107 protein-coding genes and 3 pseudogenes (2 of these 110 only partly in view) are annotated in these 115,343 nt (G+C 63.1%); 49 read left to right on the forward strand and 61 right to left on the reverse strand.

Annotated elements, in window-relative coordinates; translation table 11 throughout:
- On the forward strand, positions 1-224 hold the 3' portion of the coding sequence (locus WJU18_RS03130) for a LysR family transcriptional regulator (RefSeq protein ID WP_423460921.1). It extends 685 nt beyond the left edge of the window; 224 of the gene's 909 nt are visible here — the last part of the coding sequence; its start codon lies beyond the left edge, outside the window; its stop codon occupies positions 222-224.
- A gap of 25 nt (positions 225-249) precedes the next feature.
- Here the strand turns inward: WJU18_RS03130 and WJU18_RS03135 are convergent, their stop codons facing one another.
- The 7 genes from WJU18_RS03135 to WJU18_RS03165 form a co-directional block, all read right to left on the reverse strand.
- A complete protein-coding gene (locus WJU18_RS03135; protein ID WP_423458724.1) occupies positions 250-939 on the reverse strand; it encodes a nitroreductase in 690 nt (229 codons plus the stop codon).
- A gap of 164 nt (positions 940-1,103) precedes the next feature.
- Positions 1,104-2,141 (reverse strand): Ldh family oxidoreductase, encoded by a 1,038-nt coding sequence (locus tag WJU18_RS03140; RefSeq protein ID WP_423458725.1) that lies wholly within the window; start codon positions 2,139-2,141, stop codon positions 1,104-1,106.
- A complete protein-coding gene (locus WJU18_RS03145) occupies positions 2,138-3,328 on the reverse strand; it encodes a UxaA family hydrolase (RefSeq protein ID WP_423458726.1) in 1,191 nt (396 codons plus the stop codon). The genes WJU18_RS03140 and WJU18_RS03145 overlap by 4 nt, the downstream gene beginning before the upstream one ends.
- Positions 3,325-3,621, reverse strand: coding sequence for a UxaA family hydrolase (locus WJU18_RS03150; RefSeq protein WP_423458727.1), 297 nt, complete (start codon positions 3,619-3,621; stop codon positions 3,325-3,327). Before WJU18_RS03150 ends, WJU18_RS03145 begins: the two co-directional genes overlap by 4 nt.
- Positions 3,618-4,616 (reverse strand): Bug family tripartite tricarboxylate transporter substrate binding protein, encoded by a 999-nt coding sequence (locus tag WJU18_RS03155; RefSeq protein WP_423458728.1) that lies wholly within the window; start codon positions 4,614-4,616, stop codon positions 3,618-3,620. Before WJU18_RS03155 ends, WJU18_RS03150 begins: the two co-directional genes overlap by 4 nt.
- An 8-nt stretch (positions 4,617-4,624) precedes the next feature.
- Positions 4,625-5,650 (reverse strand): tripartite tricarboxylate transporter substrate binding protein, encoded by a 1,026-nt coding sequence (locus WJU18_RS03160; protein ID WP_423458729.1) that lies wholly within the window; start codon positions 5,648-5,650, stop codon positions 4,625-4,627.
- Positions 5,651-5,712: 62 nt separating this feature from the next.
- Entirely contained in the window at positions 5,713-6,156 is a 444-nt protein-coding gene (locus WJU18_RS03165; protein WP_423458730.1) for a nuclear transport factor 2 family protein, read from the reverse strand.
- A gap of 105 nt (positions 6,157-6,261) precedes the next feature.
- Here WJU18_RS03165 and WJU18_RS03170 point away from each other — a divergent pair, with 105 nt between their 5' ends.
- A complete protein-coding gene (locus WJU18_RS03170) occupies positions 6,262-7,188 on the forward strand; it encodes a LysR substrate-binding domain-containing protein (RefSeq protein ID WP_423458731.1) in 927 nt (308 codons plus the stop codon).
- Here WJU18_RS03170 and WJU18_RS03175 read toward each other — a convergent pair.
- The 4 genes from WJU18_RS03175 to WJU18_RS03190 form a co-directional block, all read right to left on the reverse strand.
- The gene (locus WJU18_RS03175) at positions 7,163-8,458 is read right to left on the reverse strand and encodes a TRAP transporter large permease (RefSeq protein WP_423458732.1); all 1,296 of its coding nucleotides are present in this window, start codon (positions 8,456-8,458) and stop codon (positions 7,163-7,165) included. The genes WJU18_RS03170 and WJU18_RS03175 overlap by 26 nt on opposite strands.
- Positions 8,451-8,957, reverse strand: a complete 507-nt coding sequence (locus WJU18_RS03180) for a TRAP transporter small permease (RefSeq protein ID WP_423458733.1) — start codon at positions 8,955-8,957, stop codon at positions 8,451-8,453. Before WJU18_RS03180 ends, WJU18_RS03175 begins: the two co-directional genes overlap by 8 nt.
- 27 nt (positions 8,958-8,984) lie before the next feature.
- Positions 8,985-9,971 (reverse strand): TRAP transporter substrate-binding protein, encoded by a 987-nt coding sequence (locus tag WJU18_RS03185; protein WP_423458734.1) that lies wholly within the window; start codon positions 9,969-9,971, stop codon positions 8,985-8,987.
- A gap of 247 nt (positions 9,972-10,218) precedes the next feature.
- A complete protein-coding gene (locus WJU18_RS03190) occupies positions 10,219-10,890 on the reverse strand; it encodes a GntR family transcriptional regulator (protein ID WP_423458735.1) in 672 nt (223 codons plus the stop codon).
- A gap of 364 nt (positions 10,891-11,254) precedes the next feature.
- Here WJU18_RS03190 and WJU18_RS03195 point away from each other — a divergent pair, with 364 nt between their 5' ends.
- The 4 genes and pseudogenes from WJU18_RS03195 (at position 11,255) to WJU18_RS03210 (ending at position 16,729) form a co-directional block, all read left to right on the forward strand.
- Positions 11,255-12,028, forward strand: coding sequence for a LamB/YcsF family protein (locus WJU18_RS03195; protein WP_423458736.1), 774 nt, complete (start codon positions 11,255-11,257; stop codon positions 12,026-12,028).
- Positions 12,025-13,647: a carboxyltransferase domain-containing protein gene (locus WJU18_RS03200; RefSeq protein ID WP_423458737.1), complete on the forward strand. Its 1,623-nt coding sequence runs from the start codon at positions 12,025-12,027 to the stop codon at positions 13,645-13,647. Before WJU18_RS03195 ends, WJU18_RS03200 begins: the two co-directional genes overlap by 4 nt.
- Positions 13,644-15,388, forward strand: a pseudogene (locus tag WJU18_RS03205) (acetyl/propionyl/methylcrotonyl-CoA carboxylase subunit alpha). The gene WJU18_RS03200 and the pseudogene WJU18_RS03205 overlap by 4 nt, the downstream one beginning before the upstream one ends.
- Positions 15,389-15,406: 18 nt before the next feature.
- On the forward strand, positions 15,407-16,729 hold the full coding sequence (locus WJU18_RS03210; protein WP_423460922.1) for a DUF2130 domain-containing protein: 1,323 nt from the start codon (positions 15,407-15,409) through the stop codon (positions 16,727-16,729).
- A 123-nt stretch (positions 16,730-16,852) separates the two neighbouring features.
- On the opposite strand, the gene WJU18_RS03215 is transcribed toward WJU18_RS03210, so the two are convergent.
- Complete coding sequence (locus WJU18_RS03215; RefSeq protein WP_423458738.1) at positions 16,853-17,638, reverse strand: enoyl-CoA hydratase-related protein; 786 nt, start codon at positions 17,636-17,638, stop codon at positions 16,853-16,855.
- A gap of 210 nt (positions 17,639-17,848) precedes the next feature.
- On the opposite strand from WJU18_RS03215, the gene WJU18_RS03220 reads away from it, so the two are divergent.
- The 4 genes from WJU18_RS03220 (at position 17,849) to WJU18_RS03235 (ending at position 22,021) form a co-directional block, all read left to right on the forward strand.
- Positions 17,849-19,024 (forward strand): acyl-CoA dehydrogenase family protein, encoded by a 1,176-nt coding sequence (locus WJU18_RS03220; RefSeq protein ID WP_423458739.1) that lies wholly within the window; start codon positions 17,849-17,851, stop codon positions 19,022-19,024.
- A 22-nt stretch (positions 19,025-19,046) separates the two neighbouring features.
- A complete protein-coding gene (locus WJU18_RS03225) occupies positions 19,047-20,057 on the forward strand; it encodes an acyl-CoA dehydrogenase family protein (protein ID WP_423458740.1) in 1,011 nt (336 codons plus the stop codon).
- Between the two features lie 308 nt (positions 20,058-20,365).
- Positions 20,366-20,587, forward strand: a complete 222-nt coding sequence (locus WJU18_RS03230; RefSeq protein ID WP_423458741.1) for a hypothetical protein — start codon at positions 20,366-20,368, stop codon at positions 20,585-20,587.
- Positions 20,588-20,740: 153 nt separating this feature from the next.
- Positions 20,741-22,021 (forward strand): tyrosine-type recombinase/integrase, encoded by a 1,281-nt coding sequence (locus tag WJU18_RS03235; protein WP_377560978.1) that lies wholly within the window; start codon positions 20,741-20,743, stop codon positions 22,019-22,021.
- Positions 22,022-22,076: 55 nt separating this feature from the next.
- Here WJU18_RS03235 and WJU18_RS03240 read toward each other — a convergent pair whose 3' ends face one another.
- Complete coding sequence (locus WJU18_RS03240; RefSeq protein WP_377560979.1) at positions 22,077-22,718, reverse strand: substrate-binding domain-containing protein; 642 nt, start codon at positions 22,716-22,718, stop codon at positions 22,077-22,079.
- Between the two features lie 104 nt (positions 22,719-22,822).
- Between WJU18_RS03240 and WJU18_RS03245 the strand changes: the two genes are divergently transcribed.
- On the forward strand, positions 22,823-23,119 hold the full coding sequence (locus WJU18_RS03245) for a helix-turn-helix domain-containing protein (RefSeq protein ID WP_377560980.1): 297 nt from the start codon (positions 22,823-22,825) through the stop codon (positions 23,117-23,119).
- 80 nt (positions 23,120-23,199) lie between these two features.
- Here the strand turns inward: WJU18_RS03245 and WJU18_RS03250 are convergent.
- From WJU18_RS03250 to WJU18_RS03360, 23 genes and pseudogenes are all read right to left on the reverse strand, one after another.
- Positions 23,200-24,332 (reverse strand): IS3 family transposase gene (locus tag WJU18_RS03250; protein WP_423458742.1). Its coding sequence is split into 2 segments (ribosomal slippage): positions 23,200-24,077 and positions 24,077-24,332, totalling 1,134 coding nucleotides; the frame shifts between segments, so codons are not numbered across the junction.
- Between the two features lie 65 nt (positions 24,333-24,397).
- Positions 24,398-25,282 (reverse strand): LysR family transcriptional regulator, encoded by an 885-nt coding sequence (locus WJU18_RS03255; RefSeq protein WP_423458743.1) that lies wholly within the window; start codon positions 25,280-25,282, stop codon positions 24,398-24,400.
- A 912-nt stretch (positions 25,283-26,194) separates the two neighbouring features.
- Positions 26,195-26,671: a MaoC/PaaZ C-terminal domain-containing protein gene (locus WJU18_RS03260; RefSeq protein ID WP_423458744.1), complete on the reverse strand. Its 477-nt coding sequence runs from the start codon at positions 26,669-26,671 to the stop codon at positions 26,195-26,197.
- A 127-nt stretch (positions 26,672-26,798) separates the two neighbouring features.
- Entirely contained in the window at positions 26,799-28,046 is a 1,248-nt protein-coding gene (locus tag WJU18_RS03265) for an MmgE/PrpD family protein (protein ID WP_423458745.1), read from the reverse strand.
- Positions 28,047-28,051: 5 nt separating this feature from the next.
- Positions 28,052-28,429, reverse strand: coding sequence for an NIPSNAP family protein (locus tag WJU18_RS03270; RefSeq protein WP_423458746.1), 378 nt, complete (start codon positions 28,427-28,429; stop codon positions 28,052-28,054).
- Complete coding sequence (locus WJU18_RS03275) at positions 28,426-28,746, reverse strand: FAD-binding protein (protein ID WP_423460923.1); 321 nt, start codon at positions 28,744-28,746, stop codon at positions 28,426-28,428. The genes WJU18_RS03270 and WJU18_RS03275 overlap by 4 nt, the downstream gene beginning before the upstream one ends.
- A pseudogene (gene istA, locus WJU18_RS03280) lies at positions 28,720-29,331 on the reverse strand (IS21 family transposase); the annotation flags it as partial. The gene WJU18_RS03275 and the pseudogene istA, both read right to left, overlap by 27 nt.
- Positions 29,332-29,622: 291 nt before the next feature.
- Entirely contained in the window at positions 29,623-30,459 is an 837-nt protein-coding gene (locus tag WJU18_RS03285) for an HpcH/HpaI aldolase/citrate lyase family protein (RefSeq protein WP_423458747.1), read from the reverse strand.
- Positions 30,460-30,514: 55 nt separating this feature from the next.
- On the reverse strand, positions 30,515-31,879 hold the full coding sequence (locus tag WJU18_RS03290) for an MmgE/PrpD family protein (RefSeq protein WP_423458748.1): 1,365 nt from the start codon (positions 31,877-31,879) through the stop codon (positions 30,515-30,517).
- 16 nt (positions 31,880-31,895) lie between these two features.
- Positions 31,896-33,071, reverse strand: a complete 1,176-nt coding sequence (locus WJU18_RS03295; protein ID WP_423458749.1) for a CaiB/BaiF CoA transferase family protein — start codon at positions 33,069-33,071, stop codon at positions 31,896-31,898.
- 11 nt (positions 33,072-33,082) lie between these two features.
- Complete coding sequence (locus tag WJU18_RS03300) at positions 33,083-34,240, reverse strand: acyl-CoA dehydrogenase family protein (protein ID WP_423458750.1); 1,158 nt, start codon at positions 34,238-34,240, stop codon at positions 33,083-33,085.
- A 31-nt stretch (positions 34,241-34,271) separates the two neighbouring features.
- On the reverse strand, positions 34,272-35,054 hold the full coding sequence (locus WJU18_RS03305; protein WP_423458751.1) for an enoyl-CoA hydratase-related protein: 783 nt from the start codon (positions 35,052-35,054) through the stop codon (positions 34,272-34,274).
- A 74-nt stretch (positions 35,055-35,128) separates the two neighbouring features.
- Positions 35,129-37,111 (reverse strand): acetoacetate--CoA ligase, encoded by a 1,983-nt coding sequence (locus tag WJU18_RS03310; protein WP_423458752.1) that lies wholly within the window; start codon positions 37,109-37,111, stop codon positions 35,129-35,131.
- A 4-nt stretch (positions 37,112-37,115) separates the two neighbouring features.
- Positions 37,116-38,150, reverse strand: coding sequence for a CaiB/BaiF CoA transferase family protein (locus WJU18_RS03315; protein WP_423458753.1), 1,035 nt, complete (start codon positions 38,148-38,150; stop codon positions 37,116-37,118).
- Positions 38,147-38,326, reverse strand: a complete 180-nt coding sequence (locus tag WJU18_RS03320; RefSeq protein WP_423458754.1) for a CoA transferase — start codon at positions 38,324-38,326, stop codon at positions 38,147-38,149. The genes WJU18_RS03315 and WJU18_RS03320 overlap by 4 nt, the downstream gene beginning before the upstream one ends.
- A gap of 14 nt (positions 38,327-38,340) precedes the next feature.
- Positions 38,341-39,132: an enoyl-CoA hydratase/isomerase family protein gene (locus WJU18_RS03325; protein ID WP_423458755.1), complete on the reverse strand. Its 792-nt coding sequence runs from the start codon at positions 39,130-39,132 to the stop codon at positions 38,341-38,343.
- Positions 39,133-39,269: 137 nt separating this feature from the next.
- A complete protein-coding gene (locus tag WJU18_RS03330; RefSeq protein WP_423458756.1) occupies positions 39,270-40,247 on the reverse strand; it encodes an acyl-CoA dehydrogenase family protein in 978 nt (325 codons plus the stop codon).
- Positions 40,248-40,261: 14 nt separating this feature from the next.
- Positions 40,262-41,419, reverse strand: coding sequence for an acyl-CoA dehydrogenase family protein (locus WJU18_RS03335; RefSeq protein ID WP_423458757.1), 1,158 nt, complete (start codon positions 41,417-41,419; stop codon positions 40,262-40,264).
- A gap of 65 nt (positions 41,420-41,484) precedes the next feature.
- Positions 41,485-43,074 carry an AMP-binding protein gene (locus WJU18_RS03340; protein WP_423458758.1) on the reverse strand — a complete coding sequence of 530 codons (1,590 nt, stop codon included), beginning with the start codon at positions 43,072-43,074 and terminating at the stop codon, positions 41,485-41,487.
- Positions 43,075-43,130: 56 nt separating this feature from the next.
- Entirely contained in the window at positions 43,131-44,069 is a 939-nt protein-coding gene (locus tag WJU18_RS03345; RefSeq protein ID WP_423458759.1) for an electron transfer flavoprotein subunit alpha/FixB family protein, read from the reverse strand.
- Positions 44,069-44,818 (reverse strand): electron transfer flavoprotein subunit beta/FixA family protein, encoded by a 750-nt coding sequence (locus tag WJU18_RS03350; protein ID WP_423458760.1) that lies wholly within the window; start codon positions 44,816-44,818, stop codon positions 44,069-44,071. Before WJU18_RS03350 ends, WJU18_RS03345 begins: the two co-directional genes overlap by 1 nt.
- 53 nt (positions 44,819-44,871) lie before the next feature.
- Complete coding sequence (locus WJU18_RS03355; RefSeq protein ID WP_423458761.1) at positions 44,872-46,491, reverse strand: long-chain fatty acid--CoA ligase; 1,620 nt, start codon at positions 46,489-46,491, stop codon at positions 44,872-44,874.
- A gap of 35 nt (positions 46,492-46,526) precedes the next feature.
- Positions 46,527-47,168: a TetR/AcrR family transcriptional regulator gene (locus tag WJU18_RS03360; RefSeq protein ID WP_423458762.1), complete on the reverse strand. Its 642-nt coding sequence runs from the start codon at positions 47,166-47,168 to the stop codon at positions 46,527-46,529.
- A 145-nt stretch (positions 47,169-47,313) separates the two neighbouring features.
- On the opposite strand from WJU18_RS03360, the gene WJU18_RS03365 reads away from it, so the two are divergent.
- From WJU18_RS03365 to WJU18_RS03435, 15 genes are all read left to right on the forward strand, one after another.
- On the forward strand, positions 47,314-48,450 hold the full coding sequence (locus WJU18_RS03365; RefSeq protein ID WP_423458763.1) for an acyl-CoA dehydrogenase family protein: 1,137 nt from the start codon (positions 47,314-47,316) through the stop codon (positions 48,448-48,450).
- Positions 48,451-48,503: 53 nt separating this feature from the next.
- A complete protein-coding gene (locus WJU18_RS03370) occupies positions 48,504-49,712 on the forward strand; it encodes an acetyl-CoA C-acetyltransferase (RefSeq protein WP_423458764.1) in 1,209 nt (402 codons plus the stop codon).
- A 54-nt stretch (positions 49,713-49,766) separates the two neighbouring features.
- A complete protein-coding gene (locus WJU18_RS03375) occupies positions 49,767-51,899 on the forward strand; it encodes a 3-hydroxyacyl-CoA dehydrogenase NAD-binding domain-containing protein (protein ID WP_423458765.1) in 2,133 nt (710 codons plus the stop codon).
- 16 nt (positions 51,900-51,915) lie between these two features.
- Positions 51,916-53,535 (forward strand): acyl-CoA carboxylase subunit beta, encoded by a 1,620-nt coding sequence (locus WJU18_RS03380; RefSeq protein WP_423458766.1) that lies wholly within the window; start codon positions 51,916-51,918, stop codon positions 53,533-53,535.
- A 16-nt stretch (positions 53,536-53,551) separates the two neighbouring features.
- Positions 53,552-55,513, forward strand: a complete 1,962-nt coding sequence (locus tag WJU18_RS03385; protein WP_423458767.1) for an acetyl/propionyl/methylcrotonyl-CoA carboxylase subunit alpha — start codon at positions 53,552-53,554, stop codon at positions 55,511-55,513.
- Positions 55,514-55,555: 42 nt separating this feature from the next.
- Complete coding sequence (locus WJU18_RS03390) at positions 55,556-56,731, forward strand: acyl-CoA dehydrogenase family protein (protein WP_423460924.1); 1,176 nt, start codon at positions 55,556-55,558, stop codon at positions 56,729-56,731.
- Positions 56,732-56,800: 69 nt separating this feature from the next.
- The gene (locus WJU18_RS03395) at positions 56,801-58,000 is read left to right on the forward strand and encodes an acyl-CoA dehydrogenase family protein (protein ID WP_423458768.1); all 1,200 of its coding nucleotides are present in this window, start codon (positions 56,801-56,803) and stop codon (positions 57,998-58,000) included.
- The gene (locus WJU18_RS03400; RefSeq protein WP_423458769.1) at positions 57,997-58,965 is read left to right on the forward strand and encodes an AAA family ATPase; all 969 of its coding nucleotides are present in this window, start codon (positions 57,997-57,999) and stop codon (positions 58,963-58,965) included. The genes WJU18_RS03395 and WJU18_RS03400 overlap by 4 nt, the downstream gene beginning before the upstream one ends.
- Positions 58,949-60,376, forward strand: coding sequence for a VWA domain-containing protein (locus tag WJU18_RS03405; protein ID WP_423458770.1), 1,428 nt, complete (start codon positions 58,949-58,951; stop codon positions 60,374-60,376). The genes WJU18_RS03400 and WJU18_RS03405 overlap by 17 nt, the downstream gene beginning before the upstream one ends.
- Before the next feature lie 39 nt (positions 60,377-60,415).
- Complete coding sequence (locus tag WJU18_RS03410) at positions 60,416-60,922, forward strand: PaaI family thioesterase (protein WP_423458771.1); 507 nt, start codon at positions 60,416-60,418, stop codon at positions 60,920-60,922.
- A 57-nt stretch (positions 60,923-60,979) separates the two neighbouring features.
- A complete protein-coding gene (locus WJU18_RS03415; protein WP_423458772.1) occupies positions 60,980-62,761 on the forward strand; it encodes an acyclic terpene utilization AtuA family protein in 1,782 nt (593 codons plus the stop codon).
- Positions 62,762-62,810: 49 nt separating this feature from the next.
- The gene (locus WJU18_RS03420) at positions 62,811-63,998 is read left to right on the forward strand and encodes an acyl-CoA dehydrogenase family protein (RefSeq protein ID WP_423458773.1); all 1,188 of its coding nucleotides are present in this window, start codon (positions 62,811-62,813) and stop codon (positions 63,996-63,998) included.
- A gap of 75 nt (positions 63,999-64,073) precedes the next feature.
- Positions 64,074-64,772 carry a TetR/AcrR family transcriptional regulator gene (locus WJU18_RS03425; protein WP_423458774.1) on the forward strand — a complete coding sequence of 233 codons (699 nt, stop codon included), beginning with the start codon at positions 64,074-64,076 and terminating at the stop codon, positions 64,770-64,772.
- A 196-nt stretch (positions 64,773-64,968) separates the two neighbouring features.
- Positions 64,969-65,730, forward strand: a complete 762-nt coding sequence (locus WJU18_RS03430; RefSeq protein ID WP_423458775.1) for an enoyl-CoA hydratase-related protein — start codon at positions 64,969-64,971, stop codon at positions 65,728-65,730.
- 72 nt (positions 65,731-65,802) lie between these two features.
- Complete coding sequence (locus tag WJU18_RS03435) at positions 65,803-67,140, forward strand: MmgE/PrpD family protein (RefSeq protein WP_423460925.1); 1,338 nt, start codon at positions 65,803-65,805, stop codon at positions 67,138-67,140.
- 102 nt (positions 67,141-67,242) lie between these two features.
- On the opposite strand, the gene WJU18_RS03440 is transcribed toward WJU18_RS03435, so the two are convergent.
- From WJU18_RS03440 to WJU18_RS03560, 25 genes and pseudogenes are all read right to left on the reverse strand, one after another.
- Complete coding sequence (locus WJU18_RS03440; RefSeq protein ID WP_423458776.1) at positions 67,243-68,040, reverse strand: alpha/beta fold hydrolase; 798 nt, start codon at positions 68,038-68,040, stop codon at positions 67,243-67,245.
- 65 nt (positions 68,041-68,105) lie between these two features.
- Entirely contained in the window at positions 68,106-69,338 is a 1,233-nt protein-coding gene (locus WJU18_RS03445) for an acyl-CoA dehydrogenase family protein (protein WP_423458777.1), read from the reverse strand.
- A gap of 16 nt (positions 69,339-69,354) precedes the next feature.
- Positions 69,355-69,756 (reverse strand): Zn-ribbon domain-containing OB-fold protein, encoded by a 402-nt coding sequence (locus WJU18_RS03450; RefSeq protein WP_423458778.1) that lies wholly within the window; start codon positions 69,754-69,756, stop codon positions 69,355-69,357.
- A 5-nt stretch (positions 69,757-69,761) separates the two neighbouring features.
- Positions 69,762-70,931, reverse strand: coding sequence for an acetyl-CoA acetyltransferase (locus WJU18_RS03455; RefSeq protein ID WP_423458779.1), 1,170 nt, complete (start codon positions 70,929-70,931; stop codon positions 69,762-69,764).
- A gap of 60 nt (positions 70,932-70,991) precedes the next feature.
- Positions 70,992-71,477, reverse strand: coding sequence for a MaoC family dehydratase (locus WJU18_RS03460; protein ID WP_423458780.1), 486 nt, complete (start codon positions 71,475-71,477; stop codon positions 70,992-70,994).
- An 89-nt stretch (positions 71,478-71,566) separates the two neighbouring features.
- The gene (locus tag WJU18_RS03465; protein ID WP_423458781.1) at positions 71,567-73,105 is read right to left on the reverse strand and encodes an AMP-binding protein; all 1,539 of its coding nucleotides are present in this window, start codon (positions 73,103-73,105) and stop codon (positions 71,567-71,569) included.
- Positions 73,095-74,060, reverse strand: coding sequence for an alpha/beta fold hydrolase (locus WJU18_RS03470; RefSeq protein ID WP_423458782.1), 966 nt, complete (start codon positions 74,058-74,060; stop codon positions 73,095-73,097). The genes WJU18_RS03465 and WJU18_RS03470 overlap by 11 nt, the downstream gene beginning before the upstream one ends.
- Before the next feature lie 27 nt (positions 74,061-74,087).
- On the reverse strand, positions 74,088-74,282 hold the full coding sequence (locus tag WJU18_RS03475) for a methyltransferase family protein (protein WP_423458783.1): 195 nt from the start codon (positions 74,280-74,282) through the stop codon (positions 74,088-74,090).
- Entirely contained in the window at positions 74,279-74,440 is a 162-nt protein-coding gene (locus WJU18_RS03480; protein WP_423458784.1) for a hypothetical protein, read from the reverse strand. Before WJU18_RS03480 ends, WJU18_RS03475 begins: the two co-directional genes overlap by 4 nt.
- 75 nt (positions 74,441-74,515) lie before the next feature.
- Complete coding sequence (locus WJU18_RS03485) at positions 74,516-75,217, reverse strand: transglutaminase-like domain-containing protein (RefSeq protein ID WP_423458785.1); 702 nt, start codon at positions 75,215-75,217, stop codon at positions 74,516-74,518.
- The gene (locus WJU18_RS03490; protein ID WP_423458786.1) at positions 75,214-76,110 is read right to left on the reverse strand and encodes an SDR family oxidoreductase; all 897 of its coding nucleotides are present in this window, start codon (positions 76,108-76,110) and stop codon (positions 75,214-75,216) included. Before WJU18_RS03490 ends, WJU18_RS03485 begins: the two co-directional genes overlap by 4 nt.
- Before the next feature lie 21 nt (positions 76,111-76,131).
- A complete protein-coding gene (locus WJU18_RS03495) occupies positions 76,132-76,566 on the reverse strand; it encodes a PaaI family thioesterase (protein ID WP_423458787.1) in 435 nt (144 codons plus the stop codon).
- A complete protein-coding gene (locus tag WJU18_RS03500; protein WP_423458788.1) occupies positions 76,563-77,036 on the reverse strand; it encodes a PaaI family thioesterase in 474 nt (157 codons plus the stop codon). Before WJU18_RS03500 ends, WJU18_RS03495 begins: the two co-directional genes overlap by 4 nt.
- 17 nt (positions 77,037-77,053) lie before the next feature.
- Positions 77,054-78,091: an MBL fold metallo-hydrolase gene (locus tag WJU18_RS03505; protein ID WP_423458789.1), complete on the reverse strand. Its 1,038-nt coding sequence runs from the start codon at positions 78,089-78,091 to the stop codon at positions 77,054-77,056.
- A 2-nt stretch (positions 78,092-78,093) separates the two neighbouring features.
- Entirely contained in the window at positions 78,094-79,239 is a 1,146-nt protein-coding gene (locus WJU18_RS03510; protein WP_423458790.1) for an acyl-CoA dehydrogenase family protein, read from the reverse strand.
- Between the two features lie 11 nt (positions 79,240-79,250).
- Positions 79,251-81,260, reverse strand: coding sequence for an acetyl/propionyl/methylcrotonyl-CoA carboxylase subunit alpha (locus WJU18_RS03515; RefSeq protein ID WP_423460926.1), 2,010 nt, complete (start codon positions 81,258-81,260; stop codon positions 79,251-79,253).
- A 13-nt stretch (positions 81,261-81,273) separates the two neighbouring features.
- Complete coding sequence (locus tag WJU18_RS03520) at positions 81,274-82,071, reverse strand: crotonase/enoyl-CoA hydratase family protein (protein WP_423458791.1); 798 nt, start codon at positions 82,069-82,071, stop codon at positions 81,274-81,276.
- 26 nt (positions 82,072-82,097) lie between these two features.
- Positions 82,098-83,693: an acyl-CoA carboxylase subunit beta gene (locus WJU18_RS03525; RefSeq protein WP_423458792.1), complete on the reverse strand. Its 1,596-nt coding sequence runs from the start codon at positions 83,691-83,693 to the stop codon at positions 82,098-82,100.
- Between the two features lie 5 nt (positions 83,694-83,698).
- Positions 83,699-84,652: a hydroxymethylglutaryl-CoA lyase gene (locus WJU18_RS03530; RefSeq protein ID WP_423458793.1), complete on the reverse strand. Its 954-nt coding sequence runs from the start codon at positions 84,650-84,652 to the stop codon at positions 83,699-83,701.
- Between the two features lie 18 nt (positions 84,653-84,670).
- Positions 84,671-86,341, reverse strand: coding sequence for a biotin/lipoyl-containing protein (locus WJU18_RS03535; protein WP_423460927.1), 1,671 nt, complete (start codon positions 86,339-86,341; stop codon positions 84,671-84,673).
- A gap of 57 nt (positions 86,342-86,398) precedes the next feature.
- Positions 86,399-86,667, reverse strand: a pseudogene (locus WJU18_RS03540) (biotin carboxylase N-terminal domain-containing protein); the annotation flags it as partial.
- Positions 86,668-86,742: 75 nt separating this feature from the next.
- Positions 86,743-88,350: a carboxyl transferase domain-containing protein gene (locus WJU18_RS03545; RefSeq protein WP_423458794.1), complete on the reverse strand. Its 1,608-nt coding sequence runs from the start codon at positions 88,348-88,350 to the stop codon at positions 86,743-86,745.
- Positions 88,351-88,384: 34 nt separating this feature from the next.
- Entirely contained in the window at positions 88,385-88,621 is a 237-nt protein-coding gene (locus WJU18_RS03550; RefSeq protein WP_423458795.1) for an enoyl-CoA hydratase/isomerase family protein, read from the reverse strand.
- Positions 88,622-88,629: 8 nt separating this feature from the next.
- Positions 88,630-89,181 carry an enoyl-CoA hydratase/isomerase family protein gene (locus WJU18_RS03555; protein WP_423458796.1) on the reverse strand — a complete coding sequence of 184 codons (552 nt, stop codon included), beginning with the start codon at positions 89,179-89,181 and terminating at the stop codon, positions 88,630-88,632.
- Entirely contained in the window at positions 89,181-90,344 is a 1,164-nt protein-coding gene (locus WJU18_RS03560) for an acyl-CoA dehydrogenase family protein (RefSeq protein ID WP_423458797.1), read from the reverse strand. Before WJU18_RS03560 ends, WJU18_RS03555 begins: the two co-directional genes overlap by 1 nt.
- A 159-nt stretch (positions 90,345-90,503) precedes the next feature.
- On the opposite strand from WJU18_RS03560, the gene WJU18_RS03565 reads away from it, so the two are divergent.
- The 23 genes from WJU18_RS03565 to WJU18_RS03675 all read left to right on the forward strand — a co-directional run.
- Positions 90,504-92,555: an FAD-dependent oxidoreductase gene (locus tag WJU18_RS03565; RefSeq protein WP_423458798.1), complete on the forward strand. Its 2,052-nt coding sequence runs from the start codon at positions 90,504-90,506 to the stop codon at positions 92,553-92,555.
- Between the two features lie 18 nt (positions 92,556-92,573).
- Entirely contained in the window at positions 92,574-93,740 is a 1,167-nt protein-coding gene (locus tag WJU18_RS03570; RefSeq protein WP_423458799.1) for an acyl-CoA dehydrogenase family protein, read from the forward strand.
- 102 nt (positions 93,741-93,842) lie between these two features.
- Complete coding sequence (locus WJU18_RS03575; RefSeq protein WP_423458800.1) at positions 93,843-95,009, forward strand: acyl-CoA dehydrogenase family protein; 1,167 nt, start codon at positions 93,843-93,845, stop codon at positions 95,007-95,009.
- Positions 95,006-96,181: an acyl-CoA dehydrogenase family protein gene (locus tag WJU18_RS03580; RefSeq protein ID WP_423458801.1), complete on the forward strand. Its 1,176-nt coding sequence runs from the start codon at positions 95,006-95,008 to the stop codon at positions 96,179-96,181. Before WJU18_RS03575 ends, WJU18_RS03580 begins: the two co-directional genes overlap by 4 nt.
- Positions 96,178-96,588: a Zn-ribbon domain-containing OB-fold protein gene (locus WJU18_RS03585; protein ID WP_423458802.1), complete on the forward strand. Its 411-nt coding sequence runs from the start codon at positions 96,178-96,180 to the stop codon at positions 96,586-96,588. Before WJU18_RS03580 ends, WJU18_RS03585 begins: the two co-directional genes overlap by 4 nt.
- Positions 96,589-96,591: 3 nt before the next feature.
- Positions 96,592-97,749 carry a thiolase gene (locus WJU18_RS03590; RefSeq protein WP_423458803.1) on the forward strand — a complete coding sequence of 386 codons (1,158 nt, stop codon included), beginning with the start codon at positions 96,592-96,594 and terminating at the stop codon, positions 97,747-97,749.
- A 30-nt stretch (positions 97,750-97,779) separates the two neighbouring features.
- On the forward strand, positions 97,780-98,700 hold the full coding sequence (locus WJU18_RS03595; protein WP_423458804.1) for an SDR family oxidoreductase: 921 nt from the start codon (positions 97,780-97,782) through the stop codon (positions 98,698-98,700).
- A gap of 13 nt (positions 98,701-98,713) precedes the next feature.
- Positions 98,714-99,571, forward strand: a complete 858-nt coding sequence (locus tag WJU18_RS03600) for a MaoC/PaaZ C-terminal domain-containing protein (protein WP_423458805.1) — start codon at positions 98,714-98,716, stop codon at positions 99,569-99,571.
- Between the two features lie 34 nt (positions 99,572-99,605).
- Positions 99,606-100,409 (forward strand): enoyl-CoA hydratase/isomerase family protein, encoded by an 804-nt coding sequence (locus WJU18_RS03605; RefSeq protein ID WP_423458806.1) that lies wholly within the window; start codon positions 99,606-99,608, stop codon positions 100,407-100,409.
- A 71-nt stretch (positions 100,410-100,480) separates the two neighbouring features.
- Positions 100,481-101,647, forward strand: a complete 1,167-nt coding sequence (locus tag WJU18_RS03610) for an acyl-CoA dehydrogenase family protein (protein WP_423458807.1) — start codon at positions 100,481-100,483, stop codon at positions 101,645-101,647.
- Positions 101,648-101,662: 15 nt separating this feature from the next.
- Complete coding sequence (locus WJU18_RS03615) at positions 101,663-102,931, forward strand: CaiB/BaiF CoA transferase family protein (RefSeq protein ID WP_423458808.1); 1,269 nt, start codon at positions 101,663-101,665, stop codon at positions 102,929-102,931.
- A gap of 40 nt (positions 102,932-102,971) precedes the next feature.
- A complete protein-coding gene (locus WJU18_RS03620) occupies positions 102,972-103,817 on the forward strand; it encodes an ABC transporter ATP-binding protein (RefSeq protein ID WP_423458809.1) in 846 nt (281 codons plus the stop codon).
- The gene (locus WJU18_RS03625; protein ID WP_423458810.1) at positions 103,804-105,732 is read left to right on the forward strand and encodes an AMP-dependent synthetase/ligase; all 1,929 of its coding nucleotides are present in this window, start codon (positions 103,804-103,806) and stop codon (positions 105,730-105,732) included. Before WJU18_RS03620 ends, WJU18_RS03625 begins: the two co-directional genes overlap by 14 nt.
- Positions 105,733-105,735: 3 nt before the next feature.
- The gene (locus WJU18_RS03630; RefSeq protein WP_423458811.1) at positions 105,736-106,623 is read left to right on the forward strand and encodes a branched-chain amino acid ABC transporter permease; all 888 of its coding nucleotides are present in this window, start codon (positions 105,736-105,738) and stop codon (positions 106,621-106,623) included.
- 3 nt (positions 106,624-106,626) lie between these two features.
- Entirely contained in the window at positions 106,627-107,700 is a 1,074-nt protein-coding gene (locus WJU18_RS03635) for a branched-chain amino acid ABC transporter permease (RefSeq protein WP_423458812.1), read from the forward strand.
- A 10-nt stretch (positions 107,701-107,710) separates the two neighbouring features.
- The gene (locus tag WJU18_RS03640) at positions 107,711-108,541 is read left to right on the forward strand and encodes an ABC transporter ATP-binding protein (protein WP_423458813.1); all 831 of its coding nucleotides are present in this window, start codon (positions 107,711-107,713) and stop codon (positions 108,539-108,541) included.
- A gap of 81 nt (positions 108,542-108,622) precedes the next feature.
- Positions 108,623-109,867, forward strand: a complete 1,245-nt coding sequence (locus tag WJU18_RS03645) for an ABC transporter substrate-binding protein (protein WP_423458814.1) — start codon at positions 108,623-108,625, stop codon at positions 109,865-109,867.
- Positions 109,868-110,221: 354 nt separating this feature from the next.
- Positions 110,222-110,950: an SDR family NAD(P)-dependent oxidoreductase gene (locus WJU18_RS03650; RefSeq protein WP_423458815.1), complete on the forward strand. Its 729-nt coding sequence runs from the start codon at positions 110,222-110,224 to the stop codon at positions 110,948-110,950.
- A gap of 49 nt (positions 110,951-110,999) precedes the next feature.
- Complete coding sequence (gene badI / locus WJU18_RS03655; RefSeq protein WP_423458816.1) at positions 111,000-111,791, forward strand: 2-ketocyclohexanecarboxyl-CoA hydrolase; 792 nt, start codon at positions 111,000-111,002, stop codon at positions 111,789-111,791.
- A gap of 91 nt (positions 111,792-111,882) precedes the next feature.
- The gene (locus WJU18_RS03660; protein WP_423458817.1) at positions 111,883-112,515 is read left to right on the forward strand and encodes a TetR/AcrR family transcriptional regulator; all 633 of its coding nucleotides are present in this window, start codon (positions 111,883-111,885) and stop codon (positions 112,513-112,515) included.
- 168 nt (positions 112,516-112,683) lie between these two features.
- Positions 112,684-113,193: a MaoC family dehydratase gene (locus WJU18_RS03665; protein ID WP_423458818.1), complete on the forward strand. Its 510-nt coding sequence runs from the start codon at positions 112,684-112,686 to the stop codon at positions 113,191-113,193.
- Positions 113,194-113,252: 59 nt separating this feature from the next.
- Positions 113,253-114,938, forward strand: coding sequence for an electron transfer flavoprotein-ubiquinone oxidoreductase (locus WJU18_RS03670; protein WP_423458819.1), 1,686 nt, complete (start codon positions 113,253-113,255; stop codon positions 114,936-114,938).
- 342 nt (positions 114,939-115,280) lie between these two features.
- Positions 115,281-115,343, forward strand: the start of a protein-coding gene (locus tag WJU18_RS03675) for an ABC transporter ATP-binding protein (RefSeq protein WP_423458820.1). Its footprint extends 729 nt past the window's final position; only the first 63 of its 792 coding nucleotides appear in the window; the start codon lies at positions 115,281-115,283; its stop codon lies beyond the right edge, outside the window.

Below are 115,343 nucleotides of genomic sequence, written 5' to 3' on the forward strand. Positions count from 1 at the left end.
TTGACGCATCCTTGCGCTGCGTACAGGCAGGGTTGGGCTTGGCCGTGATGCCCAAGGAAATCGTGGAAGGATCAGGGCAGACGAAGCGGGTTCGAGTGGTCCGGCTGAAGGATGGCTGGGCCAAGCGGCGCTTCGCGGTCTGCTACCGGAACTACGAGCAGCTTTCGCCGGCTGCGAGGCTGTTGGTCGATCACCTGTCTCCTCGGCGCCGAGGCAGTGCCTGATCGCCCCTGCATGGCTGCTATCGGGCTATTGATCCACCCACTGCGCCACGTCTTCAACCGCCGCACGCTCCGTCCGGTAGGAGTTCGCTGGATGGTCACGATCCGGGTATCCGAATGAAATGCCACACACCATGAGGCGATCCTCGCCAATCCCGAGCGACTCCTTGACGATCTTCGAATACCAGGACAAAGCGGCTTGAGGAATCGTCGCCACGCCATGGGCGGTGGCCGCGAGCAGGAAGCTGCTGACATACCCACCACAGTCGACCGCGCCGTAAGCTCCAAGCGCCTCGTCCGACGTGATGATCGCCACATGAGGCGCCCCGAAGAACCTGTAGTTCTCACGGGATTGCTTCTGGTAGCCCTCTTTGTCGCCACGAGGAATGTTCATGGCGTTGTACAACTGAAAGCCGCTCTTGCGCCTTCTGTCCAGATAGACACCCCGGTATTCACGGGGGAAATCGATGTCAGGGCTGCCTGGGCCGTCCGCGGCGATGTGATCCAGGAGTGCGCGGCTCAGTTTTTCTTTCGCATGGCCGCTGACGATGGTGAGCTGCCAAGCCTGGCTATTGCACCAACTGGCGGTTTTCTGGGCTGTGGCCAGGATCGCGCGGATGGTGTCATCCGGCACTGGGGTATCCAGAAAGGCGCGGCAACTCCATCTCTCGTCGAGCAGTTCGTTGAGTCCCTTGGGACGATCGGAAGGCAAAGGCATGTTCATCTGGTTGAATGGTTAAGAAGACAGCTCAGCCTTCAAATTCTGATCGATCCAGCAAGCTGGCGGTGAGCTCACCTTCTTTATCCTTCAAAAACAGCGGGGCGATCACCTCACGAGTGAGGTGGCTTTCCAAGCCAGTATCTTTCGCTGCTGCAGCCAGCTCAACCCCAGGGGGGTGGTAGTCCCGTTTCCCGGCCGACCAATTCCAATTCACGTGCCAAGGCACTAGGAATGTGCAGACCGTCGGCGAGCGCAGTCCGCTCACTGGCAGCGGCCCGCTCGCCCGGCAGGCGAGCTTGCTCTCCGCCCCGCCGCTGGAACCCGGCAGCCCATTCGTTCATGTAATCGGCAAACGACTCTGAGCCAACGCGCTCAGGGTTCACCAGCCAGATCAAGGTGCTTTGCGAACCCGCGGCGCCGCTGCGCGGGGTCGACTGCATCTTCTGGCGTGATTCCGGTTCGCCTCCGGCCAGGGCGCCGGCCAGGCATTCGGCCATGATGGCCAAGCCCATGCCCTTGTGCGCGGCCATAGGCAGCAGGGATCCTTCCAGGGCGGCTTCGGCATCCGTTGTCGGGTAGCCTGCGGCATCGAGCGCCCACTCGGGCGGAATCTCGCGCTTCTCCCGGGCCGCCAGCAGGATGTGGCCGCGTGCGGCCACGCTGCAGGCCATGTCGAAGACCAGAGGGGGCCGGCCGGGCACGGGGCAGCCAAAAGCGATCGGGTTGTTGCCTACGGCCCGTTCGGCATACCCCGGCAGCGCCATGAGCGGCGGTGTGCGCTGAAAGACCAAGGCCATGTACCCATGCTCGGCCGCCATCAGGGCATACAGCCCCAGGGCACCCAGATGGCCGCAATCGCGGATTCGGCATATGACGGAGGCCTCTGTTTCCAGCATGGCCATACTTTCCTGGACCGCCAGCGTGGCGGCCACTTGGCCCAGGGCGCCATCGGCATCCATCGTGCAGATTCCCGGTGTGCGCTGTATGCGGATGCTCGGCGAGGAGTTCACTTCGCCAGAACGCATTTTCTCGAGATAGGAGGACAGGCGGGTCAAGCCATGGGTGGAGATACCCCGCAATTCCGTACGGACCATGGCCTTGGCCGCCAGCGTTGCATGTTCGGCGCGAACGCCTGCATGAAGCAATACGGATTCGACCCAACCGGTCAATGGGCCGGCCGCTGCGGTTCTGCCGCTCATGGCCGCAGTCCCGGTACCTGCTCACGCAAATGGCGCATGAAGCCGAGTTCGATGCGGGAGATGGAGATTTCCGTGTCGCCTAATACTTCGCTTCGCGTCATGCGGCCGCTGGCCACGCAAAGCATCGCCTCGTGCAACTGTACCGCGGCCTCCTCCAGCGTTTGCCCGCGCGACAGGATGCCGCTGACATCCACGTCGATGTTGTCGGCAAACTCCTGAGCGGTCTTCGGATTTCCCGTCACCTTGATGGTAGGAGACAGCGGATGTCCAATAGGATTGCCTACTCCGGTATTGAACAGTATCAGGTGCGCACCACCGGCTGCCAGCGCCGCGATGTTCTCGACACCCGGCGCAGGCGCATCCATGAAAACCAGGCCCTTGCGGCTCGGCTTCTCGCCGTAGCCGATTACTTCCTGCAGGGGTGATGTGCCGCCCTTGCGGACAGCCCCCAGCGATTTTTCCTCCACCGTCGTCAAGCCACCCGCGATATTGTCTTCCCCGAGAGGCCAGAGTTGGAGCCCCTGGAATGCGGAAAGAGCCTCCAGGCGTTCAACCGCCGCAAGGAGCCGCGCCGCCACTTCAGGATCGCTGGCGCGTGCCGCGAGACTGGCTTCGGCGCCCACGATCTCGTCGGTTTCAGAGAGCACGACGACACCCCCAGCTTCCACCACCCAATCGGCTACCAAGCCTGTGGTCGAATTCGCGGTGAGGCCGGAAGTGGCATCCGAAGCGCCGCATTCGACGCCGATCACCAGTTGGCCGAGGGGCATCGGGGCACGGGCAATCCCGGAGCTTTCGATCACCAGCGTGGCTGCATCGCGTATGCCTTGCGCAACGGCCTGGATGGTGCCGCCCGCACTCTGCACGTCAAGTACCCGCACGGGCCGGCCAGCCGCCTCGACCGCGGCAGCCAGGCGCCCGGACGTCACGGGCTCCAATCCGACGATCAAGGTCGCGGCTACATTGGGATGCGTGGCATAGCCGAGCAGCACGCGGTCATGCTGAGCCAGGTCATCACCGAACTGGCCTCTTCCATACGCCACGCAAATCGGTACAGTGCCCTTGACGGCTTCGCAGATGCGGCGCACGACCGGATTGACGTTGTCCATGGCAGCGATGACGGCAACATGGTTGCGGATACCGAAGCTTCCGTCAGGGCGCGGATATCCCAGAATGGACGTGTTCACGAACGGTCTCCTCTGCCACGGAGGCTCTCAAGATTGTGCAGATGAATGTGAGCGCCTGCCGGTATCGCCTGTGTGGCCCGCCCGATGGAGGCGCCATATTTACGAACTTCGCAGCCCTCGGAGATATCGGTCACTGCAAACTTGTGTCCCGAGGGAATGGCATCGCGCAAGGTGACCTGGTAGGCTTTTTCGCCCGCTTCCACACCGATGGATATACCCGCTTCGAGGGGTACGAAGGCTGTGGCCGCATGGTCGCCAGGATCAATCAGGAGGGCGAGGTTGGTTTTCATCATTGGATCTTGTAGCGAATAATGGCTTTGCGGTAGTACTCGGATTCAGCCTCGAGCGCTTTGGTGAAGGCTGGCGATTGCAGTCCGGTGACCTGAATGCCCAACTCCTGCAAGCGGGCTTGCACTGGCTGTTTGCTCATCAGTTTTTCGAAGGCCGAGGAAATCCTGCTGGTTTCCTCCTTGGCCGTCTTGGCCGGTATGAAAAATCCGTACCAGACCTGAGGCAAATCCCGCTGCTGCAAGCCTTGTTCGGAAATGGCCGGCACTTGTGGCAGCAGTGAGGAGCGCTGCTGCGCAAGAACCGCCACTGCGGAGAGTCCGCGGCCCTCCAGCAGACTCCTGGCTGCAGGGTAGCCCACGGCACCATATTGGGTGGAGCCAGAAAGCACACCCGTCAGCACATCCGGCGCGCCTTTGTAGGGCACGGCCAGAAACTGCCCGCCGGTTTGATGCGCCACTTCTTCGAGCGCAATATGCATGGGCGTCCCTCGCCCAGGGATTCCGATGGAGACGTCGCGCCGGTTCCGGAGGCCACTCAACAGGGCCTCGGGGGTTGCATCCGGCCCGGCCTTGGCGACTACCACCGAGGGCACCACGCCCACCTGCAAGACCGGAACCAGGTTTGCCAGAGGCCGGTAGTTGGCGTCGCCCAGCAGGTGCGGCGCGATGGTGATTTCCTGATTCCCCCCAGCGAGCAGTGTTGTCTGGCCTTCCTGTGCGCCCATGACCGCCTTGGCTGCGATCGTACCGCTGCCGCCGGGGCGGTTCTCGACTACCACAGGGCGATGCAACTCTGCTCCCAACTGTTGGCCTAGATAGCGCGCCATGGCGTCCACGCCGCCTCCGGCGGGCAAGGAAACGATGATGCGGATGGTCTGATCCTGCGCCCAGGCACTTGCGGGCGGCAGCATGCTTCCCAATGCGGCGAGGATGGCGCTCTGTACCCAGACGATGGGCCGGCGGAAAAGTCGGTTTGGCTGATGAGTCTTGGACATCATGTTTTCCATCAACGCTCGGCAAAGGGTTTGGCCACGCCGGCAAAGAAATTGGATTCATCCCGCAGTTCACGGGCGAAGGGTTGTGGCTGCAGAGGGCTTGCCTCCAGACCTCCGCGTTCCAGCGCGAGCTTGATTTCCGGCTCACGGACGATACTTTCCAATTCCGCCGCCAGTCTGGCACGGACCGCAAGAGGCGTTTGCGCTGGCGCGAACCAGCCGAACCAGACCGAAGGCAGCTTGGGCGCGCTCACGCCGCCAGCTTCCCGCAAGGAGGGTACGTTCGGTGCCAAGGCGCTGCGTTCAGCCTGCAGAACTGCCAGTGCGCGCAGGCGTCCCGATTGCAGATGGCTCATCACCGTGGAGAGAGAGATGGCCAGCATGTCAACCTGCCCGCCGATCAGATCGGCAACGGCGCGCGATCCGCCGTTGTAAGGAATATGGTGCACCCGGACTCCGGAAGCCTGCAGGATGCTTTCCATCATCAGGTGCATGGGCGTTCCCACGCCTGGCGTGGCGTAGGACAGCTTGTCCGGCGTACGTTTGGCGCGCTCCAACACCTGCTGCAAGTGGGCGCTTTGCGCATCTTCACCACGCGTGACCAGAACGATGGGGACTTGCGCCGTACGCAGCAAGGGGACCAGGTCATCCGGTTTGTAGGGCAGCGAGGCGCGCAAGTGCCTCACGATCGTGATTTCGGGGTTGGTGGCGGCCAGCAGGGTATATCCGTCTGCAGGTGCCTTGGCGACCAGGCTCGCGCCAATGGTGCCGACAGCGCCAGGGTGGTTGTCCACCACGACAGGCTGTCCCAAGCGGGCTGCCAGACGTTGCCCGATCACACGGGCGGCAACGTCTGCTGCGCCTGCTGGCGGATAAGGCACGACCAGGCGCAGCGGCTGCGCGGGCCATGCTTGCTGCTGCGCATGGGCTGCCGGCAGCGCCGCGGCTACGAAGAGCAGGGCCGAGGCTATTTTTGTTGCCCACGAACTCCATGGATGGACACCGCTCTCAGCACGGCGTGGTTTCAAAGCGTGCACATCGTCTCCTGGGTCTCGTATGGTTGTGCTTGGCGCGATATCTCGGAAGAGGGGCGGTGGGGTCAAGGTGTATCGAATACAGGCCGCACGGTACGGCGCCAGATCCGCCACTTCCCGTCCTGCCTGCTTAACTCGTCGCTGTACTCTGCGATGGTTTCGGGTGGCCGTGCGGTAACGGGCAGGGCCAGCGGCACCCGGGGTGCTCCCAGATGGCGGTAGACGCTGGCATAGCTGAAGGCGCGGATCCTATCGGGCCCGATGGGCTCAAGCACCACATTGGTGATGATGTGGCGCGTCATACGATGGCTCGGGCGTGCCAGGAACGAAGTCAGTAGTGCCTGCCTGCCTTCAATGCATTCCTGTGGTCGCTGCATGACGCCGTCCGATGCAAAAAGATCAGCCGCCTCCTCGTAGCGGCCGGCATCCACCAGCACGGCGAAGCGTTGAATGGTGGTCACGCACGCCAGGTGGTCGTGCGGCGCGATCGGCTCCACAGTCATGTCCATGTATCTCCAATGATGTCTTTTGAATTCTTGCATTCATTTTTCTAATCAAAACATCAATATTCGATAGAATTTCTAACGTTAACCATGGAATCGCTTGAATAGCCCATGACCCGTTCACTACCGCCCTTGAAGGCCCTTCAAGTCTTCGAGGCCGCTGCTCGCCTTGGCAGCTTTTCACACGCCGCGCAAGACCTGCACGTCACGCCAGCGGCGGTCAGCCAGCAAATCAAGAGCCTGGAGGAGTGGTTGGGCTTTGTGGTGTTCCGGCGCACCCGCTCGGGGCTGGAGCTGACGGAGCGTGGCCAAGGCCTGGTGCCATCGCTCAAGAGCGCTTTCGATCTGATTCGGACCGCGACAGACGATGCGACCGGCCCAGGAGCGGGAACCACGCTCACTTTGAGCGTTCTGCCCAATTTCGCGATGCGCTGGCTCGTTCCCCGGTTACCTGAGTTCACGCGGCGCCATCCCTGGATTCAAGTCAAATTGCTGTCGGTCACCCATCCTCTGACAGATCTGTACGAAACCTGTGACATGGCCATCCGCGCATACGAGCACGACCCTCAGTTCTGCTTCGAGCCCCTCGCGACCGCGGAAATGGTGCCCATGCTCTCGCCGCAACTCTACAAGCGCGGATCATTGCGCCAACCTGATGAGTTGCTGCGGTTTCCGCTGCTTCACATCACCACGTCACCGGAGGACTGGCCGCGCTGGTTTCAGGAAACGCACCGGCCTGGGGAGCGCCAGCCCGATCAAGGTTTGCTTGCCAGAGGACATCAATTTGATTCCTACGTGGTGGCCATGGAGGCCGCAACCGCGGGCATGGGCGTGGTGCTCGGCCGGCCTTCATTCGCGGCCGAGGCTCTGCAACGCAAGCAACTGCTGATTCCTTTTCAGCGTCCCATTGCCAGCAACAAGAGCTGGTACCTGGTCTATCCGCGTACGGAACTGCCACGCAAATGCACGGTATTTCGTGAGTGGCTGCTTGATACTTGCAACCACCCGACATCTACATCCGCCCCGGCAACCAGGTAACGATACTCGGGAAAAACCACAGCACCACCAGCGCTGCCAGCATCAGGAAGAAGTAGGGCGCGCATACCCTGGCGATATAAGTGATCTGCTTGCCGGTCATGCCTTGCAGCACGAACAGGTTGAAGCCCACGGGAGGTGTGATTTGAGCGGTCTCCACGGTGATTACCAGGAAGATACCGAACCAGATCGGATCGATGCCAGCCGCCTGGATGATGGGAAGCACCACGCCCATGGTGAGCACGATGGTGGAGATGCCATCCAGGAAGCAGCCAATCACGATGTAGAACAAGCCGAGCACGATGATGAGCATCGCGGGTGAGAGGTTCAGGCCGCCCACGAATTCGGCGAGTTGGCGAGGCAGGCCGATATAGCCCATGGCCAGCGTCATGAAGGCCGCACCCGCCAGGATCAGCGCGATCATGCAGTACAGCCGCGTGGCGCCCAGTAGCGAATCCTTGAAGCTTTGCCAAGTCAAGGCGCCTTGCACGGCCGAAAGAATGAACGAACCCACCACGCCAATCGAAGCGGCTTCCGTCGCGGTGGCTATGCCACTGTAGATGCTGGCGATGACAGCTGCAATCAGCAGCACCACGGGGATCAGGTGCCTCGTCTCGTACAGTTTCTGCTTGAAGCTGAGTGTGCCATCGGCCTTGGGCACCTGGTTCGGGTGCAGCAGCGCCCAACCCATGATCCAGCCGGAAAACAACAGCGCCAGCATCAATCCGGGCAGCACGCCAGCCATGAACAGCTTGGCGATCGAAACCTCGGCAGCCACGCCGTACACAATGAGAATGATGGAAGGCGGAATCAACAGGCCTAGCGTGGCCGGCCCCCCCAGGGAGCCGATCACCTGCGCTTCGGGGTAGCCGCGGCGCATCAGTTCGGGCACATTCATCTTGCCCACTGTCGCGCAGGTAGCGGCTGATGAACCAGATACCGAGGCGAAGATGGTGCAGCCGATGACGTTGGTGTGCAGCAACCGCCCCGGCAGCGCATTCACCCAGGGCGCTAGGCCGCGGAACATGGTTTCCGACAGATTGGTGCGGTAGAGAATTTCACCCATCCAGATGAAAAGCGGCAAAGCCGTGAGTGTCCAGCTGCTGGATGATCCCCAGATGGTCATGGCCATCGCATCGCCAGCGGGCCGGCTCGAAAATAGCTCCATCGAAATCCAGGCCACACCCGCCAACGTCAGGCCGACCCAGACTCCGCCGCCTAGAAGCAGCAGGAGCAGCACGATTAGAAAAGCGCTGATGGCGATTTCACTCATGATGAGCATCCTCGTGATTGACGGGCACGCGCCGGCCCAGAAGCTCCAGAATGAATTCGTCGAGGAAAGCGATGAAGAACACCACGGCGCCCAGCGCCATGCCCAACTGCGGAATCCACAGAGGGGTGGCATCTATGCCCACGGAAATGTCCTGCAGCTCCAGCGACTGCGAGACCAGCCGCACCGAATAGAAAGCCAGAAAGCCTGACAGTGCCACGGCCACCGCGAGCGCGGCCAGTTCCAGCGCGCGCTGGCTGCGGCCCTTGAGCATGCCGAGCACCAGCGTGACTCGGATGTGTTCGCCCTTTTTGAGCGTGCTGGCCAATGCCAGAAAGCCTGCGGCCGCCATTGCGTAGCCGGCGTAGGCATCGGTACCGGGCGCGGCAAAACCGAACAGGCGGCTCACAATGGTCAACAGCACCATCACGAGCACGCCTATCATGGCCAGGCCGGCCAGCCAGCCGCAGCCGGCGTACAGACAATCAAGCAGCTTGCGCATGATGGGGGCTCAGGCTTGGTTGCTCTTTTACTTGCGCGAGGCGTTGTAGGCGTCAAGCATGGTTTTGCCTTCAGCACCGGCCTTTTCCAGCCACTCCTTGGTGACGGTTTCACCGATCTTGCCAAGATCAGCCTTGAGCTGAGGCGATGGATCCACCACCTGCATGCCTCCCTCCTTGAGTTTGGCGATGGACTGTGCGTCCACTTGCTGAGAGTTCTTCCAGCCGCGCTCCTCGGCAGAGGCGGCAGCTTTCATCACGGCGTCCTGAGTGGCTTTGTCCAATGCGGCAAAGGCCCTCTTATTGGCGACAATCGCATTCTTGGGGATCCAGGCCTGCACATTGGTGTAGTACTTCAGGTTCTCGTACAGCTTGTTGTCCGCTCCAGTGGCACTGGACGTGATCAGGCCTTCGACCACGCCTGTGGCGAGGGCCTGGGACAACTCGGCTTCCTGAATGGTGACGGGTTGCGCACCCACCAGTTCGCCGATGCGTGCGGTGGTGGGACTGTAGACACGCCATTTCATGCCCTTGAGGTCGGCAGCGGAATTGACCGGCTTTTTGGTATAGATGCCTTGGGGTGGCCAAGCCACCGCATACAGCAGAACCATGCCTTGTTGGTCGAGCTTTTTCTGCAGCAGCGGCTTCTGAGCCTGATAGAGTTTGAATGCATCGTCATAGCCGCTGACGAGGAAAGGCAGGCCATCGGCGCCGAACAATGGCCACTCGTTCTGGAAGCTCACCATGAAGAATTCGCCGGCCTGAGCTTGGCCACCCTGTACGGCGCGCTTGATCTCAGGTGCCTTGAACAGCGAGGCGCCAGGGTGCGCGGTGATCTTGAGTTTGCCGGCGGTGGCGGCGTCCACGTCCTTGGCGAATTGGGCGATGTTCTGGGAATGGAAGTTGAAAGCGGGGTAAGCCGAAGGCAGATCCCACTTGGTTTGAGCCCAAGCGCCGGTGGAGAGGCCCAGGCATGCGGTCAACGCGCCGGCCGTGACGAAAAGACGACGATCCATGGTGAACTCCTGCAATGAAGTGAAAGAAAACACGGCGCGACAGGGCTGACTTTGCCCTCATGATCAGGCCGATCCCCGAAATTACCATCATTGCCGGAGGATGACACCTAGGGAAATCAACAATACGATTTTTTTGTAGCCCAATGCATGTTGGATTGAGGTCTATTTTTATATATTTTGTTGAACAAATTGAAGGTGGTCATGTGCGGGCAATGCACGCTCCCCTTCACCGCCCTTGTTCAATCCTTCATTCGATATGCCGCGCATAGACAGCGAGCACGATGCGCTCCGACTGGATCAGATAGTCCTCCAGCGTTTTCGCAGCAGCGGCGGTTTGGCCTGAGGCGAACAATTCCAGCAGATGGGCGTTCTGGTCGACATAGGGGGCATGAAGGTATTCTGGGTCGTTGAGCAGGCCGAAGGCCAGACGCAATTCGGCTGCGACGTCCGAGAACATGGCCGACAGGCGCTCGCTATCTGCCAGCGCCACGATGGCAGCATGAAAATCCATGTTGGCGGAGCCCACCGCCATCCAGTCACCGGCCTCGCGGGCCTGCTGTGCTTGCGCTACGGTTTGCTGCATGCGCTTGTGGGCTGGGTGGCGCGGCCAAGCTTGCGCGAGGGCCTGGCATTCCACCAGGCGGCGCACACGGTAGATGTCGATAATGGCCGCAATGCTCGGCACGGCGACGGAGACGCCCTTGTTCGGCGCATGCACCAGAAGGCCTTCCTTGGTCAGTATCCGGAAGGCTTCGCGCAAAGTATTGCGTGATACCTCGAACTGCTCGCTCAGTGCCGCCTCCGACAGGCGCTGCCCCGCGCTCAGACGGCCCTGGATCAGCTGCTGACGGATCCGCTCGGCCACCGTATCAGTCAGGCTGGCGATGGCGGCAGGGTGGGGAATAGGTCTGGTGTTCATCGGCGACGGCTTTTCACAACGCAAGAATGGCGCAGCGAGCGCATTCGCTACGAGTTTGCCCATCATATCGGCGCATTCTTGCGGGAAGCACCGCTTGGGCTTTTTCGGCGGCTGATTGTCGATTCAGCGCTAGGGTTTCCTCTAGTGATTCTTTATTTTTGTATGGCAAAATCAAAAAATTGTTCAACAATAATTTTCAAACATAAGATCATCAAATTAGGTTGTTGAACACAGCCGCATCAGTCACAAAGGGTGTCTACTCATTGCCTGCAGGTTGCATGCGAACTGGCACCAAGGGCTATCCTGATTTGATCTGCCATATTTTTCTGCTGAACTCTGATGCTCGGCTGAACGGAGCGAAATCATGACCACCACCATTGATCTCAACAGCGACCTGGGTGAAAGCCTGGGCGCCTGGACCATGGGCGACGATGCCGCCATGCTGTCCATCGTCAGCAGCGCCAACGTGGCTTGCGGCTTTCATGCGGGCGACCCAGTCGGCATGCTGGCCACGCTGCGCGAGGCCAAGACACATGGCGTGGTTGTGGGCGCGCATGTCGCCTATCGCGATCTGGTGGGCTTTGGCCGCCGCCCTATGGATGTGCCGCATGCCGAGCTGGTGGGCGATGTGATCTATCAGATTGGTGCTCTGCAGGCATTGGCCAGGGCGGCAGGCACCGAGGTGCGCTACGTCAAGCCGCATGGTGCCCTGTATAACACCATCGCGCATGATCCTGTTCAGGCCCATTCCGTCATCGAAGCAGTGAAGCTCGCGGATGCCGGCCTGGCGCTGGTGGTGTTGGCCGGATCCCGGCAGGCGCAGTGGGCGCGCGAGGCTGGCCTGCGTGTCATAGAGGAAGCCTTTGCAGATCGCGGCTATACCCCGGAGGGCGTGTTGGTGTCGCGCCGTGAGCCGGGCGCCGTGTTGCACGATCCGAACGCAGTGGCCCAGAGGATGCTGCAGTTGGCGACCCAAGGCACGATCCAGGCGGTGGACGGCAGCACCGTGCGCGTCCGGGCCGATTCCATCTGTGTGCACGGCGATAGTCCCGGCGCCGTGGAAATGGCGCGCGAGGTCCGCAAGCTTCTCGAAGCGCATGGCGTGGCGATCCGCTCATTCATGAACTCTCCAGCATGAATGGTTTGCGCACGCGCTTTCTGCCAGCCAGCCGCAACGCATTGCTGGTAGAGCTGCCAGACCTGGCCCGCACGTTGGACTTGCTGGCTGCGTTGCAGGCTGCGCCGTTGGCCGGCGTGGAAGAGCTGATACCGGCTGCGCGCACTATTTTCATCAGTTTCGACCCCTATCAAACCAGTGCCCTCGTGCTGCGCCGTGCCATTGAAGGGTTGCGAATCGAAACGCGGCTGAGTGGCAGTGGCCCGCTGATCGAAATTCCAGTCCGGTATGACGGAGAAGACCTGCCCGAGGTGGCTGCGCTGCTGGGTGTCAGCGTTCCCGAGGTGATCCGCCGCCACACCTCACGCGACTACACCGTGGCTTTCAATGGGTTCGCGCCGGGCTTCGCCTATCTGACTGGCGGCGACGAAACCCTGCAGGTACCTCGCCGCGCCACGCCGCGCACCAAGGTTCCCGCGGGCTCGGTGGCGGTGGCGGGCACATTCAGTGCTGTTTACCCCGACGAAACGCCGGGCGGCTGGCAACTGTTGGGCACAGCCACCATCTGCATGTGGGATCTGCAGCGCGACCCTCCCGCGCTGCTGCAGCCCGGCATGCGCGTACGTTTCGTGGATGTGGCTACACAAGAGGCCCAGAATTCCGCAAGCGGAGTTCGTCATATCCGCACGGTCAACCCTGACCAAAGCCCGCATTCAGCGGAGGCGCCCACAGTGCCCGCGCTGTCGGTAAGTGCTACTGGCCTCCAAACCCTCTTCCAGGATGGCGGCCGCCTAGGCCAGGTTGCCCAGGGAGTGGCTGCTTCCGGCGCTTTGGATCAAGGGGCCATGCGCCGCGCGAACCAACTGGTTGGCAATGCCTCAGGGCTGCCAGTACTCGAAGCATTGCTTGGCGGACTTCAATTGGCCAGCCACGGAGAGCCTGTGGTGGCTGTTACCGGCGCGACCGGATTGCTCACGATCACTGCAGCTGATGGCCGGCGCTGGCACGTGCCACGCAACCAACCGGTGGCATTGACCGAGGGTGATGTGCTGAGCATTGGCGAACCCGCGACCGGTCTACGCAGCTATGTGGCGGTGCGTGGCGGCTTCGTGGTCAAGCCAGTGCTCGGCAGTGCCAGCACCAATACACTGGCCAAGGTCGGCCCGGTGGCCCTGGCGGTAGGCCAACGCCTGCCGATCGGTCCCATACCCGGTATCGCCGTGGCTGCGCCGGATACAGCACCGCCAGCGCTACCCAAGGCTGGGGACACCGTGACGCTCGACGTCATGATGGGGCCGCGTACGGACTGGTTCACGCCCGATGCGGTGGCATTGCTGTCCGCACAGCGATGGCAAGTCACCCTGCAATCGGATCGCGTGGGCTTGCGTCTGGCTGGCGATGTGGCGCTGGCTCGTGCCATCACGCAAGAGCTGCCCAGCGAAGGCGCGGCGCTTGGTGCCATCCAAGTGCCCGCCAGCGGGCAGCCCGTGCTATTCCTGGCCGACCATCCGCTCACTGCTGGCTATCCGGTCATCGGTAGCGTGATGCCCCATCACCTCGATCTGGCCGGGCAGTTGCAGCCCGGCACATGGATTCGTTTCAACCCGCTGGACTCGTTTGCGGAGATCGAAGCCTTATGAAAAAACTACTGATTGCCAATCGTGGCGAGATCGCCGTCCGCATCATCCGTGCCTGTGCCGACCATGGCCTGCGCAGCGTCGCGGTCTATGCGGACGATGACTTCGAAGCCCTGCACGTGCGCATGGCCGACGAAGCCTATGCCCTGAACGGCCAACGCCCGGTCGATAGTTACCTCGATGTCGGCAAGCTCATCGATGTTGCAAAGAGAAGCGGGGCTGACGCGATCCACCCAGGCTACGGATTCCTCTCTGAAAGCGCCGCGTTCGCCCGGGCGGTGATCGGCGCTGGCCTGACCTGGATTGGTCCCCCGCCTGAAGCCATCGAGCTGCTGGGCGACAAAGTCAGCGCCCGCCAACTGGCATTGCGCGTGGGCGCTCCCCTGGTGGCCGGTACGGCCGAACCCGTGAAGGCGGTGGCTGAGATCCATGCCTTTGCCAGCCAGCACGGCTTACCTATCGCTATCAAGGCGGCCTATGGCGGTGGCGGGCGAGGGTTGAAGGTGGTGTGGAAGATGGAGGAGATCGACGAGCTGTACGCGTCGGCTGTGCGGGAAGCCAAGGCTGCATTCGGCCGGGGTGAGTGCTTTGTCGAGCAGTTTCTGGACCGCCCACGCCACATCGAGGCACAGGTGCTGGCGGATGCGTACGGCCATGTGCGCGTCCTCGGTACACGCGATTGTTCTTTGCAGCGCCGTAACCAGAAGCTGGTGGAAGAGGCGCCAGCGCCTTTCCTGAGCAACGATCAGCGTGAACGCATCCACCAATCAGCGCGCGAAATCTGCCAGGCCGCGGGCTATGTCGGTGCGGGCACTGTCGAGTTCCTTCTAAGCCAGACTGGCGCAATTTCCTTCCTCGAGGTCAATACCCGCCTGCAGGTTGAACACCCGGTCACAGAGGAAACTACAGGCATTGATCTGGTACGCGAGCAATTCCGGGTCGCCGAAGGCGCTCGCTTCGAAGGCGAAGAAATATCCAGCGTGCCGGCCCCTTATGGTCACTCGTTCGAGTTTCGCATCAATGCCGAAGATGTCGGCCGTGGTTTTCTGCCTGCCCCAGGCATCGTGACGCGCTTTGATCCCCCCAGTGGCCCCGGCGTGCGGCTGGACAGTGGCGTGGCGGCAGGCTCGCATGTGGGGGGCAGTTCGATTCGCTGCTGGCCAAGTTGATTGTGTGGGGGCCGACACGTGAGATGGCGGTGCAGCGCGCGCGCCGCGCGCTCGCTGAATTCCAGATCGAGGGTGTGCCCACGGTACTGCCGTTCCACCGTGCAGTGATGGCACACGCCGATTTCGTGAGTAGTGAAAAGCTAGCTGTGCATACACGCTGGATCGAAACCGATCTGGCTCGCCAGTGGCAGGCAGATCCAGCCAGCCGCCCCGGACCTTACGAGGCAAGCGTGTTGCGGCGCTCCGCCATCGAAATCGATGGCCGCCGCGTAACCTTGGGGCTGTCCGGCCGCTTGCTGGCAGGCCTTGCCGCCGTACCATCAGAGCCCACGGCCGAAGCAGCAACGCCTGCCGAACCGGTGAGCGATGAGACCATCGTAGCCCCTGCTGCCGGCAATCTGAGCGCATGGAAAGTCACGGATGGCGCTAGCGTTCAGGCCGGTGATCTGGTGGCCGTCATGGAAGCAATGAAAATGGAAATGCAGGTCCACGCGCGCCGCGCGGGCACCATCCGACTGCTGGCGCGAAAAGGGGAGCTGCAAGTGGCGGGGGCGGTGCTGGCGAAGATTGAGTAAGCTCAGTGCCCTATGAGCATGCATGAAATCAGCTGCCCGCATTGCGGGAAAGCTTTCAAGATCGACGAGGCCGGATACGCGGACATCCTGAAGCAGGTGCGCGACGGTGCGTTCGAGCAACAATTGCACGAGCGGCTTGAGCTTGCCGAGCAGGATAAACGGAATGCAGTCGAGCTTGCACAGGCTAAGGCCAGCAGCGAGTTGCAGAAGGCCGCCGCGGCCAAGGATGCTGAGATACAGGCGCTGAAATCCAGGCTTGATGCCGGTGAGGTCGCGCGCAAGCTGGCTGTCACGGAAGCGCTGAGCACAGTTGAGAAGGAGTTGCATAGAACCTCGTCTGCCAAGGATGCGGAAATACAGGCACTGAAATCCAGGCTTGACGCCATCGAAGTCGCGAAGAAGCTCGCGATCACCGAGGCCGTCAGTGCGGTCGAGAGAGAGCGGGACGAGTTGAAAAGCGGCCTGCAGCGGGTGGAACTCGAGAAGCAGCTCGCCGAGAAATCCCTCAAGGACAAATACGAGACCCAACTCAAGGACCGCGACGACGCCATCGAGCGCCTGCGGGACATGAAAGCTCGGCTGTCCACCAAAATGGTGGGTGAAACCCTCGAACAGCACTGCGAGACGGAATTCAACCGCATTCGGGCGACGGCATTTCCGCGCGCTTATTTCGAGAAGGACAACGACGCGCGAACCGGCAGCAAGGGCGACTACATCTTCCGCGACGCTGACGAAGCCGGCACCGAAATCGTCTCGATCATGTTCGAGATGAAGAACGAGAACGATCGTACGGCCACCAAAGGCCGGAACGAAGATTTCCTGAAGGAACTCGACAAGGACCGGATCGAGAAGGGATGCGAGTACGCTGTGCTGGTTTCACTCCTGGAGCCCGACAGCGAGCTCTATAACACCGGGATCGTCGACGTTTTCCACCGTTACCCGAAGATGTACGTTGTGAGGCCGCAGTTCTTCCTGCCGATCATCACCTTGCTGCGCAATGCGGCCATGAACTCGCTCAAGTACAAGTCCGAGCTGGCGCTGGTGAAGGCGCAGAACATCGACATCACGAACTTCGAGAATCAGTTGGAAACCTTCAAGAGTGCGTTCGCGAAAAATTACGAACTGGCTTCCAGGCGTTTCCAGACGGCCATCGATGAAATCGACAAATCAATCGATCACCTGCAGAAAACAAAAGAAGCTTTGCTCGGCACCGATCGCAACTTGCGTCTGGCCAACGACAAGGCGCAAGACGTCACCATCAAGAAGCTGACCCGGGGCAACCCGACCATGGCCGCCAAGTTCGCCGAGCTCAAGAATCAGGATTCCTTGGATATCGAGTGAGCTGGAAGTTTCTGGCGTCGACTTACGCCCCCGTCCGTTCATCGTGCGGAATGCTAATCGTGACTATTCAGCCTGCCTTTCTTTGATGGCACGTGCGCGGATTCTCTGTAGATGAACCGCAAGTTACCGGCCCTTGAATACAGGCGCGCGTTTTTCCTTGAAGGCCAGTTTTGCTTCCACGGCATCTTCACTATTGCGCACGATCGCTTGGTATTCTTGCTCCAATAACATCTGGTCACGCAAGCTGTTGGTCGGCGCTTGCCGTATCAGGCGTTTGATGAATTTCAACGTGTTTGTCGGCCGGGCGGCCAATCGTTGAGCGAGAGCCATGCTCTCGGTGGGCAGCGATTCATCAGATACGCACCGATGAATAAGGCCCCATTCCGCAGCCGTGGGTGCGGGTAGGCGTTCTCCTAGCATCATTAACTCGGCGGCTCGCGCCGGACCAAGCCCGTGAGTGAGAAGCCAGCTGGAACCAGTATCTGGTACCAGGCCTATATTCGAGAAAGCCTGAAGGAAATAGGCGGATTCTCCCGCTACGACAAAGTCGCACAGCAGCGCCAACGACGCGCCAGCGCCTGCCGCCGCACCTTGAACGGCCGCCACGATCGGGAGCGGGCATTCACGTAACAGCAATGCAAGAGGATTGAAAACATCCCGCATATTCGAATCTACATCCTGTCCGATGTCACGCTGCGAACCCATCAAATCGGCGCCAGAGCAGAAGGATTTCCCAGCCGCACTCAAGAGGATTGAGCGTGCATGGCCACGACGAAGTGTCTCGCGAATCGCTTCGGCCAAGTCAAGAACAAGGTCGATGTTGAGGGCGTTCAGCCGTTCGGGGCGGTTCAAACGGATTGTCGCGACAGAACCGTCGCTCGAGATGTCGAGGTGGTTGGCTGTGGTCATGATCAACTAAACAACAAAAGTATGCATGATAGATCTATAGTAATTCAAGTGCATAGCCATCGATCCCGGATCTCTTTCTTTTGCGATGAGTGGCTACTCATCCGCATACTTGATGTGTCAACTGGAACCAGGGAATAGAGTCCATTGGGTTGGTTCGCTGTCACACTGGAGAGTCTGCTCAGAATTTTCTGACAAGCAAGGAATGCTGGAATGAGTGTCCTCGAATCCCTTTCCCCCACTCGTATCCCTGCCGAAGATGAGGCGTTGCGTGCCGAGGTGCGTGCCTTCCTCGCCGAAACTGTCCGGGAGCTGCCTCCTCACGTTCGGGCGCGGTCCTGGGGCGGCTATAGCGCGGAACTGAGCCGCAGTCTTGGCGCCAAAGGCTGGATCGGTGTCACATTGCCCAAGGAGTATGGCGGCGGCGGGCGCAGCGCCTTTGCTCGCTATGTCCTAGTGGAGGAATACCTGTCCGCCGGCGCGCCGGTGGGCTCGCATTGGATCGCGGATCGCCAGAGCGGCCCGCTGATTCTCAAATACGGCACCGAGGCGCAGAAGCGTTTCTATCTCCCTCGAATTTGCCGCGGTGAGGCCTTCTTCTGCATTGGCATGAGCGAGCCCAACGCGGGTTCTGATCTGGCGAGTGTGAAAACGCGGGCGGTGCCCAACGAAAAGGGCTTCCTGCTTAATGGCCAGAAGATATGGACCACCAATGCCCACCACTGCCAGTACATGATCGCATTGGTTCGGGTTTCAGGTGAGGCGAGTGATCGGCATAAGGGTCTTTCGCAAGTGATTGTGGATCTGTCGTTGCCCGGTGTCACCGTCCGGCCCATCACGGATCTTTCAGGTGATGCCCATTTCTGCGAAGTCTTCTTCGAAGACGTGCAGCTTGCACCCGATGCCTTGATTGGCCAGGAGGGGCAAGGGTGGGAACAGGTGACGGCCGAACTGGCTTTTGAGCGGAGCGGTCCGGAACGGCTGTTTTCCAGTCTCGTGCTCTTCGATGAGTGGCTGGCCTGGGTGCGTACGCCTCAAGGCCGCAGTGAGAGCGCGCTGTGCCTGGCTGGACGGGTATTCACCGAACTGGCGCCTTTGCGCGCGATGTCCGTGGCGGTACAGGAGAAGCTTACCCGAGGCGAAAGCCCCACCATCGAAGCAGCCTTGGTCAAGGAGCTGGGGACCACGTTGGAGCAACTGATCCCGGCTGCCATCGCCGATGACCTGTTCGGGCGTGGATCGCCGGATTCGCCCGGAAGTGCCGACGTACCCTTGGAGTTGCTGCGCACGCTGAACTACACCATTGAAGTCGCGCCATCGTTTTCCCTGCGGGGCGGCACTCGCGACATTTTGCGCGGAATGATCGCGCGCGGCTTGGGTTTGCGCTGAGAGGCACAGCAGGAAAAAGGAAATGCAAGACGATCTTTTCGCGGACGCTGTCCGCCAAGTGCTGCACAGCCAATGTACCCCGCAAGCAGTACGAGCCATTGAGTCGGGCGGCTCACCGCAGGCGCTATGGGGCCATTTGGCGGAGGCTGGCTTCGCCGATGCCCTGGTGCCCGAAGCGCAGGGCGGTGCGGGCTTGGGCCTGGCTCAGGTATACGACGTATGGACACTGTGCGGCGCGTACGCGCTCCCGGTACCTCTGGCGGAGACCATGGTGGCGCGAGCACTGCTCGCCCATGCGGGTGAGGAGATTCCGGTCGGCCTGGTGACCTTGGCTGAAGGGCGCCTGGAGGGCGACGGTGCCGTGGCATCTGCCCATGTGAGTCTAGGCCGTGTTGCCGATGCCGTGCTGGTGCAGCATGGCGCGGGTTGGCAGCTATTGCCCATGGCGCGGGCTGCGTCTGAGCCTGCCGCTTTCTGTCTCGATACGCGATCGCATTGGAGCGCGGCCCAGGTGGCGGCAGCTCCCCGGCTGCCCGTCACGCTGCCGGCGGCGGTGGATCTGCGCACGCTGCAGGCTTGTCTTACGGCAGCGCAGCTCGCTGGTGCATTGATGAATGTGTTTCAGCGTACGCTTCAATACGCCAATGAACGCAGCCAGTTTGGCCGGCCCATCGGAAAGTTTCAGGCTATTCAGCATCAACTGGCGGTGATGAGTGAGCATGTCTTTGCCGCGCGCATGGCGGCTCAATTGGGCTGCGCCGGTGGAGCGATGTGGCCTGACCGACTGCGCGTGGCTGTAGCCAAGGCGCGCTGCAGCCAGGCGGCGCTGGCAGTGGCGGAGGCGGGCCATGCTATTCATGGTGCGATTGGCTTTACCGAAGAATACGATTTGCAGTTGCTTACACGGCGTCTGCATGCGTGGCGCCGGGCTGCAGGCTCGGAGTCTTACTGGCATGCCGTGGCAGGCGCCGCTCTCGTGGACGCGCACCAGGGGTGCACGCTCGATTTGCTGCGCGCAACTACTGATGTTTGATTTGATGGGAGAACGCTCCCGTGACGTTCTGGTCAGCTGCGTGGTTCCAGTTGAAGAGTTGCTCACGCCCATGCCTTGGCCGAACAGATCGCCGCGAACACCGGTACCCATGAGCGGCGCGCAGCGCCAAACATGTAGAATGCTTCAAAAGTTCTTCACATGATCTCCGCTTTTTTGATCAACGCAAACCAGTGGTGGCGCTTCCGATAGGAAGCGGCATGTCGCTGCGGTGCAGACCGCAACCTTGTCGCCGTCCCGGTGGGCAAGGTCAGAGACTTTCCGGTACGGCGGCTCCAAGCTAATGGAGGATGTCCGATGCCCTTGATCCGATCACCCTTGATAATCAGTTCGCGCTTCGCCTGCGCAGCGGAGCGTTGGCGGGCATGTGGTCATTTTCCATTCACCACATGCTCGTTGCGCAGCCGTATTTCGCACCATTTTCCTGGCCGAGCGCAGCTTTTTTCTCGGAAATTTTCTCAAATCAAGAGGTCCGGTCGATGAAACTCCTCATGGTCGACAACTACGATTGAGGTCCACTGGCATCCAAGGACTTCCATTGAGGTTATCTAAGTCTATGTTTTTAAAGGATTGATGCTCTTCTGAGCGCTTCTGAGCGCTAGACAAATCCAGTGTTCATGTGTGTAATGGAGTGTGTAACGGACCAAAGTGGAGGCGTTATACACATGGCACTCACAGCACTCAATCTTCTCTCGGCGCGCAAAGTGGAAACGGCGCAGCCGAGGCCGAGGGTGTACCAACTACGGGACGGCGGCAGCCTCTTTTTGCGCGTTCAACCTAATGGCTCCAAGCTCTGGTGGTACCGCTACCGGCTGGGTGGTGCTGAGCAGGTGTACTCAATCGGGGTGTACCCAAAGATCACGTTGGAGGCGGCTCGTGCTGAACGTGATCGAGCGAAGACGCTGGTCAGGAAGGGGCTTGATCCCATCGTGGAGAAAAAGGCGGCCATGGCCCTCCAGGCCGACACATACGAACGCACGTTCGAAGTTGTTGCTCGGGAATGGATCGCAGCCAACGCCCACTGGAGCGAGTACTACACCAACCAGGTCACCAGCTACCTTGAAAAGGACGTCTTCCCACGGATCGGGAAGTTGCCGATCAGCTCCATCAGGGCTCCCCATCTGCGACCTATCATCAAGGATGTGGCTGCTCGGGGAGCGAAGACTGTGGCGATTCTCATCCGCCAGTGGTGTGGTCAGATCTTCAGCTATGCGGCTGCCCAAGGTGTCTGCGAATTCGATCCCGCCTCCTTGCTCAAGGGGCTGGTCAAGCGTCCTCAAGTCCGTCATAACCCTCCGCTGACATGGGCAGAGATCCCGGACTTTCTGAATCGGGTGGACAACGAAGGAGGGTATCGAACGACGGTGCTTGCCCTCAAATTGATGGCATTGACCTATGTGCGCACGGTCGAACTTCGCAAAGCGTCGTGGGAAGAGTTCGATCTGAACAATGCCATTTGGTCAATTCCCGCCGAGCGCATGAAGATGCGGCGCCCTCATCTGGTTCCGTTATCGCGGCAGGCAGTGGCTGCGCTTAGGGAACTCTATGCGCTCACCGGTGGCGGAAAGGTATTGTTCCCGAGCTACAGGAAGCCGGGGCAGGTGATGTCGGCGACGACGCTCAATCAAGCACTCAAGCGCATGGGTTATGGAGGACGTTTTTCGTCCCATGGATTTCGTTCCACTGCTACGACGATTCTTGGGCTGCTGGGCTATCCTGAAAAGCGAGTTGATCTCCAACTTGCACATTCCAAGAAGAACAAGGATTCCTCGCGTGCCCCCTACGACCACACGAAGTTCGTGGAATCGCGCAAGGTGATCATGCAGGACTGGGCTGACATCCTCGATGCTTTGCAGGCTGGGAAGAGTGTTGAAGATGTCACGAAGGCATTTGGTCCCATGTCGAAGCGTAGAACCGCACTGCTCCGGGTCATCGAGCGCGAGTGACCTCTACTACTCAGCGCGACCGGGTGTCGCCAAGTGACTCCGGCCATAGAGGGATTCACCACGCGGAGCCTGTCCCGGCAACTTGCAGTGCTCTCTGCTCGAATCGCTCGATAACCGAGTCAACTTGTGCGTAAGGCCGTTGCAGGTATGTCACGACCTTAAAGGGGCCGTCTGCGAGCGGCCGCATAGTGAACCCCCAGCCATGAGCATGGTCTATGCGCGATTGCGCGGATAGCCCAACGCCGTAGCCGGCAGCAACCCATAGCGCCATCATCTCGAACGAAGGCACCCGCTGGACGTTCTCCCGGTCCACAGGCATGAGCGAAATCAAGCTCTCATCTAGCAGGGGACAAGCTTCCGCCTGCCACCGATAGATCGTGTGATCCTGGAGATCTGCGATGGTGAGCTTCGCCTGGTCGAGTAAGTGGAACCGTGGTGCTATGGCCACGGCCATGTCCTCAATCCATAGGGGTTGCGATTTGAGGGCTGGGTCGCTGGCATCCTGAAGTGACACCCCAATGTCGAAGCGGCCCTCAAGAAGTCCCTGAAGCAGAACGTCGCCTGTAACCTCGAAAAACGCGAGCGCGACATCTGGTTCTTCCGCGCGTTGTCGCGCGAGAAGCGCCGAAAGGTGTGATGACGGTACGCCCGGTGCTACGGCAAGTTTAAGGGTGGACCGACTGGTGGCCTCGTGCATAACAGCCCCCAAGAAGAGAATTGATAAACAAGGCAATCCAATATGATACTCGTGAGTTAAATTTAACGTGGTTAAATTATCGTGACTGCTCGACGCTTCTGCTGATGCAGAAGCGTAGTGTTCAACGAGGCCGCCCCCCGGGCACAACCAGATATGAAGCCGAGCCAGCCCTGGCTTTCGGCAAGGCTGTGCGCGCCTTTCGTATGGATCAGGGTGTTGCTCAAGAGGAACTGGCCGCGCAGGCCGGAATCGAGCGTTCGCACATGAGCAAGATCGAGCGAGGGAAGCATTTGCCCTCGCTGACCGTCATACTGAAGGTTGCCGTTGCGCTCAAAATGAGCGGCACCGAGTTGATGGCTGCGATGGAACGCAATCTTCATGCTGATGCCGAGGCAGGCTGAAGCCGCACCGGAAATAGACTATCCGTTTGACCTGCCCCCATTGACCGTACCAACGGATTGGAGAAGTCCGGGGGTGAAGGTTAATCGAAGTTTTGTTTCTGCTCACTGTCAGCAGCACCGCCCGCGCGCTGGCGGTGCTGCTGTGCGAATCGTGCCGGAGGGATGCGCCCCAAACTGCTGTGCGGCCTGACCTCGTTGTAATCCCGCCGCCAATGCGCAATGCACTCCCGGGCCTGTGACAACGATTCAAACCACTGCTCGTTGAGGCATTCATCTCTGAACTTGCCGTTGAAGCTCTCGATATAGCCGTTCTGCATGGGCTTGCCCGGCTCAATCAGGATGTGCCGAATCCCATTCTTGTGCGTCCAGGCCAGGAACGCCCGACTGGTGAACTCCGGGCCATTGTCCGTTCGCACGGCTGCCGGATAGCCACGGAACCTGGCCACTTGGTCGAGCACGCGCGTGACGTACTGGCCCGAGATGCCGTAGTCCACCGTGATGTCCACGGACTCCTTGCTGAAGTCATCCACCACCGTCAGACACTTGATGCGCCGTCCACTGGACAGGCTGTCCGAGACGAAATCCATGCTCAGCACCTCGTTGATATCCCTGGCCAGTTGCAGCGGCACGCGCTCCTGCGCTGGGCGTTTGACTTTGCGGCGCTTCTTCACCGTCAGGTTGGCCTGTCGGTACAGCCGATAGATGCGCTTGTGGTTCACCCCCGGAAACTGCTGGCGCAGCATGTCGTGGATGCGCCGGTAGCCGAATCGGCGGCGCACCAAGGCCGTTTGCCTAATCTGTTCACCCAGGGTGGCGTTGAGCTCGCTGGGCTGCGGCGGGTGGCGGTAGCTGTCTCGGGATAGCCCCACAAGGCGGCAGGCGTGCCGCTCCGAGAGGTGATGCTGCTCAATCATCTGTCGGATGGCATCGCGCCGCGCCTGTGGGGCTAACGCTTTACCCCGAAGACGCTCTTGAGGGCGTGGATGTCCAGATGGGCCTCGGCCAGCAGTTTCTTGAGCTTGGCGTTCTCGCTCTCAAGCTCACGCAGGCGCTGTGCCTCTGAGACTTGCATGCCACCGAACTTGGCACGCCATTTGTAAAAAGTGGCCTGGCTGAAGCCGCCGCTGCGGCACAGCTCGGGGATGCCCATGCCGGCTTCGGCCTGTCGCAAGAAGCCAATGATTTGTTCGTCGCTGAACCTGCTCTTCTTCATGTCCGTCATTCTCCTGGGTTGACGGACTTCTCTCGTTTACCGTGGTACGGCTGACGGGGGGCAGGTCACACCTGCGAGCGCAGGCGGGTAATGAAGCGCTCCAATGCAAGGCACGGTGCGTCACTTCGGGGCCGAAGCAGGTAGGTGGTGATCACGGCCGAATCTGCAGCCAAAGGGCGGGCAATGACGTCCGCACGTTGGCTGACCGCAAGCCTGGCAGGGGTCGTGAAGCCGAGTCCATATCCAGCCCCGACCAACGTGAGCATCATGTCCAATGAGGATGCGTGCTCGACGACATTGGGTTCTCTCTCCAGTGGCCGCAGCAACCGTGTCAATTCGCGGCAGTAGCCCTCGCACACCTGCGGGTCGCACAGCACGAGCGGATAAGAGGCAAGTTCAGGAAGCGGCACCTCCTTGTGGGCGAGCAGCGGATGCCGTGCGGGCACTGCCACGATCAACGGGTCATGCCATATCGGCTCCGCAATGATTTCCTCGCCGACGTTCGCAGTGTGTGCAAATCCCATCGTGAAGTCGCCTGATCGCAGTCCGCGCAGTTGCTCAGCCAAAGGAACTTCTGCCAAGCGTATTTCAATCTCTGGATCTTCTTCGCGACAGTGCGCGAGGAAGGCGGACAGACGTTGGTCAACGGTGCCATCGGATATAGCGATTCGCAGGCTGCCTTGTAGGCCTGCCGCAATGGCCTTGACGTTCTCTCGACCCTGTTCCAGAGCCGAGAGCACTCTTCGCACGTCCTGCAGGAATGCAGATCCGGCTGGGGTCAGGCGCGTTCCTCTCCGATCCCTGTCGAAGAGAGCTACCCCCAGTTCATCCTCAAGGTCCTTGATGGCGCGGGACAGCGGAGGCTGCTCGATGTGTAGACGCTCCGCTGCGCGCGTGAAATGTAGTTCCTCGGCCAAAACGACAAAGTAGCGAAGGTGTCGCAGTTCCATATACCTACCCTAAGTCGCCGTTGCTCGAAGATCCCGCGAACTCTGGAGAGTTTGAAACTGGACCCATGCGTCGCGAGGGGAAAATCTTCCGTGGGGCACGCCTCAACGTATCCCGTCTATTTGCTGCAGCGCCATTTTGTTTGTGGATCTTTTCTAGTTCGTCCGGTCCGACTTGTTGTTGGTGGCAAGTCGAAGCGGTGCCCGGGGTTTCAACGAGCCATAGGATGGCTTCTTGAATCGAGCACCCCAGATATAGGAAGAACTCGCTTGCAGCATTAACGAAGTCGCGTGCTGCGGCGCAAGCGCCATCACCTCCTTCTCACTCTGTGTCATCAATCAAACATGACTCTGCCATAGCAACCGTTTGGTGCTACCAATCATCTGTGCTACTGTACGTCCAAAATTGCCAAAGGCTGGACGTTGAGTTGCAATAAGTTGTTCCATAACGAGCTACGAGCGCTTCGTGTTGCTGGCGTCAGAAACGTGGCAGTCCAGGGCCTCGGGCGGGGTAGTCATTGTTGGCTTGCTGCGAAAGCGCCGGTCCGATCAGGGCACATTGGCCACTAAGTCGCAACTTCAACTCAGATTGAGTTTGTCAAAGACGTACACAAATTCAAGGATAGGCGCATTCAACCGCTTCTTGCTCCGCCTATGCAGGCTCGATCAGTGCCATGTAGAACTGAAAATGATCGCCCAGGGTCGTTACGCTCGACGTGACGGTAGCGCAGCGTAAGGCGGGTGATATCAATGGCGCGGCGGTCTCGTCGCTGGCTCATACTGCGCTCGTTCATGAGCGCTTGCATGACCGGCTCACGGCGCTGATGCGTCACTCGAAAATGCGTGCAAACGCTTGCTTGATTTGGCGAGAAGAGGCTTGTGAATGAAGAGGGCTGATCATCTTTCACACGCGCTCTAGATAACCATCCTGCACTTGTACATGTTCGAGATCATCATCGACTGCACTGTCTCATCGCGCTGATTCTTGACGAGACGTTTGCAGGTGATGATGCCTTTGGTGCCGCTGCTGTTGAGCTTCTTTTCCGTAGGCGTGATGACAGCGTAGATCGTGTCCCCGGCCTTGACGGGCAGGTGTATTCGCCACTGATCCAGACCCATCATGGCGATGATGGTGCCGTCGTTGATGCCCGTCAGGCACTGCAAACCACCGACGATGGCAAGTACCAATGGCCCGTGGGCGAGCGGCTCTCCGTAGGGTTGCGTCTTGCAGAACTCATGGTCGACGTGGGGGGCGTTGTGGTCGCCTGAGAGACACGCGAAATTGACGATGTCGGTCGATGTCACGGTACGGCGCGACGTGACGATGCTCCGGCCGACTTCGAAGTCCTCGAAGTACATGCCGCGGGGTTGATAGCCGGGGTGGTGGCTCATGAAAGCGCTCCTCTTAGACAGATTGCAGTGCCAGCACTTGGCGGATGTCAGGGACGTTTTCCAGCGCAAGGAAATCGGCGACGGCCTGTTGTGTGCGTTCTCGACCCAGAACGGGCTCTGCCAGCATTCAGAACTTGTCAATCACCTCATCGTTCGAGAGGGCCTCCTGTGGCGAACCCCGCGGGGCAGCAACGGTTTGCGTGCTTGAGTTCCCTGCGGTGTCGGTAAGGTCAATGCGACAGTGGTGGTAATGAGCCAGCGCTGCGTCCTGCACCACCGTGATTCGCTGCATGGCGTCGATCACGTCGGCCCGTTGCACGTGCTCGGATACCCCAATGCTGTGTTCTGGCAGGATCACGTCGGCCCCACAAACCACCTGGGCCAGGCAGTACTGAAGGTGGAACCGGGCGTCATTGGGGGAATTCGGCAGCCGCGCTTTGCTGACCACATCGGCCACGTACGGTGCCACGCGAACCTCGATGCGAGCGCTTTGCAAAGCGGCATCCCCGAGCCGCTGCCGCAGCTTGCCGAGCGCATCCACGGGTGCGTGCAGATACCCACAGCAGGCATGCAGCTTTCGTCTCGGCTGTTCCAGTGCCCAGCGATCCCTCCATACATCTGCGTCGAAGCTTCCGTCGGTAGATGCGGTTGAAAAGTAGCCGATCTTGCTGTCCAGCAAGTCTTTGGGGCCGGTCATCCCTGCGCGCGCATAGTACGCAGCGGTCGTACCGATGTCAGCGGGCTGAGCGCCGAACAGCATGGGTTTGACCGTCCCTCCGTTCCCAAAGATCACCTCCGCTGGGCACCAGCCGGCGAGGCTGCCCGCGATGGCCAAGGCGTTCAGTGCCTGCTCTTCATTCAAGTCGAGCAGGTGCGCCGCCGCTGCCGCTGCGCCGAACGTGGAAGGTATTCCGACGGGGACCATCCCCATCTCGGTGTAGCGGCGCAAGGTGGGGTACACCGCATCGTAGACGCGGCTGGTGACCTCGATGCCGCGCACCGCTGCCTCCATCACATGTATGCCGGAGGAACCTAGTGCCTCGCCCAAGGCGAGGGAGGCGCAGACGATACCGATGCTCGCATGTCCTCCAATGAGATCGTTCAGTTCGAGAACGTCGCCAAGGTAGGCATTCGCCCGCATGGCCTCTCGCAATGCGCGGCGATGCGGGGTGCCGAACACGGAAACTAAGCCTGTGCCATCGCCTGGTTCACAGGCGAGCACCAACTGTGCTTCCTCGGTGCGTGAGCCTGCGAGGACGCAGCCCACGGTGTCGAGAATGCACAGAAGGGCTTGTTTTCGAACAAGCTCAGGGATGGCTGGCCCGGAGATGCGACTGGCCTGCTGCGCGAGTGTTTGCAAGGCGCTGATCGTCACGTCGTTCACTCCTTCTCGAATCCGGGGCTCCGCGCCAAGTCGCTGAACGGCATCTGCGTGGCGCGAATGAGGCGTGTTTCCTGAGCGGTGATGAGGTGCCCTGATGCCTGCAGGTAGGCGGGGAAGTCCGGGTGGGTGTCACGCGCCAGGCTCCGGCGCTCGTAGTCGGTCAGGTCGTCGTAACCCCAAAGGTGCACGAACTGGTTTTGCGGGCCCACCAAGCTGGTGTAAAACCCCATCGGGTGTTCCAGTGTTTGCAGCAACACGGGCATCGCCAACCGATTGAATACCTCCAGAAATTCGGGCATCTTGCGCAAAGCGATGGTGTAGACGCGATGGTCTACCAGCGGCTTTGAGGACGGTGTCAGCAGAGGGATACTCATGCCGGCACCATCTTCAACTCCGCTGCTCGGGTATCACGGCGATGCCCAGCGGCCTGATCGGCGATGTGGTTGGCGGTGATATAGCCAAAGGTCATGTTCGGCCCATGCGTGATGCCCGCACCAGGGTAGTTGCCGCCCATGACGCTGGCGCGGTCGTTGCCCGCTGCGAACAGCCCTTCGATGGGCGTGCCATCGGTGCGAAGAACTTCACCCACCACACTGGTGCGCAGACCATCGAAGGTGCCCAGGTCGCCCATCAGGACCTTGACCGCGAAATACGGACCTTGCATCTTGACCTTGTCCACCGCCGTCTTCATGTTATCATAGATGCCGCGCCTGGCAACGCCTCCCAATGCCTGGAAGGCGCGGGTATGGGCATCGAACAGCATCTCATGGCCTTGCCCAGGGTAGGCAACCAGCCAGAAGGCACGACTGGCGCAGAGCTTCAGATGGGCCACTTGCAGTTTGTAGAACACCCCACCAACCAGCAGACCTTCCTCGCTCCAGTCGAACTGGAAGGCCTCGCCCAACTCGAAACTCAGCGGTACAAAGGCCCTGGCGGGATCCTTGGCGCTCTCCACCCGCCACGCACGGATGAAGTCCGTCACGGCGCTATAGCCACCCCGGTATCCCTGGGCCTGAATCTGCGCAAACAGCGCCTTTTCACTGCGCCTTGCGTTCTTGGCCCGGTGCGCATCCGTGCGCAGGGCCTGCTCCAACACCGCCACAAATGGCGTGAGCTTGCCATCAGCCTTCTTGCGCTCGTACTTCGGGGTTATGTCGCCGGGGGCCCTGAGCCACTTCTTGACCGTGTTTCTGGCCAGTCCCGTTCTTCTGCAAATCTCTCCGTCAGAGAGTTGGTCGCGCCACTTCATGCCCCTGACCTTGCCAATCATGTCCATGGTGATCACCTCTTACATCCCTGCTGAAAAATTCAGCAGGGCAGTTGAACACCCCTGTCAATTTTGGATCGGCATCAGACCTTTCAGACTGTCAGTTTTCGGTCGGCGACAACACTCAACTCCTTGTCGATATTTTCAACAAGGCTAAGAAGTACGCTTTTCGGGGGCAAGCTCACTCGTCGTGCAGACTCTTGCCGTGCACTTCGATGCGGTCGGGCGTGCTCCAGGCAATGTCGGAGCGGATGGGTTTGCTTTTGCGGGCCACGGGGCATCTCCAATGGGTTCAGAAAATCAGGCTTCCAGGCCGGCGCTGCGCAGAACGGCCAGCGCACGCTGGTAGATCGGGCTGTCGACCATTCGACCGTCCATCACGACGGCGGCACCACCAGCGGCAACGAAGACATCTCGCACGCCGCGCGCCCAGTCGAGTTGCTCGGCGCTGGGAGTGAACACCGCCTGGACGGCGGCGATCTGCTTGGGGTGGATGCACAGCTTGGCGCCGAAGCCCTGGCGCCTGGCACGCTGGGCATCGGCATGTAGCCGGTCGAAGTCATCGATCACAAGACTGACGCCGTCGATCGGCGCGTCCAGCCCGGCCAGGCGCGAGGCGAGCACGAGCTGCGAGCGGAACCCCTGCAACTCGATTTCACCCCCATCGGGTGCGCAGTCAATACCCAGATCCAGTGCCAGGTCGACGCTGCCGAAGGCCAGGCGCGCGACGCCTGGCACACAAGCAATGTCGCGCACGGCTTCGACACCACGCGCCGATTCGATGATCGGCAGCACATCCTTGTAGATCGTCTCGACCACCGCGCAGATGGCTTCGATGCCCTCGGCCTTGGGCAGCATGATGGCTGCCACGCCGGGATGGCGGCACAGCTCGATGTCCTCGTCGAACCACGGTGAACCGGCAGCGTTGACGCGCACGATGAGCGGCACGGCCTCGTCGAGTGCGGCCGCCAGCGCAGCGCGGGCACGCGGCTTGGACTCGGGCGCAACCGCGTCCTCCAGATCGACGATCACCATGTCGGCACCGGCGACGCGCGCCTTGGCGAAGCGCTCGGGGCGGTCCCCGGGAACGAAAAGGTAGGACCTCGGCAGCCGAGTCAGGACTGGCGGCGCACTCATGGGGCAACCTTCGCCCTGCGGGCTGCGGTATTCACCTTCGGAACTGCTGGGCGACTCATGCCGCCAGCCATCGTTCAACGCGCGGGGCCTCGGCAACGGACCAGACACGGGCCATCAGGTCGGCCATCTCCGCCGGGGTTGCGCCCCTGCCATAGGCCGCCAGTCGCCGCGCCTTGTCCTCCAGTTCGGCGCGCGTGAGGGTGTTGTCCGGGTCCCCCTTTGGTTCGTCGACGCGCGCCGAGAGTGTTTTGCCGTCGCGCGTGGTTGCTGTCACCTTGCCGATCCAGCGCTGGGGATAAGCGCCGTCAACCTCCTCGTCGAGTTGCATCGTGACCCGGTCGCGCAAGGCCGCCACGCGCGGGGCAAGGTAGTGCTGCTCGAATTCGTCAAGCCCGGCGTACCCGTACTCGGCCACCAGCGCGAGCACAGTACCCATCGAGAACTTGGCCTGGTGCACGGTGGATGGCACGGTAACCCGCCCGAGCACGTCGATCGCGCCCTGGTGCACATGGGTGGTCACCTGGACCAAATCATCCGCAACGAGCCGGTGCGTTTGCATCAACGCCAGCAGCGCATCTGCGCTGGGGTGCGTATGACGGCACGAGGCGTGGTATTTGAACGAGGTTTCAGCCGTGGCCCAACGCTGCCCCAGGCGGTCGGTGAGCCGCGCCGGGTCGGCGTCACTGGACATGCCTGCGGCCAGGCCCTGCGGCCCTTCCAGAATCTGGCGTGCGCCGGTCAGACCGGCGCGCGCCAGGTAAGCCGACGCCAGTCCGCTGGACGCCGCATGCGCGGTGTGCAGTTGCTTGGAGTCGGCCGCGTCGCGCAGGAACTCCCACAGTCCGGCGGCTTGCGTGCCGGCGCTGCCGAAGGCATGCAGCATGGTTGGCGCATCCAGCTTGAGCAGCCGACCGACCGCTGCGGCTGCGGCCAACGTGCCTGCGGTGGCGGTGGTGTGGAAGATGCGATAGTGTGAGCGTCCGAGAAATTCTCCGACGCGGATGCCGACCTCGTAGCCAGCCACCACGGCGGTCAAAAACTCGCGGCCACTCGCGCCGATGTCTTGCGCTATGGCCAGCGCCGCCGGGAACACCACGGCACCGGGGTGGAACACCGAGCCATTGTGCACATCGTCCTGCTCAGCAAAATGCGACGCTGCGGCATTGACCATGGCGGCGAAATGGGGTGAGGTGGTGCGGCGCGAGATCAGCACCTCGGCGCGGCCCGAGGCCGGGCCCATCTCGCGGGCATAGGCCTCAATGGCCTCGACCGGCCGCGCGCCCTTGCCGGCCAGCGCCGAGCCGTACCAATCGAGAAACAGATCCTCGGTGCGGCGAAGCACCGGTGCCGGGATCATGTCGAATGGCAGGCCAGCCGCAAAGGCGGCCAGCGCCGCGCTCGGGTTTGTATCCAGAATCATGGCATCACACTTTCAATCAGATCGCTTGTTCCGCACGCAGCCGTGCAATCTCCGGCGCACCGTAGCCCAGCTCGGCGAGAATGGATTCGGTGTGCTCGCCCAAAGCAGGCACCGGCCCCATCGGTGGCGGCTCACTGCCGCTGAGGTGATGCGGCGGGTACAGCGCCGGCAGCGGGCCGCTGGGCGAACCGATATCAGTCCAGCGCCCACGCGCCGCCAACTGCGGGTGACGCCACAGATCGGCCATCTCGTTGAGCTGAGCATTGGCGATTTGCGCCCCATCCAGGCGTTCGACCAATTGCTCGGCAGTCAATGTCAAGCACACGCTTTCGATGACAGCGCGCAACTGCTCGCGCCGGGCCAACCGGTTGGCATTGCCCAGATAGGCCTTGGCCAGCTCCGGCTGAAGCAGCACCTTCTCGCAAAAAATGGCCCACTCGCGGTCATGCTGCACCGCCAGCACCACCTGCTTGCCGTCGCCGCAGGTAAACGGGCCGTAGGGGTAAATTGCCGCGTGCGAGGCACCCGCGCGCGGCGGCGGCGGCTGACCGTCCAGCGTGTAGTAGAGCGGGAAGCCCATCCACTCGGACATCGCTTCGAGCATCGAGATTTCGAGCCGCTGACCGCGCCCCGTGCGACCGCGTTGAAGCAGTGCTGCCAGCACGCTGCTGTAGGCGTACATGCCAGCGGCAATGTCGGCAATCGACAGCCCGGCCTTGGACGGCTGCTCGGGGGTGCCGGTCACCGACACAAAACCGGCCTCGCTCTGGATCAGCAGATCGTAGGCCTTCTTCTCGGTGTAGGGACCGCCTTCGCCGTAACCGGAGATGTCGCACACGACGATACCGGCATTGACAGGCGCCAGGCTCGCGTGGTCCATCCCCATGCGCGCCGCCGCGCCAGGCGCGAGGTTTTGCACCAGCACGTCGCAGCGCTCCACCAGCTTTTGCAGCACGGCGCGCGCGGCCGGCTGCTTGAGATCCAGCGTCAGGCTCTCCTTGGAGCGGTTGCACCAGACGAAGTGCGAAGCCAGGCCGTGCGCGCGGGTGTCGTAGGCGCGGGCGAAATCGCCCTCGCCCGGGCGCTCTATCTTGATGACGCGCGCACCCAGATCCGCGAGCTGCCGGGTGCAAAACGGTGCCGCAATAGCATGTTCCAGCGTGACGACGAGCATTCCTTCCAATGGACGCATGGCAGCTACTTTCAGAAAGAGCGTGGCAACCCGAGCACGTGATCGGCCACGTACGACAGGATCAGGTTGGTCGAGATCGGTGCCACCTGGTACAGCCGGGTTTCACGGAACTTGCGCTCGACATCGTATTCGCAGGCAAAGCCGAAGCCGCCATGGGTCTGAATCGCGGTGTTGGCCGCCTCCCAGGAGGCTTTGGCGGCGAGGTACTTGGCCATATTGGCCTCGGCACCGCAAGGCTGGTGGGCATCAAACAGCTCGCAGGCACGCCAGCGCATCAGATCGGCGGCCTCGGTCTCGATGTGGCTTTCAGCGATAGGGAACTGCACACCCTGGTTTTGCCCGATCGGGCGGTCAAACACACGGCGCTCGCGCGCGTAGCGCGCGCTCCGGTCGACGAACCAGCGGGCGTCGCCGATGCATTCGGCGGCAATCAGTGTGCGCTCGGCGTTCAGGCCATCGAGGATGTACTTAAAGCCTTTGCCATCCTCACCAATCAGGTTGTCCACCGGGATCTCCAGATTCTCGAAGAAAAGCTCACTGGTCTCGTGGTTGACCATGTTGCGGATGGGCTTGACCGTCAGCCCCTTGCCAATGGCCTGATGCAGGTCAACGATGAAGATTGACATGCCGTCGGACTTGCGCGTCACCTCCTTAATCGGGGTGGTGCGCGCCAGCAGAATCATCAGGTCGGAGTGCTGGACGCGCGAAATCCAGACCTTCTGGCCATTGACGACGTAACGATCACCCTGCTTGACCGCCGTGGTCTTGATCTTGGTGGTGTCGGTGCCCGTGGTGGGTTCGGTCACGCCCATGGATTGCAGGCGCAATTCGCCGCTGGCAATCTGGGGCAGGTAGCGGCGCTTTTGCGCATCAGAGCCGTGGCGCAGCAACGTGCCCATGTTGTACATCTGGCCGTGGCAGGCCCCGGCATTGCCGCCGCAACGGTTGACTTCTTCCATCACCACCGAGGCTTCGGCCAGCCCCAGGCCCGCGCCACCGTATTCCTGCGGGATCATCACCCCCAACCAGCCCGCGCGGGTCAGCGCGTCCACAAATTCCTCCGGGTAGGCACGCGCTTCGTCGATCTTGCGAAAGTACGCGTCCGGAAAGCGTTTGAAAAGATCGCGCAGTGCAGCGCGCAACTCCGGGTAACGTTCTTGATTCATCATGCTTGGTTCTTGAAAATCCGTACCGAGACACTCAGCGGAACTGGCTGAAATCGGGCTTGCGTTTTTCGAGGAAGGCACTGGCACCTTCCTGTTGTTCGCCGGTGCTGAAGTAATTGGGTGCCACTTCCTTGATCAGGTCATTCATGTCACGGCCCATGATCGGTGCCATGTGGTGATAAAACGAACGCTTCACGATCTTCAGGCAGGTCGGCGAAAGCGACAGCAACTCGTCGCAATACTTGCGCACCTCCACGTCGAGCTTGGCCATCGGCACCACGGAGTTGGCCAGCCCCCAGTCAAACGCCTGCTGCGCGTTGTAACGGCGGCACAGTATCCACAACTCGCGCGCGCGCTTGTGCCCCAGCACATTGGCTGCGTGCGAGACGATGTAGCCCCCTGCGGGAGAGCCCACGCGCGGCCCGTTCTGGCCGAAGATCGCGTGCTCGGCCGCGATGGTGAAGTCGCAGAAGTAGGCGATATGGTGCCCCGCGCCAATCGCATAACCGTTAACGCGTGCAATCAACGGTTTCGGACATTCGGCGATTTGCCGGTTGAAATTGAACTCCAGGTCCTGCAGACCGCTCTTGCCGCCTTCTCCTTTTTCCCAGTTGACGTCGCCGCCGACGCAGAAGGCGCGTTCGCCCACACCTGTAAGCACGATCACGCCGACTTTCGGGTCGCGGCCGGCCTGGGCCAACAGGTTTTCCATTTCCTTGATCGTGTCGCCGGTGAACGCGTTCAGCGTCTTGGGCCGGTTGATCGTGATGGTTGCGACGAAATCTTTGACGTCGTAGATGACTTCTTTGTCGCTCATGTTGCTTCCGTTTTTTTCGAGGTTACGGGTTGGAAGAGGAGGAAAAATTTCTGGCGAGGAGCGCAAGGCGCGCATCACTGTGTCTGCGCGGCGCGCCGACGCGCAAACTCGAGGAACCATTCGAGGCTCGCGGGATTGGCGAGTGCGTCGCGGTTCACGACTCTTTCGAGCGCGTGCCCAAGCAGCAGCTTTTTGATCGGCAACTCGAGCTTCTTGCCCGTGAGCGTGCGCGGCACCTCGGGGATCACGAACACCTCGTCGGGTACGTGGCGCGGCGAGACGGAAGTGCGGATGGCATTTTTGATGCGGTCGGTCAGGCCCTGGTCCAGGGTGATGCCAGGACGCAGCACGACGAACATCGGCATGTAGCTCTCGCGCCCGAGGTATTCGAGGTCCACGACCAGGTTGTCGAGCACTTCGGGCAGCGCCTCAACCACGCTGTAGATGTCGCTCGTTCCCATGCGCACGCCATGGCGGTTGATGGTGGTGTCGCTGCGACCGTAGATTATGGCGCCGCCGCGCGGTGTGATGCGGATCCAGTCGCCGTGGCGCCACACGCCCGGAAACATGTCGAAGTAGCTCTCGAGGTAGCGCTTGTGGCCCGGATCGTTCCAGAAATACAGCGGCATCGAGGGCATGGGCGCGCTGCACACCAGTTCGCCCACTTCGTCGAGCACGGGCTGCCCCTGCTCGCTGAAGGCCTCCACGCGCGCGCCGAGGCAGCGCCCCTGCATCTCGCCGATGTACACGGGCAAGGTGGGCACGCCGCCGACGAAAGCGCCGGCAAAGTCGGTGCCGCCCGAGATCGGGTTGATCCAGACTTCGCTCCCTAAGTGCTCGGCGAGCCAGTGGTAGCTTTCGGGCGCGAGCGGCGAGCCGGTAGAGCCCACGCCGCACAAGGAGCTCAAGTCGGTGATTTGCTGCGGCTCCACGCCCTGCTTTTGGCAGGCGGCAAAAAACGCCGCGCTTGCGCCGAGAAAGTGCAGGCCCGCGTCGCCCGCGAAGCGCCACAGGGTGCCGTAGTCGGGCCAGGCGGGGTTGCCGTCGTACACGCAGGCCGTCGCGCCCACGAGCAGGCCTCCGATCTGGCAGTTCCACATGATCCAGCCCGTGGTCGAGAACCAGTGGAAGTTGTCTTCGGGCCCGAGGTCGTTGTGCAGGCGCATGAGCTTGACCTGTTCGAGCACGATACCGCCGTGGCCGTGCACGATGGGCTTGGGCAGACCCGTGGTGCCCGAGGAATAGACGATCCACAGCGGATGATCAAACGGCAGCGAGGCAATCTGCAACTCGGCCGGCTTGGCCAGGGTTTCGCGCCAGAGTATGGCGTTGCGCAGGCCGTCGGGGCGCGCGTTCGCGTCCAGGTAGGGCAGAAAGATGCAGCGCTTCACACTCGGCAAGCCCTCGAGCAGCATGGCCACGGTGTCACTGCGTTCGTAACGGCGCCCGCCCCAGTGGTAGCCGTCAACGGCGATCAGCACCTTGGGTTCGATCTGGCGGAAGCGGTCGAGCACCGTGGGCGCGCCCATGTCGGGCGAGCACAAGGACCAGATCGCGCCGACCGACACCACGGCCAGAAAAGCCACCATGGTCTGAGGGATGTTGGGCAAGTAGGCCGCGACACGATCGCCGGGCTGCACGCCCGCCTCGCGCAGCCACTGCGCGAGCGCCGCAACCTGCTCCTGCAACGTGTGCCAGGACATCTCGGAGCGCTCGCCCACCTCGTTGCGAAACACGATCGCAGGCCGCGCATCGGTAGCGTGGCGGAACACCTGACGCGCGTAGTTGGTGCGCGCGCCGACGCACCACTGCGCGCCGGGCATCTTGCGCTCGCTCAGCACCTGGCCGTTCCAATGGTCAAGCGGCAGGTCGAAATACTGCACGATCGCGCTCCAGAAGCCTTCGAGGTCATCGACCGACCACTGCCACAGCGCGCCATAGTCGGCAAAGCGCAAGCCCCTTTCGCGCTCCAGCCATTGCTGAAAGCGCGTGAGTTCGGCCCTTGCCACGCGCTCGGGCGAGGGCGTCCACAGAATCTCTGGCGTTTCGCGGCTCATCCTGTCATTGCTCCATTTTTTGTGCCACATTCCCTAGCCGCACAACACCAGTCGCGCCAAGGCGCTCGATCTCGTGCTGTGCATAACCCACTTCGCTGAGGACGGCCATAGTGTTCTGGCCCAAGATGGGCGGGGGCGGCATGGTTTCGGGCCGGTGCATACCCTCGGCCAACCGCGCGGGAAACGGGATCATTGGCAGTCCCGGTAGCGCCGGGTGCTCGACGAAGCGGTCCGCCAGAACAGGGTCTGACATGGCTGCGGCCACGGTGTTCACTGGCCCGCAGGGAATGTCCGCAGCCTCGAACGCAGCCACCCACTCGGCAGCCGGGCGCTTGGCAAAGATCGCCGCCAGTTCGGCCAGCAGCGCGGGCCGGTTGGCAACACGTGCAAAGTTTCTGTTGTAACGCTGATCGGTCAGCCAGGCGGGCTGATTGACAACGCCACAGAAGCGTCTGAACGCACCTTCATTGACCACCGACACACTGAACCAGGCACCGTCAGAACCTTGGAAGTGACGGCTGGGCACGGCGATCGGCAAGTTCACCGAGCGAACCGGCTCGCGTTGCTCGACCGCATGCTCGCCCACCTTGGCTGCCATGAAGTTGAAAATGGTGTCGGCCAGCGCCAGCTCGACGCGCTGCCCGCGACCGGTCTGCTGCCAGTGCATGACCGCAGCCAGCACACCCAAAGCGCCGCACATGCCAGACGCCACATCGATGATCGGCAAGCCGATGCGAACCGGCGGATCACCTTCCTCGCCGCTGGCGTAAAAAGCCCCGGTCATGCCCTGCACCACGCTGTCCACGGAAGGGCGCAAGCGGTACGCACTGTCTCCGCCAAAGGCCGACACCATGGCGTAGATGATTTCCGGGTTGATCTTTCGCACATCCTCGTAGGTCAGCGCATTTTTTTCAGAGAAATCGGGGCGAAAGTTGTGCACCAGCACCTGCGACTGGGCGATCAGTCGGACCAGCACCTCGCGCCCTGCGTCCGTACGAAAGTCCAGTGCCAGCGACTCCTTGCCACGGTTGCAGGTCATGAACGTAACGCTTGAATCGCCGTAGAACGGCGGGCCGAAATGCCTCCCTCCTCACCGCTCAACGCCTCGACCTTGATGACGCGCGCACCGAGGTCTGCCAGCACCATGGCCGCATACGGACCGGCGATCAAGCGCGACAAGTCGACGACCGTGATGCCCTGGAGGATGCCCGCCACGCCTTCGCCTCTTCTTACTTCTTGGCGCCGCGCATCCGGCTGCGAAACGCGGCGATACCGTCCCGGTGCTCCGGCGTGTCCTCGAGGACGGCCATGTGCGAAGAAACCATGTCCAGGTGGGTGGCCAGCGCCATGGTCTGGCTCTGGTACACCGCGCGGCGAAAGAAGCGCACGGCCTGCTGCGGTTTGGCCGCGATGGTACGCGCCAGCGCGTAAGTGGCCGCCATCAGCTCTTCATCGGGCACCACCCGGTTGACCATGCCGATGCGCTCGGCCTCCTGCGCATCGACGGTGCGGCCGGTCCAGAACAATTCCAGGGCGCGCGCCGTTCCGATCAGGCGCGGCAGGAACCAGGCGCCCGCATCGCCAGCCATCAGCCCGATGTCGATGTAGCTCTCGGCCAAGGTGGCCGAACTGGCCATCACCCGCAGGTCGCACATCAGCGCCATGTCGCACCCCGCGCCCCGCGCGGCACCATTGATCGCCGCGATGACCGGCTTTTCCATGCGCTCCAGCGTCAGCGCGATGCGATGCACGTGCCGGTACAGGAAGTTCTTGCGGCCCAGACTGTCGAGTTCGCTGAACTTGGCCATTTCGTCGAAATCACCCCCCGCGCAAAAGGCACGCCCAGCGCCCGTCACCACGACAACCCGCACCCGATCATCGGCCTCGGCCGACTCAAGCGCCGCCCGCCAGGCTTCGATCATTGACAAGTCGAAGGCATTGAGTTGGGCAGGACGATTGAGGGTCAGGGTGCCGACGCCATCGGCATCGATCTTAAACAGCACCGGGGATTCTGCGGACATGAAATCTTTCCTCTCTCGATCGAGTAGCGCGAAGTCTCCAGTCAACCGCTGACTGAAGGATGACGGCATAGTAACATAACAGCTGTTAGTTAGATTTACAATCCAGCCAACTACGCTGCACCGACGATAAGGCGGCCTCAAACCGAACGAACGAAATCAGCCAGCGACAGCGTGCCCGCGAGCACCTGCTCGCCGACCACCTTGTGCCAGCAGGCCTCCGATCCGTGAGCCATGCGCCACTCGTGCAGGCGCCTGGTCAGCAATTGCAAATCGAATTCTTCGGTCACGCCGATCGCACCGTGCAAGGCATGGGCGGTTGACGCGACCACCATGGCCGCTTCGCTGGTACGCGACTTGGCCATGGCGGCCGCCAGCAGGGAAGGCGCTTTACCGTCCCCCTGAAAGGCGGCTTCAGCGGCCATGGAGGCGGCTGCGGTGTGCTCGGCCATCACGCTCAATTGATGCTGCACCGCCTGGAACTTTCCGAGGGATCTGCCGAATTGCACGCGGTCGTTGCAGTATTGCAGCGTCATCTCGAATACCCGACTCATGGCACCGCTGAGCAGGGCCGCATGCAATGCGGCCCCAAAGGCGGGCAAGATCGCGCAGCCGCTGGGCACGCGGTCGGCAATGGCCGCATCCGGCCAGGTGAGCGTTGCCGTCAGACTGCGGTTCACACCCGTGGCCTGGCGCCGGGCCGCCGCGCAAGGCAGCAGCAGCAAGGCCTCACCGTCGCGGGCGAGCACAAAGTCGGCCAGCAGGCCATAGGGTGTCAACGCGCAGGTGATGCCGCCGTCGGCTTCGCGCCGAAACGCTGCGGCCAGCGTGACCATGCCAGAAGGCAGGGCCATCTGCGCGGCCAGCAGCGCATGCGCCACGATGGTTTGCGCCACGGGCACCGGTACCGCGTAGCGCCCGAAATGGCACAGCACAGGAAATAGATCGGCCAGACCCAGGTCGGCCCCGCCTTCGGATTCAGGTGCCAGCAAGGCCAGGAATCCGGCTCCAGCCACCGCATCCCACAAGGCTGCGGGTGAGCCGCCTGCTTCGATGGCGCGCACCGCGGCAGGGGTGCACTGGTCTTTGAGAATGTCTTCTATGGCTTCTGCAAACACGACCTTGTTCTTTCTCAACGCAAGCCCAGCCCGCGTGCGATCATGCCGCGCAGGATCTCGCGCGTGCCGCCGCGCAGGGAATAGGTGGGAGATATCTGGCTCACGTAAGCCAGCGCGCGGTACAGGTCGGCATCCACCGGCGCATCCGGGTTCATGGCGATGGCCGCCTCGAGAACGGCCGGAATGCTTTGCTCAAATTCTGTACCGATGTCCTTGACCAGTGCGGCTTCGACGACCGGGCTCTCGCCGTTGACCAGCTTGCTGGTGACGGCGATGGACATGTGGCGCAGCGTGGCCAGATGCGTGGCAAAGCGCCCGATGGTGGCGGCATGGACGGCGGCGTCCGGCGCGTGACGCAGGCAGTCGATCCAGTGGTCCAGCAAAACGATGCTTGAATAGATGCGTTCCGGTCCGCTGCGCTCGAAGGCCAGTTCGGCATTGACCTGTGCCCAGCCGCTGCCCTCCTGGCCGACCAGCGCGTCATCGGCCAGCAGGACATCGTCGAAAAAGACCTCGGAAAAATGGGCATCACCGGTCAGATCATGAATCGGACGCACCGTCACGCCAGGCAAGGACAGTTCCACAATAAACTGCGACAACCCTGATTGCCGGTCCTGCGGCTCACCCGAGGTGCGCACCAGGGCGATCATGTAGTGGCAATGCTGCGCATTGGTGGTCCATATCTTGCGACCGTTCAAACGCCAGCCACCTGCGCAACGTGTCGCCCGGGTACCGACACTGGCGAGGTCGGAGCCGGCATTGGGCTCGCTCATGCCGATGCAAAAAAAGGCCTCGGCGGCGCAGATTTTCGGCAGATAGAACTGGCGCTGCACTTCACTGCCAAACTTCAGGATGAGTGGCCCGCTCTGACGGTCGGCGATCCAGTGCGCCGACACAGGTGCACCGGCGGCGAGCAGTTCTTCCACAAGCACAAAGCGCGAGAAGGCGTCAAGGCTGGCACCGCCGTACGCGGCGGGCAAGGTCACACCGACCCAGCCACGCGCGGCCAGCTTTTGACTGAACGCGGCATTGAAACCCATCCATGACCGCGCCCGAATGTCCGGCGGTCCAGGTTCGAAGCTGGACTGGAGAAAGGCTTTCACCTCGGCACGAAACAGGTCTGTTGCCGCGGGAAGCTTGGCAAGCCGGAAAGCCGATAGCAGATTACTCACGCGCAATATCTCCGTGCAGTGGGCATCGCTGCAATGGAAAACACTACTCCGATACCGTCTTCATCCTAGTCGGCACGGTTATACAGGTCTCTGAAGCGTTCGCGCAGCGGATGTTTCTGAATCTTGCCCGTGGTCGTCATCGGCAAGGCGTCCAGAAAGCGGATCGCCTTGGGCACCTCGAAACCGCCAAGATGTTCCTTGCACAGCTGCAACAGCTCTGCCTCATCGACCTGCGCGCCGGGCTTGCGCACGACAAAGGCCGTGACCGCCTCGATCCAGCGTGCATGGGGCAACCCCACCGCCACGGCATTGGCGACCGCCGGGTGACGCAGCAGAACCGCCTCTACCTTGACCGAGGCAACGTTTTCTCCGCCGGTCTTGATCATGTCTTTCTTGCGGTCCTTGAACAGCAATTGACCGTCAACCCACATCCCCAGATCACCCGTGTGGTGCCATCCAAAGAGCCGTGCCTCGGCGGTCGCCTCAGGGTTTTTGTAATAGCCTTCCATGACATTGGGGCCGCGATGAACGATCTCTCCCACCTCGCCCTCACCGAGGATGCGGCCCTGGTCATCCATGACCTCGGTGTCGTTGAGAATGGAGCTGACGCCCCAGTATGGCCCGAAGCGGCGCAGTTGCTCCTCCGGCCGAAAGGCGACGGTGGCGGGGTACATCTCGGTTTGGCCCGTGGCCAGCATGTAATTTGGGCAGAACTCCGCAATCAGGCGACGCAGCAAAGTCTCGGCCATCGGCGCCATCGCGTAGACACACAGACGCAGGCTTGACAGGTCGCGCTGCTTTCGCGAAGGGTGATCGAGCATGGCCTGATGCATCAGCGGCAAGCCGATCAGGAAGCTGATGCGCTCTCGCTCGATCGTGTCAAGCATTGCGCCGGGTTCAAATCCACGGGTAATGACAACCGTGCCGCCGGCGGCAATCACTCCGCACATCAGCGTGTGCTGTGCGCAATGAAAAAGCGGCAAAGTAGCGTTGTTTACGTCGTCGCGACGCAAGCCGAACTCCACCGCGTTTGCCATCGCGGCCATCACCACCGACAAGTGACTCTGCATCACCCCCTTGGGCCGCCCTGTGGTGCCACTGGTGTACATGATCTGCGCAACGTCGTGGTCGCCAATCTCAACCATCGGCTCTTGCGGCAAATGGGCCTCGAGCGCTGCCGTGAAACTGCCAAACGTGTCGATGGCCTCGCCCTCGATCACCCATCCGCGCCCGGGACGGGCATGCACAAGCGCGCGCAAATCGGGACGGGCCAGTTGTGCACCGTCGATCAGCACAAAGCGGGCCTCGGCATGCTCCAGGATGTAGCCCACATCGTCAAGGCCGAGCCCCGTATTGATCGGTACCCAGATCAGACCGGCACGGTGGATGCCGAACATCGCGACGACGAAATCGATCGAGTTATTGCACAGAGTGACCACCCGATCGCCGCGCTGGAGCCCAGTGGCGATCAAAGCGTTGGCACAGCAACTGACGAGCGCATCGAACTCGCCATAGGTCAGGCGCCGATCCCCCAGGATCAGCGCGAGCTTGGCCCGATCACGTCGCGCTCCGCGACGCAGGAAGTCACCGATGGTGACACGGGCGATTTGTCCGGGAGAGGGTACGCCAAGAAGAGCTGGGGACGATGGACTCATAAAGACCTCACTCAAAAGTGTTCGACATGCCTGCGCCTCGGATCAATCCAAGATCGCTACAGTGCAGCCACCAGTTCCGGCACCGCAGCGAACAGATCCGCCACCAGGCCATAATCCGCGACCTGAAAGATCGGCGCTTCGGGGTCCTTGTTGATGGCGACGATGACCTTGCTGTCCTTCATGCCGGCCAGATGCTGGATCGCACCCGAGATGCCGACGGCCAGATACAACTGCGGCGCAACGATCTTGCCGGTCTGCCCGACCTGGTAATCATTGGGGGCGTAGCCAGCATCGACGGCGGCACGCGAAGCGCCGAGCGCGGCACCCAACTTGTCGGCCAGCGGCTCCAGCACGGCATGAAATTTCTCAGCAGCTCCCAGTCCACGTCCACCCGACACAATGATCGAAGCAGCGCTGAGCTCCGGGCGCTCGAGTTTCACCACCTCACGACCCACGAGTCGGCTCAAGCCCAGATCAGCCGTGGCGGCCAGCGTCTCGATCGCCGCCGCGCCGCCCGCGCCCACCGGGTCGAATGCGGTGGTGCGAATGCTCAGCACCTTGATGGCATCATTCGATTGCACACGCGCCAGCGCATTGCCGGCATAGAACGGGCGAACGAAGGTGTCCGCGGACTCGATGGCGATCACGTCCGACACCTGAGAGGCGTCCAGCAGTGCTGCCACGCGCGGCAGCAGGTTCTTGCCAAAGGCGGTGGCCGGTGCCAGCACATGGGTGTAGGCTGCATCGGAGCGCACCCGTGACCGCACCAGCTCGGCCAGGTTCTCGGCCAGGTGGGCTTCGTAGTGGGCTGCATCGGCGTGCAGCACATGGGTCACGCCCGCGACCGCCGCGGCGGCCTGGGCCACGGCAGCGCATTTAGCTCCGGCCACCAGCACGTGCATGTCGCCGCCCAGCGGTTTGGCGGCGGCGATCGTGTTCAGCGTTGACGCCTTGAGGACGGTGTTGTCATGTTCCGCAATGATCAGTGTTGTCATCAGATGACCTTCGCTTCTTCTTTGAGTCGTTTGACGAGTTCGGCCGTATCGGCCACTTTGATGCCGGCTTTGCGCTCCGCCGGCTCGCTAACGTGAAGGGTCACGGTGCGCGGCGCAATGTCGATGCCGAGCTCAGCCGCCTTGATCACCTCCATCGGCTTCTTCTTTGCCTTCATAATGTTGGGCAGCGTGACGTACCGCGGCTCATTGAGCCGCAAGTCGGTCGTGATCACCGCCGGCAGTTTCAACTCGAGAGTTTCCAGACCACCGTCAATTTCGCGCGCCACGACGGCCCGCTCGCCCTCAATCTGGACTTTCGAGGCAAAGGTCGCCTGCGGCCACCGCATCAATGCAGCGAACATTTGCCCGGTCTGCCCTGCATCGCCGTCGATCGCCTGCTTGCCGAAAATAGCCAGTTGCACACCCTCTTTCGTGGCAACATGGCTTATCAGCTTGGCCACCGCCAGTGGTTCGAGCCCGGCGTCGGTTTCAATCAACACGCCGCGATCGGCACCGATGGCCATCGCGCTGCGCAAGGTCTCCTGACAAGCGTTCGGTCCGCAGGACACAGCGATCACTTCCGAAGCGACACCGGCCTCCTTGAGGCGCACCGCCTCTTCACAGGCGATTTCGTCGAACGGATTCATGGACAACTTCTGGTTCACGAGATCGACTCCCGAACCGTCGGATTTGACGCGGGCTTTGACGTTGTAGTCCAGCACCCGCTTTACAGCGACCAATATCTTCACTTTGACTCCATGGGTTTAAATAATTTGCAAATACGGACTTGGGTGCACCCGACTCACTCCCACTTCCAATCCTTGTACATCTCGCGCAACTTGGTCTTGAGGAATTTGCCGGTCGAGGTGCGCGGGATTTCGTTGACAAACGCAAAGCCTTCGGGCAACTGCCACTTGGCAAAGGTCTTGGCCAGATGGTCCCGAATCTCTTCAGCGGTAGCACTCATGCCTGGGCGCAACACCACCACCGCCAACGGCCGCTCGGCCCAGCGCGGGTGCGGCACGGCGATTACCGATGCCTCCAGCACCGCCGGGTGGCCCATCACAGCGTTTTCCAGATCGACCGAGCTAATCCATTCACCACCCGACTTGATCAGGTCCTTGGTGCGGTCTGTCAGGCGCAGGAATCCCTCCGAATCGATGCATCCCACGTCGCCGGTACGCAACCATCCATCGGCGGTGAAGCTGCTCTCGTTGAGCGGCAGATCATGGTAGCCGCCGGTGACCCACGGACCACGGACCTGGATCTCTCCGACCGAACTGCCGTCCCACGGCACCTCTCCCTCGTCGCCGATCAGGCGGATGTCGACCAGCGGCGCGGCCATGCCCTGCTTGGTGCGGAAACCATACTGCTCTTCCTTGGACAGTGAGCGCATCTGCGGCTTGAGCACCGAAACCGTGCCCAGCGGGGAAGTCTCGGTCATACCCCAGGCGGTAGCGACCTCAAGATTGAACTCGTCAAAACCACGGAACAGCGACTCCGGCGCCGCCGAACCGCCGACCAGCATGCGCATGCCGGGCATCAAATCGTACTTGGCCGGGTTGGCACGCAGCGTCTGCAGCAACGATAGCCAGATCGTCGGCACCCCGCCGGTCACAGTAACGCGCTCACGCTGGTACAAGTCGAGCAGCGAGTCCGAGTCGAGATGCGGCCCGGGGAACACCTGCTTGGCGCCGACAAAGGTGGAGATGAACGGCAGACCCCAGGCGTTGGCGTGGAACATCGGCACGACGGGCAGCACAGTGTCCGTGCCAGAAACATTGATCCCGCCCGGGAGGGCCGCCACGAGCGTATGCAGCACGGTCGAGCGGTGCGAATAGACGACACCCTTGGGGTTCCCGGTAGTGCCCGAGGTGTAGCACATGCCACAGGGCGCATTTTCGTCAACCTCGACACATTTGAAATCGCCGGTCGCCTTGCCGATAAAGGTTTCGTAGTCGTCGTGACCCTGTGCCACCGATTTGCCGGTCAGCGGAACCACGATGATGCGCTCGAAGTTGACATCCTTGGCAAACTGCGCCAACAAAGGCAGCAGTACATCGTCGACGATCAGGAAACGGTCCTTGGCGTGGTTAACGATAAACGCCAAGTCATGCGGAAACAGACGCAGGTTGAGGTTATGCATCACGGCACCCGCTGCCGGGATGCCAAAGTAGCATTCCAGGTGTGCATAGTGGTTCCACATCAAGGTGGCTACCCGATCACCGGGCTTGATGCCGGCCGTGACCAGCGCCTCGGCCAACCCTTTGGCCCGGCGATGGAAGTCAGCATAGGTATGGCGGTGCAGCGACTTGTCAGGCATCCGCGAAACGATTTCCACCTTTGGATGATAGAGCTTGGCCCGCTCCAGAAAATGATTGAGCGACAGCGGCACTTGCATCATGGTCGATTTCATAGTCATGGTTCAACTCCAAAAAATATCATTACAGACTCAACTCAAAAACCAGCAGTCAGCACTCCATGCCCGACAGAGCAAGGATCGACTTCACCCCTCGCTGCAGCCGCCACGCGAGGAAACAGCATGGTGTACATGCGCTGCGCCAACGCATCGACATCCAGACGACCCTCAGACCGGTACCACTGCGCCGTCCAGTTAAGGGCACCGAGTACCGTCTGTCGCACCAGCGCGGCATCGGGGTCGACCCAACCCAAAACCACAGCCTCATTGATGGGCTCCATCCACAAGGCCTCGTAGGCATCGCGCAATGCCAGCACCCGGGTCTGGGCGGCGGGCGACAGGCTGCGCCATTCATAAAGCAACACCGTCATCGCGTCGAGCTTCGCGCCCAGCAAAGCCTTCAGGTGGCAGCGCACCATCGACAGCAGCCGCTCGGGCAAGCGAGTCTCACCGGCCAGCCCGTCACGCACCGACTGCATGATGTCGCGAACTCCGCCCTCCATCACCGCTACCAGCAACTCCTCCTTGGTGGCGAAGTGATAGAAGAGCGAGCCCGAGGTCATTCCCAGCGCCTCGGCGATATCGCGCACCGAGGTGCGCTCGAAACCGCGACGCCGGAACTGGCCCGCCGCAATGGCCAAAATCGCATCCTTTCGCCCGTTGTCACGCACCTTTGTCATGCCGTACACTATATCATCTAACAAGCGTTTGATCGGTTTCGGATCGCGGGAACGACACTTCCGGCGCATTCCGCGTGGATGAATCAAAACCATCGCAGCCGTCGCCCTTGCCAGATTTAAACCACCTCAAAGGACAGACCTAGACATGCTGACACGCACCATCTTTGGCGAAGAACACGAACTCTTCCGGGACCAGGCCCGTCGCTTCCTGGAAGAGGATGTCATTCCCCATCACGCCGGCTGGGAAGCAGATGGCATCGTGCCGCGCGAGGTCTGGCGCAAGGCAGGCGCTGCGGGTCTGCTGTGTCCGGCCATCCCTGAAGCCTACGGCGGCGGCGGCGGTACACGCCTGCACAGCGCCGTGCTAATCGAGGAAATCGCCCGCGCCGGAACGAGCGGGATCGGCTTCGGATTGCACTCGGACATCGTCGCTCCCTACATCCTGGCCTACGGTACCGAGGAACAAAAGCGCACCTGGCTGCCGCGCATGGCCACCGGCGAGGTCATTGGCGCCATTGCCATGACCGAGCCCGGTGCCGGCAGCGACCTGCAAAACGTGCGCACCCAGGCGCTGCGTGAGGGCGATGAGCTCATCATCAACGGCCAGAAAACCTTCATCACCAACGGCCAGAACGCCGACGTGGTAATCGTGGTCACCAAAACCGACCCCACCAAGGGTGCCAAGGGCACCTCGCTGGTGCTTGTCGAGACAAACCGTCCCGGTTTTCAACGCGGACGCAACCTCGAAAAAATCGGCATGAAGGCGCAGGACACCTCAGAGCTCTTTTTCGACAACGTGCGCGTGCCCGTAAGCAACATCTTGGGCGGCGAAGGCAAGGGCTTTTTCCTGCTCATGCAGGAGCTCGCCTGGGAGCGCATGCAGATCGCCGTCGGCGCAGTGGCAGGTGCCGAGGCGGCGCTCGAATGGACGCTGGCGTACACCAAGGACCGCAAGGCCTTCGGCCAGCGCGTGATCGACTTCCAGCACAACCGCTTCAAACTTGCCGAAATGAAGACCGAGATCCAGGTCGCACAGGTCTTTGTCGACCGCCTGCTCGGTCTGCTGATGGAAGGCCAGCTTGATGCTGCCACCGCAGCGATGGCCAAGTACTGGACCACCGACCTGCATTGCAAAGTGATCGACCAGTGCCTGCAGATGTTCGGCGGCTTCGGCTACATGTGGGAGTACCCGATTGCCCGCGCCTATGCGGATGCACGCGTCGCACGCATCTACGGCGGAACCAACGAAATCATGAAAGAAATCATCAGCCGCACGCTATAGAACGCGCCTTCCGCCGCCTTTAGTCCTCCACCAGTTAAAGAAGGAAACCCACCATGACCGATGCATTCATTTATGACGCCGTGCGCACGCCGCGCGGCAAGGGCCGCAGTTCAGGTGCCCTGCACGGCACCACGCCCATCAGCCTGGCCATCACGGCCTTGCAGGCGCTGCGTGACCGCAACGCCCTGGACACCGCCTTCGTCGACGACATCATCCTCGGCTGCGTCGAACCCGCCGGTGAGCAAGGTGCCAACATCGCCCGCGTGGCGGCCATCGCCGCCGGTTATCACGAGTGCGCGCCCGGCGTGCAAATCAACCGCTTTTGCGCCTCCGGGCTCGAAGCCTGCAACATGGCCTCCGCCAAGGTCATGTCGGGCCAGTCGCCCTTGGTCATCGGCGGCGGTGTGGAGAGCATGAGCCGCGTGCCGATGGGCAGCAGCGGCGGCGCCTGGGTGATTGACCCGGCAGTGGCGATTCCGACCTATTTCGTGCCGCAAGGCATTTCGGCCGATCTGATTGCCACCCTGTACGGACACAGCCGCAAGGACGTGGACAGCTACGCCGTCGAGAGCCAACGTCGCGCCGCACAAGCCTGGGTCGAGGGACGCTTCGCCCGCTCCATTGTGCCGGTGAAGGACGTGAACGGCTGCGTCGTGCTCGCGCATGACGAACACATGCGCGCCGACACTACCCTGGAATCGCTGGCCAAGCTGGATCCTGCGTTCCAGGTTCAGGGCGAGAAGTACGGCTTCGACGCGGTCGCCCTCCAGCGCTATCCCCAACTCGAAGGCATCACGCACGTGCACCACGCCGGCAACTCCTCGGGCATCGTGGACGGCGCGTCCGCGGTGCTGATCGGCAACGCCGAAGTCGGCAAACGGCTCGGTCTGAAACCCCGTGCCCGCATCCGCTCTTTTGCTTCCGTGGGCAGCGAGCCCACCATCATGCTGACCGGCCCCTCCTACTCGGCAGAAAAAGCGCTCAAGCTGGCTGGCATGAATGCGGCAGACATCGATCTTTACGAGTTGAACGAAGCCTTCGCCTCGGTCGTGTTGCGCTTCATGGAGGTAATGAACGTCCCGCACGACAAGATGAACGTCAACGGCGGGGCTATCGCGATGGGGCATCCGCTCGGCGCCACCGGCGCCATGATTCTGGGCACCCTGCTCGACGAACTCGAGCGCCGCAACCTTTCCACCGGCCTGGCCACGCTGTGCGTGGGCGCCGGCATGGGCACCGCCACCATCATCGAGCGCGTCTGACCCAGCCGCCCCCGGAAACACGCAGGTTTCACCCCATTTACCAGGACTCTCACCATGACAATCGACTACAAGGTGGATGCCGACGGCATTGCCACCATCACTTGGGCCATGCAGGACGTACCGATGAACGTCCTCAACGAGCAATCCATCCCCGCGTTCAGCGAGGCCGTGCGCAAGGCCGTGGCAGACGCTGCCGTAAAGGGCGTGATCATTGCCTCGGCCAAGCCCGATTTCATCGCGGGCGCCGACCTGAACATGATGCTCGCGATCACCGATGCGCAAGGCCTGCTGGACTTCGTCGCGCGCCTGCACACTTTGCTGCGTGGCATCGAAAAAAGCGGCAAGCCCTTCGTCGCCGCACTCAACGGCACCACGCTGGGCGGCGGCTATGAGGTTGCGCTGGCCTGCCACCGCCGCATCGCCGCCGACAACCCCAAGGCCCAGATCGGCCTGCCCGAAGTGGCCCTCGGCCTGCTGCCGGGCGGCGGCGGCACGCAGCGCCTGCCGCGCATGATCGGGCTTCGCGGCGCCCTGCCCTTGCTGCTCGAAGGCAAAAAATTGCCTCCCGAGAAAGCTCTGGATGCCGGTCTGGTCGACGAAGTCGTGCCCGCCGAACAGTTGCTGACACGCGCCAAGGAGTGGCTACTCACTGAAGGCCCCAAGAACGCAACGCAACCCTGGGACCGCAAAGGCTTCAAGCTGCCTGGCGGCGCGGTTCAAAGCCCTGGCGGCTACGAAACCTTCACAGCCGGCAACGCCATGCTGCGCGCCAAGACCTTTGGCAACTACCCTGCACCCGAGGCCATTCTGAGCGCCGTCTATAACGGCTGTCAGGTGGACATCGACACAGGCTGCAAGGTCGAAGGGCGCGAATTCGCCAAGCTCGCGACCGGCAAGGTCTCGAAGAACATGATCCGCTCGCTCTTTTTCGGCATCGGTGACGCTAACAAGCTCGCCTCGCGCCCCAAGGGTATCCCGAAGGCCAGCTACAGCAAAGTCGGCATCCTGGGCGCGGGCATGATGGGCGCGGGCATCGCCTATGCGTGTGCCGAAGTCGGCATGCAGGTGGTGCTGCTCGACGCCAGCCTCGAAGCCGCGAACAAAGGCAAAGGCTACAGTGAAGCGCTGTGGGGCAAGCGCGTGGCCGCCAAGCGCATGGGCGAGGCCGAGCGCGACGCCAAGCTCGCGCTGATCCAGCCCACGACCGACTTTGCCGCGCTCGCAGGTTGCGACATCGTGATCGAAGCCGTGTTCGAAGACCGCGCGATCAAGGCGGATGTCACGCGCAAGGCCGAAGCCCAGCTCGCGCCCAGCGCCGTTTTTGCGTCCAACACCAGCACGCTGCCCATCACCGGCCTGGCCGAAGCCTCGGCGCGCCCGGCGAACTTCATCGGCCTGCACTTCTTCTCGCCCGTGGACAAGATGCCATTGGTCGAGATCATCCGCGGCAAGGCGACGAGCGACGAGTGCCTGGCGCGCGCCATGGACTTCGTCAAAGCGATCCGCAAGACGCCCATCGTCGTCAACGACAGCCGCGGTTTTTACACCAGCCGCGTGTTCTCGACCTACGTCGGCGAAGGTCTGGCACTGCTCGCCGAGGGCGTGGCGCCGGCGCTGATCGAAAACGCCGGCCGCATGTGCGGCATGCCCGTGGGGCCGCTCGCGCTGGCCGACGAGGTATCGCTCGAACTCATGGCGCGCATCCGCAAACAGACCGCAGCCGACCTCGGCGCGGCCTACCAGCGCAGCGCAATCGACGATGTCTGCGACCGCATGGTGGACAAGCTCGGGCGCCTCGGCAAAAAAGTCGGTAAGGGCTTTTACGAGTACCCGCAAGGCGCGCCCAAGCACCTGTGGGCCGGTCTTGCGCAGGAGTTTGCGCAAGCGGCAACGCAGCCCAACGTGGAGAGCGTCAAACAACGCCTGATGTTCATCCAATCGGTGGAGACCGCGCGCTGCCTCGAAGAAAAGGTGCTGCTCGCGCCCATCGACGCCGACGTGGGCGCCATTCTGGGCTGGGGCTTCCCGCCCTACCTTGGCGGCCCGATCGGCCAGATCCACACCGTGGGCGTGGCCGAATTCGTCCAGACCTGCGATGCGCTCGCGCAGCGCGTCGGCGCGCGCTTCGCCCCGCCCCAACTGCTGCGCGACATGGCCCAGCGCGGCGCCACCTTCTACACCCGTTGAGCGAGGGAAAGCCCCCATGCCCGTCATCCAAAGCCAAATCGATCCGCAATCGGAGAGCTTTCAGCGCGAGCGCGAGCAGATGCTCGCGCTGATCCACCACTTCCGTGACTACGAAGACCGCGTGCGCAACACCTCCAACAGCCAGGAGTCCAAGTTCCGCGCACGCAAGCAGCTGCTGCCGCGCGAGCGCATCGCGCTGCTGCTCGACCGCGGCTCTGAATGGCTGGAGTTTTCCACGCTGGCGGGCCTGCGCATGCACGACGATGATGGCGACAAGAACGTGCTCGGTGGCGGCATCATCACCGGCATCGGCATGGTGTCGGGTGTGCGCTGCGTGGTGATCGCGTCCGACAGCGCGATCAAGGGCGGCACCATCACGCCCATGGGCATGCGCAAGGGTCTGCGTGCCGAAGCCATCGCCATGGAAAACAAGCTGCCCGTGATCCGTCTCGTCGAGTCGGGCGGCGCCAACCTCATGCACGTGGGCGAGGTCTTCATCGAAGGCGGGCGCGGCTTTGCCAACCAGGCGCGCCTGTCGGCCGCGGGCATTCCGCAAATCTGCGTGATGCACGGGCACTCGACGGCTGGCGGCGCGTACCTGCCCGGCATGTCCGACTACGTGATCATGGTGCGCGGACGCGCCAAGGCGTTTCTCGCCGGCCCGCCGCTGCTCAAGGCCGCGACGGGCGAAATCGCCACCGACGAGGAACTGGGTGGTGCTGAAATGCATAGCACCACCTCGGGCGTGGCCGAATACCTGGCCGAAGACGACGCCGACGGCATCCGCATTGCGCGCGACATCATGGCGCGCCTGCCCTGGAACGACAGGCTGCCGCTGCGCGCGCCCAAGACCTGGAAAGAGCCCCGCTACGCCATCGACGAGATCGTGGGCACGGTGCCCGTCGATTTTCGCCACCCCTACGACATGCGGGAGGTGCTCGCACGCATCATCGACGACTCCGACTTCCTCGAGTTCAAAGCCTTGTACGGCAGCGCCACGGTGTGCGGCATGGGTGCCATCGAAGGGCAACCCTGCGGCTTCCTGGGCAACAACGGCCCGATCGATCCGCAAGGCGCAACCAAGGCCGCGCAATTCATCCAGCTGTGCAGCCAGTCGGGCACGCCGCTCATCTTTTTGCAGAACACCACGGGCTTTCTCGTGGGCAAAGACGTGGAGCAGGTGGGCATCATCAAGCACGGCGCGAAGATGATCCAGGCCGTCACCAACGCCACCGTGCCGCGCATCACGCTGATGATCGGTGCTTCTTTCGGCGCCGGCAACTACGGCATGTGCGGCCGCGCCTACGACCCGCGCTTCGTCTTTGCCTGGCCCAACGCGCGCGTGGCCGTGATGGGCGGCGAGCAAGCTGCGACGGTGATGCGCATCGTCACCGAAGAGAAATTTGCCCGGACGGGCAAGATGCCGCCGACCGACGCCATGCAAGCCATGCGCGAGGAAATCCTGCAGCGCTTCGACATGGAGTCGCACGCCTTCTTCGCCACGGCACGCCTGTGGGACGACGGCATCATCGACCCGCGTGACACCCGCCGCGTGCTCGCCACTGCCCTGGCCGTGTGCCGCGACGCCGAAGCCCGTCAACTGAACCCCAACACCTTCGGTGTGGCCCGGATGTGAGGATGTGAGAAAGCCCATGCGTTTTACCAAGATCCTGATCGCCAACCGTGGCGAAATCGCCTGCCGCGTGATCCGCACGGCCAAGGCCCTGGGCTACCGCACCGTGGCCGTACATAGCGAGGCCGATGCCCAGGCCCTGCACGTCGCCCTGGCCGACGAAGCCGTGTGCATAGGCCCGCCGCCCGTGCGCGAGAGCTACCTCAACATACAGACGCTGCTGCGCGCTGCGGCCAGCACGGGGGCCGACGCCGTGCACCCGGGCTACGGCTTTTTGTCCGAAAACGAAGCCTTTGCGCAAGCCTGCCAGGACGCCGGGCTGGTCTTCATCGGGCCAGACCCAGAAGCCATCCTGAATATGGGCAACAAGGCAGGCGCCAAGCGGCTGATGCTCGCTGCGGGCGTGCCCTGCGTGCCCGGCTACCAAGGCGCGGACCAGGCCGACGCCACGCTGATTGCCCAGGCGCGTGAAATCGGCTTTCCCATCATGGTCAAGGCCGCAGCGGGCGGCGGCGGGCGCGGCATGCGCCTCGTGGCCAAACCCGAATACCTGCCCAACGCGCTCACGAGCGCGCGCTCCGAAGCCCAAAACGCCTTCGGCAGTGACGAGTTGATCCTCGAGCGTGCCGTGCTCGAGCCGCGCCACGTCGAAATCCAGGTGTTTGGCGACCGGCACGGCAACATCATCCATCTGGGCGAGCGCGACTGCTCGATCCAGCGACGCCACCAGAAAGTGTTCGAAGAAGCGCCCTCGCCCGCCGTCTCGCCCGAGCTGCGCGCGCGCATGGGCGCCGCTGCCGTGGCCGCGGCGCGCGCCGTGAACTACGTGGGCGCGGGCACGGTGGAATTTCTGCTCGACCGCGACGGCAACTTCTACTTCCTCGAGATGAACACGCGCCTGCAGGTGGAGCACCCCGTGACCGAGTGCGTCACGGGGCTGGACCTCGTCGCCTGGCAAATCGCCGTGGCGCGCGGCGAGGCGCTGCCGCTCACGCAAGACCAGGTGCAGCTCTCGGGCCACGCGATCGAAGTGCGCCTGTACGCCGAAGACCCGTACGCCGACTTCCTGCCGCAAAGCGGCGACGTGCTCGTGTGGCAAGCACCGAGCGGGCCCGGCGTGCGCGTGGACCATGGCCTGATCGAAGGCCAGGCCGTGAGCCCGCACTATGACCCGATGATCGCCAAGATCATCACCTACGGCGCCACGCGCGAAGAAGCGCGCCGGCGCCTGATCGGCGCGCTGCAAAACACGCAGCTGCTGGGGCTCGCGAACAACCGCTCTTTCCTCGAGGCCGTGGCCGAGCATCCGGTGTTCGCCGCGGGCAATGCCACCACGGCCTTCATTGCGCAAAACTTCGACGCTACGCAGTGGGTGCGTCCACAGCCCGATTCGCTCGCGCTCGCACTCGCGGGCGTGCTCTGGTTCGACGCCACCACGCCCGCGGGCGCGCGCCCGTGGCGCACCACGGGGCCGGCGCGCTGGCCCATGACGCTGGGCGAAAACGAGCGCCGTCACCTCATCTTTGTCACCGCACTGGACAAGCACGACTACCGCGTCGAAGTCGGCACACAAGTGCACCAGATCCGTGTTCTCGACCGCAACGGTGCCAAGCTCAGCCTGCTCGCCGACGGTATGCGCCAGCAAGCCCTCGCGGCGTTTCACCACGGCTCCTTGCATCTGGAATTCAAGACGCTGAGCGCCTGCTTCGAGGACCTGACCTACGCGCCGCCCGCGGGGGCCGAAGGCAGCACCGAGGCACGCATCGTTGCGCCCATGAACGGCAAGGTGCTGGGCGTTTTCGTGCAGCCCGGCGAGCGCGTCGAAAAAGGCCAGCGCGTGGCCGTGCTCGAAGCCATGAAGATGGAGCACCAACTGCTCGCGCGCCGCGACGGCGTGATCGATCAGGTGCTCGTGCGCGTGGGCGACCAGGTGCCGTCCAAGGCCGTGCTGGTGTCGCTGGTGCAAGAAGAAGGCGCTTGATCGCCCACCCATCCCGCTCTCCCCCTCACCACCGAAGCGAAGATCACAGGAGACACCCATGTCCACCACCGCCCAAGGAGCCAGTCCTTTTACACGGCCGAGCACGCGGCCTTTCGTGACCTCATGCGCCGCTTCGTTGCGAAGGAAATCACGCCCTTCGTCAATGAATGGGACGACGCGGGCAGTTTTCCGCGCGAGCTCTACAACAAGGCCGCCGAAGTCGGCCTGCTGGGCCTGGGCTTTCCCGAGGCCTACGGCGGCAACGATGGCGACCTGTTCATGACCATTATTGCCTCCCAGGAGCTCGCGCGCTGCGGCGCGGGCGGCGTGCTTGCGAGCCTGCTGTCGCACACCATAGGCTGCCCGCCCATCGTGAACGTGGGCAGCGAAGCGCTCAAGCAGCGCGTGCTGCCCCCCGTGCTGCGCGGCGAAAAAATCAGCGCGCTGGGCATCACCGAGCCCTCGGGCGGCTCGGACGTGGCCAATCTCAAAACCACGGCGCGGCGCGAGGGCGACCACTACATCGTCAACGGCTCCAAGACCTTCATCACCTCGGGCATACGCGCGGACTTTTACACCGTGGCCGTGCGCACCGGCGGCCCCGGACCCGGCGGTGTTTCGCTGCTGTTGATCGAGAAAGGCACGCCCGGCTTCACGCAGACGCCGCTGCGCAAAATGGGCTGGCTGTGCTCCGACACCGCCACGCTGTATTTCGACAACTGCCGAGTGCCCGTGGCAAACCTCGTCGGCCAGGAAAACCAGGGCTTCAAGGCCATCATGAAGAACTTCAACCGCGAGCGCATCTTCCTCGCTGCGGGCACCAACGGTTTTGCGCGCGTGTGCCTCGACGAGGCGCTCGGCTGGGCCAAGCAGCGCGAGATGTTCGACGGCAAGCTCATCGACATGCAGGTCACGCGCCACAAGCTCGCCGACATGGCCATGCGCATCGAGGCCACGCAGGCCATGCTCGAGCTGCTGGCCTGGCGCGTCGAGCAGGGCGAGCAGCCCGTGGGTGAAATTTGCCTGCTCAAGAACCAGGCCACGCAGACCATGGCTTTTTGCGCCAGCGAGGCCGTGCAGATCCACGGTGGCGCGGGTTTCATCCGCGGCGTCACCGTCGAGCGCATCTACCGCGAGGTCAAGGTCAACGCTATCGGCGGCGGTGCCGAAGAAGTCATGCGCGACCTGGCCTCGCGCCAGCTCGGTTTTTATGCATGAAATCGGCCTCTAGCGTCCGTCTATCTTGCGTGAGAAGCTATATATAACGTAGTCATCCATAGACACGCGATGCACTCCGCCCTTTCCACGGCTACCCCGGCCAGCACACCGGCGCAAGATTTGAACCGCGCCCTGCGCGATGCAATGCGGACGGCGCCGCCCACCAATGGCGCTGGCAGCTTTCCGCGCGCCTGGTGGGCGCATCTGGGCCGCTGCGGCATGCTAGGGCTGGGGTTTTCGGTGGACGGGCGCCCGCCCGCGGCCGACGCGGTGCAGGTCAGCGCGCTCGCGGGGCAAATCACGCACGCCACAGGCAGCCTGGGGCTGGGCATGGCCTGGATGATGCAGCAGTTGCTCGGGCGCTACGTGCTCAGCCCGCTCGTGCAGCAAGGCGCATCGGGCGCGCTGCTCACCAAGCTGCTCCAGTCAATGGCTGCGGGCGAATGCCTGCTCGCGCTGGCCATTTCCGAGCCCGGCGTGGGCGCACAGCCCAAGCACCTGCGCACGCGCGCCGTGCAGCAATCCAGCTCAGCGGGTGACGGCGACTGGGTGCTCGACGGGCACAAAGCCTTCGTTAGCAACGGCCCCGCGGCCGACGCGATCCTCGTGCTTGCCTTGAGCGCCGAGCACGAGGGGCGCAAGCGCTTCGATGCTTTCTTGCTCGACGCCCAGACGCCCGGCCTCACGCGCGAGACGAACGCGCGCGTGCAAGGGCTGGCGCCGCTGGGGCATTGCGACCTGTTGCTGCAAGCCTGCCGCGTGCCCGCGAGCCGGCGCATAGGCGCGCCAGGGCAAGCCTTTGCAAGCATCGCGCGCCCCGTGCGCGCCGTGGAAGATGCGCTGCTGCTCGGCCCGCTGCTCGGCGCCATGCAATGCGAACTCGAAGCGCTCGCGCGTGCGCTCGGCATGGTGGCATCGGACGGTGCCGACGCCGTGCGCGAACTCGGTGCGCTGCAGCTCGAATGGCAGGCGCTGCACGCCGTGCGCGACGCCGTCGCCCGCCAGCTCGAAACGCAGGGCTACGACGACGCACTGGCCTTTTCCACCGTAGGCGCGCGCCGCCTGCTCGAGCGCTGGCAGACCGCGTATGAAAGGGCCTGCGAATCGTTGCCGGCCTCATTGGCCCCTATTCCGAACGGCGCGCAAGGCGGCGCGACATCTCCCTCTCTCGCCCGTGATCTGCGTCTGGTGCTGGGCATCGCGCGCGGCGTCGCGCAATCCCGTCAACTCCAAACGGGGCAACAGTTGCTCCAGTCACTCCACCCATGAAAACCGAGCATTCCGAACACTTCGCATCCATAGACCGCGTGGCCCAGAGCTTCGCGGCCGTCGATTACATCGCAAGCCCTGCGATCGCCACTTCGGTCTATCTGGGTTTTCACCTCGAAAAGCCCATCCTCATCGAAGGCCCCGCCGGCGTGGGCAAGACCGAGCTCGCCAAGAGCATGGCCGAGATTCTTGACGTTCCATTGATCCGCATGCAGTGCTACGAAGGGCTCGACGAATCCAAGGCGCTGTACGAATGGAAATACGGCAAGCAGCTGCTTTACACCCAGCTGCTCAAGGACAAGCTCGGTGAGATGATGCAGGGCGCCCGGGGCCTGGCCGAGTCCATGGACCGGCTGCACGCGCACGACGACCTGTTTTTCAGCGAGCATTTCCTCGAGCCACGCCCGCTGTACCAGGCGCTGCACCAGGAAAAAGGCTGCGTGCTGCTGATCGACGAAATCGACAAGTCCGACCCCGAATTCGAGGCCTTTTTGCTCGAAGTGCTGTCGGACTTCCAGGTTTCGGTGCCAGAACTCGGCACCATCAAGGCCAAGGTCAAGCCCATCGTGTTCCTGACCAGCAACAACACGCGCGAGATGAGCGATGCGCTCAAGCGCCGCTGCCTGCACCTGCACATCAGCTTCCCCGAACCGGCGCTCGAGCGCCGCATCCTCGAGCGGCGCGTGCCGGGCCTGTCCGACACGCTCAACCGCGAGCTGGTTGCCTTCGTCCAGGCGGTGCGCCAGCTCGACCTCAAAAAGCTCCCCTCGGTCAGCGAAACCATAGACTGGGCCAAGACGCTGCTGCTGCTCAACGCCGAGCACCTGAGCCTGGACCTGGTGCGCGACACGCTCAACGTGTTCCTCAAGTTCGAGCAGGACATCGCCACGGCGAACGAGCAAATGGGCAATCTATTGCAACAAGCCCGCAAGGACGCAGAACTGTCCCATGCAAGCCACACTTGAAGACTTTTTCAAGGCGCTGCGCGGCAGCGACCTCGAAGTGCACCTGAACGCGCAGGTCGATGCAGCGCGCGCCGTCGAACTCGTCGGCTGGAGCGACCGCACGTTGCTGAAAAACGCGCTCGGCACCACGCTGGCCAAGACCACGGCAGACCGCGTGCTGTTCGATGAGGCTTTCGACCGCTTCTTTCGCTTCGATGCGTTCCAAAAACCGATGGGCAGCGCATCCGGCGCCCCCGGCGCAGGCCAGGCCACCTCGCAAGACGCGGATCAAACCAAGCCTGACCAGCCAAAGGACGCGCAGCCCCAAATGGGCTCTGGCGGCCCCGGCGGCTGCCAGGGCAGCGGCGGGCAGGCGCTGTCGCAACTGCTGCTCTCGGGCGACTCGGCGGCGCTCGCCAAGCGCATGCAGGAAGCCGCGCGTGAAGTCGGCCTGACCGACATCTGGTTCTTCACGCAAAAGGGCTACTACACGCAAAAAATCCAGCAGGCCATGGGGCTGGAACTGCTCGACCGCGAAATCACCGATGCCAAGCGCCAGACCATGGCGCCCCAGCGTGCCAAAGAGCTCGAGCTCGCGCGCAAGCGCCTGTTCAACGAGGTGCGCAACTTCGTCGAGCGCAAGCTCGCGCTCTACGGCACCGCGCCCACGCGCCAGCTGCACGACGATTTTCTGCAGACGCAAAAGCTCTCGAACATCGAAAAGCGCGACTTCGAGCGCATGCACATCATCGTGCGCAAAATGGCCAAGCGTCTGGCCGAGCGCCACGCGCGGCGCAAAAAGCAGCGCGTGCGCGGCCAGCTCGACTTTCGCAAGACGCTGCGCAAAAACGCGGCCTACGGCGGCATCCTGTTCGAAACCTTCTGGCGCACCAAGGTGGTCGATAGACCGCGCGTGATCGCCATCTGCGACGTGAGCGGCTCGGTACGCCAGTACGCGCGCTTTTTGCTATTGTTTTTATATAGCCTGGACGAGCAGCTGAGCGGCGTGCGCAGCTATGCGTTCACCAACCATTTGGTGGATGTCAGCGACACCTTCGCGCAGCTGCCGGTCGAGCAGGCCGTGGACAAGGTCATCCAGGCCGTGGGTGGCTCGGGCACTGACTATGGCCAGACCCTGCTCGACATCGAAGAACAGCTGCTCGACCAGATCGACCGCCGCACCACCATCCTGTTCCTGGGCGACGCGCGCAACAACCGCGGCGAGGCGCATACCGAGGTCATGCGCCTGCTCTACGAGCGCGCGCGCCGCGTGATCTGGCTCAACCCCGAGCCCACCTCGTTTTGGGGCCTGGGCGATTCGGAGATGAAGCGCTACGCGCCCTACTGCCACATCGCGCGTGAATGCAACTCGCTCGTGCAGCTCGAAAGCGTGCTCGACGCGCTGCTGCGCACCCACTCCGCCAGCGCCTGAACCCGTCACGCCCTCGTGTTTTCACCAAAGGAGAATCTCTTGAGTACCCCCGCCTCCGCGCAAGACCGCATCGCCGCCTGGAAACGCAAGTGGAACGAAAGCACGTTCCTCAAAGCCCAAGGCCTCGAAGTCGAAGAGACCGGCGTGGGCCGCGTCACCGTGCGCCTGCCCCAAGTGCAGCCGGCCCAGCTCGGTGGCGGCGGCACCGACCACGAGCTCAACAGCGGGGTGCTCAACGGCGGCGTCATCTCCTACATGTTCGACGGCGCACTCGGCTGGGCCATCATGTCCGCGCTCATGGACTTGCCCGAGGCGCAAGAAATCAACCCCTCCGACCTGCGCCAGTTCACCATCAACCTCGACATCACCTTCCTCGACGCCGCCATAGGCTCGCGCTTCGAGGCACACGGCCGCATCGTGCGCGTGAGCAAATCCACCGCCTTTGCCGAAGGCGACTTCGTCGATGCCAGCGGCAAGGTCTGCGCCACCGCCAAAGGCATCTGGCGCATCTTCTGGCCGCGCAACAAGATTGCCGCGGCCAGTTGATACCAAACGGCCGCCAGCCACTCCCCCACCATTTCACCCAACCCACCGGAGACAAGCATGACCAAAACCACCCTGCGCATAGGCAGCGCCTCGGGCTTCTGGGGCGACACCGAGTTTTCTGCAGCCCAGCTCATCGAACACGGCAACATCGACGTGCTGGTATTCGACTACCTTGCCGAAATCACCATGTCGCTGCTCAGCCGCGTCAAGGCCAAAGACCCGGCGCAAGGCTACGCGCCCGACTTCATCAGCACCATGCGCCCACTTTTGAAAGTCATCAAGGCGCGCGGCATCAAGGTGATCGCGAATGCCGGTGGCGTGAATCCCTCGGCTTGCCGCGCGGCGCTCGTCGCGGCGGCGCAAGCCGAAGGCGTGGACCTGAAGATCGCCGCGGTGCTCGGCGACGACCTCATGCCGCAGGTCGAGGCGCTGCGCGCCGCACAGACCAAGGAAATGTTCTCGGGCGCACCCTTCCCGCAAAAGGTCATGAGCGCAAACGCCTACCTCGGCGCCTTCCCGATCGCTGCGGCGCTCTCCGCGGGCGCCGACATCGTGGTCACGGGCCGCTGCGTGGACAGCGCGGTCACGCTCGGGCCGCTAATCCACGCCTTCGGCTGGAGCGCTACCGACTATGACCGCCTCGCGCAAGGCAGCCTCGCGGGCCACCTGATCGAATGCGGCACACAGACCACCGGCGGCAACTACACCGACTGGGAGTCCGTGCCCGGCTGGGACGACATGGGCTTTCCGATCGCCGAGTGCCGCGCTGACGGCAGCTTCGTCGTGACCAAGCCCGAAGGCACGGGCGGGCTCGTGTGCCCGTCCACCGTGGGCGAGCAGATGCTCTACGAAATCGGTGACCCGCGTGCCTACATCCTGCCCGACGTGGTGTGCGACTTCACGGGCGTCACGCTCACGCAGGTCGGCCCCAATCAGGTCGAAGTCAAGGGCGCGCGCGGCCGTGCCCCCACTGACCAGGCCAAGGTCAGCGTCACCTACGCCGACGGCTTTCGTGCCATGAGCCTGTTCATGATCGGCGGCATAGACGCGGGCCCCAAGGCGCACCGCGTGGGCGCCGCCATGCTCGCGCGTCTGCGCCGCTATTTCGCGCAGCGCGGCTGGCCCGACTTCAGCGAAACCAGCGTCGAAGCCATAGGCGCCGAAGACACCTACGGCCCGCACGCGCGCACAAGTTCGCGTGAAGTCATGCTCAAGGTCGGCGTGCGCCACCCCATGAAGGACGCGCTCGAGCTGTTTTCGCGCGAAGTCGCGCCGCTTGCGCTGATGTCGGCCCCGGCGATCACAGGCTTCACCGGCGGGCGCCCCAAGGTGCAACCCGTCGTGCGCCTGTTCTCGTGCCTGGTGCCCAAGGCACAGGTGGTGACCAGCATAGACATGGGCGAGCAGGCCGTGGCCGCGCCGCAGTGGAGCGGCCAGCCGTTCAACCCCGCCAGCCTGCCCACCGTCACGGGCCCGCTGCCCGCTGCCAGTGCCTTTGCGCGCGGCGTGCGCACCGTGCCGCTCGTCAAACTCGCCTGGGGGCGCAGCGGCGACAAGGGCGACGCGGCCAACATCGGCATCATCGCGCGCCGCCCCGAATACCTACCCTTCATCCGCGCCGCGCTGACCGAGCAGGCCGTGGCCGGCTGGTTTGCGCACCTCGTCAAAGGCAAGGTCGAACGCTTCGACCTGCCGGGCACGCACGCGCTGAACTTCCTTTTGCAAGAGGCCCTCGGCGGCGGCGGCATTGCCTCGATCCGCATGGACCCGCAAGCCAAGGCCTACGCGCAGATGCTGCTCGACTTCCCCGTGCCCATCCCCGCCGAGATAGCGATCTGATGGCCGCACCTTTTCCTTCCCCCACCCCATGACACCGAGGAGATAGACCATGAACGCCCCCACCACCCGCAGCACCGCCATGGAGGCCCTGCAAACGCGCATCCGAGACATCCAAGAGGCCACGCGCGGCGTGACTGCCCAGTACGACCGCGCCTACATCCTGCAGTGCATCAAGGAAGACCGCTTCCCTGACGAACTCTGGGCCAAGCTCGGTGAGTTCGGCCTGCTGGGCCTCTCGATCCCCGAGGAATACGGCGGCTCGGGCGGCGGCGTGCTGGAAATCACCGCGCTCAACGAAGCCCTGGCCCTCGCCGGCGTGCCCACGCTGTTCCTCGTCGTCACAGGGCTGGGCCGCGTGCCCATCGTGCGCAACGGCACGCCCGAGCAGATCAAGAAATACGTCACCCCGACATGCACCGGCGAAAAGAAGATGTGCTTCGCCATCACCGAGCCCAACGCCGGCACCAACAGCTTCGCGATGACCACGCTCGCCCAACCGAACGGCAAGGGCGGCTGGACGCTCAACGGGCAAAAGGTGTTCATCTCCGGCGCGCGCGATGCCGACTACATGCTCGTCGTGGCGCGCACCACCCGCGCCGCCGAAGTCAAGAACCGCACCGAAGGCATGTCGCTGTTCGTGCTCGACATGAAAACGCCCGGCATCAAGCTGCAGCAGCTCAACATCCAGGTAGAGACTGCTGAGCGCCAGTACATGGTGTTCTTCGACAACGTCGAACTGCCCACCGACGCCCTGATTGGCGAGGCCGGCAAAGGTGCTAAGCTGATGTTCGAGGGCCTGAACTCCGAGCGCCTCCTGGCCGCTGGCGCCGCGATCGGTCTGGGCGACTATGCGCTGGCCAAGGCTGTAGCCTATGCAAAGGATCGCAAGCCCTTTGGCAAACCGATCGGCTCATACCAGGCGCTGCAGCACCGCATGGCGCAGGCCAAGGCCCAGATCGAGGCGGCACGCCTGATGACCTACAACGCCGCCGAGCGCTTCGACAATGGCGAAGATGCAGGCGCACACGCCAACATGGCCAAGCTGCTGGGTTCGCAGGCAGCCGTGGCCGCCGTCGAGGCTGCGCTGCAAACCCACGGGGGTTACGGTTTTGACCGTGACTACGACATCGTGACGCTTTGGCCGATGGTGCGCCTGCTGGAAATCGCGCCGATCAACAATGAAATGCTGCTCAACTACATCGGCGAGCACGTGCTGGGTTTGCCGAAGTCGTATTGAACCTGGAACCGCAGTTGACCCAGTCGCAGTGGACCCAGTGACCGCCATTCCCGGCTTCAGGCACCCGAACCGGAGATGGCGACACAGCTGCTGTTGTCATGTGCAGCCACTTTCCTTCTTAACATGTGCACCACTCGCAGCCGCCCCACTTCCGCAGCGGCCAAACGGCCGCGAGGCCGTCCGCCCAAGACTCCAGATCAGCGCGACGAAGGCAATCGGCGGCAAGACATTATCCAGGCCGCGGCGAACTTGTTTCGACGTCACGGCTTCAACGGTACGAGCACACGTCGCATCGCCTCTGCGGTCGGCATGCATTCCGGGTCGATCTTTTGCCACTTCAAGAGCAAAGATGCGCTGTTGTACGAGGTTTTGCAGATAGGCATGCGCAGCGCCCTGGCACGCCAGAGGATGGTACTCCTTGAAAAACGAGACGCAGAGACGACATTGCGGCGTTTGATCCGTTCGCACTTGGAATCGTTACTGGAATCGAACAGCGGCCTCCTATGGGAAGTGCCCTATGACTCGCGTGCGCTCAACGCGCGGCAGCGCCACCTCATCGAAGAGCTGAAATGCCACTACGAGGCAGCATGGATGCCTGTACTCCATGAACTCGCATCAACCGGCTGCCTGCGAGCCGATCTGACCTTGGCGCGCCATTTCATCTTCGGCGCACTGAACTGGTCGGTCGACTGGTTCGACGCAAAGGAGGGGGCTTCGCTGGATGATCTGGCCGACGCGATGGTGGCACTGGTCATCCACAAAACATCGCGGTAGCCGATGGCAGCTGATTAAACTGACGCTGTACGCTTTTTACTATCCCAGGGCGTTATTTTGCGCGAACTGGAAAAATCAAGGTCGAGGACTGGAGACGACTACGTGTCACCGCCGAAAATGACCCGAATTCGCCGCTTGCGGCATGACGAAGCGGCTCAGAACCGCGCCACAATTTAACAAGAAGGAGACAGACCCCATGAACAACGAACTGCTTTACGAAGTGAGCGACGGCATCGCCATCATCACCATCAATCGCCCAGAGCGCCGCAATGCCCTGAGCCGGGCCGTGCGCGAAGGCTTTTTCGAAGTCTGGCGCCGCTTCGAAGCTGACGCCGATGCCCAGGTGGCCATCCTCACCGGTGCGGGCGAGAACTTCTGCGCCGGCATGGATCTGGTCGAAGCGGCCGATACCCAGCTGCGCATTCCGCCGCCCGGCTTCATGGCCGTACTGGGCGATACCGTCGAGGTCACCAAGCCCGTCATCGCAGCGGTGCAGGGTTATGCCTATGCTGGCGGCTGGCTGCTGGCGCAGATGTGCGACCTGTGTGTAGCCGACGAGACGGCCAAGTTCGCCATCACTGAGGCCAAGGTCGGACGCGGGATGCCGTGGGCGGCGCCTGTCATCCACATGCTGCCGCAGCGCATTCTGATGGAAGTCGCGATGACCGGCGACCCTCTGACGGCGCAGCGCGCCTACGAACTCGGTTACATCAACCGCCTGATGCCCAAGGGCCAGGCTCTGCAAGGCGCCAAAGAGCTGGCCGCCAAGCTCATGGCCAACGCGCCACTGACGGTGCGCGCGGCCAAGGAAATGGTCCGCATGTCCACCGAAATGGGCCGAACCGCCGCACTACGGGCCTCCAATCGCGCGTTTGACGCCGTCTATCTCAGCGAAGACGCGCTTGAGGGGCCGCGTTCGTTCCGCGAAAAGCGCAAGCCCCAGTGGAAGGGCCGTTGAGATGAGCACCCTCACCGCCACACGCATTCCGCAGTCGGCTGCTGGCTTCACCCCCCGCGCATCACGCAGGAACTGGCCGCGCGCAGCGCTGCCCTGTGTTACACCGATCTGCCCGAAGATGTGCGTCTGCGGGTCCGTCAGTGTCTGCTCGACTGGATCGGTGTGACGCTGGCTGGCGCGTGCGAGCCGCTGGTGCACATGCTTGCCGAAGAGGCGCGCGAGCAAGGCGGCCACGCCCAGGCCACGGTCGTTGGGCATGGCATGGCGACCTCGACCCGGCAGGCGGCGTTGATCAACGGCGCTGCCTCGCACGCACTCGATTACGACGACGTCAACATGGCCTGCACCGGCCATCCCTCGGTGACCCTGATCCCGGCCTTGCTGGCCTTGGCCGAGTCGCGCGGCGTGAGCGGACGCGACTTCATGACCGCCTTCGCCGCAGGCTACGAAACGATGTGTCAGTTGGGGCTAGCAACCGGCGAGGCACAGTACGCCAAGGGTTTCCACACCACGGCCACGCTTGGTACGATAGGCGCGGCCGCAGCCTGCGCACGCTTGCTGCAACTCGACGCCGACGACACAGCCAGCGCGTTCGGCATCGCCAGTACGATGGCCGCCGGGTTGAAATCCATGTTTGGCACGATGTGCAAGCCCTTGCACGCCGGCCGCGCCAGCGCAGACGGTCAACAAGCGGCTCAGTTAGCCGCGCGTGGTTTCACCAGTTGCGCCGATGCGATTGAATGTCCGCAAGGCTTCATCGCAACGCACGGCGGCAACTCGTCACTGGAAACGGCCACGTCCGACGGTGGTTGGCACCTGCGCAACAACCTGTTCAAGTTCCACGCTGCATGCTACGGCACCCATGCAGCCATCGAAGCCGCACGCCACTTGCGCCTTCAACATGGACTGCGGCCTGAAGATGTCCGCTGCGTGATGGTGCGCGTCGGGGCCGCCAGTGAAGGCGTGTGCAATATCACCGCGCCGCGCACCGGGCTCGAGGCCAAGTTCAGCTTGCGTCATACGGTGGCGATGGCGCTGGCCGGGGTCGACACGGCTGGCATGGACAACTTTAATGACGACGCAGTGCGTAGGCCAGATGTGGTGGCACTGCGCGGGCGCGTGACCGTCGAACTCGCGCCCCAATGCCCAGGGCTGACGCTCGCTGAGGTGGTGATCGAGACCCACACCGGCACCCTGCTGCGCCAGCGCCACGATAGCGGACGTCCGGCCAAGGACCTGCACGAACAGCAGCAACGGCTGGAGAACAAGTTCCGTCATCTGGTCGAGCCGGTTCTCGACGCGTCCGATGTTGACGAGTTGATTGACTTGGTGTGCCGGCTCGACACCCTGACCGATCTCTCACCGCTGGCAGGTATGCTGGCCCGCCGGTCGTGCGCCCGCGTGCTCTGAAGATGCCGCCCGCCAACGCCCATATGCCCACAATCGTTTTCGGAAGATAGCTCCACCAGTCCTATCCAACGAGCCGGTTTTTTTATGTCGATCATCGACCCGTCATTGGTCACTGGTCGGATTGCGCGCGATACACCCCAGCAGCCGCTGCAGCATGGCAATCGTCTCACCGCGCTCGCGCTGCTGCGGGTGGTGGCCCACGGCCGGCAGTGCGGTCACCTCCAGCAGCATTCGTCCGTTCTGGATCAAAGAAACCGCGCTGGGGCGCCAGCCGTATTCATCGTCGCTGCCGAACAACGCCGCCACCGGGCAGCGCACCGCGGCAATCTCGGCGCTCATATCCCATTGCAGAGCGCTGGGGCTGGCCCAGGGCTCGTACCAGCCCCAGAACATGGTGTCGGTGTTGTCGCCATGGTGGCGTTTGAGTTTATCGCGCAGCCCTTCGTGCTCAAAGGCGCGGCGCGCGCCGGACATGGCGTCGACCATGAACTGATCGATCGCAATGGTCGGTGAGCAGGCGAGCACGCCGCACACCAGTTCGGGATGTGCCGCCGCCGCCAGCACCGACATGGCTCCACCGTCACTGTGCCCAAACATCAGCGCCTGTGTGACGCCGAAATGGCGCAGCACCTCCCCGAGCACGGGGCCGGCTTCCTCACGCCGATAACCCAGCTCACGTTCGCCGACCAGACGCTCGGAGCGTCCATAGCCCCAACGGTCATAGGCCAGCACAGGGCAGCCGCTGGCCTCGGCCAGTGCCTGGGGCAAATCTCTCCAAGTGGTGATGCAGTCCAGCCCGCCGTGCATCATGACGATGGTCGGGCATCCAGCACCGATCTCGCCCCAGGTGGTGGCGGCGAGTCGATGGCCGCCCGCGAACAGTTCGTGCTCTTTCATCATGTCAATCGGTTTCTTTATTGCCCACTGCAAAGGCTTTGCATGCGTTACGCTTGGCTGGCCACAGCCTACAGGTCGGCATGTCCGGCCAGCAATTGGCGCGCGATGGTGCGGCGCTGGATCTCGCCGGTGCCGTCGGGGATGCGCATCACGCGCGCGAAGCGGTAGCCTTCTTCCAGACGCAGTTCGTTGGTCAGGCCCATGCCGCCGTGGATCTGGATGCTGCGGTCCATGACGCGCCCGAGCATCTCGGTCGAAAATGCCTTGACCATGCTGACCTGCGCAGTCGAGGCCTGGCCGCTGTCCAGACGCCAGGCACAGTTCTGGATCATGGCCTTGGCAGCATAGACATCCATCGCGCTGTCGGCCAGCATGAGCTGGATCGCCTGGTGATCGGCGATCGGTACGCCAAAGGTCTTGCGCACCTTGGCGTATTCAACCGCCTGGTCCAGCGCCCAGCGCGCCAGCCCAAGGCACGAGGCGGCCATGCCCATGCGCCCGGCATTGACGCCGTCCATCGCCACAGCCAGACCACGACCGACTTCGCCGAGCCGGTATTCGTCGCGCACGCGCACACCGTCAAGCACGACAACCCCAGTGTCACCGCCCAGGTGGCCCATGGTGTTGATGACACGTGGCACGGTAAAGCCGGGAGTGCGCGTGTCCACGAAAAAGCCGGTGACGCCGCCCTTGTGGCGCGCCGCGGCCTCGGGGTCCGTCAACGCGAACACCATCGCATAATCGGCGTACGGCGAGTTGGTGATCCACTGCTTGGTACCGGTGAGCACCCACTCATCGCCGTCGCGCACGGCGCGCGTCTTCATGCCGAATACGTCCGAGCCGGCGTCGGGCTCGCTCAGGCCGAAGCACAGGGTCTTGTCGCCGCTGGCGATGCCGTCTCGGTGGCGATCGAGCACCTCGGGGTTCAGATGCCGCAACACCGGCGATAGGCCATTGGTAAAGGGCGATGGCAGCACCACCGTCTGGACCAGCGGCTGAGCAGGGCCAACGCGGTGGTTCAGCACCTCCTGCACATGCGCCATGACCTGCGCGCCCTGCCCCCCGCCGCCCAGTTTCTCGTCGCCGAACAGGGTGTAAAAGCCGAGTTCGGCCGAACGCTTACGCACCTGTTGGCGCAGCGCCAGCACCTCCGGGACGTAGCGGCCAGTGGCGTCGAACAGGGTGCGTTCGCTGCCCAACAGGTCGTGGTGGCGTTCCTGCAGCGGCAGCACTTCACGCTCGACGAAGCGCAACACGGCCTCGGCAATGGCCACGGTATCGGGATCGATGGTGAAGTCCATGCGGGTTACCTCGACACTACAGCAACCGGAACTTCGGCAGCGTCACCTCGTCGGTCACATCGTCATAGTGAACCGTCACGCGCTGGCCGATACGCACTGCCTCCACATCGCCGGTGACGATATTGGTCATCATGCGGGCACCTTCGTCGAGGTCGATCACCGCCACCACATAGGGCGCGTCCGCCTTGAAGGCGGGACCGGCCGGCCGGCGCGCGATGGTGTAGCTGTAAATGGTGCCCGTGCCGCGCGCATCGACCCAGTCGACAGCGTCCGAGTGGCAGTGCGGGCACAAGGCGCGCGGATAAAAATGGTGCTTGCCGCAGTCATGGCAGCGCTTGAGGGTAAGACGGTGTTGTTTCAGGGCGTCCCAATAGGGGCGACTCTCGCCATCGATGACGGGTAGGGGTTTGTCGTACATGGTGTTCACTGTGTAGAGAGGATACAAGTGGCACCGCTGGAGAGCGTGCCGCCGGTGCCGTGGACCAGCGCGGTCACGGCGTCCTGAATCTGGCGCGGGCCGCACTCGCCACGCAGCTGGCGCACCGCTTCGATCAGCAGGAAGATGCCATACATGCCGGGATGCGCGTAGGACAGTCCACCGCCGTTGGTGTTGAGCGGAAACGCCCCGCCCGGCGCGGTGCGCTGGTTGGACACAAAGGCTCCCCCCTCGCCACGCTGGCAAAAACCCAGGGCTTCGAGCGTCAGCAGCACGGTTATGGTGAACGAGTCATAGACCTCGACCACGTCGATGGCATCGTGCCCGATGCCGGCCATGGCGAAGGCGTCCCGGCTGGCCACCTCGGCGGCCGTCAGGCGCGCCAGATCCGGCATGGCGGCAATCGTCCAGTGCGTGTGCGATTCGCCGTAGCCGCGCACGTACACCGGTTTGCGCCCGAGCGCCTTGGCGTGCTCTGCCGTGGTCATGACGACCGCGCCACCACCATCAGTCACCAGGCAGGCGTCGAGCAGGTGCAACGGGTCGGAGATCATCGGGCTTTCCAGCACGTCGTCGATCGACAGCGGATCGCGCATCGTCGCGGCCGGGTTGAGCTGGGCCCATTTGCGCGTGGCCACGGCGATCTCGGCCAGTTGCCCGGACGTGGTGCCGTACTCGTGCATATGACGCATCGCCGCCATCGCGTAGCCGCCCACGGGTGTCGGCATGCCCCAGGGCGTTTCGTACTGCATGGTCAACACCGAAGGCCGTCCGGCCAGGTTGCGGCTCATCTCGCTGCGTTGCAGACTGCCGTAGGTGATCAGCGCCACCTCGCAACGGCCGGCCTCGATGGCGGTGGCTGCGTGCGCCACATGGGCCTCGAAAGCCGACCCGCCGATGTTGGTGCCATCGACGAAGCGCGGGGTAATGCCCAGATACTCTGACAACGTCACGGTGGGCAACTGGCCCGGACCCGGCACGCCCCACATGCCGGTGGTCAGCAACCCATCGACTTCATTCATGGCGATGTCGGCATCCTTGAGCGCATCACGCGCGACCAGCGCCTGAGCCTGCAAGACCGACATCGGCGTGAGGGCCTTGCCATCCTTCAGCGGCAAGTCGGCGACGCCGACGATCACTGCTTCTCGCTTTTTCATTGGGTTGTTACTCCTTGGCTGAATTGTGAATTGCATCGCTTGCGCAGCGCGCCGACTTGTTCAGGTCAGCGGTTTTGGGTTGGTCTGCGGCAGGAACGTAATGGTTTCGGTGAAGTCGGCAATGGTCTCGCCGCGCTGATTGATCACCAGGTGCTGCAACTCCATCAGGGTATAACCGCGCGAGGTCGTCGGAAGCAGTCGGGCTGCGCCTTCGACATGAATGGTGTCGCCTGGAAACAGCGCACCACGCAGGCGCGCCTGCACACCCGTCATGCCCCCGAATGGACCCACCTCGCGACCTTCCAGCACCTGATTGATGATGCCTTGTACATAAGTGGCCAGCAGCCCCATGCCGAGCGAGATGATCATGGGGCCAGGCGCGAAGCGGCTGCGATGCGCTCCGGTCATGTTCTCCCGGATGTATTCCATGTCAATGAAAAAGGGTTCATGCAATCCCACCACATTGACGAAGGTGACGATGTCCGTTTCGGTAATGGTTCGGCAGTGGGTCTTGAACCGAAGTTCTTCAGCACGCTCGGTATTCATGCAATGCTCTCCTTGTGTACGGGTTTCAAATCGCCTTGAAACCGCTTGCAAATCCATTGTCTGGTGCGCAGACTGAATCGAAAGGTGGCTTACGTCCCACCGTGTGCGGCCTTGACGGCCGCACGGTCGATGCCATCGGCACTTCCCTTGGGCAGTTCCGATACAAACACCACATGCTTGGGTTTTTTGTAGCGCGCGATGCGCCCGCCCACAAACTCGATCAATGATTCAGAACTCATTGTGTGCCCCGCCTTCAGCACACAGACCGCCTTGACGGCCTCGCCCCACTGCACGTCCGGCACACCGAACACCACCGCCTGCGCCAGCGCCGGGTGTTCAAGAATGACCCGCTCGACTTCAGCCGGGTAGACGTTCTCGCCGCCCGGCTTGATCAACTCCTTGGCCGGTGAGCGCCCGCTGTACCAGAGGTAGCCCTCGGCATCGATGCGCCCCATGTCGCCGGTATGGTGCCAGCCGTTGCGCAGCGTGAAAGCGTTGTCTTCGTTGCGACCCCAGTAGCCCAGAAACACCATCGGTCCGCGCACAGCGATCTCGCCGGTGGCACCGCTTGGCAGCGGACGATCCAGGTCATCCAGCACTGCGACCGTGTTCACCAGCGTGGGACGACCGGCGCTGCCGGGACGTTCATCAAAGGGTGCCAGGGTCACCGAGCCCGAGGTCTCGGTCTGGCCGTAGGCGCTCCAGAAAGTCGCGTGGTGACAACTCGTGCGCAGGCGCGCGATGGTTTCGGGCGCGTCGAGCCCCGACACCACGCGCAGGTTTGCGAGTTGGGAGCCCTGGGCCGCGGCCGCGTCCAGCAGTGCGCCGAGCATGGGAGGAAAGGTGCCGATCAGGCTGCCACCGTCCTCGTCGATATGTTTAACCAGGCTGGGCGGATCAAAACGTGTCAGCAGCAGCGTCGCCCCGCCCGCCTGCTGCGTAGCCAGCATGAAGCCGATGGCGGCCACATGAAACAGCGGCAAGACCCCCAAATTGACATCCTGCGGCATCAGTTGCCAAGCCAGTTGCGTTTGCATGCCAGCAGCGAGCAGGCCGCCATGCGAAAGCAGTGCGCCGCGCGGCCTCCCACCCACGGCAGCGGTGTGGATGATGACGAACCCACTGTCGTCGGCCACGTCTGGCAGGTCCGCCGCTGGCGCATGGGGCTCCAGATACAGCGTGCTGATGGATTGCCACGGGGCCAGTGCGGCGCCCAGCGTGTAGCGCAGCGTGTCGTCCAGGCCCTGTTGCGGCAGCAGTGCCTTGAATTCATCGGCCACGATCAGTACACGGGGTGATACATCCTCAATGACATGGGCCACTTCTTCGGCCGACAGCCGCCAGTTGATCGGCACCATGATCGCGCCCAGGTGCGCGCTGGCACCGAACAAATCAACGTATTCCAGGCAGTTGGGGGCCAGTATCGCCAACCGGTCGCCCGCACGCACACCTGCTGCGGCCAAACCGGCCGCCAGCCGCGCCGTGCGCTCAGCGTACTGGGCGTGCGTCACTTTCTGTCCGGCAAAAGAAAAGCTGTTTTCGATGCGTGCAAGCGCGCGTTGCGCGCGATGAGATCGTGCAGCGTGAAAGATCGCAAACTCATGGCATGCTCCTTGTTCAATTTCCACCCGCCAAGGCGTGCGTAGGCGGCATCACTTCGTGCAGAAAATCCACCACACTGGCCACGAAGGCGTCATTGGCATCGCCGGCAATCATGTGGCCCGCCCCCTTCAGGTCGACAAAGCGCGCCCGCGGCAGGGTTTGCACCAGGGCGCGCGCATCTTCTTCGGATATGACGTCGCTACGCTGACCACGCAGCAGCAGCGTGGGTGCCTGCAGTCCGCGCAAGGCCCGCTCATAGCCATCCGGGTCGCGGCGGTGATTGTGGTTGGCTTCGCTCATCAGGCGCGGGTCCCAATGCCACACCCAGCGGCCTTGCGCATTGAGGCGCAGGTTTTTCTTCAGTCCCTCGATCGGGCCGTCCATGGGGCGGCCACGGTAGGCGGCAATATGCAGCGCGGCCTCTTCGAGTGTTGCAAATCCATCGGGCTGCGCCCGCATGAAATGCACGATGCGCTCGACGCCGGCTTCTTCCATGCGCGGCGCAATGTCCACCAGCACCAGCGCGTTGATCGGTGGCGCGTCAGCGCGACCGACTGCGGCCATGCTGATGAGGCCGCCGAGCGATGCTCCCACCACGGCCAGCGGTGTCCCCAGTACGCGCCAGATGCAGCACATGCACTCGGCAAGGGTCTCAATCCGGTAATCGCCATTGGCCGCCCAGGCGCTGTCACCATGCCCCGGCAGATCCAGGGCGACGGTACGCCAGCCCGCCGCGCCAAGGGTCTGCGCGGCGCGGCCCCAGGCATGGCGCGTTTGCCCACCGCCGTGCAGTAGCAACACCGTTGGCGCGCCAACCGGCCCATACACGTCGGCCACCAGGACACCACCGTCCAGGCCGGGAAACTCTCGTCGCTCGCAACCACTCACACGGAATCCTTCCATGGCCTTCGCACTTGCGACGGCGTTGATGAATTTTCCAAAGCGTCCTCCTGATTCCTTGTTCTGGTTCGCAGACGACATCGCTGACTGGTCATCGGCTGGCCGTTTTCAATAGACGCCTGGAATGATCTTCCTGGTGCGTTTTTTGAATGCGACATAGTCCATTCCGAAAGCCTTCTGGAATCCTTTCTCCTCGAAGTAGATACCCACCAGAACGTACACGGACATTCCGATCGAAAACACCAGGTGGCTCACGCTCATGACAGGCGTGGCCCAGAAGGCAATCAGGATGCCCAGCATCATCGGATGTCGATCAGCAAAGCCTGACCCAAGCCGCCAGACGCCGGATGGCTGACGGATCGGGGAACGAACACATCACCGACAAAGCCCAGGGAATAGACAAACACCAGAAGGAAAACCAAATAACTGACCACCCCATAAATCAAGAACAAGACTCTCATGTGCCAGGCTCCATTTCCCGCAAGGTTATGAAAGATTCGTTGTTGTTCAGCGGACTTTACCCACGGGGTGCGATGTCAGGCACCGGGCTGGACATCTGATTCGAAATCGGCGCGGATGCCCAGCTTCCGTCCCCAGTCGGGAAACGAGGGATAAGCCTCGCGCCACGCTGCGATCAGATCGTCGCGCGGCAGGTCGACATAGGTGCCACGGTCATGCACATACTCCATGTGCCGACGGCCACTGACATCGAATTCATGAAAAACGGAATCGATCCTGCCGTCGAACTCCAGCGGCCGAATGCCGGCTTTCTCGCACAAGGAACGGTTGAAGGCGGGCGTGGCCTTGGTCCATTGACCATCGATCCATAGCTCGGTGTAGCCGTGAAAGACGAACAGATCGGTACCCATCATGTCGTACAGCCTCTTGCTGGTCAGATGGTTGCGCACGTCGGCATAGCCAAGCCGAGCCGGCACGCCCAACGCACGGGCGGCGGCGGCGAGCAGCGCCGCCTTGGGCACGCAGAAACCGCGGCCAGCCTCTATCACATGACTGGCCTTGAGACCATCGATGGTGGTGTCGAAGTGGTAGGGGTCATAGAGAAACTCGTCGCGCACGGCATAGTAGAGCTTGAGCGCGATGTCACGCGGCGTCGTCGCGGTGCCGGCAACCCGGCGCGCGAACGATATCACCGCGGGATGGTCGCTGTCGACATAACGGCCAGGCGCGAGACAGTTCGACAGGTCGTTCGCATTCGTGGTTTGTACCGGCGCGTTCATATCCCCGATCCTCCCTGCGCATCTCCGTCCAGACACTTGGGTGCCTGCGACAGCGCAAAACCGTTGAATGCCTTTGAGCGCCCGTGCGGTATCAGCTTCCAGGTTGGTCTGGCATTGGGCACGCCGCCATCGACCCGAATGCATGAGCCGGTGATGAAGGCCGCCGCCTCGCTCAGCAGGAACACAATCGCCGCCGACACCTCGGACTCGGTGCCATAGCGCTGCAACGGCACCTTGGTCTTCAGACTGCGCAGCTCCGCCTGCATCTCTGGGCTGTAGGTGTCAAAGCCGCTGCTGGCCACCCAGCCCGGCGCCACGGCGTTGACGCGCACGCCCGACTGCGACCATTCGCAGGCTGCCGTCTCGGTGAAAGACAGCATGCCCGCGCGCGCCGCGCCGCTGTGCGCCATGGTCGGCATGCCACCCCAGATGTCGGCGATGATGTTTACGATGGCGCCGCCGTTGGCCTCCATGCTTTGCACATAGACTTCACGCGCGACCAGGAAGCCGCCGGTCAAATTGTTGCGCACCACCGCGTCCCAGCCCTTGAGCGTGATGTCGCGCACTGGCTGCGGGTACTGGCCGCCGGCGTTGTTGACCAGTCCGTTGATGACGCCATGGCGTGCAATTACGTCCGCGACCATGGCTTTCACGCCGGCTTCGTCGCGAATATCGCAGGGATGGATGCTGGCCTGGCCGCCCGCGGCGGTGATCTCGGCCTGCACCTGCTCGAGCTTCTCGACGCGGCGCCCGACCAGCGCGACGACCGCGCCCAGGTTCGCCAGCTCATGGGCAGTGCAGCGGCCAATGCCGCTGCCGCCGCCGGTGACGATCACCGTCTGGCCAGCGAAGAGTCCCGGGCGGAATGCGGATTGATAGACAGGTTGATTCATAGGTGCATTTCCTTGATGGTTTCATGCGTCAAGCATGAAGTTGCAATGGCCGAGTGCGATCGGCTTGTCAGGACTGGACTGCCAGGCCTCGATGCGCAGGTTGGCCACGCGCCGTCCCAGCTTGACCATCACGACGTTGGCATAGGTGTCGCGTGGCTGGCCGGTACGCAGGTAGTCAATGTTGAAGTCGATCGTCTTCGGCAGGGTCTTTGTGTCCGTTTTCAAAAGCAGATAGAACAAGCCAGCACATTCCAGAAAACCGCCGGTTGCGCCGCCGTGCAAGGCGGGAAGAACAGGGTTGCCGATCAGCTTTTGATCGAAAGGCAGGATGCAGGTGAACTCGTCACCCTTGATGTCGAGGCGCAGATTCAGGAAGTTGGCGTACGGAATGGATTGCACCAACGGGCCAAAATCGCTGGAGGCCCTGCAGTTTGTCAAGAGGTCGGCAAACTTCATTGGGGAATCTCCTCGTTTCGAATCACAGGGGATCCGGTAGTGAACATGTAGATGCCAACGGCGGTGGCGATCGGATCGTCCGGTGACTCGTGGTAGGCGCAGCCGCGGACGAAGGCCAGATCCGGCGTCAGCTTGTAGCAGACCGCGCCGCCCAGCACCGCTTTATCGGGGGTGGCCGGCTTGAGGTAATCAATGCGCAGGTCCAGCGTGGCCATCGGCCGTATCTGGGGTATCTTCACAAAAATTGCGAACCCGAAAGCAGCATCCAGCAAGGCAGTGATGACGCCGCCATGCAGCACCCGCGTGTTCGGGTCGCCAACCAGGCTGTCCTTGTAGTCCACCTTCAGCACACACCAGTCCGGCCGTACGGAATGCGGCAAAAGCCCGAGCTCCCGGTTGTACGGGGACACGTGCGCAAACTTCTTCCAGCGCTGGGCGAATTCCTCTTCAGGACTCATCGTTTCTGCCATCAAAAAATTCCTCTCATTCAAATTTGAACCATCGGCTGCTCTGATCGCTGGATGGGTGCCCAGCGCAGCACGCCAGCGTCTTCGCTGGACCTGACATGACCGTCACTTTCGAGCCACAGCAGATGCGCCAGCGTCTCCCCCATCGCCAGGAACCTGTGCAGAGCCTCTGACTGTTTTCCGTACCTCGCTTCGCCAAGCTCCACGGCCGTCATGCCTTCACGCAAGCCTTCCTTGAAGCGCCGTAGCGCCCGCTGGTGGTGCGCAACCAACCCATGCGCGCGCGCTACACCCGCGTGGTAAACATGGTGATGCGCCGGCAACACATGTTCGATGGGCAAGCCGGCGATCGCCCGCAAGCTGTCGATGTAGCGCGGCAGCGGATGGGGCTCGCCGTACGGCCAGACCCCGACATTGGGCGTGATGCGCTCAAGCAACTGGTCCCCGGTGAGCAGCAGCTTCAAGTCTGGCTCATAGAGGCAGATTTGCGCGATGCTGTGACCGCCCAGCACCAGCACGTCAAAACCGAAGTCGCCAATTTGCAGTCGCTGCCCGTCTTCCAGACTGGTGCTGGGCGGGGGTTCGTCGCAACCCAGGTTTTCTTGCAACACGCCGCTGACGATCTCTTCGGCCTCACTCAGTGACATGCCGTGACGCAACATGAAATCGATGCCATGGCGGCGTGATGATTCATCCAGCATGCGGGTTCCGCGTGCCACCTCGCGTTCCTCGGGACGCATCAGAATCTTCGCTCCGGTGCTCCGCACCAGCCACGCGGCCAACCCGAGGTGGTCGGGGTGGTGGTGCGAGACGATGATGCGCGTCAGGCCGCCCACCAGCGGTCCTGCCAGGGCACGCAGCCACAAGGCCCGCGCCGCTTCGCAGTCGGCGCCGGTGTCGAAGAGGCACCAGCCCTCACCGTCACGAATCAGGTAGATGTTGACGTGGTCGATGCCGTAGTCCACCGGCAGGGTGAACATCAGGATGCCGGGCAGGACTTCCTTGAGCGGCAGCTCGACCGGCAAGTCCATGGCTGGGGTGGGGGACAGGGTGCTCATGTTCACAGGCGTTTGGCAACTTCTTCGAGCATCACTTCGGTGGCACCGCCGCCGATGGCCTGGACACGGGCGTCGCGCACCATGCGCTCGATTGCGGCCTCGCGCATATAGCCGAAGCCGCCATGGAACTGCTGGCAGTCATAGACCACGTCGTTGACCAGCTCGCCGCACAGCGCCTTGACCATCGACACTTCCTTGACGCATTCGCGCCCCTGCGCGTCGAGCCAAGCGGCGTGATAGACCAATTGGCGGCCGGCCTCAACCTGCGCCGCGCGCATCGCCAGGCGCTGGCGGATCGCCTGCTTGTCCCACAGTGTGGCGCCGAAGGCCTTGCGCTCGCGCACGTAGGCCAGCGTCAGTTCGATCGCGCGTGCGGCCTCGCCCATGGTTTGCGCGCCCAGCACGATGCGCTCGTTCTGGAAGTTGCGCATGATCTGGTAGAAGCCCTTGTTCTCGCCACCCAGCAGGTTGGCCGCCGGCACCCGGCAGTTCTCAAACACCAGTTCGGCGGTGTCGCTGCTCAGCCAGCCGCTCTTTCTGAGCGCACGACCGACGCGAAAGCCCGGCGTGCCCTTCTCGACGATGAAGATCGAGATGCCGCGCGAGCCCTTGGCCGTCGGGTCGGTCTTGGCGCCAACGAAATACACGTCGCCATGCACCCCGTTGGTGATGAACATCTTGCTGCCGTTGATGACCCAGTGGTCACCGTCGCGCACCGCGCGGGTGCGAATGCCGGCCACGTCGGAGCCGGCATCGGGCTCGGTCACCGCTACGGCACAGATTTTCTCTCCGCGGATGATGGCGGGCAGGTAGCGCTCGAGTTGCTCTGGCGTGCCGAAGTTGGCCAGGTGCGGCGAGGCCATGTCGGTATGCACCATCACCGTCACCGCGAAGCCGCCGTAAGTCGAGCGGCCGAGTTCTTCAGCCAGGATCGCGCTGTACACCGTGTCGAGTTTCGAGCCCCCGTAGGGCTCGGCGTAGCGCACGCCGAGGTAGCCGAGTTCCCCCATTTGGCGCAGCACCGCGCGCGGCACCATGCCGGCGTCTTCCCAGGGCGCCGCCTGTGGCACCACCTCCTGCTCGACGAAGCGGCGCAGGTTGTCGCGGAACTGCCGGTGTTGCTCGTCGAAGTAGATCGGCTCGTTCATTTCGTTTTTCCTCAGTTGTCCTCAATGTCCATGACCACCAGCACATCGCCACCGCGCACCGCATCGCCGGTGCGGCAGCGCAGCTCGCTGACCCGGCCCGCGGCGGGCGCGCTGATCGTGTGCACCATTTTCATGGCTTCCATTTGCACCAGCGTATCGCCCGCATTCACCGTCATGCCCACGCTGGCTTGCACTAGCGTCACCAGGCCAGGCATGGGCGCGAGCAGGCGGCTGCCACCCCGCTCGTCTGCAGCCGCCGCGCCGGTGAGCGCGCGCTGCCAGCGGTCGAGCCGGCGCCAGGTGCGCGTGCGACCGGCGCCGGCCAGCCACAGACGTTCGCCCTCGCTGGCATGCCGTTCCAGTGCCACCATGAAGCGGGTCGTCACGCCCTTGTGCCGCAATTCCAGGGTGTCTCCGACCAGCGTCGCCGCAACCCTCTTTTCCAGTTCGCCGACGCGCACGCGCCAGCCTTCGCCCTCCCGCGACACGCTGACCTCGTGCACGCAGCGGTGCCCGTCTTCGAGCAGCACCCGCGTGCCGCCTGCGCCGCCGCCGGGCACGCGCCAGGCCCCGAGCGATTGCCAAGCCGAGCGCCCGACCGAGGCAGCCTGCGTGGCCAGCACGCCGTGCAGCGCTGCAGCGGCGATGGCCAGCCCGTCGTCTCCGCGCGGCTGCCAGCCTGCGGGGAAAGCACGCGCGATGTAGTGCGTACTGAGCCTTTGTGCAAAGTGGTCGTGGCTCAGCAGATCGGCCAGGAAACCGAGGTTGCTCTGCACGCCGAGCAGCACCGTGTCGTCCAGTGCGGTGGCGAGCCGTCGCGCTGCGGTCGGCCGGTCATCGGCATGGGCAATCACCTTGAGCAGCATCGAGTCGTAATAAGGGGTGACCCGGCTGCCGGTGCGCACACCGCTGTCAACCCGGACGCCCTCGCCGTGCGGCTCGCGGTAGCCGACCACGGTGCCGATCTCGGGCGCGAAATCGGCCGCTGGATTTTCCGCGCAAACGCGCACCTCGATCGCGCAGCCGCGCTGCGACAGCGCTGACTGACTGAAGCCGAGTGCTTCACCGGCGGCCACCCGCAACTGCCATTCGACCAGGTCGATGCCACAGGTCTGCTCGGTCACCGGGTGCTCGACCTGCAGCCGGGTGTTCATTTCCAGAAAGAATGTGTCACCGCTGCGGCTGTCGTGAATGAACTCGATGGTGCCTGTGCTGTCGTAGCCAATGGCACGACCCATCGTCAGCGCGTGGGCAAACAGGGCCTCGCGCACAGCCGGCGACAGGTGTGGCGCCGGCGCTTCCTCGATCACTTTCTGGTGGTTGCGCTGGATCGAACACTCGCGCTCGAACAGGTGCACCAAATGCCCGTGCTTGTCGCCCAGCAACTGCACCTCGAGGTGGCGCGGCTCGTCCAGGTAGCGCTCCAGCAGCACACGGTCATCACCGAACGACGCCTGGGCCTCGCGCCGTACGGTGTCCAGCGCGGCAGTGAATTCACCCGCGCCGCGCACCACCCGCATGCCCTTGCCGCCGCCACCGGCCGAGGCCTTGATCAGCACTGGATAGCCCACGTCACTGGCTGCGGCCTGCAAGACCGCGCTGTCCTGATCGTCCGCATGGTAGCCAGGCACCACCGGCACACCGTGTGCCATCGCGATGCGTTTGGATTCGATCTTCGAGCCCATGCGCCGGATCGCCTCGCGCGAGGGGCCGACGAAAACAATGCCCGCGGCCTCGCAGGCCTCGATCAGCGTCAGGCTTTCGGACAAAAAACCGTAGCCCGGATGAATGGCCTGCGCACCAGCGGCACGCGCCGCAGCAACAATGGCCGCGGCATCCAGGTAGCTGCGCGCGGCCTCAGGCGGACCAAGGCGCACGGCCGTGTCGCAGGCGTGCACGTGCATCGCGTCGCGGTCGGCATCAGAATACACTGCCACGGTGCGCAGCCCCATGCGGCGCGCGGTGCGTGCAATGCGGCAGGCAATCTCGCCGCGGTTGGCAATCAGCAGGGTTTCGAACACATTCATCCTTACCTCAGGCCTGCCGCCACGCAGGCAGGCGCTTGCCGAAGAAGGCGGCGATGCCTTCGCGCCCTTCTTCGGTCTCCCAAGCGTCGGCCAGCTTGTCGGCGGCGTAGATCATGTTGGTGTCCAGGTCATGCGCCTGCACGTAGGTGATCAATTTCTTGGTGGCCGCCACCGCGCCAGGCGCGCACTGCAGCAGCTCGGCAAGTTCGCGCTCGACGGCGGCGTCGAGCTGATCCGCGGCCACCACCTCGGACAGCAGGCCCAGGCGCTGCGCCTCGGCAGCCCCCATGCGACGCGCCGTCAGGAAGGTACGCCGTGCGTTGGCTTCGCCCATGCGCGCCACCACATAGGGGGCGATGTTGGCCGGCAGCAGGCCCAGGCGGACCTCGGTGAGCGAATAGACGCCGGTATCGACCGCGATGGCCATGTCGCACACCGAGATCATTCCAACACCGCCACCATAGGCAGGGCCGTTGATGCGGCCAATGACTGGCATCGGCAGGTCATTCAGTGCCCGCAACATCAGCGCCAGATCGCCGCTTTCGCTGACGCGCTCGACCCGGCTCTTCGTCATGTTGTCCTGCATCCAGCCGAGGTCGCCACCCGCGCAAAAGGTCTTGCCAGCGCCAGTGAGCACCAGCGCGCGCACACCCTCGGCGGCGCCCAGCCATTCGACCGCACGGCGCAACTCGCGGATCAGGGTGGCGTTGAGCGCGTTGTGGGTGTCGGGGCGGTTCAGCGTGAGGCGGGCCACACCGCGCGCATCGACGGCAAGTTGCAGGGTTTCGTAGGTGGGTGTGTTCATGGAACAGGTCTCTGAGTGGACGGGGTTTACATGCGATAGACCGGGGTGGCGGTGACCGGCAGCGCACGGCGCGCCGCCAGCGCCAGCGCCAGGGCGAGCACATCGCGCGAGGCCGAAGGCTCGATCAGGCCGTCGTCCCACAGCCGGGAGGTGGCGTAATAGGGGTCGCTCTGGCGCGCGTATTGCTCTCGCACCTGGCGTTCGGTCTCGGCCAGCCGGGCCTCGTCGGCCGGGCCGCGCAGGTTGGAGCGTGCCAGCTCGACCATCACATTGCTGGCGATGTCGGCGCTCATGGTCGCCACCCTGGCACTGGGCCAGGCGAACAGGAATTCGGGCTCGAAACCGCGGCCGCACATGCCGTAGTTGCCCGCGCCATAGGAGCCACCGACGACCAGCGTCAGCTTGGGCACGCGGGCGCAGGCCATGGCATAGACCATCTTGGCGCTGTGCTTGGCAATGCCCCCGCGCTCGGCCTCGGTGCCCACCATGAAGCCAGGAATGTTTTGCAAAAACAGCAGCGGCACGCCACGCTGGTTGGCCAGCTCGATGAAGTGCGCGCCCTTCAGGGCCGACTCGGCCAGCAGCGCGCCGTTGTTGGCCAGAACGGCCACGGGTTGGCCGTGGATCGCGCCGAAGCCGGTCACCAGCGTCTCGCCCCACAGCGGCTTGAACTCATGGAAGGCGCTGCCATCGAGCAGCCGCGCAATGATCTCGCGCGCGTCGTAGGGCTGCTTGGGATCCGCCGGCACGATGCCGTCGAGCTCGCCCGGAGCGTAGCGTGGCGGGCTGGGCACCAGCGGCGGTGCCAGCGCGGGCTCGGGCGGCAGACTGGCCACGATCTGGCGCAGCATCGCCAGCGCCTGGTGCTCGTCCTCGGCCAGATGGTCGCTGACGCCGGAGACGCGGCTATGCATCTCGGCGCCGCCGAGTGTTTCGCCATCGGCTACTTCGTTGATCGCGATCTTGACGATGGACGGGCCGCCGAGGTGGATGCGCGCATTGCCACGCACCATCACCACCTCGTCGGACAGCGCCGGAATGTAGGCCCCGCCCGCAGTGCAGCCGCCAAACACGGCCGAAATCTGCGGCAGACCGTCCTGCGACATGCGGCACTGGCGGTGAAAACTGTTGCCGAAGTGGTCCTTGTCAGGGAACACACGGTCCTGCTCCGGCAGGAAGGCGCCGCCACAGTCCACGAGATACAGGCAGGGGAGCCGCAGGCGCTCGGCGATCTCCTGCGCCCGGATATGTTTTTTGACGGTCTCATGGAAGAACGAGCCGCCTTTGACCGTGGCATCGTTGGCGATGAGCATGCAGGGCCGACCAGCCACCATGCCAACGCCGGTGACGATGCCCGCGCCCGGCACCTCGTTTCCATATTGGCCCCAGGCCGCAAGCGGTGAGAGTTCCAGAAAGGGGCTGCCATCATCGACGAGGAAGTCGATGCGCTCACGCACCAGCAGCTTGCCGCGCTCGCGGTGACGCCGGATGTGCGCATCGCGCCCGCCGCTCGCCACCGCGGCCAGACGCGCACGCAGCGTCTCAGCCTGTGCGCGACCCTGTCCCAGCGCCTGGACGTAGACATCGCTGCGGGTGTCGATACGGCTTTCGATCTGGGTCATTTGCATCATCTTTCCATTGTCACGAGCGAACCGCTGTGCATCACACGACCCGACAATGCCCGGCCAATGATGCGTTCGGCCAGCCGAGCCGCTTCAATCAGCCGCTCCAGGTCGATGCCGGTCTCAATCCCGAGTTCCTGGCACATGAACACCATATCCTCGGTGCAAATATTGCCCGCCGCGCCGCCCTGCTGGTGACCGGCGAACGGGCACCCGCCCAGACCGGCGACCGAACTGTCGAACAGCCGGACACCCATCTGCAGGGCCGCATAGACGTTGGCGCCCCCGACGCCGCGCGTGTCGTGCAGGTGCAGCCCGATGCGTGCATCGGGCACGATCTCGCGTACCGCCCCGATGCGACGCTTGATCTCCTCGGGATGCGCCCAGCCCATGGTATCGGCCAGGTAAACCGCAGGAAGCGACACGCCCCGGTCGGCGCAGGCATCAACCAGCCAGCGTATGTGGTCAGTGACAACCGACAGCGGCACGGCACCACCAAGATTGCAGCCAAAAGCCGTGATCACGTAGGCCTTTTCCACCGGAATGCCCAGGGCGATGTAGCGGTCCAGCCAGCCGAGCTGGCGTTCGCGCATCTCGGCCACGCTGCAGTTGTTGTTGCGCTGCGAAAACGGCTCCGTGGTGTAGAACATCAGCCTGCCGTCCAGGTCCACCTGCTCGCAGGCACGCGCACGCTCGAATCCGTTGTCGTTGAGCCAGAGCGCCGTGTAGCGGGTGCCTGGGCGCTTGACGATGGCGGCAAACAGCTCGGCGGTATCGGCCATCTGCGGCACCGCGCGCGGGCTGACAAAGGAAGCCACCTGGATTTGCTTCAAGCCCGAGGCCGCCAAAGCATCAATCAACGCGGCGCGATCGCCCAGCGGATAGGTCCGCGGCTCCATCTGGAAGCCCTCGCGCGGCCCCTCCTCATGGAACTCGACCGAGGCAGGCAAGTCACTCATCGCTGCCATCTCCTTCGATCAGACCGGACGGACTTCGGCCAGCACCTGGTGGCGCTCGACCATGTCGCCAACCCGGCAGCGCAGGCTGCTCAGGCTGCCTTCGAACGGCGCCGTGACGTGCAGCTCCATCTTCATCGATTCGAGCACGATCACGGTCTGGCCGATGGCGACCGACTCGCCAACCGCCGCCTTGACCGCGACCACCTTGCCCATCATCGGTGCGCCCAATTGCCCGCTGGAGGCGGCGTCACCGGCGGCGCCACCCAGATAGGGTTCCGCCGTGAACACGCTGCTGCCCAGCGCGCTGGATATCTCGACCTGCTGCGCATCGCCCCGGATGGTCAGCTCCAGCGCCCGCCCGCCGCACTGCAACAGGCGGCGCCCACCCGGGATCGGCGACAGCGCAGCCTGCGTCACCTCGTCGCCGATGGCCAGGGTGCAGGCGCCATCGGCGGCGCGAGCGGAAAACCGGACCGGCCACTCTGCCGCGCCCGCCTTCAACACCATGGCGGCCTGGGGCGCGGCCTGAATCGGCCCACTGCTCAGGCGCCAGCCGGTGAAACCGTCCCACAGGGTCCAGCAGCCCAGCGCGGGTGACTCCGCGCGCCGCTGCGCCAGCCAGTACAGCGCGGCCGCCGCCAGGTGCTCCACCGGTACGGCTGCGGGAGCGACCATGCCCCGCTGCGCATGACGCTCGTCAATCAGGCGGGTATGGAAACTGGCGTCGCGGGTTTCCGGCCATTCGAGCAGTTCATGCAGAAACTGCAGGTTGGTCACCAGCCCGATGACCGTGCTCTCGCGCAATCCGGCCACAAGTGCCCGACGGGCCGACTCGCGGTCGGGGCCATGAGCGATGAGCTTGGCGATCATCGAGTCGTAGTGCGGCGAAATCTCGTCCCCGCTGTCCACCCCCGACTCGATGCGCACGCCCGAGCGCGAAAAATCGACGACATCGAGCCGACCCATGGCCGGCAGGAAACCGGCGTCGGCATCTTCCGCGCACAGCCGCGCCTCGAAAGCGTGACCCCGGCACACCACATCGGTTTGCGCCAGCGGCAAGCTCCCGGTCTCGGCAATGCGCAGCTGCAACGCCACCAGATCAAGCCCGGTGACTTCTTCGGTCACCGGGTGCTCGACCTGCAAGCGTGGGTTGACTTCCAGGAAGTAGTGCGCGTCACCGGCAACCACGAACTCCACGGTACCCAGTCCACGGTAGTTCACGCCGGCGGCCAGCTTCACCGCATCGGCCAGGATGGCTTCCCGCAGACGTGGGCTGAGGCCGGCCGAGGGCGCTTCCTCGATCACTTTTTGATGGCGGCGCTGCAAAGTGCACTCGCGCTCGAACAAGTGGATGGCATGGCCCTGACCGTCACCGGCGACCTGCACTTCAAGATGGCGCACCTGCGGCAGGTAGCGTTCGACGATCAGTTCGCCATTGCCGAAGGCTTTTTCGGCTTCGCGCATGGCGCTCTCAATGCGTGCCTCCAGCCCCTCCAGCGTCTCGACCACCGCCATGCCGCGGCCGCCTCCGCCGGCCACCGCCTTGAGCAGCACAGGCAGCGTCATGCCGCGCACCAAACGCGACACCTCGACCGGGTCGGTCATGCCGCCTTCACTGCCGGGGATGACCGGCACGCCGAGCCGTGCCGCCTCGCGCTTGGCACTGGCCTTGCCGCCCACGCGTTCCATGGTGTCGGCCCGGGGGCCGATGAAGGTCAGGCCAGCCGCTTCAAGCGCGCGCACGAAGTCTGCATTCTCGGAGACGAAGCCGTAGCCCGGATGCACGGCGTCGGCGCCGACGCGCCTGGCCGCCGCGATGATGGCGTCGATGTTGAGGTAACTCTCGCTGGGCGCGGCCCCCCGATCTCGACCGATTCCCCGATCTCGCGCACATGGCGGGCAAACCGGTCAGCACTGGAATGCACCGTGGCCACGGACAGGCCGAGCTTGCGGCAAGTACGGGCAATGCGGCAGGCGATCTCGCCTCTGTTCGCAATGAGGATTTTCTTAAGCATGCCCAACGCCTCCAGAGCGGTGAAGGAAGTTGGCCATCAAGACGGTGTGGATGCGTTGCATGGTTTGCGTCCTGGTTAGAAGCGAAAAACGCCGAACGGCGTCGGTTTGGCGGCGGTGCGAGAAGCGAGGTCGAGCAACAGCCCCATGGCATCGCGCGTTTCCACCGGATCAAGAATGCCATCGACCCACAGGTTGGAAGAGAAGTTGGTGGCGGGCTGGAAGTCTTCGTAAATCTTGCGCACCGGCACCTTGAAAGCTTCTTCTTCCTCGGGCGTCCATTCGCGGCCCTCGGTCTTGTTGATCTGCTTGCGCACCAGCGCCATCACGGTGGCGGCCTGATCCGGGCCCATGATGGCCGCGCGGCCGGTCGGCCAGGCGAACATTGCGGTCGGATTGAACGGCCGGCCACACATGGCCAGGTAACCAGCGCCGTAAGAGGCACCCATGATGATGGTGTACTTGGGCACGTTGGCCGAGGCCATGGCCGTGATCATCTTGGCACCCGCCTTGGCGATGCCGGCCTGTTCGGCGGCGCGTCCGACCATGAAACCGGTCACATCCGCCATGAACAGCAGCGGGATGTCGCGCTGGCAGCACAAATCAATAAAGTGCGCCGCCTTCATCGCACTCTCTGGAAACAGCACGCCCTGGTTCGCAAGGATGCCCACCTCGTGGCCGTGAATACGGGCAAAACCGGTCAACAGGGTGTCGCCGTACATCGGCTTGAATTCCTGGAACCGGCTGTCATCGACGAAGCGCGCCAGAATCTCGCGCGTGTCGGTCGGAATCTTGGTGTCGCGGCTGATGATGCCGTAAATCTCATGCGGATCGAACCGCGGCGGCACCGAGGGCTGACGCGTCCAGCGCGGTTTGGGTTGTTCACCCAGGTCGCGCACGATCTCACGCGTGATGGCCAGCGCGTGGCGGTCATCTTCGGCGATATGGTCGGTGACGCCACTGACGCTGCAATGCATCTTGGCACCACCCAGCGACTCGGCATCCACTGTCTCGCCGGTGGCGGCAAACGTCAACTCGGGGCCACCAAGGTACATGTAGCCCTGCTCCTTGACAATCACTGCCTCGTCGCACAGAGCCGGAATGTAGGCCCCACCCGCCGTGCACGGCCCCATCACGACGGCAATCTGCTGGATACCCTCGGCCGACATGCGAACCTGGTTGTTGAAGATGCTGCCGAACTGCCCGACATCGGGAAAGATGTTGGCCATCTCCGGCAAAAACGCTCCGCCGCTATCGACCAGCGTGATGCAGGGCAGGCGGTGCTGCCAGGCAATCTGCTGCGCGCGCACGTGCTTTTTGCAGGTCATGCCGTAGTAGGTGCCGCCCTTCACGGTGGCGTCGTTGGCGATGATCATGCACGCACGGCCCTGCACCAGACCGATGCCGGTGATGATGCTGGCGCCGGGCGGCACGCCGTCGTACATACCCTCACCGGCCAGCATGCCGAGTTCCAGGAAGGGTGAGCCCGGATCGAGCAGCACTTCGACCCGATGGCGCGGCAAAATCTTGTTGCGCGCCAGGTGTTTTTCCCGCGCCTTCAAAGGGCCACCGGCCAGGGCCTGTTGGCGACGGGCCTGCAGATTCGCAATCACGGCCTCGTAGGCTTCGCGGTTGAGCCGAAATTCGTCGTCCGAAGTCGACACACGTGAGGAGAGGATGGTCATTTGCGTACTCGCACTAATTCGTCAAGGAAAGTCATCAGGACTTGAACACCGGCGTGCGGCGCGCCTCGAACGCCGCCAGACCTTCACTGACGTCGTCATCGAGCAAGGCCGCGCTGGCCAGGTCTTCCTCAAGCTGGAGACCGACCTCCGATGAACCCTCCATGCCCTGACGGGCGAGGCGCTTCATGGTGGCGATGCCGATTCGGCTGCGCGTGGCGAGTTTGGTGCAGTAGGCGAGCGCCGCTTCACCCAGTTGATCGGGTTCGACCACATAGTTGATCAGCCCCCATTGCTCGGCTGTGGCGGCATCGATCCAGCGCGCCGAAAAAACAGGTCCAGGCCGCGCCGCAGGCCGACGATGCGCGGCATGCGCTGACTGCCGCCCCAGCCGGGTATCAGGCCGAACTGAGCATGCTGGTCGCCAAAGCGCGCGTCCTTGGCAGCAAAAATGATGTCGCAAGCCAGCATCAGTTCGCTCCCGCCCGCTAGGGTCAGGCCCTGACAGGCCGCCACCACCGGCAGATCGCTGCGCTCCAGGCGCTTGAGAACCCCGTGGCCATAGGAGATGAAATGCTTCAGCTTGGCGGGATCACCGCGCAAGGACTTCACCTCGTCCAGGTCGGCGCCGGTGCAGAAATGCTTTCCCTGCGCGCGGATCAGGATGGCACGCACGCCGGATCCAGGCTGCTCGAATCCATCAAGCGCAGCCTCGATGCCCGCATGCGCGGACATCGACAGGCAATTGAATTTCTCAGGACGGGCCAACTCGATGATCCCGACCGCGCCGCTTCGGCTAACCACTACGGGAGATGCCTGATTATTAGCTTGCACTATTTGTTCTCCTTGGCGTATTGCACGGCAGCGCGGCCCACCCGCTCACGGGCGACGATCAGCTTCATGATTTGCGCCGTACCGTCGCCGATTTCCAGACCCATCACATCACGCATGCGCTGCTGGTGCGGCAGATCCATCGACCAGCCATAGTGACCAAAGGTCAGGAGGCACTGATGGATGGCATCAAACGAGGTCTTGGGGGCCATCCACTTGACCATGGCGGCCTCTGCCGTGTGCGGTTGACCCGCGTCGCGCAAGGCCAGACCGTGGTAACAAAGCTGACGGCAAGCGGAAATCAGTGTCTCGAATTCGACAATCGGAAAGCTCACGCCCTGGTACTGCGCCAGCGGTGCGCCGAAAGTCTGACGCTCCTTGACGTACTCCCAGGTTTCATCGATCGACGCCTGCGCTGCGGCAATGCATTGCAGGGCGATCAGGATGCGGCTGAAGTCGAAACCCTGCATCACCTGCGTGAAGCCCTTGCCTTCCGCCCCCAGCCGGTTCTCGACCGGCACCCGCACGTCATCGAAGAACACCGAGCCGCGGCCGATGATTTTGCTGCCGACGTCGTTGAAGCGGGTGCGCTGCACGCCTTTCTGGTTCAAATCCACCAGCAAGGCCGTGATACCGCGCGCACCATCTTCTGGCTTGCCGGTGCGCGCAAACAGCACCATGGCATCGGCCTGGTCGGCAAAGGTGATGGAGGTCTTCTCACCCGAGAGGATGTACTCGTCGCCAACGCGGCGCGCCTTGAGCTGCAGGTTGGCTGCATCCGAGCCGCCCCGCGGCTCGGTCAGACCCAGGGCGACGATGGCCTCGCCCGCCACGATCCGGCTGTTCCAGGTGCGCGCCAGCTCGGGGGCCGCATTGGCATGGATGATGGCCCCCATCAACGAGCTCAGCAACTGCATATAGCTCACGTTGAAGTCGCCATAGGCGATTTCCTCGGTAATGAGGCCTGCCGTTACGCCACTCAAGCCCAGACCACCGTACTCTTCGGACAAGTCGACACCGATCAGGCCGAGAGACCCCATTTCCCTGAACAGCGCCCGGTCAATACCCGGCTGCGACTCACGCTTTTGGTAATCGGGCCGCAGCTTCTCGCGTGCAAAGCGGCGTGCCACGTCACGCAGCGCAATTTGATCGTCATCAAAAATCATGGCTATATCTCCTGGTTGACTGCTGCCAAAACAACCGCCTGCTGCGCCTACAGCAGCCAGAAACAAAAATTGAAGAGAACCCCGAGTGCAAAACGCGGTGGTTTTTTGTTACTATAGCACCGAACAGGTGTTAGTTAGATGTACAAGGAAATCTTTTAAATGACCAACAGTCCCGCAGCCCCCTTTTCAAGACTGCTGTCTCCACTGAAGGTCGGTGCGCATTTTCTTCGCAACCGGGCGCTGATGGGTTCCATGCACACACGACTGGAGTCGCTGGACCGGCCGATAGAGCGTCTGTCCCTGTTCTATGCGGAGCGGGCGCGCGGTGGCGTCGGCCTGATCGTCACCGGCGGCTATGCGCCCTGCCAGGATGGCCTGCTGGATGAAACCGGTCCCCTGCTCGTCACGCCGGAGCAGGCCGATGCGCTCAAACCCATTCCTCAGGCGGTGCATGCCGAGGGCGGCAAGATCATTCTGCAAATCCTGCATACCGGGCGCTACGCCAAGGTCGCACGGCCGGTCGGTGCCTCCGACATTCCGTCCCCGATCAATCCGCGCGGGCCCCGCGCCTTGAGCACGACCGAAGTCTGGCAGACCATCGCCGACTTCGTGCGCTGCGCCGAACTCGCCCAGCGCGCCGGCTTTGACGGCGTCGAGATCATGGGCTCGGAAGGCTACCTGCTCAACCAGTTCACCGTCACGCGCACCAACAATCGCAGCGACGAATTCGGCGGCAGCATGGAAAACCGCCACCGCCTGCCGGTGGAAATCGTGCGTCGCGTACGCGAGCGGGTAGGTCCGCAGTTTTTGCTGATGTACCGTGTGTCGGCACTGGATCTGGTCGAAGGCGGCGCCCCGGTGGACGAAATCGCCAAACTCTCCCAGGCAGTACAGGCCGCCGGCGCCGACATCCTCAACACTGGCATCGGCTGGCACGAAGCACGCATACCCACCATTGCCTACGTGGTGCCACGTGCTGCCTGGCGCTTCGCGGCGGCCCGGATCAAAAAGGCCGTCTCGATACCGGTCATCACCTCCAACCGCATCAACACACCTGCGCTGGCTGAAGAGATTCTTGCCAGCGGCGACGCCGACATGGTCTCGATGGCGCGCCCATTCCTGGCTGACGCCGCCTTCGTTGCCAAGGCGGCGCAGGGTCGCGCCGAAGAGATCAACACCTGTATCGCCTGCAACCAAGCCTGCCTAGACTACATCTTCTCCGACCGGCCCGCCACCTGCCTGGTCAATCCCCGCGCTGGCCGTGAACTCGAATTCTCGCGGCTGCCGCCACGGGCGGCGCAACGCAAGGTGGCGGTAGTCGGCGCCGGCGCGGCCGGGCTAGCCTGCGCGCTGAGCACAGCCGTTCGCGGTCACGCGGTCACCCTGTTTGAGGCCGCGCCAGAGATCGGTGGCCAGTTGAACCTGGCTCGGGCCGTGCCGGGCAAACAGGAGTTCAATGAACTGTTGCGCTACTTTCAGCAGGGTGTGGCGCGGCATGGCGTCACGCTAAAGCTTGGCTGCCGGGCTGAGGCCCAAGCGCTCGCCAAGGGCCAATACGACCGCATCGTGATCGCCACCGGCGTGCGCCCGCGCCTGCCGCAGATCCCGGGTATCGAGCATCCGAAAGTCGTGAGTTATGCCGACCTGCTGTCGGGTCGGGCGCAGGCAGGTCGCCGGGTCGCGGTGGTCGGCGCCGGGGGAATCGGTTTCGATGTGGCTGCGTTCCTGCTGCACGAAGAACAGGCCGGGGACGCCAGTACGCCGCAGGCAGTCGACCGGTTTTACGCTGAATGGGGTGTCGACACCTCACCCTCAGCCGCAGGTGGCCTGAAACCGATGCGGCCCGTGACATCGCCACGCGAGGTCACCCTGTTGCAGCGCAAACCGGAAAAACCCGGACGCAACCTGGGCATGACCACTGGCTGGGCACTCAAGGCCGAACTGGCTCGACGCAACCTGCGCATGCTGTCGGGCTGTAGCTATGAGCGTATCGACGACGCCGGACTGCATCTGAGCATCGGGGGGCAGCCACAAACGCTCAATGTGGACACCATCGTGATTTGCGCCGGCCAGGACAGCGAGAACGCGCTGGCCACCGAATTGCGCGCGCTCGGCCTTGCGCCCGAGATCATCGGCGGTGCGGCGGTTGCCGCCGAACTGGACGCCTTGCGCGCCATTGACCAGGGCACACGCCTCGGGCTGGCCATCTGAACTCACCCAAAGCGCCCCATGGATTTCGCACCCCATCAAGAACATGCGTCGATCCGCGATGCGATCACCAAAATCTGCTCGCACTTCGACGACGCTTACTGGCTCGAACGCGACCGGCTGGGTGGTTTTCCGCATGAGCTGCACCGCGCTCTGGCCGAGGGTGGCTGGCTGGGCATCTGCCTACCGCCCGAGTACGGCGGCGGCGGCCTGGGCATCACCGAGGCCACGGTGATGATGCAGGCCATCTCCCAATCGGGCGCGGGCCTGTCGGGCGCGTCTTCGGTGCACATGAACATCTTCGGCCTGCAGCCCGTCGCGGTCTTCGGCACCGAAGAGCAAAAGCGCCGCATGCTGCCGCCGCTGATCCAGGGCAAGGAAAAGGCCTGCTTCGCCGTTACCGAACCCAACACGGGCCTGAACACCACGCGCCTCAAGACGCGCGCCGAGCGCGCCGGCGACCACTACATCCTGAGCGGCCAGAAAGTCTGGATCTCGACCGCGCAGGTGGCCGACAAAATGCTCATCCTCGCGCGCACCACGCCCATCGAGGAGTGCAAAAAACCCACCTTCGGCCTGAGCCTGTTCTACACCGACCTCGACCGCCGCTTCGTTGAAGTGCGCGAAATCGAAAAAATGGGCCGCAAGGCCGTCGATTCGAACCAGGTCTTCATCGACGGCCTGCGCGTGCCCGTCGAAGATCGCATCGGCGAAGAAGGCCGCGGCTTTGAATACATCCTGCACGGCATGAACCCCGAGCGCGTGCTGATCGCGGGTGAAGCCGTGGGCCTGGGCCGCAAGGCACTCGAAGTCGCCGTGCAGTACGCAAAGGAACGCGAGGTGTTCGACCGCCCGATCGGCAAGAACCAGGGCATACAGCACCCGCTCGCGCAGTCGTGGATGGAGCTCGAAGCCGCCGAGCTCATGGCCATGCGTGCCGCCTGGAAGTACGACAACCACCTCGAGTGCGGCGCCGATGCGAACGCTGCCAAGTACCTCGCCGCCGAGGCCGGCTTCAACGCCTGCCAGCGCGCCATGGCCACGCTGGGCGGCTTCGGCTACGCCAAGGAATACCACGTCGAGCGCTACCTGCGCGAAATCATGATCCCGCGCATCGCGCCCATCAGCCCCCAGCTCATCATGTGCTTCATCGCCGAGAAGGTGCTGGGGCTGCCCAAATCGTACTGAACCGCCCATGGCTTTTACCTGCCGCCGGCTTTGTACCTGCTGTCCCAAGCGGCCTGCGGCTCCTTTCCAGATTTCATCCTCCAAGCCAGAACCGATCCGACCATGAGTATTTCCACCGACGGCGAACGCGCTGAACAGCTCTCCATTTTGCGCGAAAGTGCCCTCAGTTTCGCGAGCAAAGAATCCCCGCTCACGCGCGCCCGCGCACTGCGCCAGCAGCCACCCGGCTTCGACCGTAACTTCTGGGTCGCGCTCGCCGAGCAAGGCTGGACGGGCTTGCTGGTGCCCGAGGCGCAGGGCGGTTACGCGCAGGGCCTCGCCGAAATGGCCGAGGTCGCCGGCGCGCTCGCAGCGCAGGTGGCGCCCGAGCCCGTGGTGCCCGTGCTGGTGTTTGCCGGCCGCCTGCTCGCGCATGTGCCCCAAGTCGCGCTCGCAAACCAGTTGCTGGCCGACATGGCCGCCGGCACGCTGCTGCCCGCCGTGGCCTGGCAGGAAGACCTCACCGGCGCCAAGGACCAGCCCGAGCACGCCAGCACGCGGCTCGAGCGCACGGCGGATGGCCTGCAACTGCAGGGCCGCAAGCGCCATGTGCGCCCCGGCGCGGGCGCCGACGGCTTTATCGTCAGTGCCCATGGCGCGCAAGGATTGGCGCTCGTTTGGGTGCCCGCTGACACCCCCGGCCTGACCATACAAAGCCAGCTGCTGGCCGACGGCAGCTATGCCGCCGAAGTCGAACTCGCCAACGTGCGCGTACCAGCGCAAAACCTGCTCGCCGAAGGTGCTGCAGCCTCTGCTGCGCTGACGCGCGCGTACGACGAAACCCTGGTGCTCACGAGCGCCGAACTGCTGGCCCTGGTGCGCAGCATGCTGGCCATGACGCTCGAGTATCTGCGCTCGCGCGTGCAGTTCGGCAAGCCCATCGGCAGCTTTCAGGCGCTGCAGCACCGCGCCGCCGACCTGCTGATCCAGCAGGAGCTGACCGCGAGCGTGCTCGCGCAGGCCCTGGCCCTGCTCGACGACCCCAACACGTCCGCCACGGCACGCTCGGCCATGGCGAGCCGCGTCAAGGCGCGCGCTTCCGACGCCGGCCTGCAAGTGGCGCGCGAGGCCGTGCAACTGCACGGCGCGATCGGCGTCACCGACGAATACGACCTGGGCCTGTACCTGCAGCGCGCCCTGGTGCTCTCGGCCTGGCTGGGCAACGGCACGCAGCAGCGCCGCCGCTACGCCGCCCTCACCCGTAACCTCACCGAGCAGGAACACGCATGAACACCTCCACCGCAGCACCTTCCAGCACCGACTGGAACGCCATGGGCAACGAGAGCTTCCGCGCCATGGTGCGCGCGTTTTTCGAAGCCGAATACCCGAGGGAACTGCGCTACCCCAAGCGCCGTCTGCGCTGGGCCGAGATCAAGCACTGGTTCCTCAAGCTGTCGCAAAAAGGCTGGGTGGCCCCGAGCTGGCCCACGCAGTACGGCGGCATGGGCCTGTCGCCCGAAAAGCTCATCATCTTCATTGAAGAGCAGGAACGCTGGGGCGTGGGTCGCGCGCCCGACATGGGCATCACCATGGTTGGCCCCCTGCTGATCCAGTACGGCACCGAAGAGCAGCGTGCGCACTACCTGCCCAAGATTCTCGCGGGCGAAAACATCTGGTGCCAGGGTTATTCCGAACCCAACTCGGGCTCCGACCTCGCGAGCCTGCGCACCGAGGCCGTGGTCGATGGCGACGACTTCATCGTTAACGGGCAAAAAATCTGGACCACGCTCGCGCAGGACGCGACGCACATCTTTTTGCTCGTGCGCACCGACAAGTCCGGCAAGAAGCAGGAAGGCATCAGCTTCCTGCTGGCCGACATGACCATCCCCGGCATCCGCGTGCGCCCCATCCGCAACATCGCCGGCGGCGAAGACTTCTGCGAGGTGTTCCTCGAAAACGTGCGCGTGCCGCGTGCCAACATCGTGGGCCAGCTCAACAAGGGCTGGACGATCGCCAAGGCCCTGCTAGGCTTCGAGCGCATCTTCCTTGGCAGCCCCAAGCAAAGCCAGTACGCCTTGGCGCGCGTGCAAGAGGCCGCCGGGCGCCTGGGCCTGCTCGACGACGCGGGCTTCGTCGATCGTTACACCAAGCTCGCCCTCGACGTGGCCGACCTCGGTGCGCTCTACGGCCGCTTCATCGAGCAGGTCAAGCGCGGCGAAGCCCTGGGGCCGGATGTGTCCATGCTCAAAATCTTCGGTACCGAAACCTATTCGCGTCTGGCCGACCTGCTCGTGGAGATTCTGGGCGCCAACGGCGGCACGCCGGGCTCGACCGAACTGCCCGGCGGCCCGGTGGACGCGCTGACTTCGTTCTACAACGCCCGGCCCGCCACGATTTACGGCGGCAGCAACGAAATCCAGCGCACCATCCTCGCTTCCAACGTGCTCAATCTGCCCGCATGAACGCCGCGCAGACCCGCCCCTTCGCCGGCCCCGGCCCGGACGCACAGTTCGCGGCCGCGCTGGCGCAGGGCCGCTTTCAGATCCAGCACTGCGCCGCGTGCGGTCAGCATGTCTTCTATCCGCGCGCGCTGTGCCCGTATTGCGGCTCGGCGCAGCTGGGCTGGGTCAAGGCCAGCGGGGCCGCTCAGGTCTATTCCAGCACCACGGTGCGGCGCAAGGCCGAGGTCGGCGGTGACTACAACGTCGCGCTGGTGGACCTGGCCGAGGGGCCGCGACTGATGTCGCGGGTCGATGGCGTGCCACCCGAACAGGTGCGCATCGGCATGGCGGTGCAGGCACGGGTGATCGATGATCCGGCCCAGGGCAAGCTGCTCGTCTTCGTGGCTGCGGCGCACAGTGAAAGTTAACCAATGAGCACCACTTTCCCCCTGCGTGGCGGTGCCGCCATCGTCGGCGCCAGCCTGGGTGGCGCACCCATGGCACCTGGCCGCAGTGCGCTCGAAATTCTGGGCGAGGCGGTACACGGCGCGCTGGCCGATGCTGGCTTAAAACTATCCGATGTCGATGGCCTGTTCACGGGCTCGTCCTACCACTTTCTGGCCGGCCTGTCGGTGGCGGAATACCTGGGCATCCACCCCAAGTTCTGCGAAGCCACGATGGTGGGCGGCTCGTCCTACGTCGGCCACCTGCTCACCGCGGCCATGGCGCTGCACACCGGACAGTGTGAAGTGGCGCTGGTGTGCTACGGCAGCAACCAGGGTTCGGGCCATGGCAAGCTCAAGTCCATGGCCGAGACGCCTTTGTACGAAGCCCCCTACGCGCCACGCTACCCGATCTCCAGCTACGCCCTGGCCGCCGCACGCCACATGCATCAATACGGCACGACACGCGAAGACCTGGCCCACATCGCGGTCGCGGCGCGCCAATGGGCGCAACTCAATCCGCTGGCCCATGCGCGCGATCCGCTCAGCGTCGAACAGGTGCTGGCCGCGCGCATGGTCAGCGATCCGCTGTCGGTGCTCGATTGCTGCCTGGTCACCGACGGTGGCGGCGCCCTGGTGCTTGTGAAGAGCGAGCGGGCGCGCGACTTTCCCAAGCCGCCGGTCTATGTGCTGGGCGCGGCAGCCGCCACCTGGCACCGCCAGATCGCCTCCATGCCCGACCTCACGGTGACGGCCGCCGCCGAATCCGGCCCGCGCGCCTTCGCCATGGCCGACCTCACGCCCAGGGACGTGGATGTCGTGGAGCTGTACGACGCCTTCACCATCAACACTCTGCTATTCCTCGAAGACCTGGGCTTTTGCGCCAAGGGCGAGGGCGGCGCCTTCGTGCGCGACGGACGCATCGCACCGGGCGGCGAACTGCCGGTCAACACCAACGGCGGCGGACTTTCCTGTTGCCATCCGGGCATGTACGGCATGTTCCTGCTCATTGAGGCCGTGCAGCAGCTGCGCGGCGAAGCCGGCGCGCGCCAGGTGGCCGATGCGCAAGTCGCGCTGTGCCATGGCAATGGCGGCGTTCTTTCCAGCCAGGTGACGGCGCTGTTGGGCACGGCCGCCACCGTCTGATTTTTTATATCAACAACCAGGAGTCATTTCATGAACAAAGGCATCATGCTGCAAGACAAGGTGGCCGTCGTCACAGGTGCGGGGCGGGGCATCGGTCGCGACATTGCGTTGCAGATGGCGGCACAAGGTGCCAAGGTGGTGGTCAACGACATCGGTGCCTCGATCGGGGGCGAAGGCAACGACGCCAGCCCGGGCCAGCAAGTAGTCGATGAGATCAAGGCCCTGGGCGGCCAGGCGGTTCTCAGCACCGACAGCGTGTCCAACTGGAAGGCCGCCAACCGCATCATCGAATGCGCGGCCGACACCTTTGGCCGCATTGACGTGGTCGTCAATAACGCCGGCATCCTGCGCGACCGGCTGTTCTTCAACATGTCGATCGAAGAATGGCACGCGGTGATCGATGTGCACCTGCACGGCAGTTTCTACGTCTCGCGCGCCGCGGCACCGCACTTCAAGACCCAGCAGTCCGGTGCCTATGTGCACATGACCTCGACCTCCGGCCTGCTGGGTAACCTCGGCCAGGCCAACTACGCCGCAGCCAAACTCGGTATCGCGGCGCTATCGCGCTCGATCGCCTTTGACATGCAGCGCTACAACGTGCGCTCCAATTGCATCTCTCCCTTCGCCTGGAGCCGCATGATTGGCTCCATACCGACCGAGACGCCCGAGCAGCAGGCACGGGTCGAGAAGCTGAAGAAAATGGATACGGCGAAGATCGCGCCGATGGTCGCCTTCCTGGCCAGCGATGCTGCGCGCGAGGTCAGCGGCCAGATATTCGCGGTGCGCGGTAACGAAATCTTCCTGATGAGCCAGCCCCGCCCGCTGCGCGGCATGCACACCGCCGAGGGCTGGACGCCCGAGACCATCGCCGAGCGCGTGCTGCCGTCGATGAAGCCCATCTTCACGCCGCTGGAGAACTCGGCCATCGTGTTCTCGTGGGACCCGGTCTGAGCGCCCCACCACCATGGCGATCAACTACGACAAACTCATGGCATGGCCTTTCGAGGACGTGCGGCACCGCTACACCCAGCGCGACACCATGCTCTACGCCTTGGGCATCGGCCTGGGTGCCGACCCCACCAACGAAGCCGAATTGCGCTTTGTCTACGAGAAGAACCTCGTTGCGCTGCCAACCCTGCCGGTGGTGCTGGGCTATCCAGGCATGTGGCTCAAGGAGCCCGACACCGGGGTTGATTGGGTGCGCCTGGTGCACGGCGAACAGGGCCTGCGCCTGCACCGACCCGTGCCCCCCGAAGGCGAGGTGATCGGGCGCACGCGCGTCACGGGCATTGTTGACAAGGGCCCCGGCAAAGGGGCGCTGATCTACACCGAGCGCAGGGTGCAGGATGCCGCCAGCGGTGAACTGCTGGCCACGCTGACATCGTCAACCTTCTGCCGCGCCGATGGCGGCTTCGGTGGTCCGACCGGGCCAGTGAAGGCCGTGCACGAGTTACCGCAGCGCGCCGTTGACCGCAGCGTCGATTTCGCCATCCAGCCGCGCGCCGCACTGGTTTATCGCCTCTCAGGCGACTACAACCCCCTGCATGCCGAACCCGCGGTGGCGCGCGCGGCTGGCTTCGAGCGACCTATTTTGCACGGACTGGCCACCTACGGCATCGCGGGCTGGGCCATCACCCAAAGCGTGTGCGGTGGTGACCCGGCTGCCGTGCAATCGATCGACGTGCGGTTTTCCTCGCCGGTTTACCCTGGTGAGACGATCCGCACCGAGATCTGGATCGAAGGCAAGGTCGTGTCATTTCGCGCCCTAGCCCTCGAACGCGACATTGTCGTGCTCAACAACGGACGCGCCGAGTTGCGCTGAGCCTATTTTCATTTTTCTTTTTCAAGGACCCAAGATGAACTACGCTGACTTCCAATTTCTGAAATTCGATCACAAGCCAAACGGTGTACTGGTGATCACCATCAACCGCCCCGAGGTTATGAACGCGACCAATGGCCGCCTGCACTGGGAGCTGACCAAGATCTGGGCCGTGGTCAACGACGACGCCAAGACCAAGGTGGCCGTCATCACGGGTGCCGGCGACCAGGCCTTCTCGGCCGGCGGCGACCTGGAGTGGGTGGCCAACATGGTCGGCAACCCCAAGGAAATCGCCAACACCATGACCGAGGCCTCGGACGTGGTCTACAACATGATGGCCTGTGACAAGCCCATCATCTCGGCCATCAACGGCGTGGCCGTGGGTGCCGGCCTGGCGGTCGCCTTCTTGGCCGACATCAGCATCATGGCCGAGGAGGCCAAGATCACCGATGGCCACGTCAAGATCGGCGTCGCCGCCGGCGACCACGCCGCCATTCTGTGGCCCCTGCTGTGCGGCATGGCCAAGGCCAAGTACTACCTGATGACGGCCGAGTTCGTCAGCGGCAAGGAAGCCGAGCGCATCGGCCTTGTGAGCCTGTGCGTGCCGCGCGCCGAACTGATGGACAAGGCCATGGCCGTGGCCAACAAGCTGGCCGCAGGCAGCCAGCAGGCGATCCGCCTGACCAAGCGCTCCTTGAACGGCTGGATGAACGTGGCGCGCCCGATCTTCGAGAGCTCGCTGGCGATGGAGATGCTGTGCTTCCTGGGTGAGGACGCCAAGGAAGGCGTGGCCTCGGTGCGCGAGAAGCGCGCGCCCAAGTTCCCCTCGGCCAACAACTGAACCACTACCCGGCTGAATGGGCGCATCCCGCGCCCATTCCCATTCCAAACAACCTTGCACTGGAGAAACCCATGGATTTCGCGCTGACCCAAGAACAGCGGATGATTTACGAGTACGGCGACCGTATCTCGAAACAATTCGACCACAACTACTGGCGCGGCTACGCCGAAAAGAATGAGCGGCCCACCGAGCTGTACCAGCAGATCACCAGCGACGGCTTTCTGGGCATCATGGTGCCCGAAGCTTATGGCGGTGCCGGCCAGGGCATGACCGAGATGCTGCTGTTCATGGAAGGCCTGGCGAACAACGGCATCCCGCTGCTCAACCTGGTGGTCGGTCCAACCATGACCATGGGGTTGCTGGCCAAGCACGCGAGCGAGGACATGAAGCGCCGGTTTCTGCCGGGCGGCTGCACCGGCGAGATCAAGTTCTGCTTCGCCATCACCGAACCCAACGCCGGCTCGAACTCGATTGAGATCACCAGCATCGCCAAGTCCGACGGCAAAGGCGGCTTCAAGCTCAATGGTCAGAAGGTCTTCATCACCGATGCCAACTGCGCTGACTACGTGATGGTTGTCACCCGCACCTCTGCGCGCGCCGAAGTGAAGAAAAAGACCGACGGCTTCACCATTTTCATGGTTGACATGAAGAAAAAAGGCATCAGCAAAACGCTGATTCCGGTCGCCTTCCCGGTACCTGAGACGCAATGGCAGCTGTTCTTCGACAACGTTGAACTGACCGAGGCCGATGTGCTGGGCGAAGTCGGCAAGGGCTTCAACATCCTGTTCGACACCCTCAACCCCGAGCGCATCATCTTGTCAGGACTGTGCACCGGCGTCGGGCGCTTCGCCTTGAGAAAGGCCGTGGCCTATGCCAACGATCGCAAGGTGTTCAACAACACGCCCATTGGTGCCCACCAGGGCGTACAGCATCCGCTGGCGATTGCCCGCAGCGAGATCGAAATGGCCTCGCTGATGGCGCTCAAGGCGGCCTGGGCCTTTGACCAGAACATGCCCGCCGGCGAGTACGCCAACATCGCCAAGTACGCTGGTGCTGAAGCCGGTATTCACGCCGTTGACGCAGCGATTCAGACCCACGGTGGCAACGGTTTCACCAAGGAGTACGGCATCTACGACCTGTACGGCCTGGTGCGCTTGCTGCGCACGGCACCACTGAACCGTGAGATGGTGCTGAACTACATCGGCGAGCACGTGATGGGCCTACCGCGCTCGTACTGATTCGCACGCCTGTTCATGAGCAACAAAACGAGTTCTCCTCTCCCCGCCTTTGGGGCGCTGGCTGGTCTGAAGGTGGTTGACCTCTCACGCGTGCTCGGCGGGCCGTATTGCGGCCAGATCCTCGCCGACCACGGTGCCAACGTCATCAAGGTGGAGCCACCCGCCGGCGACGAGACCCGCGCCTGGGGTCCCCCCTTCATCGACGATGGCACAGCTGCCTACTACCTGGGTGTCAACCGTAACAAGCGCGACATAGTGATCGACCTGTCGCGCGCCGAGGGCCGCGAAATCGTTCTGAAGATGCTCGCGGACGCGGATGTGCTGATCGAGAATTTCAAGATCGGAACCCTCGAGCGCTGGGGCATCGGCTATGAGCAGACGCTGCGCGAGCGCTTCCCGCGCCTGATTCACTGCCGCGTCAGCGGTTTCGGTGCCGATGGGCCGCTGGGTGGGGCCCCGGGCTACGACGCCGTGGCCCAGGCTCTGGGCGGTCTGATGAGCGTCAATGGTTCCCCTGATACCGGTCCGATGCGGGTCGGGGTGCCGGTGGTGGACCTCACCACCGGTCTGTCCGCCGTCATCGGCGTGCTGCTGGCGGTGGTCGACCGCCAGCGCTCCGGGCGCGGACAATTCGTCGAGGCCACGCTGTACGACACGGCCGTGTCGCTACTGCACCCGCAAAGTGCAAATTGGCTGATCTCGGGCAATACGCCGCAGCTCGGCGGCAACGCGCACTCCAACATCGTGCCCTACGACAAATTCAAGACCCGCACCTGCGAGGTGTTCCTAGGCATCGGCAACAACGGACAGTGGAAAAAGCTGTGCGACTTCCTCGGACGCCCGGAGATGGCCAATGAGCCACGTTTCGCCACCAACGCGGGCCGATTTGGCAACCGTGACGCCCTGCGCACCCTGCTTGAGGAGCACCTGCGCCAGGTCGATGGCGAATTGCTGTGCAGTCAATTGTTGGCCGCCGGCGTTCCGGCTGGCGCGGTGCGCGCCATCCCCCAGGTTCTGACCGACCCGCACACCCTGCACCGGAACATGGTGGTGCAAGTCGAGAACATGCAAGGCATTGGCATTCCGGTCAAACTGTCTCGCACACCGGGACGGGCCCACAGCGCACCCCCACGCTTCGGCCAGCACACGCGGGAGTTACTGGCCGAGCATGGCTACGGCGAGGCTACCATTGAAGCCCTGATCGCGCGGAAAACAGTGGCACAACACGCCCCGGCCCGAGTCAATCCTGTCGACACAAGGGTAAACTCTCATGAATCTAACTAATGTTAGACATTAAAATCACTTTGTGCAATAGGAACCTACAGTGATCAACACCATCAGTACCAGTAACACCGCGAAAGAGGATGGGCCGACACAGGCCAGCAACCGAGCGGCAGTACCCGTGCTCGAATGCCGCGATGTGGAGCGGCGCTTCGGCGGCCTGGTGGCCGTGACCGGCGTCGACATGCACATCCATCAAGGCGAGATCTTTGGCCTGGTCGGCCCCAACGGCAGCGGCAAGACGACCATGACCAACGCCATCACCGGCTTCTTCCCGCCTCAAAAAGGGCAGATTCTGCTCAACGGGGAAAACATCACCGGCATGGCGCCGCACAAGGTGGCGCGCCGTGGCGTGGCCCGCACCTTCCAGAACCTGGCGCTGTTCAACGGCATGACGGTGCTCGACAACATCCTGCTGGGGCGCCATGTGCACATGAAGCCCAGCGTGCTGCGCACCACCCTCTACCCCTGGCTGAGCCGACCCGAGGAGATCGCCCACCGCGAGGTGGTGGAGGAGGTGATCGACTTCATGCAACTGGAAAACGTGCGCGACGAGCCGGTGGACGCCATCCCGCTGGGCCTGAAGAAGCGGGTGGAGCTGGCGCGTGCGCTGGTGGCCGAACCCAGCTTTCTGGTGCTGGACGAACCCATGGCCGGCATGAACCAGGAAGAGAAAGAATATATGGCGCGCTTCATCCTCGATGCGCGCGAGGAGCGCGGCGTGACCGTGATGCTGATCGAGCACCACATGGACATCATCACCGGCATCTGCGACCGCATGATGGTGCTGAGCTACGGCGAGGTCATCGACACCGGCATCCCCCGCGAGGTCATCGCCGACCCGCGCGTCATCAAGGCCTACTTGGGAGGTGCCCATGCCGTCCAATGAGCGCACATCCAGCACTTGGGATCTGACCCCGGACACCACCCTACCCCGGCTTCTGGCGGCCAATGCACGCGAGTTGCCGCAGGATGTGGCCTTTCGCGAAAAAGACCGCGGGATCTGGCAGGAGACCACCTGGCAGACCGCTTTTGACAAGACCTTGCGCTGCGCCGCTGGCCTGCAGGCCCTGGGGCTACAAAAAGGCCATGCGATGCTGATCCTGGGCGACAACCGGCCCCATCTCTATCTGGGCATGTTGGCGGTGGGCATGCTGGGCGGCCTGGCCACGCCCGTCTATCCGGACGCCACGCCCGAAGAAATCATGCATGTGGTCAACAGTGTGCATGTGCAGTTCGTACTGGCCGAAGACCAGGAGCAGGTAGACAAGGCGCTGGATCTTCGCGAGCGCGGTGCGTCGCTGCATTACATCATCTACGATAACGCGCGCGGACTGTCTCGCTACACCGCGCCCGGCCTGGTGTCGCTGCAGCAGCTGATGGCCGACGGCCACAAACGTTTGCAATCGCAGGCCGGACTGGCCCAGCAACTGACCGAGCTGGCCACTCCGGCCGATCCGGCGGTGCTGATCCACTCCTCTGGCACCACCGGCAAGCCCAAGGGCGTGGCGCTGTCGCACCGCAACGTGCTCAGCGGTGTGGTCAATGCATTCAAAGGCCAGTCCTTCGAGTTTGGTGAAGACATCCTGGCCTACCTGCCCATGGCTTGGGTTGGCGACTTTGCCATCACCCTGGGCGCGGGGGTGGCGCTGCACTTCACCATCAACATCCCGGAGGGGGCTGAGACGGTGTTGCACAACTTGCGTGAGATCGCACCCACCTTTTACCTGGCCGCGCCCCGTAGCTGGGACAATCTGCTGACCCAGGTGCAGGTGCGCATGGAGGACTCGACCTGGCTCAAGAAGACGCTATACGACTTCTTCATGGCCAACGCCATCGCTGCCGAAAGGCGCAAGCTCGCGGGCGAGGCCCCCACCACCCTGCAACAGCTGCTGCGCCCGCTGGGTGAATGGCTGGTGACCGGCCCCATCAAGGACCAATTGGGCATGAGTCGGCTGCGCAACGCCTTCACCGGCGGCGAAGCGATTGGTGAAGACACCTTTGTGTTCTACCGCGCCCTGGGCGTGCGCCTGCGCCAGCTCTACGGCCAGACCGAGAGCAGTGCCTTCAACGCCATGCAGGCCCCCAACGAGGTGCGCCTGCACACCGTGGGTCGCCCTCTTCCGGGCGTGGAGGTGCAGATCAGCGACAGCGGCGAGATTCTGATCCGCTCGGGCAGCGTGTTCAGCGGCTACCACCAGAACGAGAAGGCCAGCGCCGAAACCCTGGCCGACGGCTGGCTGCACACCGGTGACGCCGGCTACCTGGAGCCCGATGGCCAACTGGTGGTGCTGGGGCGCCTGTCTGAGGTGGTCTACACCGCCAAGAAGGAACGCTACATCCCCAACTACATCGAGAACCGGCTCAAGTTCAGCCCCTTCATCAAGGACGTGGCGGTGCTGGGCAAGGACCGCGACACGCTCGCCGCCATCGTCTGCATCGACAAGGAGCCGGTAGGCCACTGGGCTGAGGTGCGGGGCATCTCCTACATCTCCTACGCCGACCTGTCGCAAAAGCCTGAGGTCATCGACTTGCTCGCCCAGGCCGTGCGCCACGTCAACGAAACCCTGCCCGAGGGGCTGAAACTGCGCCACTTCGTGAGCCTGCACAAGGAATTCGATGCAGACGACGGCGAGATCACCCGCACACGCAAGCTGCGCCGCAACGTGGTGGAGGAACGCTACGCACCCATCATCGAAGCCATCTACAGTGGACAGAAGCAGGTGACGATGCGCGCGCAGATCACCTACGAGACGGGCGAGATCGGGGTGACCGAACGCCTGCTAACCGTGAAGGAAGTTTGAGCCATGGATCCGATGTATCTCCTCGAACTCGCAGTCAACGGCGGCCTGGCCGGCCTGATGTATGCGTTGGTCGCCATGGGCATCGTGCTCATCTACAAGTCGTCCTCGGTGCCCAACCTGGCACAAGGTGGACTGACCATGCTGGGGGCCTACATGGTGCTCGCATTTGCCAATAGCGCCGGCCTGCCTATTTGGCTGGCCATCCCGGCGGCCATGGTCACCATGTTTCTCGCGGGCATGGGCATCGAGCGCGTGGCACTGCGGCGCCTGGCCGGTCGACCCATCGTCATGATTCTCATGATGACGCTGGGCATCGACATCTTCATCCGAGCAACCGCCATGACCATCTGGGGTGGCAGCGGTCGCCCCATGCAGATCGGCATCAGCGATGCGCCGCTGTTCCTGGGCCCGCTGCTGCTCAACCGCGCCTACGTGGTGGGTGCGGTGGTCTCGCTGGTGCTGTTCGTGGCCTTCATGCTGTTCTTCCGCACCCGGCGCGGCGTGGTGCTGCGCGCCATCGCGGACGATTACACCGCCTCGTGGTCGGTGGGCATCTCGGTGGAACGCGGCGTGGCACTGTCGTGGGCCTTGTCGTCGGTGGTGGCCACCACCGCGGGCGTGCTGTGGGGCTCGGTGCAGACGGTGGACCAGACCCTGGCGATGCTGCTGCTCAAGGGCATCACGGTGGCCGTGCTCGGCGGCATGGACAGCCTGGGCGGCGCCATCCTGGCCGGCCTGCTGCTGGGCATTCTGGAAAGCGTGGCCTCGGGCGTGCTGGACCCGCTGCTGGGCGGCGGCACCCGCGAACTGGTGGTGGCGGCCGTGCTCATCCTCACCATCATGATTCGACCCCATGGCCTCTTTGGCCGCCACGACATCGAAAGGATCTGAACGATGTTGTACCGACAAGCTGGCATCTTCCACACCCACTACGCAAGCGATCGCGGGCTGTTCCCCATCCCGTTCGAGCGCAAGGCCATCATCGCCATCCTGCTGGTGGCCTTGGCCGCCCCCTGGCTGTTCAGTTCGCTGGTGCTGGTCAGCTACATCAAGCCGTGGCTGATCTGGACGGCGGCGGTGCTGGGCCTCAACCTCATCCTCGGCTGGGCCGGGCAGTTCCACTTCGGCTACGCGGCCATCATGGGCATCGGCGCCTACACCTCGGTGCACGCGGCGCGCAACGGCGTGCCCTGGGAATTTGCGGTGGTCATGGGTGGCATCATGGCGGCGGTGGTGGGCGTGGTGTTCGCGTTTGCGGCCCTGCGCGTCAAGGGCCTGTACCTGGCCCTGTCCACCCTGGCCATGCAGTTCGTGATGGACTGGGTCATCTCGCACGTGCCGGCCATCAGCGGCGGCGTGTCGGCCACGCTGCAATCGCCACCCATGAAGCTGCTGGGCCAGGCGGTCACGTCCGAGGCCGGCATCTACTACGTGGTGCTGGCCTGGCTGATCTTCGTCACCCTGTTCATGCTGAACCTGCGCCGCACCGCACTGGGCCGCGCGCTGGTGGCTGTGCGCGAAAAAGACTACGCGGCGGCGGTGATCGGTGTGCAGAGCTTCTATTACAAGCTGGTGGCCTTTGCCACCTCGGCCTTCATCGGTGGCGTGAGCGGCGCCATGCTGGTGTTCGGCTTCTACAAGGCGGTCACGCCCGAGCAGTTTGCGGTCAATGTGTCCATCGAACTGTTGGCCATGGTCATCGTCGGCGGGCTGGGCAGCATCATCGGCAGCTTCTTCGGCACCGCCTTCATCCTGCTGCTGCCGGGGCAGATGAACACCTTCATTGCCTGGATGGCCAAGGTGTTGGGCCTGGACATCGGCGTCGAGACGCTGGCCCACGTTCCGCACATGGTGTACGGCGCCACCATCATCGCGGTGCTGCTGATCGAGCCCATGGGCCTGGGCAAGCTGTACGGCAACGTGCGCAACTACCTGCTGGTCTGGCCATTTGGCTACGCGCGCAAGTGAGGCGATTGACATGAGCACCCCCACCCCCACCTCCATCCCCACTGCGACCCCCATTCTTTCGCTCAACAACATCGAGGTCATCTACGACAAGGTGGCCCTCGCCATCAAGGGCGTGTCGGTCGAGGTGCCACAAGGCGGCATGGTCGCGCTGCTGGGCGCCAACGGCGCCGGCAAAAGCACCACGCTCAAATCCATCAGCGGCCTGCTGCAGGCCGAGCGCGGCGAGGTCACCCGGGGCGACATCCGGTTCATGGGCCAGGACATCGCTGGCTTGGCACCACAGGCCCGCGTCAAGCTCGGCATCGTGCAGGTGCTGGAAGGTCGGCGGGTGTTCGAGCACCTCACGCCCGATGAAAACCTGGTGGCCGCCTCGGCGGTGGTGGGCGGCTCGCGCGCGGACATGAACCGCAACCGCGACATGGTCTACGCCTACTTTCCGCGCCTGCACCAGCGCCGCACCGCGCAATCGGGTTTTCTGTCGGGCGGCGAGCAGCAGATGCTGGCGATTGGCCGCGCGCTGATGACCCAACCCAAGCTGCTGATGCTGGACGAGCCCAGCCTGGGCCTGGCGCCGTTTCTGGTGGCCGAGATCTTCGACATCGTCAAACGCATCAACCAGCAAGAGGGCCTGTCGGTGCTGCTGGTGGAGCAGAACGCCATCGCCGCACTTGAAGTGGTGTCGCACGGCTACCTGCTCGAAAACGGCCGCATCGTGATGCACGACAGCGCCGACGCCATGAAGAAAAACCCCGACATCCAGGAGTTCTACCTGGGTGGTGCCGAGGGCAAGAACTTCCACGACATCAAACACTACAGCCGACGCAAACGCTGGCTGAGCTAAAAGTCCACTACCACAGTCCTTGGCATGCGCGTACTTGGTGCCTCTCGGACGATTCAACCCACCGTACGCAGGAGACATGCGATGAAACGAGCTTTGCTATCCACCCTCTCAGGTGTCGCCCTGCTGCTGGGCGCGTCTGCCGCATCGGCGCAGCAGGCGCCGGTCAAGTTCGGCCTGTGCTACGACCTAAGCAAGGCCTACACCTTCGTAACACCACAAATCGTGCAAGCCGCAAAGGACTACGCAGAGATCCTGAACGCCCAAGGCGGCCTGGAAGGCAGCCCCATCGAAATCATGGTCCAGGACCATGGCAACGAGCCGCAGCGCGGCATCGAGTGCTACGAGAAGCTCAAGCGCGAAGGCGTGATGATCTTCGACACCCTGTCTACCCCAGTCTCGCGCGCCATACTGCCGCGTGCCATGGCCGACGGCAACATCATGCTGCAGTCCTTCGTCGGTCGGGGTGACGCCATTGACGGTGACGTGTTCAAGTGGATCTTCCCCATCGGCCCCACCTACTGGGGTCAGATGGCCAACAACATCCAATACATCAAGAACCAGAACAAGGGCAGCCTCAAGGGCGTGAAGGTCGGCTTCATCTACCCCGACTACTCGTTTGGCCAGGAACCAATCCCCATCCTGAAGACGCTGGCCGAGAAGGAAGGCTTCGAGCTCAACCTGTTCCCCAACCCCATGCCGGGCCGCGACCAGGCTGCCGTTTGGACGCAGATCCGCCGCTTCAACCCGGACTGGGTGATCACCTGGAACCTGTCCGCCATGCACGTGGTGGCCGCACGCGAAATGAAGCGCAACGGCATCCCCATGGACAAGCTGATCAGCGTTAACTGGTTCAACGAGGTGGACATCGCCAACATCGGCGCGGCTGAGGCCAAGGGCATCAAGCGCGGCACCAACGTGGCCGGTGGCCAGGACCATGCGCTGATCAAGCAGATCGTGGCCGACCTCTACGACAAGGGCAAGGGCAACGGCGACCGCAAGAACCTGCAGGACGTGTATTACAACACCGGCCTGGCCATATTCTCGGTAGCGTTTGAGGGCGTACGCAATGGTCTGAAGGCTGGCCGACCGCTGACCCCGGCCAAGATCAAGACCGGTCTGGAGAATCTGCGCAACTTCGACGCCAACGGACTAGTCGCGCCTGTCACCGTGACTGCAAAGGATCACGGCGGTGGAGGCAAAACCCGCATCGAGATGTGGGACGGCGCCAAGTGGGTGCCGCAGTCTGACTGGATTTCTGCCTACAACGATGTGGTGTGGGAAGTGATCAAGAAGGAATCGGCCGAGTTCGCCAAGACGAACAGGTGAGCCAGATCACTGGGCTGTCCCGGCCACGGGACAGCCCGGGTGTCTTTGGACGAACTCTCACCGCCACCTTTTCAACTCCCCCGCCAGCCGACAATCCAAGTTGTACCTCACGGCCCCGTGCATCGCAAGGTGGAGCCGCGCTCCAACAGGACACAGCTTAGCTGGCCACGTCTTGGACAAAAAATAAGTGAAGTGCTCAACAACCTAACACAATAGCTTGACTAACTATCGTTAGGCAGCTTAACTATTGCTAAACCAAAGTTGCGCCGAACGCGCGAGGAGTAAATATGGATCTCGATCTGAAGGGCAAATCAATCATCGTCACCGGGGGGCTCCAACATCGGACGGGGCATCGTGCTGGCATTCGCCGCTGAGGGCGCGAATATCACCATCGGCGACATCGACACCGAACAAGCGCAGAAAACGGCCGACTTCGCCATGCAGATGGGAGCGGCTTCCACCCAAGTGGTGAAGACCGATGTCACTCAACTTGACCAGGTGCAGGCCATGTTCAAGACCGCTGTGGACAAATTCGGCGGCGTTGATGTGCTGGTGAACAACGTTGGCTGGGACCAGCTGATGTTCTTTACGCAAACGACGCCCGAGTTCTGGCAAAAGGTAATTCAGATCAACTATGTGGGGGTCCTGAACTGCACCAAGACAGCACTTGAAGTGATGATCCCGCGCAACGCAGGGTCCATCGTCTCGATCAGCTCCGATGCCAGCCGTCAGGGCGAGCCGCGCGAAGCGGTCTACGGCGGCGTCAAGGCGGCGATCAACAGCTTCATGAAAACAGTTGCCAAGGAAAACGGTCGGTACGGCATCCGCTGCAACGTGGTCTGTCCCGGCGTGACGCTCCCAAGCACCACTGACGAAGTGGGCGGAAGCAGCATGTGGGTCGACGCCGACAGCATGTTCACCCCCGAGCAACTGGAAAAGGTCACCAAGTCACTGCCGCTGCGCAAGGTCGGCCGTCCGCAGGATATCGCCAATGCCGTTGCATTCCTTTCGTCAAGCAAGGTTGCCGGACACGTGACCGGGCAAGTCCTCTCCGTCTCCGGCGGCTACAGCATGATCGGCTGAACAGCTTGCAGCATCTGCCAACCGACAACTTATCTCATAAAAATCCAAGATGATTTTCGAAGACATCCTGTACGAAGAGCGTGATTCGACCGCTTACATCTCTATCAACCGGCCGCAGGTGATGAATGCATTTCGGGGTCGCACCATGGATGAGCTGCTCCACGCCATCATGAAAGCTGGCTGGGACAAGAAAATTGCTTCCATCGTCCTCACAGGTACGGGTGACCGCGCATTTTGTACTGGCGGCGACCAGTCGGCGCACTCAGGTCAGTACGACGGACGCGGCACCGTCGGATTGCCGGTCGAAGAAGTGCACAGCGCGATCCGCGACGTGCCCAAGCCGGTGATCGCCCGCGTACAAGGCTACGCGATCGGGGGCGGCAACGTGCTGGCCACCCTGTGCGACATGACCATCGCATCCGAAAAAGCCGTGTTCGGTCAGGTCGGCCCGAAGGTTGGCTCGGTCGACCCCGGTTGGGGAACAGCGTATCTGGCACATGTCGTCGGCGAGAAGAAGGCGCGCGAAATCTGGTATCTGTGCCGACGCTACACAGCACAGGAAGCGTTGGCGATGGGTCTGTGCAACACCGTCGTACCGCACGACCAGCTCGATGCCGAAGTCGCACGCTGGTGCAAGGAGATCGTTGACAAGAGCCCGACCGCACTGGCCATCGCCAAACGCTCATTCAACGCTTCCACCGAGCACATTCGGGGCATCGGCAGTCTCGGCCTCCAGGCGCTGAGCCTGTACTATGACACTGCGGAGTCCAAGGAAGGCGTCCGCGCCTTCCTGGAGAAACGCCTGCCAGACTTCCGGCAATGGACTGGTGACAGCAAATGAGCCAGAACAGACACCGCTAAGGTAGGCAGCGTGTAAGAGCGCGGGAACATGTCTGCTACGATCGGTCTGTTTAACCTAACTAACAACCGAAATGACCATCAAGCCACGTTCTGATGCCACCTCCATCAGCGCCGAAGCCACAGACACTCGCGAGCGCATCCTGCTCGAAGCCGCTCGACTGCTCCGGCACCATGGATATGCCGCTACCACCCTGCGAGAAATTGCCGACGCGGCCGGCGTCAAAGCCGGCAGCATCTATTACCACTTCGAATCAAAGGAGGAGATCCTCGGCGAAGTCTTGGACAAGGGTATCACAATCGTCGCCAATGCAGTTCGCGCCCGTATCGAGGCGCTGCCAGCGGACGCAAGCTGGCGTGACCGCATCGCGGCAGGCATCGAAGGCCACCTGTGGGGAATGCTCCACTATGGCGATTTCACGTCGGCCAACATTCGCGTCTATGGGCAAATACCTACCAGCGCAAAGAATCGCCACAAGATAGTCCGCCGGGCTTATGCGGACTACTGGGACCGTCTGCTCGCGTCGGCACTGGCCAGCGGCGAGTTGCGTCAAGACACCGGCTTGGCCGTGATTCGACTTTTCGTGATCGGCGCGTTGAACTGGACCGTCGAGTGGTACAACCCCCAGCGCGGTTCATTCCAGGACTTCGCACGCCAAATCACAGCCATCGTGTTCGATGGAATCCTCACGCATGACAAGGCATGACATGACAAAACATCTCTGGGAGGCATTATCGGCCGCTTCGATAGATCGAGCGGCACATCTGACCCTGACAGCAACCGTCAGCGTGCCGCCCGCGGTGGTGCCTCGTGGCTTGTTGCTCCGTTGCGTCAAGGAACTCTCGGTCCGTGCCGCCAGCAACAGGGGTGGGGCATGACGGTAAAGGAAGGCTGGCGCGGCCGGTTCTATGAAGACTTCGAAGTGGGCGACGAGTATCGACACGCTCTCGGGCGCACCCTCACCCAGCAGGACAACATCTGGTTCACGCTGCTGACGCAAAACACGGCACCTCTGCACTTCGATGCCCACTACGCGGCCCAGACGGAGTTCGGTCGCCCCCTCGTCAACTCCTGTCTCACGCTGGCCCTCGTGACCGGCCAAACAGTGAGCGATGTCTCGCAGAACGTCATGGCCAACCTCGGGTGGGATGAAGTCCGTCTGCCTCATCCGGTGTTCGAAGGTGACACGATCTACTCGCGCTCCACAGTGCTTGACAAGCGGGAGTCGCGGTCACGCACCAACGTCGGCGTGGTGACAGTGCGTACCGAGGGCTACAACCAGGACGGCATCATTGTCTGCACGTTCAAGCGCACGGTATTGGTTTACAAGCGCGACGGCGCACCGCGCACCGCGCCGCCACTGCCGGTCGGCAGCGGCCCCTGAATCGCAGTTTTCACTGACTTGGGCCCCACAAGGCCCCCAACTTTTCAGATTCTTTCCACATGACGCCATCCTCCCTGCTTGAGCAATACGGCCCCCGTGAAACGATGGAATACGACGTGGTCGTGGTCGGCGGCGGCCCAGGCGGGCTGGCTACCGCCATCCGGCTGAAACAACTCGCCGCCGAAAAGGGCACGGAGCTCTCGGTGGTGGTACTCGAAAAAGGCTCTGAGCCCGGCGCCCACATTTTGAGCGGCGCGCTCATGGACCCGCGCGCGATCACCGAACTGTTTCCCAACTGGAAAGCGCTCGGCGCGCCGCTGAATCAACCCGTCACCGGCGACGAGATGCTGCTCCTGCGTCAGACCGGCAAAATCAGCACACCGCAATTCCTGATTCCGAAATGTCTGCACAACGAAGGCAATTTCGTCATCAGCCTGGGCAACATCGTGCGCTGGCTGGGTGAACAGGCCGAAGCCCTGGGCGTCGAGATATTCCCCGGCTTCCCGGCCGCTGAAGTGCTCTACAACGACGACGGGGCGGTCAAGGGTGTGGCCACCGGCAACCTCGGCGTCGGCAAGGATGGCCAGCCCACCGACCACTTCCAGCTCGGCATGGAACTGCATGCCAAGTACACAATCTTTGCCGAAGGCTCCCGCGGCCACCTGGGCAAGCAGTTGATCGCCCAGTACAAGCTCGATGCCGGCAAAGCCCCCCAGACCTACGCCCTCGGCATCAAGGAGCTGTGGGAGATTGACCCAGCCAAAGCCAAACCCGGCCATGTCGTGCACTCCCTCGGCTGGCCGATGGACAGCCAGACCTATGGCGGTGGCTTTTTGTACCACTTGGAAGGCAACAAGGTCACGCTCGGCTTCATCACCGGGCTGGAGTACAGCAATCCGTGGTTGAGTCCGTTTGAGGAAATGCAGCGCTGGAAGACCCATCCCGCGATTCGCCACTACCTCGAAGGCGGCAAGCGCATCGGCTACGGCGCGCGCGCCATCACCTGCGGCGGCTTGATGAGCCTGCCCAAAACCGTGTTCCCCGGCGGTGCATTGGTGGGCTGCGAAGCGGGCTTTCTCAACTTTGCGCGCATCAAGGGCAGCCACGCCGCCATGAAAACCGGCATGCTGGCGGCGGAAGCGGCGTATGCTGCGGTGACGGGTGGCCGCCAACACGATGAACTCACTGCCTACCCCGAAGCTTTTGAGAAGAGCTGGCTGTTTGAAGAACTGGATGCTTCGCGCAACACCAAGCAGTGGATGAAGAAAGGCCTGTACCTGTCATCCATCATGAACGGCATCGAGCTGTGGTTGCTGCCCAAACTCGGTTTCAAAGCGCCACCCTGGACTGTCCACAATCGCGTGCCCGACCACGCCAAGCTCAAGCCCGCCTCGGAGTCCCGGCAGATTGCTTACCCCAAGCCCGACAACAAGATCACCTTTGACCGCTTGAGTTCGGTGTTCGTGTCCAACACCAACCATGAAGAGCAACAGCCGACGCACCTGACGCTGAAAGATGCCAGCTTACCAGTCAACTTCAACCTGGCCACCTATGCCGGGCCCGAATCGCGCTACTGCCCGGCTGGGGTCTATGAGTTCGTCAAGAACCCCGACAACAGCGACCGACTGCAGATCAATGCGCAGAACTGCGTGCATTGCAAGACCTGCGACATCAAGGACCCGACGCAAAACATCGTCTGGGTCACGCCAGAAGGCGGCGGCGGGCCGAATTACGGCGGCATGTAGCCGGATCAATAACGAACCTCCGGCAGGGGTCCCGGGAAAGTTTTTGATCACAACCGAGGGGCTCGTTTCCAGTTCAGGGTTTTTCCTAATTGGCCACACACCTAACTATCGTTAGATTCGTGATGTTAGCGGGAGCGATGCGTGTTTTAACTGACAAGGAAAAACAAGACAGGCATCCTCCCTGCCCCGACACAGTCCACACTGGAGAATCCTTGCAAAGACTCACTTCGCATTCGACACATTCCCTAGACGCCAAAGGGAGTGACCGTGGACCCGGCCGGGGGGGCGGAAGGGCCGCTCGATACCCACACCCCCGCAGCGTGGCGCATGGAGCAAACTGTCATGCTGAATCTCACGAATGTTCAGATCGTTTACGACAACACCATCGAAGCGGTAAGAGAAGCG

The sequence above is a fragment of the Ottowia sp. VDI28 genome (genome assembly GCF_049532675.1).
In the GTDB taxonomy this organism is placed as follows: domain Bacteria; phylum Pseudomonadota; class Gammaproteobacteria; order Burkholderiales; family Burkholderiaceae_C; genus Ottowia.

Excerpts from the sequence above, each read along its gene's own strand:
- WJU18_RS03135 (WP_423458724.1), bottom strand. The coding sequence starts at position 939 with ATGCCTTTGCCTTCCGATCGTCCCAAGGGACTCAACGAACTGCTCGAC.
- WJU18_RS03140 (WP_423458725.1), bottom strand. The coding sequence starts at position 2,141 with ATGAGCGGCAGAACCGCAGCGGCCGGCCCATTGACCGGTTGGGTCGAA.
- WJU18_RS03150 (WP_423458727.1), bottom strand. The coding sequence starts at position 3,621 with ATGATGAAAACCAACCTCGCCCTCCTGATTGATCCTGGCGACCATGCG.
- WJU18_RS03155 (WP_423458728.1), bottom strand. The coding sequence starts at position 4,616 with ATGATGTCCAAGACTCATCAGCCAAACCGACTTTTCCGCCGGCCCATC.
- WJU18_RS03165 (WP_423458730.1), bottom strand. The coding sequence starts at position 6,156 with ATGGACATGACTGTGGAGCCGATCGCGCCGCACGACCACCTGGCGTGC.
- WJU18_RS03170 (WP_423458731.1), top strand. The coding sequence starts at position 6,262 with ATGACCCGTTCACTACCGCCCTTGAAGGCCCTTCAAGTCTTCGAGGCC.
- WJU18_RS03175 (WP_423458732.1), bottom strand. The coding sequence starts at position 8,458 with ATGAGTGAAATCGCCATCAGCGCTTTTCTAATCGTGCTGCTCCTGCTG.
- WJU18_RS03180 (WP_423458733.1), bottom strand. The coding sequence starts at position 8,957 with ATGCGCAAGCTGCTTGATTGTCTGTACGCCGGCTGCGGCTGGCTGGCC.
- WJU18_RS03185 (WP_423458734.1), bottom strand. The coding sequence starts at position 9,971 with ATGGATCGTCGTCTTTTCGTCACGGCCGGCGCGTTGACCGCATGCCTG.
- WJU18_RS03190 (WP_423458735.1), bottom strand. The coding sequence starts at position 10,890 with ATGAACACCAGACCTATTCCCCACCCTGCCGCCATCGCCAGCCTGACT.
- WJU18_RS03195 (WP_423458736.1), top strand. The coding sequence starts at position 11,255 with ATGACCACCACCATTGATCTCAACAGCGACCTGGGTGAAAGCCTGGGC.
- WJU18_RS03200 (WP_423458737.1), top strand. The coding sequence starts at position 12,025 with ATGAATGGTTTGCGCACGCGCTTTCTGCCAGCCAGCCGCAACGCATTG.
- WJU18_RS03210 (WP_423460922.1), top strand. The coding sequence starts at position 15,407 with ATGCATGAAATCAGCTGCCCGCATTGCGGGAAAGCTTTCAAGATCGAC.
- WJU18_RS03215 (WP_423458738.1), bottom strand. The coding sequence starts at position 17,638 with ATGACCACAGCCAACCACCTCGACATCTCGAGCGACGGTTCTGTCGCG.
- WJU18_RS03220 (WP_423458739.1), top strand. The coding sequence starts at position 17,849 with ATGAGTGTCCTCGAATCCCTTTCCCCCACTCGTATCCCTGCCGAAGAT.
- WJU18_RS03225 (WP_423458740.1), top strand. The coding sequence starts at position 19,047 with ATGCAAGACGATCTTTTCGCGGACGCTGTCCGCCAAGTGCTGCACAGC.
- WJU18_RS03230 (WP_423458741.1), top strand. The coding sequence starts at position 20,366 with ATGTCCGATGCCCTTGATCCGATCACCCTTGATAATCAGTTCGCGCTT.
- WJU18_RS03235 (WP_377560978.1), top strand. The coding sequence starts at position 20,741 with ATGGCACTCACAGCACTCAATCTTCTCTCGGCGCGCAAAGTGGAAACG.
- WJU18_RS03240 (WP_377560979.1), bottom strand. The coding sequence starts at position 22,718 with ATGCACGAGGCCACCAGTCGGTCCACCCTTAAACTTGCCGTAGCACCG.
- WJU18_RS03245 (WP_377560980.1), top strand. The coding sequence starts at position 22,823 with ATGCAGAAGCGTAGTGTTCAACGAGGCCGCCCCCCGGGCACAACCAGA.
- WJU18_RS03255 (WP_423458743.1), bottom strand. The coding sequence starts at position 25,282 with ATGGAACTGCGACACCTTCGCTACTTTGTCGTTTTGGCCGAGGAACTA.
- WJU18_RS03260 (WP_423458744.1), bottom strand. The coding sequence starts at position 26,671 with ATGAGCCACCACCCCGGCTATCAACCCCGCGGCATGTACTTCGAGGAC.
- WJU18_RS03270 (WP_423458746.1), bottom strand. The coding sequence starts at position 28,429 with ATGAGTATCCCTCTGCTGACACCGTCCTCAAAGCCGCTGGTAGACCAT.
- WJU18_RS03275 (WP_423460923.1), bottom strand. The coding sequence starts at position 28,746 with ATGAAGACGGCGGTGGACAAGGTCAAGATGCAAGGTCCGTATTTCGCG.
- WJU18_RS03285 (WP_423458747.1), bottom strand. The coding sequence starts at position 30,459 with ATGAGTGCGCCGCCAGTCCTGACTCGGCTGCCGAGGTCCTACCTTTTC.
- WJU18_RS03290 (WP_423458748.1), bottom strand. The coding sequence starts at position 31,879 with ATGATTCTGGATACAAACCCGAGCGCGGCGCTGGCCGCCTTTGCGGCT.
- WJU18_RS03295 (WP_423458749.1), bottom strand. The coding sequence starts at position 33,071 with ATGCGTCCATTGGAAGGAATGCTCGTCGTCACGCTGGAACATGCTATT.
- WJU18_RS03300 (WP_423458750.1), bottom strand. The coding sequence starts at position 34,240 with ATGATGAATCAAGAACGTTACCCGGAGTTGCGCGCTGCACTGCGCGAT.
- WJU18_RS03305 (WP_423458751.1), bottom strand. The coding sequence starts at position 35,054 with ATGAGCGACAAAGAAGTCATCTACGACGTCAAAGATTTCGTCGCAACC.
- WJU18_RS03310 (WP_423458752.1), bottom strand. The coding sequence starts at position 37,111 with ATGAGCCGCGAAACGCCAGAGATTCTGTGGACGCCCTCGCCCGAGCGC.
- WJU18_RS03315 (WP_423458753.1), bottom strand. The coding sequence starts at position 38,150 with ATGACCTGCAACCGTGGCAAGGAGTCGCTGGCACTGGACTTTCGTACG.
- WJU18_RS03325 (WP_423458755.1), bottom strand. The coding sequence starts at position 39,132 with ATGTCCGCAGAATCCCCGGTGCTGTTTAAGATCGATGCCGATGGCGTC.
- WJU18_RS03340 (WP_423458758.1), bottom strand. The coding sequence starts at position 43,074 with ATGAGTCCATCGTCCCCAGCTCTTCTTGGCGTACCCTCTCCCGGACAA.
- WJU18_RS03345 (WP_423458759.1), bottom strand. The coding sequence starts at position 44,069 with ATGACAACACTGATCATTGCGGAACATGACAACACCGTCCTCAAGGCG.
- WJU18_RS03355 (WP_423458761.1), bottom strand. The coding sequence starts at position 46,491 with ATGACTATGAAATCGACCATGATGCAAGTGCCGCTGTCGCTCAATCAT.
- WJU18_RS03360 (WP_423458762.1), bottom strand. The coding sequence starts at position 47,168 with ATGACAAAGGTGCGTGACAACGGGCGAAAGGATGCGATTTTGGCCATT.
- WJU18_RS03365 (WP_423458763.1), top strand. The coding sequence starts at position 47,314 with ATGCTGACACGCACCATCTTTGGCGAAGAACACGAACTCTTCCGGGAC.
- WJU18_RS03370 (WP_423458764.1), top strand. The coding sequence starts at position 48,504 with ATGACCGATGCATTCATTTATGACGCCGTGCGCACGCCGCGCGGCAAG.
- WJU18_RS03375 (WP_423458765.1), top strand. The coding sequence starts at position 49,767 with ATGACAATCGACTACAAGGTGGATGCCGACGGCATTGCCACCATCACT.
- WJU18_RS03380 (WP_423458766.1), top strand. The coding sequence starts at position 51,916 with ATGCCCGTCATCCAAAGCCAAATCGATCCGCAATCGGAGAGCTTTCAG.
- WJU18_RS03385 (WP_423458767.1), top strand. The coding sequence starts at position 53,552 with ATGCGTTTTACCAAGATCCTGATCGCCAACCGTGGCGAAATCGCCTGC.
- WJU18_RS03395 (WP_423458768.1), top strand. The coding sequence starts at position 56,801 with ATGCACTCCGCCCTTTCCACGGCTACCCCGGCCAGCACACCGGCGCAA.
- WJU18_RS03400 (WP_423458769.1), top strand. The coding sequence starts at position 57,997 with ATGAAAACCGAGCATTCCGAACACTTCGCATCCATAGACCGCGTGGCC.
- WJU18_RS03405 (WP_423458770.1), top strand. The coding sequence starts at position 58,949 with ATGCAAGCCACACTTGAAGACTTTTTCAAGGCGCTGCGCGGCAGCGAC.
- WJU18_RS03415 (WP_423458772.1), top strand. The coding sequence starts at position 60,980 with ATGACCAAAACCACCCTGCGCATAGGCAGCGCCTCGGGCTTCTGGGGC.
- WJU18_RS03420 (WP_423458773.1), top strand. The coding sequence starts at position 62,811 with ATGAACGCCCCCACCACCCGCAGCACCGCCATGGAGGCCCTGCAAACG.
- WJU18_RS03425 (WP_423458774.1), top strand. The coding sequence starts at position 64,074 with ATGGCGACACAGCTGCTGTTGTCATGTGCAGCCACTTTCCTTCTTAAC.
- WJU18_RS03430 (WP_423458775.1), top strand. The coding sequence starts at position 64,969 with ATGAACAACGAACTGCTTTACGAAGTGAGCGACGGCATCGCCATCATC.
- WJU18_RS03440 (WP_423458776.1), bottom strand. The coding sequence starts at position 68,040 with ATGATGAAAGAGCACGAACTGTTCGCGGGCGGCCATCGACTCGCCGCC.
- WJU18_RS03445 (WP_423458777.1), bottom strand. The coding sequence starts at position 69,338 with ATGGACTTCACCATCGATCCCGATACCGTGGCCATTGCCGAGGCCGTG.
- WJU18_RS03450 (WP_423458778.1), bottom strand. The coding sequence starts at position 69,756 with ATGTACGACAAACCCCTACCCGTCATCGATGGCGAGAGTCGCCCCTAT.
- WJU18_RS03455 (WP_423458779.1), bottom strand. The coding sequence starts at position 70,931 with ATGAAAAAGCGAGAAGCAGTGATCGTCGGCGTCGCCGACTTGCCGCTG.
- WJU18_RS03460 (WP_423458780.1), bottom strand. The coding sequence starts at position 71,477 with ATGAATACCGAGCGTGCTGAAGAACTTCGGTTCAAGACCCACTGCCGA.
- WJU18_RS03470 (WP_423458782.1), bottom strand. The coding sequence starts at position 74,060 with ATGTCGTCTGCGAACCAGAACAAGGAATCAGGAGGACGCTTTGGAAAA.
- WJU18_RS03475 (WP_423458783.1), bottom strand. The coding sequence starts at position 74,282 with ATGATGCTGGGCATCCTGATTGCCTTCTGGGCCACGCCTGTCATGAGC.
- WJU18_RS03480 (WP_423458784.1), bottom strand. The coding sequence starts at position 74,440 with ATGAGAGTCTTGTTCTTGATTTATGGGGTGGTCAGTTATTTGGTTTTC.
- WJU18_RS03485 (WP_423458785.1), bottom strand. The coding sequence starts at position 75,217 with ATGAACGCGCCGGTACAAACCACGAATGCGAACGACCTGTCGAACTGT.
- WJU18_RS03490 (WP_423458786.1), bottom strand. The coding sequence starts at position 76,110 with ATGAATCAACCTGTCTATCAATCCGCATTCCGCCCGGGACTCTTCGCT.
- WJU18_RS03495 (WP_423458787.1), bottom strand. The coding sequence starts at position 76,566 with ATGAAGTTTGCCGACCTCTTGACAAACTGCAGGGCCTCCAGCGATTTT.
- WJU18_RS03500 (WP_423458788.1), bottom strand. The coding sequence starts at position 77,036 with ATGGCAGAAACGATGAGTCCTGAAGAGGAATTCGCCCAGCGCTGGAAG.
- WJU18_RS03505 (WP_423458789.1), bottom strand. The coding sequence starts at position 78,091 with ATGAGCACCCTGTCCCCCACCCCAGCCATGGACTTGCCGGTCGAGCTG.
- WJU18_RS03510 (WP_423458790.1), bottom strand. The coding sequence starts at position 79,239 with ATGAACGAGCCGATCTACTTCGACGAGCAACACCGGCAGTTCCGCGAC.
- WJU18_RS03520 (WP_423458791.1), bottom strand. The coding sequence starts at position 82,071 with ATGAACACACCCACCTACGAAACCCTGCAACTTGCCGTCGATGCGCGC.
- WJU18_RS03525 (WP_423458792.1), bottom strand. The coding sequence starts at position 83,693 with ATGACCCAGATCGAAAGCCGTATCGACACCCGCAGCGATGTCTACGTC.
- WJU18_RS03530 (WP_423458793.1), bottom strand. The coding sequence starts at position 84,652 with ATGAGTGACTTGCCTGCCTCGGTCGAGTTCCATGAGGAGGGGCCGCGC.
- WJU18_RS03535 (WP_423460927.1), bottom strand. The coding sequence starts at position 86,341 with ATGGAACGCGTGGGCGGCAAGGCCAGTGCCAAGCGCGAGGCGGCACGG.
- WJU18_RS03545 (WP_423458794.1), bottom strand. The coding sequence starts at position 88,350 with ATGACCATCCTCTCCTCACGTGTGTCGACTTCGGACGACGAATTTCGG.
- WJU18_RS03560 (WP_423458797.1), bottom strand. The coding sequence starts at position 90,344 with ATGATTTTTGATGACGATCAAATTGCGCTGCGTGACGTGGCACGCCGC.
- WJU18_RS03565 (WP_423458798.1), top strand. The coding sequence starts at position 90,504 with ATGACCAACAGTCCCGCAGCCCCCTTTTCAAGACTGCTGTCTCCACTG.
- WJU18_RS03570 (WP_423458799.1), top strand. The coding sequence starts at position 92,574 with ATGGATTTCGCACCCCATCAAGAACATGCGTCGATCCGCGATGCGATC.
- WJU18_RS03575 (WP_423458800.1), top strand. The coding sequence starts at position 93,843 with ATGAGTATTTCCACCGACGGCGAACGCGCTGAACAGCTCTCCATTTTG.
- WJU18_RS03580 (WP_423458801.1), top strand. The coding sequence starts at position 95,006 with ATGAACACCTCCACCGCAGCACCTTCCAGCACCGACTGGAACGCCATG.
- WJU18_RS03585 (WP_423458802.1), top strand. The coding sequence starts at position 96,178 with ATGAACGCCGCGCAGACCCGCCCCTTCGCCGGCCCCGGCCCGGACGCA.
- WJU18_RS03590 (WP_423458803.1), top strand. The coding sequence starts at position 96,592 with ATGAGCACCACTTTCCCCCTGCGTGGCGGTGCCGCCATCGTCGGCGCC.
- WJU18_RS03595 (WP_423458804.1), top strand. The coding sequence starts at position 97,780 with ATGAACAAAGGCATCATGCTGCAAGACAAGGTGGCCGTCGTCACAGGT.
- WJU18_RS03600 (WP_423458805.1), top strand. The coding sequence starts at position 98,714 with ATGGCGATCAACTACGACAAACTCATGGCATGGCCTTTCGAGGACGTG.
- WJU18_RS03605 (WP_423458806.1), top strand. The coding sequence starts at position 99,606 with ATGAACTACGCTGACTTCCAATTTCTGAAATTCGATCACAAGCCAAAC.
- WJU18_RS03610 (WP_423458807.1), top strand. The coding sequence starts at position 100,481 with ATGGATTTCGCGCTGACCCAAGAACAGCGGATGATTTACGAGTACGGC.
- WJU18_RS03615 (WP_423458808.1), top strand. The coding sequence starts at position 101,663 with ATGAGCAACAAAACGAGTTCTCCTCTCCCCGCCTTTGGGGCGCTGGCT.
- WJU18_RS03625 (WP_423458810.1), top strand. The coding sequence starts at position 103,804 with ATGCCGTCCAATGAGCGCACATCCAGCACTTGGGATCTGACCCCGGAC.
- WJU18_RS03630 (WP_423458811.1), top strand. The coding sequence starts at position 105,736 with ATGGATCCGATGTATCTCCTCGAACTCGCAGTCAACGGCGGCCTGGCC.
- WJU18_RS03635 (WP_423458812.1), top strand. The coding sequence starts at position 106,627 with ATGTTGTACCGACAAGCTGGCATCTTCCACACCCACTACGCAAGCGAT.
- WJU18_RS03640 (WP_423458813.1), top strand. The coding sequence starts at position 107,711 with ATGAGCACCCCCACCCCCACCTCCATCCCCACTGCGACCCCCATTCTT.
- WJU18_RS03645 (WP_423458814.1), top strand. The coding sequence starts at position 108,623 with ATGAAACGAGCTTTGCTATCCACCCTCTCAGGTGTCGCCCTGCTGCTG.
- badI (WP_423458816.1), top strand. The coding sequence starts at position 111,000 with ATGATTTTCGAAGACATCCTGTACGAAGAGCGTGATTCGACCGCTTAC.
- WJU18_RS03660 (WP_423458817.1), top strand. The coding sequence starts at position 111,883 with ATGACCATCAAGCCACGTTCTGATGCCACCTCCATCAGCGCCGAAGCC.
- WJU18_RS03665 (WP_423458818.1), top strand. The coding sequence starts at position 112,684 with ATGACGGTAAAGGAAGGCTGGCGCGGCCGGTTCTATGAAGACTTCGAA.
- WJU18_RS03670 (WP_423458819.1), top strand. The coding sequence starts at position 113,253 with ATGACGCCATCCTCCCTGCTTGAGCAATACGGCCCCCGTGAAACGATG.